At 72.3% G+C, this 115343-nt stretch carries 83 protein-coding genes and 13 pseudogenes (2 of these 96 cut by a window edge); 43 read left to right on the top strand and 53 right to left on the bottom strand.

The window, feature by feature from the left end; genetic code table 11:
- The 3 genes from Q3Y56_RS27325 to Q3Y56_RS27315 all read right to left on the bottom strand — a co-directional run.
- Positions 1-859 carry the 5' portion of an SAV2148 family HEPN domain-containing protein gene (locus tag Q3Y56_RS27325; RefSeq protein WP_304464454.1) on the bottom strand. It extends 386 nt beyond the left edge of the window, so only the first 859 of its 1245 coding nucleotides appear in the window; the start codon lies at positions 857-859; the stop codon falls past the left edge of the window.
- A gap of 87 nt (positions 860-946) precedes the next feature.
- A complete protein-coding gene (locus tag Q3Y56_RS27320; protein WP_304464453.1) occupies positions 947-2284 on the bottom strand; it encodes a copper amine oxidase in 1338 nt (445 codons plus the stop codon).
- A 53-nt stretch (positions 2285-2337) separates the two neighbouring features.
- Positions 2338-3120, bottom strand: coding sequence for a Tat pathway signal sequence domain protein (locus Q3Y56_RS27315; protein ID WP_304465825.1), 783 nt, complete (start codon positions 3118-3120; stop codon positions 2338-2340).
- Positions 3121-3362: 242 nt separating this feature from the next.
- On the opposite strand from Q3Y56_RS27315, the pseudogene glgX reads away from it, so the two are divergent.
- The 3 genes and pseudogenes from glgX to Q3Y56_RS27300 all read left to right on the top strand — a co-directional run bounded on the left by glgX (position 3363) and on the right by Q3Y56_RS27300 (position 8367).
- Positions 3363-5491, top strand: a pseudogene (gene glgX / locus Q3Y56_RS27310) (glycogen debranching protein GlgX).
- Positions 5492-5548: 57 nt separating this feature from the next.
- Complete coding sequence (locus Q3Y56_RS27305) at positions 5549-6178, top strand: alpha-amylase family glycosyl hydrolase (protein WP_304464452.1); 630 nt, start codon at positions 5549-5551, stop codon at positions 6176-6178.
- Between the two features lie 44 nt (positions 6179-6222).
- Entirely contained in the window at positions 6223-8367 is a 2145-nt protein-coding gene (locus Q3Y56_RS27300) for a malto-oligosyltrehalose synthase (RefSeq protein ID WP_304464451.1), read from the top strand.
- Positions 8368-8417: 50 nt separating this feature from the next.
- Here the strand turns inward: Q3Y56_RS27300 and Q3Y56_RS27295 are convergent, their stop codons facing one another.
- Positions 8418-9368 (bottom strand): LysR family transcriptional regulator, encoded by a 951-nt coding sequence (locus Q3Y56_RS27295; RefSeq protein ID WP_304464450.1) that lies wholly within the window; start codon positions 9366-9368, stop codon positions 8418-8420.
- Between the two features lie 115 nt (positions 9369-9483).
- On the opposite strand from Q3Y56_RS27295, the gene lpdA reads away from it, so the two are divergent.
- Positions 9484-10935 (top strand): dihydrolipoyl dehydrogenase, encoded by a 1452-nt coding sequence (lpdA, locus tag Q3Y56_RS27290; RefSeq protein ID WP_304464449.1) that lies wholly within the window; start codon positions 9484-9486, stop codon positions 10933-10935.
- Here lpdA and Q3Y56_RS27285 read toward each other — a convergent pair.
- Positions 10901-11164 (bottom strand): hypothetical protein, encoded by a 264-nt coding sequence (locus Q3Y56_RS27285; RefSeq protein ID WP_304464448.1) that lies wholly within the window; start codon positions 11162-11164, stop codon positions 10901-10903. The two genes, lpdA and Q3Y56_RS27285, sit on opposite strands and share 35 nt — an antisense overlap.
- A gap of 125 nt (positions 11165-11289) precedes the next feature.
- Here Q3Y56_RS27285 and Q3Y56_RS27280 point away from each other — a divergent pair.
- The 13 genes and pseudogenes from Q3Y56_RS27280 to Q3Y56_RS27220 all read left to right on the top strand — a co-directional run bounded on the left by Q3Y56_RS27280 (position 11290) and on the right by Q3Y56_RS27220 (position 25563).
- A pseudogene (locus tag Q3Y56_RS27280) lies at positions 11290-12635 on the top strand (sensor histidine kinase).
- A gap of 212 nt (positions 12636-12847) precedes the next feature.
- Positions 12848-13452: pseudogene (locus Q3Y56_RS27275) on the top strand (response regulator).
- A gap of 213 nt (positions 13453-13665) precedes the next feature.
- A complete protein-coding gene (locus Q3Y56_RS27270; protein ID WP_304464447.1) occupies positions 13666-14601 on the top strand; it encodes a GNAT family N-acetyltransferase in 936 nt (311 codons plus the stop codon).
- Positions 14602-14697: 96 nt separating this feature from the next.
- Positions 14698-16491, top strand: a pseudogene (gene treZ / locus Q3Y56_RS27265) (malto-oligosyltrehalose trehalohydrolase); the annotation flags it as partial.
- A gap of 71 nt (positions 16492-16562) precedes the next feature.
- Positions 16563-16856 (top strand): hypothetical protein, encoded by a 294-nt coding sequence (locus tag Q3Y56_RS27260; RefSeq protein WP_304464446.1) that lies wholly within the window; start codon positions 16563-16565, stop codon positions 16854-16856.
- A 129-nt stretch (positions 16857-16985) separates the two neighbouring features.
- Complete coding sequence (locus tag Q3Y56_RS27255) at positions 16986-17381, top strand: hypothetical protein (RefSeq protein ID WP_304464445.1); 396 nt, start codon at positions 16986-16988, stop codon at positions 17379-17381.
- Positions 17382-17512: 131 nt separating this feature from the next.
- Positions 17513-19756: a hypothetical protein gene (locus Q3Y56_RS27250; protein ID WP_304464444.1), complete on the top strand. Its 2244-nt coding sequence runs from the start codon at positions 17513-17515 to the stop codon at positions 19754-19756.
- 64 nt (positions 19757-19820) lie between these two features.
- Positions 19821-21047 carry a hypothetical protein gene (locus Q3Y56_RS27245; protein WP_304464443.1) on the top strand — a complete coding sequence of 409 codons (1227 nt, stop codon included), beginning with the start codon at positions 19821-19823 and terminating at the stop codon, positions 21045-21047.
- A 107-nt stretch (positions 21048-21154) separates the two neighbouring features.
- Positions 21155-22147 (top strand): serine/threonine protein phosphatase, encoded by a 993-nt coding sequence (locus Q3Y56_RS27240; protein ID WP_304464442.1) that lies wholly within the window; start codon positions 21155-21157, stop codon positions 22145-22147.
- A complete protein-coding gene (locus tag Q3Y56_RS27235) occupies positions 22144-23313 on the top strand; it encodes a protein kinase (protein ID WP_304464441.1) in 1170 nt (389 codons plus the stop codon). The genes Q3Y56_RS27240 and Q3Y56_RS27235 overlap by 4 nt, the downstream gene beginning before the upstream one ends.
- Positions 23314-23337: 24 nt before the next feature.
- Positions 23338-24048 (top strand): vWA domain-containing protein, encoded by a 711-nt coding sequence (locus Q3Y56_RS27230; RefSeq protein ID WP_304464440.1) that lies wholly within the window; start codon positions 23338-23340, stop codon positions 24046-24048.
- Positions 24045-24476 (top strand): hypothetical protein, encoded by a 432-nt coding sequence (locus Q3Y56_RS27225; protein ID WP_304464439.1) that lies wholly within the window; start codon positions 24045-24047, stop codon positions 24474-24476. The genes Q3Y56_RS27230 and Q3Y56_RS27225 overlap by 4 nt, the downstream gene beginning before the upstream one ends.
- Positions 24477-24501: 25 nt before the next feature.
- The gene (locus tag Q3Y56_RS27220) at positions 24502-25563 is read left to right on the top strand and encodes a zinc finger protein (protein WP_304464438.1); all 1062 of its coding nucleotides are present in this window, start codon (positions 24502-24504) and stop codon (positions 25561-25563) included.
- Positions 25564-25568: 5 nt separating this feature from the next.
- On the opposite strand, the gene msrB is transcribed toward Q3Y56_RS27220, so the two are convergent.
- The 4 genes and pseudogenes from msrB to Q3Y56_RS27200 all read right to left on the bottom strand — a co-directional run bounded on the left by msrB (position 25569) and on the right by Q3Y56_RS27200 (position 29022).
- Positions 25569-25976, bottom strand: a complete 408-nt coding sequence (gene msrB / locus Q3Y56_RS27215; RefSeq protein WP_304464437.1) for a peptide-methionine (R)-S-oxide reductase MsrB — start codon at positions 25974-25976, stop codon at positions 25569-25571.
- Positions 25977-25991: 15 nt separating this feature from the next.
- Positions 25992-27394 (bottom strand): annotated as a pseudogene (gene murC / locus Q3Y56_RS27210) (UDP-N-acetylmuramate--L-alanine ligase).
- A 173-nt stretch (positions 27395-27567) separates the two neighbouring features.
- Positions 27568-28038: an indole-3-glycerol phosphate synthase gene (locus Q3Y56_RS27205; RefSeq protein WP_304465824.1), complete on the bottom strand. Its 471-nt coding sequence runs from the start codon at positions 28036-28038 to the stop codon at positions 27568-27570.
- 154 nt (positions 28039-28192) lie between these two features.
- A pseudogene (locus Q3Y56_RS27200) lies at positions 28193-29022 on the bottom strand (pyrimidine reductase family protein).
- Positions 29023-29129: 107 nt separating this feature from the next.
- Here Q3Y56_RS27200 and zapE point away from each other — a divergent pair.
- Both zapE and Q3Y56_RS27190 read left to right on the top strand, forming a co-directional pair.
- The gene (gene zapE, locus Q3Y56_RS27195; protein ID WP_304465823.1) at positions 29130-30218 is read left to right on the top strand and encodes a cell division protein ZapE; all 1089 of its coding nucleotides are present in this window, start codon (positions 29130-29132) and stop codon (positions 30216-30218) included.
- A gap of 125 nt (positions 30219-30343) precedes the next feature.
- The gene (locus tag Q3Y56_RS27190; RefSeq protein ID WP_304464436.1) at positions 30344-31735 is read left to right on the top strand and encodes an alkaline phosphatase PhoX; all 1392 of its coding nucleotides are present in this window, start codon (positions 30344-30346) and stop codon (positions 31733-31735) included.
- Positions 31736-31775: 40 nt separating this feature from the next.
- On the opposite strand, the gene Q3Y56_RS27185 is transcribed toward Q3Y56_RS27190, so the two are convergent.
- Positions 31776-32444 (bottom strand): ABC transporter, encoded by a 669-nt coding sequence (locus Q3Y56_RS27185; protein ID WP_304464435.1) that lies wholly within the window; start codon positions 32442-32444, stop codon positions 31776-31778.
- Complete coding sequence (locus Q3Y56_RS27180) at positions 32441-33478, bottom strand: ATP-binding cassette domain-containing protein (RefSeq protein ID WP_304464434.1); 1038 nt, start codon at positions 33476-33478, stop codon at positions 32441-32443. The genes Q3Y56_RS27185 and Q3Y56_RS27180 overlap by 4 nt, the downstream gene beginning before the upstream one ends.
- A 201-nt stretch (positions 33479-33679) precedes the next feature.
- On the opposite strand from Q3Y56_RS27180, the gene Q3Y56_RS27175 reads away from it, so the two are divergent.
- A complete protein-coding gene (locus Q3Y56_RS27175; RefSeq protein ID WP_304465822.1) occupies positions 33680-34369 on the top strand; it encodes an aminoacyl-tRNA hydrolase in 690 nt (229 codons plus the stop codon).
- A gap of 125 nt (positions 34370-34494) precedes the next feature.
- Here the strand turns inward: Q3Y56_RS27175 and Q3Y56_RS27170 are convergent, their stop codons facing one another.
- From Q3Y56_RS27170 to Q3Y56_RS27160, 3 genes are all read right to left on the bottom strand, one after another.
- Positions 34495-35439 (bottom strand): class I SAM-dependent methyltransferase, encoded by a 945-nt coding sequence (locus Q3Y56_RS27170; RefSeq protein ID WP_304464433.1) that lies wholly within the window; start codon positions 35437-35439, stop codon positions 34495-34497.
- A gap of 188 nt (positions 35440-35627) precedes the next feature.
- Positions 35628-36752, bottom strand: coding sequence for a chemotaxis protein (locus tag Q3Y56_RS27165; protein ID WP_304465821.1), 1125 nt, complete (start codon positions 36750-36752; stop codon positions 35628-35630).
- Positions 36753-36810: 58 nt separating this feature from the next.
- On the bottom strand, positions 36811-37803 hold the full coding sequence (locus tag Q3Y56_RS27160) for a LysR family transcriptional regulator (protein ID WP_304464432.1): 993 nt from the start codon (positions 37801-37803) through the stop codon (positions 36811-36813).
- Positions 37804-37940: 137 nt separating this feature from the next.
- Here Q3Y56_RS27160 and Q3Y56_RS27155 point away from each other — a divergent pair, with 137 nt between their 5' ends.
- From Q3Y56_RS27155 to Q3Y56_RS27145, 3 genes are all read left to right on the top strand, one after another.
- Positions 37941-39005, top strand: a complete 1065-nt coding sequence (locus Q3Y56_RS27155) for an isocyanide synthase family protein (RefSeq protein WP_304464431.1) — start codon at positions 37941-37943, stop codon at positions 39003-39005.
- Complete coding sequence (locus tag Q3Y56_RS27150; protein WP_304464430.1) at positions 39002-39862, top strand: TauD/TfdA family dioxygenase; 861 nt, start codon at positions 39002-39004, stop codon at positions 39860-39862. The genes Q3Y56_RS27155 and Q3Y56_RS27150 overlap by 4 nt, the downstream gene beginning before the upstream one ends.
- Positions 39863-39948: 86 nt before the next feature.
- On the top strand, positions 39949-41271 hold the full coding sequence (locus Q3Y56_RS27145; RefSeq protein ID WP_304465820.1) for a hypothetical protein: 1323 nt from the start codon (positions 39949-39951) through the stop codon (positions 41269-41271).
- A 72-nt stretch (positions 41272-41343) separates the two neighbouring features.
- On the opposite strand, the gene Q3Y56_RS27140 is transcribed toward Q3Y56_RS27145, so the two are convergent.
- Complete coding sequence (locus tag Q3Y56_RS27140; RefSeq protein WP_304465819.1) at positions 41344-43320, bottom strand: transglycosylase domain-containing protein; 1977 nt, start codon at positions 43318-43320, stop codon at positions 41344-41346.
- Between the two features lie 416 nt (positions 43321-43736).
- Here Q3Y56_RS27140 and Q3Y56_RS27135 point away from each other — a divergent pair.
- The 3 genes and pseudogenes from Q3Y56_RS27135 to Q3Y56_RS27125 all read left to right on the top strand — a co-directional run bounded on the left by Q3Y56_RS27135 (position 43737) and on the right by Q3Y56_RS27125 (position 48254).
- Positions 43737-45379, top strand: a pseudogene (locus tag Q3Y56_RS27135) (DUF692 domain-containing protein).
- Positions 45376-46404 carry a TIGR04222 domain-containing membrane protein gene (locus tag Q3Y56_RS27130; protein WP_304464429.1) on the top strand — a complete coding sequence of 343 codons (1029 nt, stop codon included), beginning with the start codon at positions 45376-45378 and terminating at the stop codon, positions 46402-46404. Before Q3Y56_RS27135 ends, Q3Y56_RS27130 begins: the two are co-directional and overlap by 4 nt.
- Positions 46405-46650: 246 nt before the next feature.
- Positions 46651-48254 (top strand): annotated as a pseudogene (locus Q3Y56_RS27125) (alpha/beta hydrolase).
- A 63-nt stretch (positions 48255-48317) separates the two neighbouring features.
- Here Q3Y56_RS27125 and hemQ read toward each other — a convergent pair.
- Both hemQ and hemG read right to left on the bottom strand, forming a co-directional pair.
- A complete protein-coding gene (gene hemQ, locus Q3Y56_RS27120; protein ID WP_304464428.1) occupies positions 48318-49046 on the bottom strand; it encodes a hydrogen peroxide-dependent heme synthase in 729 nt (242 codons plus the stop codon).
- A gap of 5 nt (positions 49047-49051) precedes the next feature.
- Positions 49052-50578, bottom strand: coding sequence for a protoporphyrinogen oxidase (gene hemG, locus Q3Y56_RS27115; protein ID WP_304464427.1), 1527 nt, complete (start codon positions 50576-50578; stop codon positions 49052-49054).
- 125 nt (positions 50579-50703) lie between these two features.
- Between hemG and Q3Y56_RS27110 the strand changes: the two genes are divergently transcribed.
- The gene (locus Q3Y56_RS27110; RefSeq protein WP_304464426.1) at positions 50704-51894 is read left to right on the top strand and encodes a thiolase family protein; all 1191 of its coding nucleotides are present in this window, start codon (positions 50704-50706) and stop codon (positions 51892-51894) included.
- A gap of 26 nt (positions 51895-51920) precedes the next feature.
- On the opposite strand, the gene hemE is transcribed toward Q3Y56_RS27110, so the two are convergent.
- On the bottom strand, positions 51921-53006 hold the full coding sequence (gene hemE / locus Q3Y56_RS27105; RefSeq protein WP_304464425.1) for a uroporphyrinogen decarboxylase: 1086 nt from the start codon (positions 53004-53006) through the stop codon (positions 51921-51923).
- A gap of 103 nt (positions 53007-53109) precedes the next feature.
- On the opposite strand from hemE, the pseudogene Q3Y56_RS27100 reads away from it, so the two are divergent.
- The 5 genes and pseudogenes from Q3Y56_RS27100 (at position 53110) to Q3Y56_RS27080 (ending at position 59541) form a co-directional block, all read left to right on the top strand.
- Positions 53110-53765: pseudogene (locus tag Q3Y56_RS27100) on the top strand (DUF3000 domain-containing protein).
- Positions 53766-53925: 160 nt separating this feature from the next.
- Complete coding sequence (locus tag Q3Y56_RS27095) at positions 53926-54588, top strand: response regulator transcription factor (protein ID WP_304464424.1); 663 nt, start codon at positions 53926-53928, stop codon at positions 54586-54588.
- 153 nt (positions 54589-54741) lie between these two features.
- Positions 54742-56018 (top strand): annotated as a pseudogene (locus tag Q3Y56_RS27090) (HRDC domain-containing protein).
- Between the two features lie 182 nt (positions 56019-56200).
- Positions 56201-57415: an acetyl-CoA C-acyltransferase gene (locus Q3Y56_RS27085; RefSeq protein WP_304464423.1), complete on the top strand. Its 1215-nt coding sequence runs from the start codon at positions 56201-56203 to the stop codon at positions 57413-57415.
- On the top strand, positions 57412-59541 hold the full coding sequence (locus Q3Y56_RS27080) for a 3-hydroxyacyl-CoA dehydrogenase NAD-binding domain-containing protein (protein ID WP_304464422.1): 2130 nt from the start codon (positions 57412-57414) through the stop codon (positions 59539-59541). Before Q3Y56_RS27085 ends, Q3Y56_RS27080 begins: the two co-directional genes overlap by 4 nt.
- 120 nt (positions 59542-59661) lie before the next feature.
- Here Q3Y56_RS27080 and Q3Y56_RS27075 read toward each other — a convergent pair whose 3' ends face one another.
- The gene (locus Q3Y56_RS27075; protein WP_304464421.1) at positions 59662-60699 is read right to left on the bottom strand and encodes a hypothetical protein; all 1038 of its coding nucleotides are present in this window, start codon (positions 60697-60699) and stop codon (positions 59662-59664) included.
- 47 nt (positions 60700-60746) lie between these two features.
- Here Q3Y56_RS27075 and Q3Y56_RS27070 point away from each other — a divergent pair, with 47 nt between their 5' ends.
- Entirely contained in the window at positions 60747-61154 is a 408-nt protein-coding gene (locus tag Q3Y56_RS27070) for an NTP pyrophosphohydrolase (RefSeq protein WP_304464420.1), read from the top strand.
- A 22-nt stretch (positions 61155-61176) separates the two neighbouring features.
- Here the strand turns inward: Q3Y56_RS27070 and Q3Y56_RS27065 are convergent, their stop codons facing one another.
- The 9 genes and pseudogenes from Q3Y56_RS27065 to ngcE form a co-directional block, all read right to left on the bottom strand.
- Positions 61177-62652 (bottom strand): amino acid permease, encoded by a 1476-nt coding sequence (locus Q3Y56_RS27065; RefSeq protein ID WP_304464419.1) that lies wholly within the window; start codon positions 62650-62652, stop codon positions 61177-61179.
- 197 nt (positions 62653-62849) lie between these two features.
- Positions 62850-64781, bottom strand: a complete 1932-nt coding sequence (gene dxs / locus Q3Y56_RS27060) for a 1-deoxy-D-xylulose-5-phosphate synthase (protein WP_304464418.1) — start codon at positions 64779-64781, stop codon at positions 62850-62852.
- 261 nt (positions 64782-65042) lie between these two features.
- Positions 65043-66314 (bottom strand): sugar ABC transporter permease, encoded by a 1272-nt coding sequence (locus Q3Y56_RS27055; protein ID WP_304464417.1) that lies wholly within the window; start codon positions 66312-66314, stop codon positions 65043-65045.
- A complete protein-coding gene (locus Q3Y56_RS27050) occupies positions 66311-67099 on the bottom strand; it encodes an ATP-binding cassette domain-containing protein (RefSeq protein WP_304464416.1) in 789 nt (262 codons plus the stop codon). Before Q3Y56_RS27050 ends, Q3Y56_RS27055 begins: the two co-directional genes overlap by 4 nt.
- A 278-nt stretch (positions 67100-67377) precedes the next feature.
- On the bottom strand, positions 67378-68478 hold the full coding sequence (locus Q3Y56_RS27045; protein WP_304464415.1) for a substrate-binding domain-containing protein: 1101 nt from the start codon (positions 68476-68478) through the stop codon (positions 67378-67380).
- A 262-nt stretch (positions 68479-68740) separates the two neighbouring features.
- A pseudogene (locus Q3Y56_RS27040) lies at positions 68741-69939 on the bottom strand (ROK family protein).
- 158 nt (positions 69940-70097) lie between these two features.
- Entirely contained in the window at positions 70098-71021 is a 924-nt protein-coding gene (locus Q3Y56_RS27035; protein WP_304464414.1) for a carbohydrate ABC transporter permease, read from the bottom strand.
- Positions 71022-71036: 15 nt separating this feature from the next.
- Entirely contained in the window at positions 71037-71963 is a 927-nt protein-coding gene (locus tag Q3Y56_RS27030; RefSeq protein ID WP_304464413.1) for a carbohydrate ABC transporter permease, read from the bottom strand.
- A 76-nt stretch (positions 71964-72039) separates the two neighbouring features.
- Complete coding sequence (gene ngcE / locus Q3Y56_RS27025; RefSeq protein ID WP_304464412.1) at positions 72040-73488, bottom strand: N-acetylglucosamine/diacetylchitobiose ABC transporter substrate-binding protein; 1449 nt, start codon at positions 73486-73488, stop codon at positions 72040-72042.
- A gap of 398 nt (positions 73489-73886) precedes the next feature.
- Between ngcE and Q3Y56_RS27020 the strand changes: the two genes are divergently transcribed.
- The 4 genes and pseudogenes from Q3Y56_RS27020 to Q3Y56_RS27005 all read left to right on the top strand — a co-directional run bounded on the left by Q3Y56_RS27020 (position 73887) and on the right by Q3Y56_RS27005 (position 80314).
- Positions 73887-74360, top strand: a complete 474-nt coding sequence (locus Q3Y56_RS27020) for a hypothetical protein (RefSeq protein WP_304464411.1) — start codon at positions 73887-73889, stop codon at positions 74358-74360.
- A gap of 212 nt (positions 74361-74572) precedes the next feature.
- Positions 74573-78447, top strand: a pseudogene (locus Q3Y56_RS27015) (GH92 family glycosyl hydrolase).
- Between the two features lie 96 nt (positions 78448-78543).
- Positions 78544-79467, top strand: a complete 924-nt coding sequence (locus tag Q3Y56_RS27010) for a VCBS repeat-containing protein (RefSeq protein WP_304464410.1) — start codon at positions 78544-78546, stop codon at positions 79465-79467.
- Between the two features lie 19 nt (positions 79468-79486).
- Positions 79487-80314, top strand: a complete 828-nt coding sequence (locus tag Q3Y56_RS27005; protein ID WP_369696810.1) for an MFS transporter — start codon at positions 79487-79489, stop codon at positions 80312-80314.
- Positions 80315-80444: 130 nt separating this feature from the next.
- Here Q3Y56_RS27005 and acnA read toward each other — a convergent pair whose 3' ends face one another.
- Complete coding sequence (gene acnA, locus Q3Y56_RS27000) at positions 80445-83162, bottom strand: aconitate hydratase AcnA (protein ID WP_304464409.1); 2718 nt, start codon at positions 83160-83162, stop codon at positions 80445-80447.
- A gap of 257 nt (positions 83163-83419) precedes the next feature.
- Between acnA and Q3Y56_RS26995 the strand changes: the two genes are divergently transcribed.
- Positions 83420-83791, top strand: a complete 372-nt coding sequence (locus tag Q3Y56_RS26995) for a VOC family protein (protein ID WP_304464408.1) — start codon at positions 83420-83422, stop codon at positions 83789-83791.
- 103 nt (positions 83792-83894) lie between these two features.
- Entirely contained in the window at positions 83895-85424 is a 1530-nt protein-coding gene (locus Q3Y56_RS26990) for a UDP-N-acetylglucosamine 1-carboxyvinyltransferase (RefSeq protein WP_304464407.1), read from the top strand.
- 10 nt (positions 85425-85434) lie between these two features.
- Here the strand turns inward: Q3Y56_RS26990 and Q3Y56_RS26985 are convergent, their stop codons facing one another.
- The gene (locus tag Q3Y56_RS26985) at positions 85435-85833 is read right to left on the bottom strand and encodes a RidA family protein (RefSeq protein ID WP_304464406.1); all 399 of its coding nucleotides are present in this window, start codon (positions 85831-85833) and stop codon (positions 85435-85437) included.
- Positions 85830-86969 (bottom strand): acyl-CoA dehydrogenase family protein, encoded by a 1140-nt coding sequence (locus tag Q3Y56_RS26980; RefSeq protein ID WP_304464405.1) that lies wholly within the window; start codon positions 86967-86969, stop codon positions 85830-85832. Before Q3Y56_RS26980 ends, Q3Y56_RS26985 begins: the two co-directional genes overlap by 4 nt.
- A 114-nt stretch (positions 86970-87083) precedes the next feature.
- Here Q3Y56_RS26980 and Q3Y56_RS26975 point away from each other — a divergent pair, with 114 nt between their 5' ends.
- Together Q3Y56_RS26975 and Q3Y56_RS26970 are read left to right on the top strand one after the other, a co-directional pair.
- On the top strand, positions 87084-88712 hold the full coding sequence (locus Q3Y56_RS26975; RefSeq protein ID WP_304464404.1) for an AMP-binding protein: 1629 nt from the start codon (positions 87084-87086) through the stop codon (positions 88710-88712).
- A gap of 18 nt (positions 88713-88730) precedes the next feature.
- Entirely contained in the window at positions 88731-89633 is a 903-nt protein-coding gene (locus Q3Y56_RS26970) for a PaaX family transcriptional regulator C-terminal domain-containing protein (protein ID WP_304464403.1), read from the top strand.
- Here the strand turns inward: Q3Y56_RS26970 and Q3Y56_RS26965 are convergent.
- The 9 genes and pseudogenes from Q3Y56_RS26965 to Q3Y56_RS26925 form a co-directional block, all read right to left on the bottom strand.
- Positions 89550-90137 carry an RDD family protein gene (locus Q3Y56_RS26965; protein ID WP_304464402.1) on the bottom strand — a complete coding sequence of 196 codons (588 nt, stop codon included), beginning with the start codon at positions 90135-90137 and terminating at the stop codon, positions 89550-89552. The two genes, Q3Y56_RS26970 and Q3Y56_RS26965, sit on opposite strands and share 84 nt — an antisense overlap.
- A 91-nt stretch (positions 90138-90228) precedes the next feature.
- On the bottom strand, positions 90229-92541 hold the full coding sequence (locus Q3Y56_RS26960) for a bifunctional salicylyl-CoA 5-hydroxylase/oxidoreductase (protein WP_304464401.1): 2313 nt from the start codon (positions 92539-92541) through the stop codon (positions 90229-90231).
- Positions 92542-92543: 2 nt separating this feature from the next.
- A complete protein-coding gene (locus Q3Y56_RS26955) occupies positions 92544-93371 on the bottom strand; it encodes an enoyl-CoA hydratase family protein (protein ID WP_304464400.1) in 828 nt (275 codons plus the stop codon).
- Positions 93372-93525: 154 nt separating this feature from the next.
- Positions 93526-94527: an ornithine carbamoyltransferase gene (gene argF / locus Q3Y56_RS26950; protein ID WP_304464399.1), complete on the bottom strand. Its 1002-nt coding sequence runs from the start codon at positions 94525-94527 to the stop codon at positions 93526-93528.
- Positions 94528-94626: 99 nt separating this feature from the next.
- On the bottom strand, positions 94627-95865 hold the full coding sequence (locus Q3Y56_RS26945; RefSeq protein ID WP_304464398.1) for an arginine deiminase: 1239 nt from the start codon (positions 95863-95865) through the stop codon (positions 94627-94629).
- A 233-nt stretch (positions 95866-96098) separates the two neighbouring features.
- Positions 96099-98648: a polynucleotide kinase-phosphatase gene (locus tag Q3Y56_RS26940; RefSeq protein ID WP_304464397.1), complete on the bottom strand. Its 2550-nt coding sequence runs from the start codon at positions 98646-98648 to the stop codon at positions 96099-96101.
- A complete protein-coding gene (locus Q3Y56_RS26935) occupies positions 98645-100165 on the bottom strand; it encodes a 3' terminal RNA ribose 2'-O-methyltransferase Hen1 (protein WP_304464396.1) in 1521 nt (506 codons plus the stop codon). The genes Q3Y56_RS26940 and Q3Y56_RS26935 overlap by 4 nt, the downstream gene beginning before the upstream one ends.
- Before the next feature lie 211 nt (positions 100166-100376).
- Positions 100377-101291: pseudogene (gene mmuM, locus Q3Y56_RS26930) on the bottom strand (homocysteine S-methyltransferase); the annotation flags it as partial.
- Positions 101292-101321: 30 nt separating this feature from the next.
- Positions 101322-102245, bottom strand: a complete 924-nt coding sequence (locus Q3Y56_RS26925; RefSeq protein WP_304464395.1) for an LLM class F420-dependent oxidoreductase — start codon at positions 102243-102245, stop codon at positions 101322-101324.
- Between the two features lie 242 nt (positions 102246-102487).
- Between Q3Y56_RS26925 and Q3Y56_RS26920 the strand changes: the two genes are divergently transcribed.
- On the top strand, positions 102488-102718 hold the full coding sequence (locus Q3Y56_RS26920; RefSeq protein ID WP_304464394.1) for a hypothetical protein: 231 nt from the start codon (positions 102488-102490) through the stop codon (positions 102716-102718).
- 5 nt (positions 102719-102723) lie between these two features.
- Here the strand turns inward: Q3Y56_RS26920 and Q3Y56_RS26915 are convergent, their stop codons facing one another.
- The 4 genes from Q3Y56_RS26915 to Q3Y56_RS26900 all read right to left on the bottom strand — a co-directional run bounded on the left by Q3Y56_RS26915 (position 102724) and on the right by Q3Y56_RS26900 (position 105409).
- A complete protein-coding gene (locus Q3Y56_RS26915) occupies positions 102724-103197 on the bottom strand; it encodes a DUF6099 family protein (RefSeq protein ID WP_304464393.1) in 474 nt (157 codons plus the stop codon).
- Between the two features lie 131 nt (positions 103198-103328).
- Positions 103329-103751, bottom strand: coding sequence for a nucleotide pyrophosphohydrolase (locus Q3Y56_RS26910; protein WP_369696809.1), 423 nt, complete (start codon positions 103749-103751; stop codon positions 103329-103331).
- 45 nt (positions 103752-103796) lie between these two features.
- The gene (locus tag Q3Y56_RS26905) at positions 103797-104933 is read right to left on the bottom strand and encodes an AAA family ATPase (RefSeq protein ID WP_304464392.1); all 1137 of its coding nucleotides are present in this window, start codon (positions 104931-104933) and stop codon (positions 103797-103799) included.
- A gap of 74 nt (positions 104934-105007) precedes the next feature.
- Complete coding sequence (locus Q3Y56_RS26900) at positions 105008-105409, bottom strand: cell division protein SepF (RefSeq protein WP_304464391.1); 402 nt, start codon at positions 105407-105409, stop codon at positions 105008-105010.
- A gap of 234 nt (positions 105410-105643) precedes the next feature.
- Here Q3Y56_RS26900 and Q3Y56_RS26895 point away from each other — a divergent pair, with 234 nt between their 5' ends.
- On the top strand, positions 105644-106141 hold the full coding sequence (locus tag Q3Y56_RS26895) for a DUF402 domain-containing protein (protein ID WP_304465817.1): 498 nt from the start codon (positions 105644-105646) through the stop codon (positions 106139-106141).
- 1 nt (position 106142) lies between these two features.
- Here Q3Y56_RS26895 and Q3Y56_RS26890 read toward each other — a convergent pair whose 3' ends face one another.
- The 9 genes from Q3Y56_RS26890 to Q3Y56_RS26850 form a co-directional block, all read right to left on the bottom strand.
- Complete coding sequence (locus Q3Y56_RS26890) at positions 106143-106844, bottom strand: HNH endonuclease family protein (protein WP_304464390.1); 702 nt, start codon at positions 106842-106844, stop codon at positions 106143-106145.
- 87 nt (positions 106845-106931) lie between these two features.
- Complete coding sequence (locus Q3Y56_RS26885; protein WP_304464389.1) at positions 106932-108260, bottom strand: class I SAM-dependent RNA methyltransferase; 1329 nt, start codon at positions 108258-108260, stop codon at positions 106932-106934.
- Between the two features lie 252 nt (positions 108261-108512).
- Positions 108513-110588: an APC family permease gene (locus Q3Y56_RS26880; RefSeq protein WP_304464388.1), complete on the bottom strand. Its 2076-nt coding sequence runs from the start codon at positions 110586-110588 to the stop codon at positions 108513-108515.
- Between the two features lie 108 nt (positions 110589-110696).
- On the bottom strand, positions 110697-111833 hold the full coding sequence (locus Q3Y56_RS26875) for a cytochrome P450 (RefSeq protein ID WP_304464387.1): 1137 nt from the start codon (positions 111831-111833) through the stop codon (positions 110697-110699).
- A complete protein-coding gene (locus Q3Y56_RS26870) occupies positions 111797-113287 on the bottom strand; it encodes a cytochrome P450 (protein ID WP_304465816.1) in 1491 nt (496 codons plus the stop codon). Before Q3Y56_RS26870 ends, Q3Y56_RS26875 begins: the two co-directional genes overlap by 37 nt.
- Before the next feature lie 23 nt (positions 113288-113310).
- Complete coding sequence (locus Q3Y56_RS26865) at positions 113311-113913, bottom strand: ATP/GTP-binding protein (RefSeq protein WP_304464386.1); 603 nt, start codon at positions 113911-113913, stop codon at positions 113311-113313.
- Complete coding sequence (locus tag Q3Y56_RS26860) at positions 113891-114253, bottom strand: DUF742 domain-containing protein (RefSeq protein WP_304464385.1); 363 nt, start codon at positions 114251-114253, stop codon at positions 113891-113893. Before Q3Y56_RS26860 ends, Q3Y56_RS26865 begins: the two co-directional genes overlap by 23 nt.
- On the bottom strand, positions 114250-114678 hold the full coding sequence (locus tag Q3Y56_RS26855) for a roadblock/LC7 domain-containing protein (protein ID WP_304464384.1): 429 nt from the start codon (positions 114676-114678) through the stop codon (positions 114250-114252). The genes Q3Y56_RS26860 and Q3Y56_RS26855 overlap by 4 nt, the downstream gene beginning before the upstream one ends.
- Positions 114675-115343 carry the 3' portion of an ATP-binding protein gene (locus Q3Y56_RS26850; RefSeq protein WP_304464383.1) on the bottom strand. It continues 831 nt past the right edge of the window, so the window shows 669 of its 1500 coding nt (coding positions 832-1500); the start codon falls outside the window, past its right edge — the gene reads right to left on this strand; it ends in the stop codon at positions 114675-114677. Before Q3Y56_RS26850 ends, Q3Y56_RS26855 begins: the two co-directional genes overlap by 4 nt.

The raw sequence follows: 115343 nt of genomic DNA, 5'->3' as shown, positions 1-115343 counted from the left end.
GGTTGAGGAACAGCAGCCGGGTACGGCAGCCGGACTCGGCCAGCCGGACCAGACGCCGGCCCGAGTAGCTCTGCACCAGGAGGTTGAGCCCTATGCCGACGGCGTCCAGGCGGCGGGCGTTGCCGAAGAGGTCCTCGGCGGGGAGGGTGCGCTGGAGCCGTACCCGGTCCGGGTGGACGCCCACGACGTCGGCGTAGCGGTCGCCCACCAGGTCCTCGACGGCGTCGATGGGGAGCCGGTCGGCCGCGGGGGTCCCGGCGCCGCTGCCGAGGATCTCCAGCAGCCGGGCGGAGGCCCGTTCGGCCTGGGCGAGGACGGTCTCGGACAGGGCGCGGTTGCGGGAGACGACGTTGCGGCTGACCTCCAGCTCGTCCAGGGCGAGTTCGAGGTCGCGGCGGTCGTCCAGGTACGGCTCGAAGCAGGGCCAGTGCTGGACGAGCAGTTCGCGCAGTTGAGGCAGGGTGAGGAAGCTGAGGACGTTGTCGTCGGCCGGGTCCAGCAGATAGCCCTTGCGGCGGCTGACCTCCCGTACGGCGACGGCGCGTTGCACCCACTCCTGCCCGGCGGGTCCGGCGGCGGCCACCACCCAGTCGTCGCCGTGCACCGGCTCGTAGATGGGCCGGAGCACGGCGGCGACGACGGCGCGCAGCCGCTGTTCGACGAGATTCAGCCAGATGTAGGCGCGGCCGGCCCGGCGGGCACGCGTCCGCACCTCCGTCCAGGCCTCGGCTCCCCAGTCGAGTTCCGCGCCGATCTCGATCGGCCGCGCCAGGGACACCGCGCCTGGTGGCGCGTCGGTGGTGCCGTCACCCCCGGCGTCCGAGTCGCCAGGGGGCAGCTCCAACCCGCCCGAGCTCACCTTGCACCGCCTTCCGCCCCCGTCCAACGATCACCGCAGACTACTGCGCGGGCGGAGGCGGTGCATCAGGATCGTTCGAGGAGTCGTTCAACCTTCCTGTTCTTTATGGCCGTTGTGATCGACCAGTGCGGGCGGCGTGAGCGGATTCATAGCGGTGACGTCGCGCGGGGAGAGCTGGAAGCCCTGCCAGTGCACCGGCATGGGCTCCTGGTCCTCATCGCGCGCGATGTGGTGAAAGCCGATGTTCACCCAGGCGATCGGGTGTTTCAGCGTCTGGCCGTTGACCCACTTGTCGACGCTCCTGCCCGCGCCGGGGCCGCAGTTGCGCAGGTTGTTGCTGGCGAACTGCTCGCACTTGTTGTACTCGGTGAAGTACACGTCGTGCCGGGTGTAGCCGCGGCCCGGGTACTTGACGGTGTGGCCGGGCACGATCTCGTACGACCTGGGGTGGCCGTCCTTGTTCTTCCCCGCCGAGCTCACCACCCGCCACCAGCGGGCGCCGACCGCGTCGCCGGCCTGTTCCTTGCCGACACGGGTGCGGGTCGTCTTGGTCTTCGGCAACTGCCCCGACGCCTGGGTGGTCTTGGAGTCGTACTGCTCGACGGTGCTCTTCGGGGAGCCGTCGAGGCCGAAGTTCAGCCGCCAGAAGACGTTGTGGCTGTGGCTGGTGGCGTAGTCCTTGGCGCCCTTGCCGATCGGCCAGCCGCGGCCGTCGCCCGCGTCGTAGTCCATCGGGGAGAGCGTGCCGGTGGCTCCGACCTGCATGGTCATGGTGCCGTCGCCGGCGAACCGCCATTCGGTGATGTACTCGTACCAGCCGACCTGGTTGACGGTGTAGACCAGCAGGTCCTTGCCCTGGGCCTGGTAGACCTTCCCGGGCTTCTCGCCCGCCATGCGATAGGCGTGCCCGCGGGAGCGGGTGGTGGCGCACAGGCCCTGGACGTTCGGGTGCGCGGGATCCCACGCGCCGGGCACCTTGACGGTCTTGATGGTGCCGCCGGGGCATTCGGCCGGATCCAGTTGCTGGAGGCCCTGGGCGAACCCCTGCCCGGTGAGGTCGTCGTACTCGATGTTGCCGTCGTCGTAAGGGACGTGGATCTGGGCGAGCTTGGCGGTGGTGAGCACCTTGATCGGCCGGGACTCGCCCTTGGGCTGGTAGGAGACGTCGTCCAGGACGAGTCCGGCGTTGGACTCGTAATGCCAGCACATCCGCCAGACGGTGCCGCCGTCCAGCCTCTGTTCGATCCGGTAGGCGCTGCTGCACGCGGGGGCGGGGGCCGGGGCCTTGGCCGTTCCCGATGCCTGGCCGGCGGCCTGCGCCGCGCCCACCGGTCCGGCCGCGACACTCGCGGCGCCGAGGAGCACACAGGCTCCGAAGGCCGCCCCGAGCCGGTCGCGGGCAGGGCGGCGCTGGTCGTCACGCATGGGGGACTCCTGTAGGGATGTACGTAACGTAGGGATGTAGGGAGGACCGCGGGTCAGGCGAGCCGGGCGACCTTGCGGTCGCTGAGGTCGACCACCAGCTGCCGGGTGTCGATCCAGGGGCCGTTCTCGACCCGGGTGAAGAGGCGGACACAGCGGTGCCTGCCGCAGTCGGCGAGCCGGTCGGGGCCGGGGTTCTCCGCGTCGACGCGGTAGACGAAGCCGGTGACGGTCAGCTGGCCGGGGCCGGTCAGCGTCCGGCCGGTGGCGTCCTGGTAGTCCTTGCGCAGTCCGTCGCCGAGCGGGTCGGCGATCAGCAGCCGGGCGGCCTCCGCGACCTCCTCGCGGGTCGGCGGCGGCTGCACGCCGTGCTGGGTGTCGGTACGCTCGACCTTCCCGGAGGCGAGGTCGACCGTCTTGGTGATGTACGCGTCGTCCTTGTAGTCGTAGAACGTCACGTCCGCGCGGCGGGGCGGGTCGGCGGCGCCGACCTCCGCGGGCGCGGGCTCGGCCAGGTCCGTGGCGATCTGCTGGGGACCCGGCTTGCCCCGCACGTCCTCGCCGCCGGACCGCAGCCCGCGGCCGAGCGCGATCCCCCGCGCACGCTCCAGCTCGTCGTCGGTGAGCGGATCGCGGCCCTCCCCCTTCGCGCGCTCCGGCGGCGCGGCCGCCACCACTCCCGGCCGCTGGCGCGCCTGGTCGCTGTTGTCCGCTTCGACTCCCGGCGACTGCGCGTCCCCCGACGCCTCGCCCGGCAGGGACACTGCCACCAGGGCCGCGGCGGCGGTCACCGCGACCGCCGCGCCGGCCACCACCTTGCCCAGGTGGCGGCGGTTCATCATGCGCACATTCTCCCCCAAACCCCCCTGTCCGCTTATCAGCCCGCAAAACGGGAGATCCCGCTTGCGGAGGTCACCCGGTAGGACGAACCGATGTCGTCGTAGGTTGCCTCACTTTTGAGGAAGATCCGGTGAAAGCGGTGCTTCGGGGCGCCAGTTGGGGCACAGTGCCTCCTCCGCCCGGGGCCGGAGGCCCTCACGCGTCCTCGCGGCGCCTGGAGCAGAAGTGGAAGAGTCGACGTATGCAGGTCTGGCCTGGACAGGCTTACCCCCTCGGCGCCACGTACGACGGCGCAGGTACGAACTTCGCGGTGTTCTCCGAGGCCGCCGAGCGGATCGAGTTGTGCCTGCTGCACGACGACGGTTCGGAGACGGCGGTGGAGCTGCGCGAGATCGACGCGTTCGTGCGGCACGTCTATCTGCCCGGGATCATGCCGGGCCAGCGGTACGGATTCCGGGTGCACGGCCCGTACGAGCCGGAGCGCGGGCATCGCTGCAACTCCGCCAAGCTGCTGCTCGACCCGTACGCCAAGGCGATCAGCGGGCGCATCGGGTGGGGTGAGGAGGTCTACGGCTACCACTTCGACCGGCCCGACCGGCGCAACGACCTGGACTCCGCCCCGCACACCATGGCGTCCGTGGTGGTCAACCCGTACTTCGACTGGGGCGACGACCGCCCGCCGCGCACCGACTACCACCGCACGGTCATCTACGAGGCGCATGTCAAGGGCCTGACGATGCTGCACCCCCGGCTGCCGGAGGAGCTGCGCGGGACGTACGCGGCGCTCGCGCACCCGGCGATCATCGAGCATCTGACGGAGCTGGGCGTCACCACGCTGGAGCTGATGCCGGTCCACCAGTTCGTCCACGACCACCGGCTGGCCGACGCGGGGCTGGCCAACTACTGGGGCTACAACACCATCGGCTTCTTCGCCCCGCACAACGCGTACGCCTCGTGGGGCGACCGGGGCCAGCAGGTGCTGGAGTTCAAGTCGGCGGTCCGGGCGCTGCACCAGGCGGGCATCGAGGTCATCCTCGACGTGGTCTACAACCACACGGCGGAGGGCAACCACCTGGGGCCGACGCTGTCCTTCCGCGGGCTGGACAACGCCTCGTACTACCGGCTCGCCGAGGACCAGCGCTACTACATGGACACCACCGGGACCGGGAACTCGCTGCTGATGCGGAGCCCGCACGTGCTCCAGCTGATCATGGACTCGCTGCGGTACTGGGTCAGCGAGATGCGGGTGGACGGCTTCCGGTTCGATCTGGCGGCGACGCTGGCACGGCAGTTCCACGAGGTCGACCGGCTGTCGTCGTTCTTCGACCTGGTGCAGCAGGATCCGGTGGTCAGCCAGGTGAAGCTGATCGCCGAGCCCTGGGACGTCGGCGAGGGCGGCTACCAGGTCGGCAACTTCCCGCCGCTGTGGACCGAGTGGAACGGAAAGTTCCGGGACACGGTACGGGACCTGTGGCGCGGCGTGCCGCGCACGCTCGCGGAGTTCGCCTCCCGCCTGACCGGCTCCTCCGACCTCTACCAGAGCGACGGCCGGCGCCCGCTGGCGTCCGTCAACTTCGTCACCTGCCACGACGGATTCACGCTGCACGACCTCGTCTCGTACGACAAGAAGCACAACGAGGCCAACGGTGAGGGCAACCGCGACGGCGAGAGCTACAACCGCTCATGGAACTGCGGGACGGAGGGCGAGACCGACGACCCGCACGTCCAGGCGCTGCGGGAGCGCCAGATGCGCAACTTCATCGCGACGCTGATGCTGTCGCAGGGTGTGCCGATGCTCAGCCACGGCGACGAGTTCGCGCGCACGCAGGCCGGCAACAACAACGCGTACTGCCAGGACAACGAGCAGTCGTGGGTGCACTGGCCGGACCCGGTCGGCGAGGCGGACTCCCCGCGATGGAGCTGATGCGCTTCACCCGCTCCCTGGTGTGGCTCCGCCGCGACCACCCGGTCTTCCGGCGCCGCCGGTTCTTCCACGGGCGTCCGGTGGAGGGCACGCACGACGACCTGTCCGACATCGCGTGGTTCACCCATGAGGGGGACGAGATGCGACAGCGGGACTGGCAGGCGGCGCACGCCAAGTCGCTGGTCGTCTTCCTCAACGGAAGCGCGATCTCGGAGCCGGGACCGCGCGGTGAACGGATCTACGACGACTCGTTCCTGCTGCTGTTCAACGCGCACCACGAGCCGCTGGAGTTCACCGTGCCGATCGACCACGGGAAGCAGTGGCAGCTCATCGTGGACACGGCGGAGCCGACGGGCGTGGAGCCGGGCAGCGGCCCGAAGGTGGCGGCGGGCGACCGGCTGACCCTGGTGGACCGGAGCCTGGTGGTGCTCCAGCGCCCGGCGTGACACCCGAACGGGTGACACCACAGCTCGCCCGGACCGCCCGGTGGGTACGTATGTTCCATGACCCCCGACAGCGCCACATCGCCGCCGACCGCGCCGACCGACATACCGCGCGCGCCGACCGCCACGTACCGCTTACAGCTCCAGCCCGCGTTCCCGTTCGCGGCGGCGCGCGAGGCGGTGCCGCATCTCGCCGCGCTCGGCGTCTCCCATCTGCATCTGTCGCCGGTGCTGGAGGCGGTCCCCGGCTCCGCCCACGGGTACGACGTCGTCGACCATGCGGCCGTACGGGGCGAGCTGGGCGGCGAGGAGGGCCTGCGGGAGCTGGCGGAGGCCGCGCACGCGCACGGACTGGGGCTGATCGCCGACATCGTGCCGAACCATATGGCGGTGCCCGCGCCCGAGCTGCTCAACGGGCCCCTGTGGGACGTGCTGCGGGACGGCCCGGCGTCGCGGCACGCGCGCTGGTTCGACATCGACTGGGGCGAGCACCACGGAAAGGTGCTGCTGCCGGTGCTCGCCGGGCCGCTCGGCGACGAGTTGAAGCACCTGCGGGTGGAGCGCGGCGTCCTGCATTACCACGACCACGCCTTCCCCTGCGGCCGGGCACCGAGCGGCTGCCGCTGCCGGAGCTGCTGCGAACGCAGTGGTACCGGCTGGCGTGGTGGCGGCTGGCCCGCACCGAGCTGAACTACCGGCGCTTCTTCACCATCTCCGAGCTCATCGCCGTCCGGGTGGAGGACCCAGAGGTGTTCGCCGCCACCCACGCGAAGCTGCTCCAGCTGCTGCGCGACGGGGTGATCGACGGACTGCGGATAGACCACCCGGACGGGCTGGCCGACCCGGAGGGGTACCTGCGACGGCTGGACGAGGCGATACGGGGAGAGGCTCAGGCGCCGGGAGACAGGACTCCGACGCCAGGAGGCGGGACCGTACGGGAAGGCGGGGACGTACGGGAAAGCGCCGGCATACGGCAGGGCGCGGCGGACGGGCGGTGGACCGTCGTGGAAAAGATCCTCGGCCGGGACGAGCGGCTGCCGCGCGGCTGGCGGGTCGCCGGGACGACCGGGTACGACGCCCTGCACCACGTCGACGGCCTGTTCCTCGACCCGGCGGGGTGGGACCGGCTCACCGCGATCTACCGCGACATCGTCGCGCCCGCCGCCGACGCGGGCGGCGACTGGCCCGCGACCGTGCGCCGCGCCGCGCACGAGGTGCTCGCCCACGACCTGGCCGCCGAGGTCGGTCGGCTGGTGCGCTGTGCCACCCGGCTCTGCGACACGGCCCCCCGCGCGCGCGACCACGCGCCCTGGGCGCTGCGCACCGCGATCACCGAGCTGCTGGTACGGCTGCCGGTCTACCGGCCGTACGTGTCGCCGGGCGCCCCGGTACCGGCCGCCGACGCGGCGATGCTCAGCGAGGCGGCACACGGCGCCCGTACGGCGTTCACGGTGGCGCAGGAGGCGCGGGCGGTGGACACCGTGCGGGACGCGGCGCTCGGGCGGCTCGGTGACGGGCCGCACCACCGGGAGTTCTGCGCCCGGTTCGCGCAGACGGCCGCCGCGCTGCGCGCCAAGTCCGTGGAGGACAGCGCCTTCTACCGCTACACGCCGCTGCTGTCGGCGGCGGAGGTGGGCGGCGATCCGGGGCGGCCCGCCGTCACGGCGGACGAGTTCCACGCGTTCTGCGCCCGAGTGCAGCGCGACTGGCCGCTGACGGGCACCGTGCTGTCCACGCACGACACCAAACGCAGCGCGGACGTACGGGCCCGGCTGGCGGTGCTGACCGAGTGGCCGCGGCGGTGGGGGCGGCTGGTACGCGCGCTGCTGGCGGACGCGGCGGACGTGGCGGACGGCGGGGTGCCGGCGCCGGACCCGCACGTGGCGTGGACGGCGTGGCAGACGGCGCTCGGCCTGGGGCTTCCGGAGCACTCGGCGGGATCGGCGCCGCGGCCCGCCGCCGCGGATGCCGACCGGCTGGTCCCGGCGGTGCTCAAGGCGGTGCGGGAGGCGGGGCTGCGCACGAGTTGGACGGAGCAGGACACGGCGTACGAGGAGGCGGTGGCGGCGTTCGCGGAGGCGGGCCCATGCGCCGCGCGCGCGGCCGCGTCCGGGGTGCCGGCAGCATCGTCCACGTCGGCACCGACGAACACGTCGACCGTATCGGCCACGTCCGCACCGGCGGCCACGTCAGCCGCGTCGGCACCGGCGGACATGTCGGCCGCATCGGCCACATCCGCACCCGCGGCCACGTCAGCCGCACCGGCCGCGTCGGCCGCGTCCGCACCGGTGCCGGTGGCTCCGGTGCCGGCGGCCTTCGAGGGCTTCGCCGCCTTCGACCACGAGCTCGCGGCCCCGGCGCGGGCGAACACGCTCGGCGCCGCGCTGCTGCACCTGACCATGCCGGGCGTCCCGGATCTGTACATGGGCACCGAGCTGCCGTATCTCGCCCTGGTCGACCCCGACAACCGCCGCCCGCCGAGGTTCCGCCCGGAGTTGCTGGCCGAGCTGGACGCGGGGCACACGGGGTACGCGGAACCGGACGGCCTGCCGGCCGAGAAGCTGCTGGTGACCGCGGCCGCCCTGCGACTGCGGCGGCGGCACCCGGCGTGGTTCGGCGCCTCCGGCTCGTACGCCCCGATCGCGGCCGAGGGCCGGGCCGCCGCGCACTGCGTGGCCTTCGCCCGCTCGGAGGAGGCGGTCACCGCCGTCACCCGGCTGTCGGTGCGGCTGGCGGAGACCGGCGGCTGGCGTGGCACCGTCCTACCGCTGCCGCCGGGGCGCTGGCGGGATCTGCTCACCGGGCGCACGGCAGAAGGGCGCTGTCCGCTCGACACCCTCTTCTCCCGGCTTCCCGTGGCCTTGCTGGTACGGGGGTGAGTACGGCCTCCCTGACGCGGGCCTCCCCGGCAGCGGCGAGATCAAGCCCGTCAACCCGGCTGCAACTGGTGCGCGTTGCACACGTCGGACGGGGCGGGCCGCGCCGATGGGTTCGTCCCGACGGCACGCGGTTGCTCCGCCAGGCGCGGCAGCCCGTCGACGAAGGCGGCCGCCGCACCCGAGAGTTCGACCCGGGAGAACGCGGTCAGCTCCCGGCACCACGGCGGGTCGACGCGCACCGTCGCGCACTCCACCCCGGCCGCGATGTGCGCGGGCGCGGCGACGATGCCTCCTCCTGCGGCCGCGATCCGCACGGCGGTCGACGTGTGCTGGGTGCGCACGGCCGTACGGGGCGCGAAACCGGCCTGCTCGCACACCCAGTCCAGGAACAGCCGCCCCTCGATGACCGGCTCCATCTCGCAGCGCACCCACTCCCGGTCCGCCAGGTCCTCCAGCCGCACGGCAGCGCGCCCCGCCAACGGGTCGTCCGGGGGCAGGACGAACACGATCTCCTCCTCTCCCAGGGAGACGACCGGTCCGCTCCAGGTCCTCGGGCGGGGGCCGAGGGCCACATCCGCCACACCGCGCTCCATGCGCTCGCGCAACTCCTCGGGAGTGGCGTACTCGTGCAGCACCAGACGCACGCCCGGGTGCTCGCGCCGCCAGCGCGCGACCACGGGTGGCAGCACGCCGATCGCGACCGAGTGCACCGTCGCGATGTGCAGCTCACCGCCCGCCGCGACGGCCGCAGCACGCGCCGCGCGCCGGGCCTGCCCCGCGCTGCGGACGGCCAGGGCGGCGTGCGGCAGGAAGGCGCGGCCCATGGGCGTCAGACTCACGCCCCGCGGCAGCCGCTCCAGCAGCTCACCACCGACCTCCCGCTCCAGCGCCTTGATCTGGTGCGAGAGCGCGGACTGGGTGACGTTGAGCACGTCGGCCGCCCGCGTGAAGGACGCCTCCTCGACCACGGTCAGCAGGTATTCCATCTGCCGCAGGCTCATCGCCGCATCGCTTCTCCTCCTTCGGTCCGCGCGTATGCCGTCATGCACGGAATTCATCGGTCCCATAGAAACATTGCCTTGGACTCATGGCCCTGCCGCGGCGGAGGGTGGACGCATGCATGAGACAGACGTCATCGTCATCGGCGGTGGAACCGGCGGCTACAGCACCGCCCTGCGCGCAGCCGCCCTGGGGCTCGAAGTCGTCCTCGCGGAGCGGGACCTGGTCGGCGGCACCTGCCTGCACCGGGGCTGCATCCCGAGCAAGGCGATGCTGCACGCCGCGGAACTCGTGGACGGAATCGCCGAGGCACGGGGCCGCTGGGGCGTGAAGGCGTCCGTGGACGCGATCGACTGGTCGGCGCTCACCGCGACGCGGGACGACATCGTGGCCCGCAACCACCGCGGCGTGGAGGGCCATCTGTCCCACGCCGGGGTGCGGGTCGTACGCGGCTCGGCCACCCTGACCGGGCCGCGCACGGTGCGGATCACCACGGGCGCCGCGGGGACGAACGGGGTGCGCAATGCCACGGGCCCGGCGGCGCCGGACGACGTGTGGACGGCCCGTCGCGGCATCGTGCTGGCCACGGGGTCCCGGCCGCGGACACTGCCGGGGCTGGAGCCGGACGGCCGCCGGGTGGTCACCAGCGACGACGCGCTGTTCGCACCGGGGCTCCCGGCCTCCGTCCTGGTGCTGGGCGGCGGCGCGATCGGCGTGGAGTACGCCTCGCTGCACCGCTCGATGGGCGCCCACGTCACGCTCGTCGAGGCGGCCGACCGGCTGCTGCCGCTGGAGGACACCGACGTCAGCCGCCATCTGACGCGCGGCCTGAAGAAGCGCGGCATCGACGTGCTGACCGGCGCCCGGCTGGAGGGCGCCGAGACGTACGAGAACGGGGTCCGGGCCACGGTCCGCACCGCGCGCGGCGAGGTCCGCACCGTGGACGCCGAGCGGCTGCTGGTCGCGGTGGGCCGGGCCCCCGTCACCGAGGGCCTGGGGCTCGCGGCGGCCGGACTCGGCCCCGACGCACGGGGGTTCGTCGCCCCGGCCGACTGGTCGCGGCTGGAGACCGCGGTGCCGGGCATCCATGTGGTGGGTGATCTGCTGCCGCCGCCCTCGTTGGGCCTGGCCCACGCCTCGTTCGCGGAGGGGCTGCTGGTGGCCGAGACCCTCGCCGGGCGATCGCCCCGGGCGGTGGAGTACGCCGCCGTGCCCCGCGTCACGTACTCCAGCCCGCAGACCGCCTCCGTCGGGCTGTCGGAGGCCGAGGCGCGGACGGCCGGACGGGACGTCGTGGTCAACACCATGCCGCTGACGGCGGTGGCCAAGGGCATGGTGCACGGCCAGGGCGGCATGGTGAAGGTCGTCGCCGAGCGCGACGGGGCGGTGCTCGGGGTGCATCTGGTCGGACCGCATGTCTCGGAGATGATCGCCGAGAGCCAGCTCGTGGTGGGCTGGGACGCCGAGCCGGCCGACATCGCCCAGCACGTCCACCCGCACCCGACCCTGTCGGAGGCGGTCGGCGAGGCGTTCCTCACCCTCGCCGGGCGGGGTCTGCACCAGATATAGGGCGGGCGGGAGCGCGCCGCTGGAGGGCGTCACCGACGATGGTGGGGACGCTGAGCAGGACCAGACCGGCCAGGACCATCGCGAAGTGGGCGGATCCCTCGTGGCCTTCGAGGAACGGCAGTCTCCGCACCGGCCCCCAATAGCCGAACCAGCCCGTCCACGCGTGGATCAGTCCGATCGCGCCGTGGAGAAGCACGAGGAGGCCCACGACTTCCGTTGCTTTCTTCATGGCTCCGACGCTACGGGCGCACGGGCGGCGGCCGGATCAGCCGAAGGTATACGGCCGTTCGACTTTGGTCGCCGTCTGGTTCCTCGGCATCCCGTATCCCCCGAGCGGTCAGTAGATTCGACGGCATGGACGGCTCGGGAACAGCGACAACGACCGACGACGGAACCACCGGCTCCGCGGCACGGCGCGGGCCGCGCCGCACGGCCCGCGACTGGGCCGTCGACGCCGCCTGCTGCACGGCCGCGGCCGCGTTCTCCGTGGCGACGTCCGGGCCCGTGGACCGTGACCCCGCGGTATCCGACGACCAGATGTTCGCCGACCTGGCGGTGGGCGGCGTGCTGGGCTGCGCCGCGCTGTGGCTGCGCCGACGGCACCCGGTGGGGCTGGCGGTCGCGCTGCTGCCGGTCTCGGCCGTCTCGCACTTCGTCATCGGACCGCTGCTGGTGGCGCTGTTCACGGTCGCGGTGCACCGGCCGCCGCGCACCACCGCGTTCGTCGGCGCGGGCGCGATGGGCTTCTCCGTCCTCGGCGGGCTGCTGCGCGACGACCCGGAGCTGGACTTCGCCACCTCCATGGTGTTCGGCGCCATCATCTACGGCTGCGTCATCGGCTGGGGCCTGTTCGTACGCTCGCGGCGACAGCTGCTGGAGTCACTGCGGGATCGGGCCCGGCGAGCGGAGGCGGAGGCCGCGCTCCGCGCCGAGCAGGCCCAGCGGCTGACCCGGGAGCGGATCGCCCGCGAGATGCATGACGTCCTGGCGCACCGTCTGTCGCTGCTGAGCGTGCACGCGGGCGCGCTGGAGTACCGGGCGGACGCCTCGCCCGAGGAGGTGGCCCAGGCCGCGGGGTGATACGCGGCAGCGCGCACGCGGCGTTGCAGGATCTGCGCGAGGTGATCGGGGTGCTGCGGGCGCCGGTCGGGGAGTCGGCGGACGGGCCGCCGGAGCGGCCGCAGCCCACGCTCGCTGACCTGCCCCGCCTGGTGGCGGAGTCCCGGCAGGCGGGTATGCGGGTGACCCTGCGGCAGGCCCCGGCCGACGAGGGAGCGCCCGCGGTGCCGGGCGGCACGGCGCGTACGGCGTACCGGATCGTGCAGGAGGGCCTGACGAACGCGCGCAAGCACGCGTCGGGAGCCGAGGTGACGGTCACGGTGGCGGGTGCGCCGGGCGAGGGCCTGCGGGTGGAGGTTCGCAACCCGCTCCCTGCCCCGGACGGTGCCCCCGACCCCGCCCCCGCCGCCGTAGCCGCGCCCGGCGCGGGACAGGCCGGCACTGGCACCGCCACCGTGCTCTGTGCGACCACGCGCAGGGCGCACGGCGCCGGCGGCGCACCCGCCGATGCCATCCCCGGCGCCGGGGCGGGCCTTACCGGTCTGGCGGAGCGGGCGGCGCTGGCCGGTGGGCGGCTGGAATGCGGGCGGGCATCGGACGGGGCCTTCCGGCTCCACGCATGGCTACCGTGGCCCGCATGAGTGCCTCCGCCGACGCGTCCACGCCGTCGCCCGCCGCCCCGTCCGTGACCTCGCCTTCATCCATCGCCCCGCCCGCGGCCTCGCCCTCCGCCCCGTCGCCCTCCCCTGCCCCCGGCCCCTCGTCCGCCACCGGCGCCCCGTCGCCCTCCCCCACCCCCGTCCGGCTGCTGCTCGTTGACGACGACCCGCTGGTACGGGCCGGGCTGCGGCTCATGCTCGGCGGTTCGCCCGGCATCGAGATCGTCGCCGAGGCGGCCGACGGCGGCGAGGTCGCGGCGCTGGTGGACCGGCACGCGCCGGACGTGGTGCTGATGGACATCCGCATGCCGACGGTGGACGGGCTGTCGGCCACCGAGACACTGCGCCGCCGCGAGAACCCCCGGAGGTCGTCGTCCTCACCACGTTCAACGCGGACGAGCATGTGCTGCGAGCGCTGCGCGCCGGGGCGGCGGGCTTCCTGCTCAAGGACACCCCTCCCGCCGAGATCGTCGCGGCCGTGACACGGGTGGCGGCGGGCGACCCCGTGCTGTCCCCGGCCGTGACACAGCAGCTCATCGCCCACGTGGCCGGGTCGGGGCGAGACCAGCGGCGGGACCGTGCCCGGCGGCTGCTGGACGGGCTGGGCGAGCGGGAGCGCGAGGTCGCGGTGGCGGTGGGCCATGGCCGGTCCAACGCCGAGATCGGGGCGGAGCTGTTCATGAGCATCCCGACGGTCAAGACACACGTGTCGCGCGTCCTCACCAAGCTCGGCCTGAACAACCGGGTGCAGATCGCGCTCCTCGCCCACGACGCGGGGCTGCTCGACGGCGGCGAATAATCGCTGGACACCAGGACGTTGGCGCGTCTACGGTGCGATGACGCCCGTGAGCAGAGCCGGAAGGAGGCGAGAGCGATGAACACCCTGTGTGTCACCCCGTCTGAGCGCTCCCGCCCCACCCTCCGGGCGTCCCGTCACTGATCTCACCGATCACTGACCACCGATCCTCACCGATCCGGGAGCGCGTCATCTCCCGGAAGGATCCTCATCCTCATGACCGAACCGATCGAAAAGATCGACGCGACCGACCTGGTCATCCGCGCGCTCACCGAACACGAGGCGCACCTCTTCCACACCCTCCCCGACCCCGGTCTGGTCGGCCGTGCGTACCTCGGCCACACCTACGCCACGCGCGAGGCGGGCGGCGAGTACCGCCCGGAGTGGACCTGGGTCGCCCTGCGCGGTGACCGGGTCGTCGCCCGGGCCGCCTGGTGGGGCGGCCCCGACGACACCGAACCGAAGGCCCTGGACTGGTTCGACTTCGCCGACGGCGAGGCCGACGCGGCCGTGCGGCTGCTGCGTACGGCACCGCTGCGCGCCGAGTACAGCCTGCTGCTGCCGCCCGGCTGGCGCGACGAGCCCGCGGTGCGGGCCGCCGCCCGGTCCCGCATCGACGCCGCGACCGCCGCCGGTCTGACGCCGCTGGTGGAGCGCTTCCGGTACGAGTGGACGACGGGCGACGGGCTGCCGGAGCGGCCGGGCCGCCTGGAGTTCCGCCCGGAGCCGGACGACGCGGCGATCGCGGATGTGCTGCGCCGCGTCCACCAGGGCACCCTCGACGCGCACGACCGCCGGACCATCGCCGAGTCGGGCGTGGAGGCGGCCGTGCGGGAGAACCTGGAGTTCTTCCACTGGTTCCCCTCACCCCGCGCGTGGTGGCGGCTCGCCTACACCCCGCAGGGCGACCTCGTCGGCATCCACGTGCCCGCGCACAACCCGGCGGGGCCCTGCGTCGGCTTCATCGGCGTCGTACCGGAGCAGCGCGGTCACGGCTACGCCTACGACCTGCTCGTGGAGTGCACCCATGATCTGGTCTCCCACGGGGCGACGCGGATCGCCGCCGCCACCGACCAGGGCAACACGCCGATGGCGGCCCATTTCGCGAAGGCCGGCTATCCCGTCGCCCAGGAGAAGATCGACCTGGTCTGACGCCCCGCCACATCGGCCCGGACCGGCGCCTGGAGTCGCCGACGTCCTGCTGCGCTCCCGCCCGGCGTCCCCCAGCATGGTGGGGGATGCCGGGCGACCGCAGATGAGGTGACGTCAGTGCTGTTCGAGGTCTGGGCACCGCACGCCGACCGGGTCGTGCTCCATGTGGACGGCACCACGCACCCCATGGAGCGCGACCCTGACCGTACCGGCTGGTGGCGGGCGAACGCCGCCGCGCGCCACGGCTCGCGGTACGGCTTCGCGCTGGACGGCGGACGGCCGCTGCCCGATCCGCGCTCCCGCCGCCAGCCGGACGGCCCGGACGGGCTGAGCGCGGTCGTGGACCCTGCCGGGTTCAGCCAGGACGGCGAGTGGCCCGGGCGACCGCTGGCGGGCGCGGTGCTGTACGAGCTGCACATCGGCACCTTCACCCGCGCGGGCACCTTCGACTCCGCCGCCGAACGGCTGCCGTATCTGGCGGAGTTGGGGGTGACCCATGTGGAGCTGATGCCGGTGTGCCCGTTCCCCGGGCGGCACGGCTGGGGATACGACGGGGTCGCCCCGTGGGCGGTGCACGAGCCGTACGGCGGCCCGGACGGCCTCCGGCGCTTCGTGGCCGCCGCGCACGGGCACGGACTCGGCGTCGTCCTGGACGTGGTCCACAACCATCTGGGGCCTTCCGGCAACCACCTGCCCGCCTTCGGCCCGTACTTCACCGACACCCATCACACCCCCTGGGGCGCGGCGGTCAACCTGGACGCGCCCGGCTCGGACGAGGTGCGGGCGTACTTCATCGGCAGCGCGCTGGCGTGGCTGCGCGACTACGGCGTCGACGGGCTGCGGCTGGACGCCGTGCACGCGCTGTGCGACACGCGTGCCGAGCACTTCCTGGCCGAGCTGTCCGCCGCCGTGGACCGGCTCGCGGCCAGGACCGGCCGACCGCGGTTCCTGATCGCGGAGTCCGACCTGAACGACCCGTGCACCACCGCCCCGCGGGAGGCGGGCGGCCACGGGCTGCACGCGCAGTGGAACGACGACTTCCACCACGCGCTGCACACGGCGCTCACCGGGGAGTCACAGGGCTACTACGCCGACTTCGCGGCCGATCCGGCCGCGGCCCTCGCCAAGACGCTGGCCTCGGGCTTCTTCCATGACGGCACGTACTCCTCGTTCCGCGGCCGCGCGCACGGCAGGCCGCTGGACCGGCGCGCCACGCCGGCGGCGCGGCTGCTCGGCTACGCCCAGACACACGACCAGGTCGGCAACCGGGCCCAGGGCGACCGGCTGTCGGCCGACTGCTCCCCGGGACGGCTGGCCTGCGCCGCCGCGCTGGTGCTGTGCGCGCCGTTCACTCCGATGCTGTTCATGGGCGAGGAGTGGGGGGCGCGCACGCCGTGGCAGTACTTCACCGACCATACGGACCCGGAGCTGGCCGAGGCCGTACGGACCGGCCGCCGCCGCGAGTTCGCCGCCCACGGCTGGGCCGAGGCGGAGGTGCCGGACCCGCAGGATCCGGCCACCCGGGACCGCTCCTGCCTGGACTGGTCGGAACCCGGCCGGGAGCCGCACGTCTCGCTGCTCGCCTGGTACCGGCGGCTGATCGCGCTGCGCAGCGGTGAGCCGGCGCTGTCCGATCCGGGCTGGGAGTACGGAGCGCTGACGGCCGGACGGGAGGGCGCGGTGCACTTCCGCCGCGGCCCCTTCCACGTGGCCGTCAACCTGGGCCCGCGGCCCGCCGCGCTCCCGCTGGGCCCGGAGTCCGCCGGGGCGCGCGTGGTCGCCGCGTGGCGGCCGGTGGCCGCGCCGGACCCGGCTGGCGCCGTGCTGCTGCCCGCCGAGACGGCGGCCGTTCTTGCGGACCCGGCACCTGGGCAGGACGCTGGAAGGTGACGCGCCCGCGCCTTCGTGCGTGCGCGGACCGGGCACCGGGGCGTGGCGGCGCGGCCGAAGGAGTGACCGCCATGCGTACGCTGCTCACCGCACGGATCCACACCGAGGCCGGCAACGAGGCCATCAGGAATGGCACCATGCCCGCGTCCCTGAAGAAGATCATGGACGAGCTCAAGCCCGAGTGCGCCTACTTCACCCCGATCGGCGGCCGCCGCGCCATCCTGATCGTCTTCGACATGAAGGAGTCCTCGCAGATGCCCGCCATCGCGGAGCCGCTCTTCGAGGAACTGGACGCGGAGGTCACCTTCCAGCCGGTGATGAACTACGACGACCTCCAGAAGGGCCTGGCGACCTTGCAGGGCTGACCGATCACCTCCTCGGCAGCCGGATCAGGCCACCATCGGCGACTTTCGGCCGTAGTCACGCAACGTACAGCGGTGAACACAGAGCTCATCTAGCGTGAGGCCCGCATCCATGAGGGAACGGGGGGACACATGGATCCCATCACTGCCGCCGCGGCGGCCGGGGTCGCGCTCGTGGTCAAGGGAGCGCTGGAGTCTGCGGGCCAGGAAGCAGGCCGGTCGGGCTGGAGCGGCGGCACGCGGCTGATCGAGCGGATCCGTGCCCGTTTCCGGGGTGACGGCGACGCGGAGGGCGCGCTCGACCGCGTACAGCAAAGCCCGGACGACGACGCCGCGCGGGAGCTGCTGCAGCGGATGCTGCACGCCCACATGCTGCGCGACCGCGACTTCGAGTCGGACGTGCGCCGACTGATCGACGAAGCGGTGGCGGCGCAGGGCGGCGGGGCTCAGGTCAACGCCGCGGTCATCAAGAACGCCCAGGTCTTCAACGAGAAGGTCGAGATCAAGGGCGACTGGAACATCTCCTGACGGCACCGGAACAGCGCGAGCGTCCACGCATCAGGGATCACGAAGCAAAGATCACGAGTGAGAGATCACGAGTGAGAGATCACGAGTTAGAGATCACGAGTTAGAGATCACGAGTTAGAGATCACGAGTTCATGAGCGAGGAACCACCGGCGGACGAGGCACCGCCCGGTGCCGGGCCCGCCGGCGCCCCGGCCACCGCGGACAAGGGCGCCAAGGCGGAACCGAGCCCGGCCGACGAGGACGGCGACGGCCCGGTCAGCGAGTCGGACGCCCTGCGCAACCTCACGCAGGGCGGCGGTCAGGACGACGCCGAGCGCTCCGAGGCGGTACGGGCGAGCGCCATCGCCGATCTCATCGCCGAGCGGCTGAACGCCGACTCCTCCGGCACCCGGATCGGCACCCTGGCCCTGTTCAACGAGTCCGTCAGCTTCGGCGGGGGCTTCCACACCGGCGGCCGGGCCGCGCCACCGCCGCCGGGGGCCGGCGCCACCGTTCCACTCGACGAGACGGAACTGGCCGAGTACACCGAGCTGTATGTGCACCCGGAGAGCTACGCCGCAGCGCTGGACGCCCTCTGCGAGCAGCATCTGCTGGTGCTGACCGCACCGCCGGGCAGTGGCCGGGAGGCGGCCGCCGTGAACCTCCTCGCCGAGGCGATGGCGGTGAGCGGCAGCGCCGACGGCGCCTGCCATCGTGTCCTCGACCCCTCGGTGATCGTCTCCCCCGACTGGGTGCCCCCCGCCGAGAACAGCGGGTATCTCGCCGTGCTCGACGACGCGGGCCCGGGGAGGCAGCCGCTGGGCGCGGCCGGGCTGCGCGGGATAGCCGGAGCGGTCGCCAGATTGAAGGCCGCGCGGAGTCATCTGGTGCTTGTGGGCGGCCACGATCTCGATGTGGCCGCCTCCGGGCCCGGCGCGGGACCGGTCGCCCGCCATCGACTGGCCGCGGTGGATCCGGTGGCCGTCGTGGAACTCCGTGTGCTGGGACACGGTGCGGCCCTCGAGGCACGGAACGAGCTGCACGCGCTGTTGGAGAGGTCCGGAGCGGCGACGGCCCTGCGTGAGCGCCTGTCGCCCGCGCACGCGGTGCGGTTGGCCTCGGTCATCACCGCCGACGGCGACCTGCCCGCGGCGGTGGCCGCGCTGCGTGATCCGAGCGACCAGGTGGCCACCTGGTTCAGCCGTCATCGCGAGCCGGAGTCCCTCGCGTTCGCGCTCGCCGCGGCCGTGCTGGAGGACAGCAGCTACCTCACCGTCGCCGACGCCGCCATCGCCTTACGCCGCGCGCTGACGCCGACCGAAGAGGCACCGCCCGACGTCCGCTTCCGGGAGCGGCTCCGACACGAGCAGCCGTGGATCGAAGTGGTCACCACGAGGGACGGCACCACCGCCGGTCCACCGCGTGTGCGCTTCCGCAGTGGCCTCCTGCGCCAGGTGGTCCTCGCCTACGCCTGGACGACCCTCGACGGCCGCCGGGACGCCGTGCTCGGCTGGCTGCGCGGTCTGCTCGTCCACAGCGATCTGGAGGTACGGGCACGTGCGGCGGTCGCGGCCGGAGTGCTGGTGTGGGCCGACCACCATTACGCGGCGCACCGCTTCCTCAAGTCCTGGGCCGGCAGCTCCTCGTGGCCGGTGCGGCAGGCCGCGGCGACCGCGCTCGGCGTGGCCGGCAGCAGGCCGGAGACGGCGGAGGCCGTCTGGGAGCTGCTGCGTGAGTGGGCGAGCGGCGGCGTCGGCGCGCACCAGCGGAAGGTGGCCGGTACGGCGGCGAACGCCGTCGGCGGGCTCCTCGGCAGGAAGGCGCCCCGGCGCGCGCTGGAGGTGCTGCGCACCGCGCTCGACCGCCGGGACGACTGGGGCACGCTCACCCCGGTCGCGTGGGGCGGGGTGCACCTGCTCCACCAGGGCCGGGCCGGCCACGTGCTGGACGCCTACCTGGACTGGTCCGCGCCGCAGGATCTCTCGCCGATGGTGGTGAAGACCCTGTCGGCGTTCGTCTTCGCGGTGTCCCAGCCGTACCAGGAGAGCGCCGCGGCGGGTGCCGAGCCTCCGCGGGGCGCGGTGCCCGGCGTGCCGCTGCTGCTGAGCGGCCTGTCCGAACACTCCGCGCGGCTGGCGGAGCTTTGGGCACGCGCGCTCGCCCGCAAGCCGGTGCAGGACCCGGCGCTCGACGCGCTGCGGCGATGGATCGACGACTACACCGACCGCTGTCCCGGCGCCCTGGACGACGTGCGCGCGCTGCTCGTGGACATCGCCCGGAGGCCCGGCAAGCACCGGGAACGCCTGCTGTGGTGGCTCATGAAATGGGCCGACGACCGGGAACACCCGTCCCGGCACTCCGCGTCGCTGTACAGCGCCGTGGACCGGTCGGGCTGATCCGGTGACCGGGTGTCCCGGAGGCCGGACCGCATACCGAGAGTGCCCGTGTGAGGAGATGCCTGTGGAGGAGCTGACGTACGACCCGGTGCTGGACAGCCAGCCACTGCCGCGCTGGCGGCTGCTGAACCCGCTCCGGCCGCCGGCCCCGGGAAGGGCTCTGGTGCTGGTCCCGGACAGCGGCGCCGCGCTGACGGTCCGGCCCGGCGAGGAGATACCCGCGGCGCGCTTCGGCGCCTACCAGAGTGTGTACACGGTCGATATGACCGAGCACCGGCTCATCCTCGACATCGCCCTGCTCAGCCGGGATGCCACCTTCTCGTTCCGCAGCCGGGTGGACGTGGTGTGCCGGGTCGCGGACCCCGCCGAGGTGGTGGCGCGGGGCATCAGGGACATGAGCGGCGCACTGTACGGACACCTCCGCGGCATGCTGCGGAGGGTCGCGCGGGAGTACGACATCGGTCACTTCCACGAGGCCGAGGAGGCGCTCAACGCCGCGGTTCGCGACTTCACGGGCGACTCGGCCGTGCGGCTGCGCGGCATCCGGGTCGAACTGCTCGTGGACGAGGACGAGATCGCCGCGAGCGGGCGCGCGTACCGGGACGTCGTACGGGAGACCCGGCTCGACGGGATGCGCCGCGACCGGCATCTGGACCTGATCCGCGACGAGGGCGTCGAGGGGCTCATCGCCGAGATCATGGAGAAGGAGGGGGCGCGCGCCGCACTCGCCTGGATCGAGAAGGGCGAGGCGGACAAGCGGGAGGCACGGCTCCAGGCCATGCGGATGGTGCTGGAGCGCGGCGACGCCCACCGCGAGCCCTTCGAGCAGGCGGAGCTCGAACGCGCGGTGGTGGAGGAGGTGTTGGGCGACGGCGGTGGGGCGCCCTTCGGCGGGCCCCGGCGCGGGCGTCTGCGGGGCGCGCTGGCCGCGGGCCGGGCCACCGCTCCGGAACCGGAGACGCCGGAGGCGGCACCGTCCCCGGCGGCGCACCCGACGCTGCGGGGCGACGTGGTCCGGCCGCGACCGGCACGGATGGACGGCCCTCCACCCGAGGACGAACCCGTACCCGCCGCGGACCCCGCCCCGACGCTGACGGACCCCGCCCCGACACCGGCGGATCCCGCACCGGCGCCGCGGTTCGCGGACGCGCCCCCGCCGCCCGCGCCGCCGACGCCCGCGGCCACGCCCCCGCGGCCTTCGGACCCGGCACCGCCGGGGCGGGTGAGCCGGGTGCGGGGGACGGCCAAGCGTCCGCCCGGCGGTACGGGAACAGGCGAGGAGCCACGATGACCGCACAGCATGGCACTGCCCGTCCCGACACCGAGGCGGCCACCGGAGCACCCGGTGGACTCCCCGCTCCCCCGGCCGGCCCGGCAGGCCGGAACTTACCGCCGCGGATGATCTGGGGACACGAAGGACCTGGTCTGCAGGGCGCCGTCGTGTGGACCGAGCGGGTCCCGGGACGGGGCGAGGACGCCGAGCCCTTCGTCGCCCACCACTTCGGCACCGCCCAGGGCCTGGTCGCGGTCTTCGACGGTTCGGGCGGCTCGGGTTCGTCGCCCGTCTGGCAGGCCCCCGACGGGGAGACGCGGACCGGCGCCTGGGTCGGTTCACGGGTGGCGAGGCTGGCCACCGACTGCTGGTTCCATGACGTGGTCGCCGAGGACCAGGACAACGCCCCCGGGCAACTGCGCGACTACCTGGAGTACTTCCTGTCGTCCGCGCCGCAGCGGCGCAGCAAGATCGTGGGCAGGATGCGCCGGCAGCTGCCCACCACCCTGGCGGCCGTGCGGTATGAGTTGCGCGGCGAATCGGCGGAGTGCCAGGCGCTGTGGGCCGGGGACTCGCGTGCGTACACGCTGCGGCCCGACCGGGGGCTGTGTGTCCTCACGCGTGACCACACGGAGGAGCACGACGCCCTCAAGCTGCTCCGGTCGGATCCGCCGATGACCAACTCGGTCTGCGCCGACCGGGAGTTCGAGATCGACAGCCAGCGCATGGCGTTCCCGCTGCCCTGTGTGCTCCTGGCGGCCACCGACGGCTTCTTCGGGTACGTCCAGACCCCCGGGGACTTCGAGTGGCTGCTGCTGGACACGCTGATGCGGGCGCGCACCCCGGTCGAGTGGGCCGACCTGCTCCGCCGGGAGGTGCAGGGGTATACCGCCGACGACGCGTCGCTGGCCCTGGTCGCCCTCGGCTACCGGGACCTCTCGCAGATCCGCGCCGCCTTCGCGGACCGCCACGACACGATGACGAAGCACTACGCACGCACCAGGCCACCAGCGGCCGCCACGGCGGCCGAGACGCGCGGCTGGCAGGACGCGGCCTGGCAGGCGTACCGCACCGACTACGAGACCTACCTGCCGCCGCTGCCGGAGGAGCGGATATGAAACAGGGCGATGTGATCGCGGGATACCGCGTCATCAGTGAGCCGACCAACGCCAATGGCGGCAAGTGCATGTGGGCCTTCGCGGAGAAGGGGGGCCAGGAGTTCTTCCTGAAACGGTTCCTGGAGCCCAAGCGGCCTCGTGAGGGGTCCACCGCGAGCGCGGCGAGCCGCCGTATCCGCATGGAGGTGTGCAAGGAGTTCGAGGACCGGCACCGCGCCATCATGAGGCAGTTGCGGCCGGACACTCCCGGCGGCGGCAACCTCGTCCTCGCGACGGACTTCTTCCACGAGGGCAGCACGTATTACAAGGTCACCGAGCGGATCGACACCTCCAGCATCGACAAGCCGCAGGCACTGGAGCCCCGTCAGAAGGCGGTGCTGCTCAAGACCCTCGGCCTGAGCCTGCAACTGCTGCACAACATCGATGTGGTGCACGGCGACCTCAAGCCGCTCAACGTGCTGGTGCAGAAGCGGGACGGTGCCGCGTTCCACACCGCGAAGTTGATCGACTTCGACGACTCCTACCTCTCCGGCCGTCCCCCCGGGCGTCAGGACATCGCGGGCGACTCGCTGTACGGCGCGCCGGAGTGGCGCCGCTATGTGCAGGAGGACGAGGCGGTCCAGGCGGAGCACCTGACCACGGCGGTGGACATCTTCGCGCTGGGACTGATGACGCACTACTACGTGACGGGAGCCGCCCCCGGATACGCCGACCGGTACGGGTCCCCCGCCGACGCGGTCAACGCGGGCGAGGACCTGGCCATCGACCCCCGGCTCTCGGATTCCCTGCGGGGCCTGATCCGGGCCATGACGGCGCGCTCCCCCGGGCGCAGGCCGCGGATCGCCACCTACCTGGGGACGCTCAAGGACCACCAGGTGTGCGCGCTCCAGCACCGCCGCCCGGGCACCGTGAAGCCGAAGCCGGCGGCCTCCAGGGCAGCGGAGTCCGCGGGCACGACGTCGGGTGGTGCGGAGGGCGACGCGTCCGCGCCGCGTACGAGCCGGGTCCGGGGGGCCAACCTCAAGGGCACCGGCACTCCTCGTACCACCGCGTCGCCACCCCCTTCCGACCCCCCGGCGGCCCCGGCTCCCTCCGAGGAGCCCAAGCCGGCCGCCCCGAGGACGTCCCGGGTGCGGATCAACCTGGGTACCCGCCGCAAGCCGTAACCCCAGCTCCGAGGAGACACCACAATGAACGCCAACATCGAGCAGTACCAGGGGAATCTCCAGTACGCGGTCGACATCGTGCTGTGCATCGACGCGACCGGCAGCATGTTCCCCGTCCTCGACTCGGTGAAGTCGAGCGCCCTGCAGTTCCATGACCGCCTCAACGACGTGATGGCGAAGAAGGGCAAGGCGATCAGCCAGCTCAGGTTGAAGGTGATCGCGTTCCGGGACTTCGGCGACGATCCGTCCAGCGCGATCGAGCAGACCGATTTCCTCCAGCTGCCCGCACAGGCGAGGGACTTCGAGGCGTTCGTGCGCGGGATCGACGCCGCGGGGGGCGGCGACATCCCCGAGTCCGGTCTGGAAGCGCTGGCCCTCGCCATCAACGCGCCCTGGGAGAGGGGCCTCGACCGCAGGCGGCACGTCATCGTCATGTTCACCGACGCCCCGGCCCACCCCTTGGGCACGGTCGGCACCTCGGCGCACTCCTATCCGGCCGGGATCCCGCGCAGCATGGACGAGCTCTTCGAGCAGTGGGGGTATGCGCGCAGCCAGACCGCGGTGATGGAGCAGTCGGCCAAGCGCCTCGTGCTCTTCGCCCCCGAGGGCGCCCCGTGGTCGGACCCCATCGCGGAGGAGTGGGATCTCACGCTGCACTTCGAGTCCAAGGCCGGGGACGGGCTGGAGGAGTTCGAGATGGACGAGATCATCGAGACGATCGCGAACAGCCTGTGAGAATCGAATGGCCCGGATTCCGGCTGGTGGTGCGGGACAGGAGGACACTGGTCTTCCAATGGACTGCCCTTGGCTCTCTCCAGGTGCCCGCGGACCGCTGCTCCTCGTTGACCGTCCAGCCGCGCGGGCAGACCGGTGGGGTGCAGCTCGTCTTCCAATTCCGCACGGCGGAAGGCCAGCCGAGTGGGTTCATCTCGGCGCGGGCCGATGTTCCCGCCGAATTCGCGGGCCCCGCCATCGAGTTCGTGGAAGCGCTCAAGCACGAGTACGGGATCGGCGACGCCTCCGATGACGAGGGCGCGGAGGCCGACCGGTTCAGCCGGGTCCCCTACGACAGCCGGGAGTGGATCGCCGCTCCGGCGGCCGCGCCGGCCGAGGAGCTGTACGAGGAAGTGTTCCAGCGGATCGCGGCGGAACGGGCGTCCTGACGGACCCGGCGGAAGGGGGTGAGGGGTGGCAGCGGCGAACTGGAAGTGTCGGGACTGCGATACCGACAATGATCCCGGCGAGACGAACTGCATCGCCTGTGACACGCCGAGGAGCAGCGCCGCACGCCGGCCGCCGACCACGGCGAAGTCCAACCCGCCGAAGAAGGCCACGGCCGTGAAGTCCGGTGGCGGAGCGAAGCCGGCGGCGAAGCGGCCGGCCCCGGCCCGGCCGACGGCGGACTGGACGTGCCGCAAGTGCGACACGAACAACACGGCGACGGCGCTGTCCTGCATCGCGTGCGGGACGGGGTGGAAGGCGGCGAAGAAGGCCGCCCCCAGGAAGCCTGCTCCGAAGAAGGCCCCGGCGAAGAAGTCGGCGGCCACGAAGTCGACCACCTCATCAGCCGGGCCCTCCAGGTCCGGCGGCGGTACGGGTACGGGAACGAGACCTCGCGCCGCCCGGCCCACCACCGCGCCGCGCGAGGTCTTCTACCCGTCGGCCGGTTCCGCTGGATACACGCCGCCCACCACGCCGCGCCGGACGCCTCCTGCGGCGTCTCCCCCGCCCCCGAAGCCCTGGACCGCCGCGCCGTATCCGCCTCCGGCGCCCAGGGCTCCGGCGCCGGGGGGCCGGAGCAAGGACCGCCTCAAGGGCTGCCTCGGCGTGATCGTGGGGCTCTTCCTGCTCTACCAGCTCCCCAAGAGCTGTCTGGCGGGCATCTCCGCCGGCGGCGACGGAGACGCGGCCCCGGACGCCTCGGAGAGCAGTGCGCCGTCCTGCCCGGAACGGATCGCCGCGGCCCTGCCGGACGGCGGCGGCAGCGGCACAAAACTGGTCAAGGCGTTCCGCACGAAGAACAAGCAGATCGTCCTCTGCCGGACGGGGGGCGGCAAGCTCTACTACTTCGGGGAGTTCAAGGACCGGCGGGAGAAGGGCATCGCCATGTCCGCGACGGAGACCTCGGACGGGTACGAGGCCCGTAACGGCGCATACCGCTACCGCATCCATGACGGGGTCGTGACGATCTACGAGTCCGATCGGCGGATCGGTGAGGAAGACCTCACCCCGGAGCCCTCACCGTCCTGATCCGGTCACCCCGCGTCCGGGGCCAGCCGCAGGGAGATCGAGTTGATGCAGTACCGCTGGTCGGTCGGGGTCGGGTAGCCCTCGCCCGCGAAGACGTGGCCCAGGTGGGAGCCGCAGCGGGCGCAGCGGACCTCGGTGCGGAGCATGCCGAGTGAGCGGTCCTCGATCAGTTCGACGGCGCCGGTGTCCTTCGGGTCGTAGAAGGACGGCCAGCCGCAGTGACTCTCGAACTTGGCGTCGGAGCGGAACAGCTCGGCCCCGCAGGCCCGGCAGGAGTAGACGCCGGCGGTCCTGGTGTCGGTGTACTCGCCGGTGAAGGCGCGCTCGGTGCCCGCCTCGCGCAGGACGTGGTACTCCTGCGGGGTCAGCTCGGCGCGCCACTGCTCGTCCGGCTTCTCGATCTCGTACGGCATGGGTAAGGCCCCTCCTCAGTGCTCCGGGCGCTCCAGGTGGGCGAGGATCCGCGGACCGAGGTCGGTCACGTCGCCGGCGCCCATGGTGAGAACGAGATCACCCGGCTTCGCCATTCCGGCGATCAGCTCCACGGCCTCGTCCTTGCCGGGGCGGAGCGGACGTCCGCGCCGTGCCGGGCGGCGGCGTCGATGATGAGGGCGCTGGTGACGCCGGGGATCGGGTCCTCGCGGGCGGGGTAGATGTTCAGGACGACGGACGCGTCGGCAAGGGTGAGCGCCTCGCCCATCTCGGCGCCGAGCTCCTGGGTGCGGCTGAACAGGTGCGGCTGGAAGAGGGCCAGGACGCGGCCCTCGCCCGCGCCGCCGCGGATGGCCTCCAGGTCGGCGGAGATCTCGGTGGGGTGGTGCGCGTAGGAGTCGATGACCTGGACCCCGGCGGCGTTGCCCTTGAGCTGGAGGCGGCGCTTGACGCCGGTGTACGCGCCGAGGGCGGGGGCCAGCTCCGCGGCGGGGATGCCGAGCGCGACGCCCGCGGCGAGGGCGGCGACGGCGTTGTGGGCGTAGTGGCGGCCGGGGACGGAGACGGTGAAGGCCAGCGGCGCGGCGTCGCCCAGATCGATGGTGACCTCGCTGGTCAGGCCGTGCGCGGCGACGTCCAGGACGCGGATGTCGGCGTCGTCGGCCGCACCGTACGTGACGATGTTCAGCCCCGCGCGGTCCCCCAGGCGGCGGGTCAGCTCGCGGGCGCCGTCGTGGTCGGCGGAGATCACCAGGGTGCCGCCCGGCCGGACGCGTCCCACGAAGGTCTCGAAGGAGTCGTAGATCTCCTCCATGGAGGCGTAGTTCGCGTGGTGGTCCAGCTCCACGTTGAGGATGATCGCGACCTCGGGGGCGTACTTGTGGAAGGACCGGTCGCTCTCGTCGGCCTCGGCGACGAAGATGTCGCCGCCGCCGTGGTGGGCGTTGGAGCCGGGGGCGTCGAGGTCGCCGCCGATGGCGTAGGAGGGGTCCAGGCCGAGCGTGCTCAGGGAGACGGCGAGCATGGAGGTGGTGGTCGTCTTGCCGTGGGTGCCCGCGACGGCGATCGGACGGGCGCCCTCCATCAGCGCGGCGAGCGCGTCGGAGCGGTGGACGACGGGGATACCGCGCTCGCTCGCGGCGGCCAGCTCGGGGTTGTCGGCGCGGATGGCGCTGGAGACGACCACGCAGGTGGCGTCGGCGGCGAGGTGGTCGGTGGCGTGGCCGAGGTGGACGGTGGCGCCATGGGCGCGCAGCGCGTCGGCGGTCGGGGAGCCCTTGGCGTCACTGCCCGCGACCTGCGCCCCGCGCATGGCGAGGATCTTCGCGATGCCCGACATTCCGGCGCCGCCGATGCCGATGAAGTGCGGTCGGTCCATGGCGGACGGAATGGCTGCCATATGCGGGGCTCCCCTGCCTGTGCGGTGTGTCGCGTGCCAGTTGTCCGTCGTCCGAACACCTGTCGGCGCCGATTGTCGCCTGCGGCGATACGCCGCGCAAAATATTGCGCGGCGAGGGCCCCCGGCGGCGTTACCGGCGCAGAGTAATGCGCATCCCGTACCGGGGGTGCCGCTCAGCCGCCCGCCGCGGTCTCGTCCACGGCGTGCGAGAAGAGCTTGAGCACGGGCACGCCGACCTTGTGCCGGGCGCGGGAGGCCCAGTCGCGGTGGAAGAACTCCTCCACGAAGTGCGGCGCGGTCAGCACGATCACCTCGTCGGCCCCTGTCTGGTCGACCACCGAGCGCAGCAGGTCCAGCGGATGCCGTTCGACGACCTGACCGACGGCTTCGCTGCCGGCCGCGCGCAGTGCCGCCAGGGAGTGGGTCAGGGCCCGCTCGGCGGGCAGCAGCGCCTCCTCGCCCTCGGGCTCGTCCGCCTCGCGGACGGCGTGTTCCAGTTCGCCGAGCGCGACGTCGTCGATCGCGCGGAGCAGCCGGTCCTGGTCGCCCCGCGGCTGCATGAGGACGACGAAGGAGACCGGGTCGTCGCCGTGCAGAGTGGTGACGAACTCCACGTCGGCGGGGGTGAGGGGCTTCTCGATCATCAATACGCTGGTGAACACGACGGACGCCCTTCTCCTTCTGGGCCGCACCGGCCCCACAGAAACCATCCTGTGCGTGCCCGCGTGCCCGCGAGCACTCGCGTTGACTCAATTCTGCCCGGCCGAAGCTAAGTGGAAGCGGATATTCCGCCGATCATCAGATCCGACGGTAACGGGTGAAGAGGAACCCGGCCTCTTCCAGAACCGAGGCGAGCGCGAACCGCTCCGGATCCACCAGGGCGGGACCGCTCATGATCCGGCTCGCGTCCCCCGCCGCGACCATGGGCGCCAGCGACAGGCACACCTCGTCCAGCGCCCCGGCCGCGGCGAACTGGCCCAGCAGCCGGGGGCCGCCCTCCGTCAGCAACCGGGTGAGTCCCCGCGCGGCCAGCACCGGCACCACTCGGGCCGGATCGACCCCGCGCCCCTCGCCCGCCACCAGCACCTCCGCGCCCGCCGCGCGGGCGGCCGCCACCCGCTCCCGGGGGCCTGCTCCCCGGTGAGCACCAGCGTCGGCACCAGCGGCGCGGTGAACAGCGGTGCCGACAGGTCCAGGTCGAGGCCCGCGCTGACCACGGCGATCACCGGGGCGGGCGGCTGCCCGGCCGCCGCGCGGCGGGCCGCGAAGGCCTCCCGGGCGCGGGCCGGGCGGTACCCCTCCTGGCGCACCGTCTCGGCGCCCACCACGACCACGTCGGCCAGGGCCCTCAGCACGCCGAAGATCCGCATGTCGGCGGCGCAGGACAGCGGCTGCGACCGGCCGCCGTGATGGGCGGCCCCGTCCAGCGAGGACACCATGTTGGCCCGCAGCCAGCCGCCACCAGGCCGCGAGGCGTCCCCGGGCACCGGGGCGTCCCGCGGCCCGTCCCCGGGCACGGGGGAAGGCTCCGGATACGCGTAGGCCTCGGCCAGCTCCTCAAGGCTCCACTCACGGTCCTCGATGTCGGACGGGCCACGTTCGGGGGACACGGGGAACAGACGGCGCATAGGCGGCAGTGTGACATGCCTCGCTCATGGACCGGGTCCCGGCGCAACTGCGGATAGGCTGGAGTGCTGTGTCCTCCACCAGCGCAGACTCCTCCTCCGTCGGGCCGATAGCCGCCGATCCGGCCGCCACCGGCGAGGGCCCCGCGGCGCTCACCGCCCGCGCGCCCCACGTCCCCGCCGACCGGCTCGTCGCGGAGATGGTGCCGCCCCCGCGCTTCGACACCGTGCGCTTCGACACGTACATCCCCGACCCGCAGCAGGCCAGCCAGATCCAGGCGGTCAAGGTCCTGGCCGACTTCGGCGCGCGGCTCGGCGGCGGGGCCGACGCGGTCGGCGGCGGCAAGCGGCGCTGGTTCCGCCGCGAGGCGCGGCCCGCGGTCCCCAGCGGCCCGCGCGGCGTCTACCTCGACGGCGGCTACGGCGTCGGCAAGACCCATCTGCTGGCCTCGCTGTGGCACGCCACCGAGGGGCCCGCGGAGCGCAAGGCGTTCGGCACCTTCGTGGAGCTGACGAACCTGGTCGGCGCGCTCGGCTTCCAGCAGACGGTGCAGACCCTCAGCGGGCACCGGCTGCTGTGCATCGACGAGTTCGAGCTGGACGATCCGGGCGACACGGTGCTGGTCTCCAGCCTGCTGAGCAAACTGGTCGAGGCGGGCGTGGCGCTTGCCGCGACCTCCAACACCCTGCCGGGGAAGCTGGGCGAGGGCCGGTTCGCCGCGGCCGACTTCCTGCGCGAGATCCAGGGCCTGTCCGCGCACTTCCGCACCCTGCGGATCGACGGCGAGGACTACCGGCACCGCGGGCTGCCGCAGGCCCCGGCGCCGTACTCCGACGACACGGTGACCCGTACCGCGTACGCCACCCCCGGGGCGTCGCTGGACGACTTCCCCTCCCTCCTGGACCACCTGTCCAAGGTCCACCCCAGCCGCTACGGCGCGATGTGCGACGGCGTCCGGGCCGTCTGCCTGACCGGGGTGGAGCCGGTGCCGGACCAGTCGACGGCGCTGCGTCTGGTGGTGCTGGCCGACCGGCTCTACGACCGGGAGGTGCCGGTGCTGGCCTCCGGCGTGCCCTTCGACGCGCTCTTCGGCGAGGAGATGCTGAGCGGCGGCTACCGGAAGAAGTACTTCCGCGCCATCTCCCGGCTGACCGCGCTGGCCCGCGACGCGAAGCGCCTGACGGAACCGTCCGGCTGAGCCGCCAAGCGCCTGACGGACCTGACGGACACGCGCAACACGTGGTCAATCCGTAGCCGCGGGCTCCGGCGCGTGGTACACACGTGCGGTCATATTTCCTGTCCGCCAGCAGGGAGCAACACCGCATGTCCGCAACACGACGTCAGATCCTGGCCGGTACCGGCGCGCTCGGCGCGTCCATCGCCTTCGCCGGGAGTGTCCCCGAGCTCTTCACCGGCACGGCTGCCGCGGCCACCGACGGCAGCCGCGGCTACGGCCCGCTGATCCCCGACCCCGACGGCCTGCTGGACCTGCCCGAGGGCTTCCGCTACCGCGTCCTGTCCCGCGAGGGCGACGCGCTGCGCTCCGGCGAGGGCACCGTGCCCAGCAACCACGACGGGATGGCCGCCTTCCCCGGACGAGGCGGCCGCACCCACCTCGTCCGCAACCACGAGAACCGGCAGGACGCCAAGCACCGCGTCCCCACCGTCGAGGGCCTGACCTACGACCCCGAGGGCCCCGGCGGCTGTACGGCGCTCACCCTCGACCGGCACAACCGGGTCCTGGGCGAGCGGGTCGCCATCGCGGGCACCTCCACCAACTGCGCGGGCGGGCCCACCCCCTGGCACACCTGGCTGACCTGCGAGGAGACCGAGTTCAGGGCGGGCGAGGAGGGCTACACCAAGGACCACGGCTTCATCTTCGAGGTCGATCCGTACGACCCGCACCGCACCGGCGCGCACCCGCTCACCGCCATGGGCCGGTTCCAGCACGAGGCCATCGCGATCGACCCGCGCAACGGCGTCGTCTACGAGACCGAGGACGCCTTCGACAAGCCGTTCGGCCTCTTCTACCGCTTCCTGCCGAACAAGCCGCTCGGCGGCCGGGGCTCGCTGCGCGCGGGCGGCCGTCTGGAGGCGATGCGGGTGCCCGGAGTGCCCGACCTGTCGGTGGTCCAGAAGACGGGTACGACCTTCGACGGCATCGAGTGGGTGCCGGTGCCGGACCCGCTGGCCAGGCAGACCCCGGTGCGGCTCCAGGACTTCGGCCGGGGCGGCATCACCCACGCCCAGAAGCTGGAGGGCTGCTACTGGGGCGGCTCCAGCGTCTACTTCGTCTCCAGCTTCGCGCGCAGCACGGACGGCTCGGCCGCCGACCACTTCGGGCAGGTGTGGCGGTACGACCCCGAACGCCGCCGCCTCACGCTGGTCATCGTCTTCGGGCCGAGCACGGACGTCCAACTGCCCGGCGAGTCCCCGGACAACATCACGCTCGCGCCCGGCGGCGGCCTGATGGTGTGCGAGGACGGCAACGGCGCGCAGCATGTGTTCGGGCTGACGCGCCGGGGCGAGGTGTACCCGATGGCGCGCAACCGACAGGAGCTGACATCAGCCGCTACCGCGGCGGGCGGCAGCGAGGAAGAGCCGGAGTGGGGCGAGTTCGCGGGCGTCACGTTCTCGCCCGACGGCGACACGATGTACGTCAACTGCTACACGCCCGGCACGACGTTCGCCGTGACGGGGCCCTGGCGCCGCTGACGACGGCCTCCTCACGGTACGCGGCGGCCCGCCGGGGTCGTCACGAACGGCGCGCGGCCAGCGCGCAGGACAGGGCCGTGGCCGCGGCCGCGATGACCGCGGCCGCGGCCAGCGGCAGCAGCGGCATGGTCACCGTGCCGCTGCGGGAGCCGGTGACCAGCCCCGACACGGCGGCGTGCGCGGGCGAGCCGCCAGCCACCGAGACCAGCAGCGCGGCCAGGAGCGTGCTGGGAACGGCCCAGCCGGGACTGCGCAGCAGCGGACGGTTGCACAGCGCCCCGACCGCCGTCCCGAGCAGGGCGCAGGCGAGGGCGGCGAGCAGCCCGGCGGCGGTGGCGTCCGGGCGGGGCACCGCCACCCCGTGGTCCGCGCTGTACGGATCGCTGACCGCGGCGACCAGCAGGGTGCCGACCGTGCCGAGTACGACGGAGCAGCCGAGCGCCGTGAGCACGGCGGCGAGGTGCACGCGGGCGGAACCGGCCGCGGCGGCGGCACAGTCGCGGGCGGCGGGCGGCTCGTTGGTGGTGCAGACGCGGACCAGCCAGGCGGCGACCGGGAGCAGCGCCGCGGAGCCCCAACCCAGTGAGTCGAGGATCGGCTGGCCGACCTGCACCCCGATGGCGAGGAACACGCCGTACAGGATGAGCGGCGGCAGCCAGCGGTGCGAGCGCAGGAGGAGCGCGGTGTTGTAGCGCAGCAGGGCGGTCATGGGGTTCCTGGGCCGAGTGGGACGTGCTGGGCGACGGGTCTGCGTGGCTTCGACGGGCTTACGGGCCTACGGGTCGGGAGACGGCCCGGGTGGCGGATGGACGGCCGGGGGCGGCGCTGGGGCCGGGCCGCGTCGGTCACGGTGCGTATGTGCCACGGTGGCCACGCCGTGAGCAGGGTGCGCAGCAGCCCGTCGGAGTGCGCGGCCGCGACCGTCAGCCGCACCCGGCGAACCCCGTCGGCGGGGGCCGCGTCGGGCCCTCGGTGTATGTGCGGCCCGTTCGGGGCGCCGGGAGCGTCGGAGGGCAGGGCCGGTTCCCACGTCGGCGAGCCGGGCAGGTCGCGCGGCAGCTCGGCGCCGGCGGGGCCCTCCGCGTCGATCACCACGCGCGGCCCGGCGGCGGCGCGGGCCGGCGTCGACCGCCGTGGCACGTCGCGCAGTCCGCCGTCGGTCACCCGGTAGACGGCGTCCTCCGCACCGGCCAGCCGCCGCGGGTCGTGGTCGACGAAGACGACCGTCCCACCGGCCGCCACCCGTTCGGTCACGGCCCGGTCCAGCACGGCGCGCGCGGCCTGGTCGAGTCCGGTCCACGCCTCGTCCAGGACGAGCAGCCCGGGTGCGGCGAGCAGGGCCTGGGCGACGGCGACCTTCTGGCTGGTGCCCTTGGAGAGTTCGGCCAGCGGGGTCCTGGCGTGCCCGGCCGCGCCGAAACGCTCCAGCCATTCCTCGGCGCCGCGCTCCGCGACCGTACGTCCCAGACCGTGCACCCGGCCGAGGTGGGTGAGATAGCCGAGGGCGGTGAACGGCAGCTCGGCGGGGAAGCGTTCGGGCACGTACGCGGTACGCGGCCGACCGGTGACCCGGCCCGCGCTCGGCGCGTCGATGCCCGCGAGCACCCGCAACAGGGTGGACTTGCCGCTTCCGTTGGCGCCCTCCACCCGCAGCAGGGAGCGCGGCGGCAGATCGAGGTCGACGCCGCGCAGCACCCAGGGCCCGGTGAGGCCGTACCGCCGCCCGACTCCGTGCAGTCTCATGGCCGTTGAGCCTATGCGGTCGCGGCACGGCGTCGCGTGACGGCAGGGGTGCCCCGGGCGCGCCGCCGTCCGGGGACGGCCACGGCCGGGCGGCCCCGTCGAGGGCCGTACCGGTGCTGGCACACTGGGCGGGTGACCAGCCCTGACCCCTCCGCCACCAGCAGCCCCTCCGCCACCGGCAGCCCCTTCCACCACGCAGAGATCGACCGGGACGCCGCGCCGCAGTTCGTCCTGCCGCTGGTCGTCCGGATCGAGAAGAGCGCCGCGCCGGCCCCTCCGGCGCGTACCGACGCGTTGGAGACGGCGGCACGGGCGGTGCTCTTCCTGCTCTCCGACGAACGGGCGACGGCCGCGGACGGCGCGTGGGCGCGGGCGGTACGGGACTGGCAGGACGCGCGGATCCGCAAGGTGGTCCGCCGGGCGCGTGGCGCGGAGTGGCGGCGGGCGGCGGGCCTGCCGGGGATCACCGTGACCGGCCGCACCGCCGAGGTCCGGGTCTTCCCGCCCGTGCCGCTCGACGGCTGGCCGAAGGAACTGGTCAAGCTCCAGGTCAGCGGTACGGAACTGGCCGACCCCGAGCCGCCGGGCGCGCCGGACCCCGCGGCGCCGGTGCTGTGGCTCAGCCCCGACCTGGAGATGTCGGCGGGCAAGGCCATGGCCCAGGCCGGCCACGGTGCGCAGCTCGCCTGGTGGGGGCTGGACGACGCGGAGCGCGCGGCCTGGCGGGACGCGGGGTTCGCGCTGTCGGTGCGGACGGCGGACCGGCGGCAGTGGGCGCGGCTCACCGCGAGCGGGCTGCCGGTGGTGCGGGACGCGGGCTTCACCGAGATCGCGCCCGGTTCGTGCACGGTGGTGGCCGACCATCCGGCGCTGCGGGCGGCCTGCGGCTGAGGAGCTCGCTCCGGGGTTTCTCCGCCCGCCGTGTGTCCTTGTCCCGCCGGGCCTTGTCCCGCCGGGCGTGTCGTTCCTCCTGTGTCGTTCCTCCGCCGGGTGTGTCCTTCCTCCCGCCGGCCGGCTCAGCCGCGGGGTCGGGTGGCGCGGTGGCGGCGCAGGGCGCGGGTGACGATCGGCGGCAGCAGGTCGGCGGCGACCCGCCGGGTGGCGCTCACGGGCGCGCGGCGCGGTCCGGGGATCCGTGCGGGCGGCTCCTGGGCGGCGGTGCCCGCGTCCTTCGGCGGGGTCGGAGCCGCCGGTTCGGCGCCGAAGCGGGAGACGGGTACCGGGGCCGGGTGCGCGGGACGGCCCGAGAAGCGCAGGACCCGCTGCCCGGCGATGTCCTGCACGCTCATGCGGAGTCCGGCCCGCCACTCGGTGTCGGCGAGCAGTTCCTCCTGGAGCGGCGCGGGGTCGCCCCACGTGCCGTACAGCTTCTGGGTGCTCAGGCAGATCGGGCGCAGACCGTGGTTGAACACCGCCTCCCAGGTGGCCGCGGCAACCCCTGGGGTGTGTTCGGAGCGGAAGTCGTCCAGCGCGACGACGCCGTGCGGCGGCAGCGCCGTACGGGCCGTGTCGATGTCCCCTGCGACGTGCTCGTACAGATGCGAGGCGTCGACGTGGACGAACCGGCAGCTGCCGGGTGCCACATGCCGCGGGACCTCGGAGGTCGGGCCCTGGACGATCTCGGGCAGGCCGTCGTGGAAGGCCAGGTAGTTCCGTTCGAAGGCGACGCGGGTCAGGGACGCGTACGACTTGCGCGCCTCGGCGGCGTTCTTGTCGTCCGGGGCGAGGGCGTCGAAGAGGTCGCAGACGGTGAACCGCTCGTCCGCGCGACGGAAGGCTCCGGTGAAGATGGCGCTCTTGCCGAGGTAGGCGCCCATTTCGAGCAGGTCCCCATGCTCGTCGAGCCGCTCCTGGCGGGTGAGGAACCGGTCGAAGAGCACTTGGTCCAGTGGTGGGAACCATCCTTTGACGTCGTCGAGCGTGCGCGGTGGCTGTGCGGCTGGCGCGGAGGTGGCCGACATGGTGCTCCGGATCCTCGTGGCGTACGTGGTGCCTTGCGTGGTGCGGGCGGGGTGGACGAGCGGCCACGGTAGGGGTGGCAAGGAAACGGCAGGGCGTACCCGGCGTGTGTGTCCTGTGCCCTTCGTGCAACGCTCTCGCGACCACCCCCGTTCGTCCGCCGAACGCACCTCGGAAGCGCGAACGCACCTCAGAAGCGCAGGACCGCCTCGATCCGCTCGTGCTCGGCCAGCGAGTCGTCCGGGACGAACGCCACCTCGCTCCCGGTCTCCAGCGCGGCCTCGATGATCTCGTCGACGATGTCCTCCTGCACCTGAGCGCCCAGCTCGGCGGTCGGCGTCTCGGCCGGGTCGACGGGCACCAGATGCTCGGGGGTGACGCGTACGGTGCGCTGGTAGCTCTCCTCCACGGCGAGCAGGTCGATCCGCCCCTCTCGAGCCACCTGCCACACCTCCTCCAGACCCGCGGCGAAGGTCTTGCGCCCCTGGGCCTGGTCGATCCGGACCATGACCTGTTCGGCCTCGCGCACCGCCTGCTCCTCGCGGGCCGGGGCGATGGCCTCGGCCAGGACGGCGGCGGGACCGCCGGTCAGCCCGCCCTTGACCACCTTGGCCACGGCCGCCTTGGCGGCGCTGCCGACCTCCTCCAGCAGGCTGAGCACGGGCGTGACGCCGACCAGGTAGAGCGGGCGCGGCTCGGCGGCGAGCAGCTTGTCGATGGCGGCGTCGACCTGCCGCAGGTACATGCTGGCGCTCTCGCCGCCGTACGGCCCGGGCTTCTCGCCGACCTGCATCTCGCGTTCGGGGTCCGAGGCCAGCTCCGGCGGCGTGACGGGGAAGCCGTGCGTGCGGTCCTCCCGGAGGGAGCCGTCGCTGCCGCTCCACAGCGTCGTACGGTCGGCGGCGGCGGTGAGCACCCAGTACGGGCGGACGCGCTCGTGGGCCGCGACCAGGTTGCGGGTGAGGAAGGTGTCGCTGAAGACGACCCGCTCGGGCGCGGAGCGCGGCAGGTACCAGACCTGGTGCTCGCCCCGGGCGGCGAAGATCGCCAGGGACTCCTCGAAGTTCCGCGCCTCGACCTCGGCCACGGCCCGGTCCAGGTGGTCGCCGATGGCGTAGCGGGCCTCCCGTGACACCTCGGGGTCCGCCTCCAGCCGGCGCTTGGCCTGCGCGATCAGGTTGCGCAGCCGTACCGCGTTCTGCCCGTCGCCCGGCGTGACGCGCCGGTCGGTGGGCATGGTGACGGTGACCGCTGGGTAGGGCCGCCGCGTACGGAGCGCGGCCAGCGTGCTGGATGTCAGATCAGTGGTGCGCATCATTGCCTCTCGACGGTGGCCTCATCCAGCAGGATCACTCACCCCCGTCGGGCCCGCATCACGGACGGTCGGGGAGCGCCGTGTGGTCCGGGTGGTCCGGGAGCGCGGTGTGGTCCGCGAGCCACGCGAGGTAGTGCGGGCTGCGCCGTACGGCGTCGGCGTAGACGCGCTCGGCACGTGCGGCGAGGGCCGGGGCGTGCGCGGCGAGCGCGCCGTGCCGGTGCCACAGCAGCAGGTGCCGGATGCGCAGCGGGCTGCCGGTCAGGGGCATCGGGACGATGCCCGGCGTGCTGCGGAAGGTGGCCTGTCCCAGGCCGACCGCCCGGCCCTGGGCGATGAGCTCGCGGGCGGCGGACGCCTCGGCCTCGTGCCGGATGGCGGCGGTGAAGCCCGCGTCGGCGCAGGCGGCCGTGAAGGCCTCGAAGAGGCCGGTGGCCTGGCTGGGCGGCAGCACCCACTCCGCGTCGGCCAGCTCCGCGAGGCCGACGGACTGGCGTCCGGCCAGGCGGTGGGTGCCGGGCAGCAGGACGAAGGCCGGTTCGGTGGCGACCGTACGGCAGTGCACGTCGGGCGGCGGGACGGGCGCCGGGTCGCGCAGGTACTCCACGACGGCGGCCAGGTCCTGCTGGCCGCTGGCGACGAGGTCCACGGCGGTGGTGACGTGGCTCTCGGTGCGCAGCGCGGGCGCGCTGTCGGGGAACAGCCGCTGGAGCTCGCCGAGCAGACCGACCATGAGCGGGCCGGGGGTGGCGACGTAGCGCAGCGGGCGGTGCCCGGCGCCGGAGCCGGCGTGCAGGGCCGAGCCGACCTGGATAGCGTCGATGGAGGGCAGCACCGAGCGGGCCTTGGCGAGCACGAACTCCCCGAGCGCGGTGGTCGCCGCGCCGTGCCGGGAGCGTACGAACAGCGGGCCGCCCAGGGCCCGTTCGATGCGGCGGAGCTGGGCGGAGAGGGTGGGCTGGGACATCCCCAGGCCGGCCGCCGCCTTGGTGATGCTGCCCGCGTCGGCGATGGCGCAGACCACCCGCAGATGGCGCACTTCCAGGTCCATAGCGTCATGCTATGGACGACTGCGATTACTTGAAAGTTCCAGATGTGGCCAGGATGGCGACGCGGCGGGGTCACCCCCCACGCTGACGTCCCGTCAGTGCCTTGCCAGGGCCCCGCCGTCGCATCCTGGGAGGTCAGATGGCCGACTCCGACGTCGGGCAGCTCGCGCGGCGGGTCATGGAGCTCGTCCTGCGCCACCAGCGCAGGGCCATGGCCGGCAGCGCGGACGGCGCCGAGGGCGGATGCGCGGCACCGCCCGGCGAGAGCTGTCCGCGCTGCCTGGCCGCGCAGGTGCGGCAGGTCGCGGGGGCGGTGGCCGCCGGCCGGCCGGTGACCTTCGTCCTTCCGGCGTTCCCCGGCAAGTCCCCGAACACGGCCAAGGTGCTGGGCGTGCTGCCGGACCTGGCCGAGCGGCTGGCGCTGGAGTTCCTGGACGGGCTGTGCGGGCGGATCCAGGCGGTGTACGCGCCCGGCGCCCGCGTCCTGATCTGCTCCGACGGGCGGGTCTTCAGCGACGCCGTCGGCATCCCGGACGAGCACATCACCGCCTACCAGCGGGCCTTGCAGACGCTGATCGACCGGCTGCCGCACCAGGGCGTCGGGCTGTTCACCCTCGACGACGTGCCCGAACTGGCGGACACGGGGCACGACCGGATGCGCGCGGTGCTGGCCGAGCGGTACGCCGAGCCGCTCGCCGTGCTGCGGGAGCGGGTGCGGTCGGGCGAGGAGGTGGCCCTGTACCGGGCCATCACCCGGTTCCTGTTCGAGGACGGCAACACCCCGGGGTACACCGGCAGCCGGGCGGCCCTGCAGCGGGACGCCCGCGCCCGCGCGTACACCGTCATCCAGCGCAGCCGGGCCTGGGGCGCGCTGCTGGCCGAGCGGTTCCCCGACGCGGTACGGCTGTCGATCCACCCCCAGCCGTGCGGCGCGGAGAAGCTGGGCATCCACCTCGTCGAGACCGCGGACAACTGGCTGACCCCGTGGCACAGCGTGGCCCTGGACACCGGGGAGCGCTTCGTCCTCGTACCGCGCGGTGAGGCGGAGCGGCGCGGGGCCCACCTGGTGTATTCCGGCGGGCGGCCGAGCCACTACACGCTGGCCGGGGCGCGGGTGCCGGCCGACGCCGGCGCGCTCTTGCCCACCGACGCCGGTGGCGCGCGGGTGCCCGCCGCCTCAGGACCCCGAAGGGAAGCGACATGACGACCACGTCCCAGGACACCGGGCGGATATCCGGCCACCCGCACCGGCTGATGGAGCCGTTCGGCATCCGGGTGGACGCCGGACGGCCCGGCGCGCCACTGGCCGAGCTGCCCGTCGCGGCCCTGCGCGAGCTGGCCAGAAGGCACCACCTGCTGCTCCTGCGCGGCTTCGGCGGGCCGGCTTCCGCGGCGGAGCTGACCGCGTACTGCGAGGGCTGGGGCGAGATCGGCATGTGGCCGTTCGGCGCGGTGCTGGAGCTGGTGGAGCACGAGGACCCCGCCGACCACATCTTCGACCACCGCTACGTGCCGCTGCACTGGGACGGGATGTACCGCTCGCAGGTGCCGGAGTTCCAGATCTTCCACTGCGTGGCCGCACCCGGCACGGGGGACGGCGGCCGGACGACGTTCACCCAGACCGCCGCGGTGCTGCGGGAGGCGGATCCGGCGGACCGGGCGCGGTGGGAGCGGGTCACCGGGCGGTACCGGCGCGCCATGGAGTTCTACGACAGCGAGGCCGTCTCCCCCGTCGTCACGCGCCACCCCGACCGCGGCTTCCCGGTGATCCGCTACAACGAGCCCGTACCGCCGGGGACACCGTTCCTCAACCACCCGGACCTGGAGTTCACCGGGCTGCCCGCCGCCGAGCTGGCGGAGTTCCACCGGAGCCTGCAGGCGGCCCTGCACGCGCCGCGCCATCTGTACGCGCACACCTGGCACTCCGGCGACCTGGTGATCGCCGACAACCACACGCTGCTGCACGGACGGGAGGAGTTCACCAGCCGCGCGCCCCGCCATCTGCGGCGGGTGCACATACTGGGTTCTCCGCCCCTCGACAATCCGGCGCTCATCCGCTGACCGCCCGCCCCGGGCTGCGCCAGGACCGCACCGAACACGCCGTGATGGTCTTGTGATAGTCATGCACCGTATCTCCATACGTGCACCTGGGGGCGGGTCGCCTTGAAACCGTTGCTGAACAAGCGCATATACAGCGCCGCCGCGCTGGTCGCCGTGGTCGTGGCCGTCGCGCTCGTGGTCACCCTCACCTCGGGCGGCTCCGGCGGCGGCCCGTCCGCCGGGAAGCCCCCGCCACGGGCGCGCCCCCGGCGGACGGCAAGGACGGGAAGAAGGACGGGAAGGACGGCGAGGGCGCGCGGAAGAAGTCCAAGGAGGAGGAGAAGTACGGCGACTGGGACGGCAAGGAGAAGGTCCTGGGCGACGGCTCCACCTCCTACACCGGACCGCAGCCGCGCCAGCTCAAGCCGCGGCGCCTGAAGCCGGGCGAGAAGCCGCCGCAGTTCGTCGTCTTCTCCTGGGACGGGGCGCTGGAGAACCAGGACCGCCTGTTCTCGCACTTCCGGCAGGTCGCCAAGGAGAACAACGCGACCATGACGTTGTTCCTCAGCGGCATGTATCTGCTGCCCAAGTCCAAGCGCGACCTCTACCAGCCGCCGATGCACCGGCGCGGTTCCACGGCCATCCCCTTCGCCACCGACGAGCACATCCGCGAGACGCTGGAGCAGTTGCGCGGCGCCTGGCAGGAGGGAAACGAGATCGGCTCCCACTTCAACGGCCATTTCTGCGGGCCCAAGGGCGGCGGGTTCTGGAGTTCGCAGGAGTGGACCAGCGAGATCGAGCAGGCCTACTCGTTCGTGAAGAACTGGAAGACCAACACCGGGTTCACCGACATCGAGCCGCTGCCGTTCGACTACGACGTGGAACTGGTGGGCGGCCGGGCGCCGTGCCTGGAGGGGCAGAAGACACTGATACCGGCGACCAAGAAGTTCGGCTGGCGGTACGACGCGAGCTCTCCCGGCGACTTCCAGATCTGGCCGTCGAAGACCGACGGAATCTGGAACTTCCCGCTCCAGCTGGTGCCGTATCCGCAGAGCGAGAAGCAGGTCCTCTCCATGGACTTCAACTTCCTGTACAACCAGTCCGGGGACACCACGGAAGGCGATCCGGCGAAGTACGAGGAATGGGAGAAGCAGACCCGCGACGCCTATCTCAACGGCTTCGAGCGCGTTTATCACGGCAGCCGGGCACCGCTGTTCATCGGCAACCACTTCGAGACCTGGAACGGCGGCATCTATATGCGCGCCATCGAGGACGTGATGAAGGACGTGTGCCACCGCGAGGAGGTGCGGTGCGTGTCGTTCCGGCAGGTCGCGGACTGGCTGGACGCGCAGGACCCGGAAGTGCTGGCGAAGCTGCGGATGCTGGACCCGGCGGAGTCGCCGGAGTGGCCGGCGTTCCTGAAGAAGTAACGGTTCACCGGACTACTCCTGACGCCGCCGTCCGCCCGGAGAACCGGGGGGACGGCGGCGTTCGGCGTTCGGCTACGAGGCGGGCGCCTGCCGCGTGTAGCGCGTCCAGATGTCGATCGGGTACGTGCTGCCGGTACGGGACGCGTCCGCCCCGCCCAGCCCGGTCAGCGGCAGCAGTTCCTGGGTCTTGGGGTCCAGCCGGGACAGGGAGACAGCCGTCGACTGCGTGTCGGTGTATCCGACGAACCACGCCGACTTGTCGTCCTTCTCGGTGCCTGTCTTGCCCGCCACGCCCGGCCCGGCCTCGGCCGCCTTCCGCGCGCTGCCCCGCAGCACCGCCCCCTGGAGCGCGTCGCCGACCGCGTTGGCGACCTCGGGGCTGAACGCCCGCGCCGCGGGCGAGGTCTCCAGCGGCACCTTGTCACCGTTGCGGGAGAGGGAGGCCACCGAGTACGGGGGCGCGTGCACGCCGTCGGCGGCGAACGTCCCGTACGCGCTGGCCATCCGGATGGCGCTGGGGGTGGCCGTGCCGAGGGAGAACACCGGCACCCGCGGGCCGCCGAAACTGCTGGGCAGCAGGCCCGCGTCCACCGACGCCTGCCGCACCCGGTCCAGGCCGACGTCCATGCCGAGCTGCATCATCGGAGTGTTGACGGAGTCCTCAACGGCCTGGCGGAGGGGGATCCTCCCCCAGGAGCGGCCGCCGTCGTTGGACCCGCGCACGATCTTGCCGTCGCGGGACCAGTACGGCCCCTCGGGGGTGTGGACGGCCACCTTGTCGTCACCGTCGTACACCGTGTCCGGGGAGACGGGGACGCGCTCGCCGCCGCGTTCGAGCTGCACCCCGTCGCGCAGCGCGGCCGCGTACACGAACGGCGTGAAGACCGTGCCGGCGGGGACGTTGGAGGCGTTGGCGTCGTTGAAGCCCTGTTTCAGGTAGTCGGGGCCGCCGTAGAGCGCGGTGATCCGGCCGTCGGGCGCGACGGAGGCGGCGCCGACCCGCACGTTCCGGTCCGCGGACCGCGCCTTGGGGTCGAGTCCGCGGAGCGTGGTCCGGACCGCCTCCTCCAGCGCCTGGACGCGCGGCTTCTCGAAGGTCGTGTGGATCTGGTAGCCGCCCAGGTCGAACTCGGCGTCGGAGATGTCCGTGTGGGAGCTGACGTACGCCCTGGCGGTATCGACCAGATAGCCGGTCTGGCCGCTGAGTCCGACCTGCCTGGGCGGCTCGATCGGCTCGGGGAATTTCGTGTACCGGGCCCGTTCCTTCTTGGACAGCTTGCCGATCTCCACCATCCGGTCCAGGACCCATTCCCAGCGCTCCTCCGCCCGCCGGTGGCTGGCGCGGCTCACCGCCGGGTCGAGGGAGCCGGCGCCCTTGAGCAGCGAGGCGAGGAAGGCGCCCTCGCTCACGTTCAGTTCGGAGACGTTCTTGCCGTAGTAGGCGTTGGCGGCCCGCTGGATTCCGTACGTACCGCGCCCGAACCAGCTGGTGTTGAGATATCCCTCGAGGATCTCCTCCTTGCTCAGCTTGTCGTCCAGCTTCATGGCGATGAACATCTCGGTGAGCTTGCGGGAGAACGTCTGCTTCTGGTTCAGATACGCGTTCTTCACATACTGCTGGGTGATGGTGGAACCGCCCTGGGTCTCCCCGCCGGTCACCATCTTGGAGACGGCGCGCACCAGCCCGGAGGGGGAGATTCCGTTGTCCGAGTAGAAACTCGCGTTCTCGGCGGCCAGCACCGCCCACTGCACCTTCTCCGGCACCTTCTCCAGTGCGATGTCCTGCCGGTTCACCGGGCCGGTCCGCGCCATTTCCGTACCGTCGGCCCAGTAATAGACGTTGTCCTGCTGGGTCGCGAATTCGTTGAGGTTTTCCGGGATCTCGGTCTTCCAGTACACATAGCTGAGCGCGCTGAGGAGACTGCCGAAGCAGAACAGGAAGACCAGGGCGGTCTGCCGCCACGACGGCAGCCAGCGCCGGACTCCGTTCCGGTTCGCGCGTGGATAGTCCAGCCGGAGGCGCCGGAACGCCCAGCGGCGGAACGCCAAAAGGCGCACGGCCCATGTCCTGGCGGCCGCCGGAGGCCGGCGGCGGTGTCGGTTAGGCCGGTCCCTGTGACCGGAGTCGGTGTTGCCCAGCACGTTCTGCCCCCACGCTCCGCGCGTCGGCGCGGCACGAGCTCTGATCCCCATCCCCCCAAGACGACACGTACCCTATGCCTCTTCCGAACGCCTGTCGCACCAGACCCCCGAGTCCGTAACAGGGGGGACATAGCGCACCGCGGGCCCGCGCGCGGGCACGGGGGACGAAGCCCAGTGGGCACGGGGGACGAAGCTCAGCGGGCACGGGGACGAGGCTCAGCGGGTACGGGGACGAAGCTCAAATGAAGCTCTGAACCGCGCGGCCCCAGGATTCGTCCCGTCTCAGGGGGTCATGACTCCCGCACGTGATGAGAGGGGGAATCATGGTGCGTCGTCTTGGGACCGGGATCGGCTGGCGGCCGGAGATCGCCGACGACATAGCCGGGCTGCCGGGGATCGACTGGGTCGAGGTCGTGGCGGAGAACATCTGTCCCGGCCACCTTCCGGACGCCCTGCGGCAGCTGCGGGAACGGGGGACGACCGTCGTGCCGCACGGGGTCTCGCTGGGGCTCGGCGGCGCGGAACCGCCGGACCGCGAACGGCTGGCGGCACTCGCCGAGCGGGCGGAGGCGCTGGGCGCCCCGCTGGTGACGGAGCACATCGCGTTCGTACGGGCCGGCGGGCCGCTGACGGCGTCGCCGCGTATCGAGGCCGGACACCTGCTTCCGGTGCCGCGCACCCGCGAGGCGCTGGACGTGCTGTGCGCGAACGTGCGGATCGCGCAGGACGCGCTGCCGGTGCCGCTCGCGCTGGAGAACATCGCGGCGCTGATCTCCTGGCCGGGCGAGGAACTGACGGAGGGGCAGTTCCTCACCGAGCTGGTGGAGCGTACGGGGGTACGGCTGCTGATCGACGTCGCGAACCTGCACACCAACCACGTCAACCGGGGCGAGGACCCGATAGCCGCGCTCGACGCGCTGCCGCTGTCCGCGCTGGCGTACGTGCATGTGGCGGGCGGCGTGGAGCGGGACGGCGTGTGGCACGACAGCCACGCCCACCCGGTGCCCCGGCCGGTGCTGGACGTCCTCGCCGAGCTGTGCGCGCGCACGACGCCCCGGGCGTGCTGCTGGAGCGCGACGAGGCTTTCCCTCCCTTCGAGGAACTCGCCGCCGAGCTGGACGAGATCCGCTCGGTGACGGAACGCGCGGCGCTGACGGCGGCGGTACGGGCGGCGTGGACGGCGGCGGAGACCGCGGTCGCGGCGGAGCCGGTGGAGCCGGTGGAAGCGGTAGCGGGCGCGCCGGAGGTCCGGACGCGGTCGGCGGTCGCCGTGGCGGCGCGCGCGGATCGCCCGGCGGTCGCGCTGCCGCGCCGGCCTCAGGGGGCGTATGAGGCCGTCCCGGCGGCCGCGACCGCAACCGCGACGGGCCGTACGGCGGCGGGGCGGCCGGAGCCGTCCGGCGCCGCGGACGGGTCCGCGAGCGAAACCACTGGTGGGACGGCGGGCCGGGGCGCCACCGCGGCGGCGGTCGAAGCCCCTGCCGGGGCTGCAGGCCGGACCGCGGGCCCGAACGGCGGCGTGACCGTGGCCGATGCCGCGCGGGCGCGGCTCGCGCTCGCGCAGACCGCCCTGCTGTCCGCGCTCGTGGCCGGCACCCCGGCCCCCGAGGGCTTCGACCGGCGGCGGCTGCGCGTACAGCACCGGGCGCTGGCGGTGAAGCGCGCCGGAGTCGTGGCCAAGGTCGCCCCGGAGCTGCCGCGGATCCTGGGGGACGGCTTCCGGTCGGCGTTCCTGCGATACGCGGGCTCCCACCCGATGACCGGCGGCTACCGCCGCGACGCCCTCGCCTTCGCCGAGCACCTGCTGGCCACCGGTGGACCGCGCGGACCGCTGGACCCGGCGGTGCGGCGGCAGCTCGCCGACTGGTGGCGGGAGCGTTCGGGGCCCGCGCCCCTGCCGTCCGGCCGGGTGGCCCGCCTCGCGCGCACCGCGCGGCTCGCCCTGCGCGGCCGGAGGGCGGCATGAGCGCCCTGGTGCCGCTGCTGTACGCAGTGGTCGGTGGCGGTTCGGTGGCGGTCGTGGCGGGTACGGCGGCGTCCCGCAGGGTGTCCACGGCGCTGAGGGCGGGCGCCCGGGCGTACGACGTGACGGAGGCGGCGTTCCTCGCGGGCGGCCCCGGCCGGGTGGCCGACACCGCGATCGCCGCCATGTGCGAGGACAACAGGCTCGCGGTCGGCGCGCCCGGGGTGGTGGCCGTGCTGCGTCCGGTGGCCCGCAACCGCGTCGAGCAGGCGCTGCTGGAGGCGCACGCCCGCGCCCCGCACGGCGCCCTGGCGGCTCTGCGCACGGCGCTGATGCGCAGCGCCGAGGTCCAGGAGATCGGCGACCGGCTCGCGGAGCGCGGGCTGATGGTGCGGCCCGCGACGGCGCGCCGCTGGCGGCGCGCGGCCAACGCGCTGACCGTCGCGTGCTGGGTGTTCATCGTGCTGGCGATCATGCAGGACAGCGACGCCTTCGGGCCGACGTCGATCTTCACGGTGCTGCCGTGGCTGTTCGCGGGCCTCATGACCGGCGCGATCTGCGCGCAGATCTCGCGCCGCCGGGTCACGGCGGCGGGCAGGCGGGCCCTGACGGCGTACCGGCGCGGCGCCGTGACCCGGCCCTCGGGCGGGCGCCGGGGCCGGCGTTCGGCGGGCGGGGGCGGAGACGGAGGCGCCGATCCGGCGGCGTCGGTGGCGGTCGCCGTGGCGCTGGGCGGCGCGGCCGCGCTGAGCGCGGACCCGCTGCTCCAGGAGCAGCTGCTGGCGGCGGAGCGCGCCCAGAGGTCGGCGGCCTCCAGCTCGGGAGGCTCGTCCGGCTCGGGCGGCGGCGACTCGGCCGCGGCGTGCTCGGGCGGCTCCGAGGAGCCGTCGTGGTGCGGTTCGCCGGATTCGGGCTCGGGCGGCGGCTCGTGCGGTACGAGCGCGTCCTGCGGCGGCGGAGGCTCGGATGGCGGAGGCGGAGGTGGGGGCGGAGGCTGCGGGGGAGGCGGCTGCGGCGGCGGGTCGTGACCCCCGCCTCGGCGCTGCAGCCGCGGTCCGCCGACCGGATCACGCGACGCGCGCACTGAGGCCTCGGACGCACACGCGCACGCTGAGACGCCGGGCATACCGAGGACGCGGGCGCGCGGAAGGGACCGGGCGCGTCGACGGGGGCGCACGAGGTGCATCGGCCCGACACATCGACCTGGTGCTTTACTTCTTCAACCGCCGAGCCAAATATCCCTTTTGTTGAGATACATATGAAGGGATGTCCTTGTGAGAGCAGTAGCGCTGTACGGCGTCCTCGGATCTCTGGCCATGACCGCGCTCACCGTCACCCCGGCGAGCAGTGCCGCCTCTCCCCCACCAGGTGGTACCGCCGAGGCCCACGGCGTGGCCGTCGCCGCGCGGCACGCCGCCGCTCACGGCATCGCCTTCCACCGCTGCCCCGCGCGGAGCGGCTGCCCGCGCCGGTCGAGTGCGGCACCGTGGCCGTACCGCTGGACTACGCCGACCCCGACGGCCGGCAGATCTCACTGACCGTCAGCCGCGCCCGCGCCACCGGGCCCAAGGGGCGCCACCAGGGCGCGCTCGTCTACAACCCCGGGGGCCCGGGAGGTTCGGGCATGCGCTTTCCGGCGTACGCGGCCGAGGCCCCGTACCGGAAACTGGCCAAGGCGTACGACTTCGTCGGTTACGCCCCGCGCGGCGTCGGCCGGTCCGGGCCGCTGTCCTGCCAGAACCCCGCGGAGTTCGCCAAGGCGCCCACCAGCTCACCCACCCGGCCCTCCGCCGAGTTCAAGCGGCAGATGATCGCGAAGGCCCGGCGCTACGCCCAGGGCTGCCTCCGCGCGGCCGGCCCCGCCCTCGCGCACTACACGACCCTCAACAACGCCCGCGACCTCGACGTCCTGCGCGCCGCGCTCGGTGAGAAGCGGCTGAACTTCATGGGCGCCTCCTACGGCACGTACTTCGGGGCCGTCTACGCCACCCTCTTCCCCCGGCATGTGCGCCGCATGGTGTTCGACAGCATCGTCGACCCCGCCCCGCACCAGATCTGGTACTCGGCCAACCTGCACCAGTCGCTCGCCTTCGAGGTCCGGTGGGCCGACTGGCGCCGCTGGGTCGCCGCGCACCACGCCGTCTACCACCTGGGCCGCACGCCCCGTCAGGTGCAGGCGTCGTACGACAAGGTCCGGCGGGAGCTGGACCGGGCGCCCGCGGGCGGCAAGGTCGGCACCGGCCAGCTGCACGCCGCGTTCCTGCGGGTCGGCTACCACGACGGCTACTGGGACCCCAGCGCGCACGCCCTGGCCGCCTTCCTGCACGGCAACGCCAAACCGCTGATCAAGCTGGCCATGCCCGACCCGGCGCAGGCCAAGTCCGAGGAGAACGGCAACGCGGTCTACACGGCCGTGGAGTGCAACGACGCCCCTTGGCCTGACCAGTGGTGGGTCTGGGACCACGACAACAGCGCACTCGCCCGCCGGGCGCCGTTCGAGACCTGGGACAACGCCTGGATGAACCTGCCGTGCGCGTACTGGCCCGCCCAGCGGCAGCAGCCCGTCGACGTCGGCACCGAGCGGGGCGCGCTGCCGCCGGTGCTGCTGCTGGCCGCCGAGCGGGACGCCGCCACGCCGTACTCCGGGGCGCTGGAGCTGCACCGGCGGCTGCCCGGTTCGGTGCTGGTCACGGAGCGGGACGCGGGCACCCACGGCATCGTGGGCGGCCCGAACGGCTGCGTCAACGCCCACGTCGACAGGTATCTGCTGACGGGACGCACCCCGCGCTCGGACGCGTACTGCGCGGGGCGCGGCGAGCCGAAGCCGACGGACGGCAAGCCGCGCGCCACCCGCGCGAGGGTGCCCCGGGTGCCCTGAGGCTCAGGGACCGGGCCCGTAAGGCCCAGCCCGGTCCCTGAGGCTCAGGCCAGACCCTGAGGCTCAGGCCAGGCCCGCGACGAGGTCGCCCACCGACTTGCGCCGCCCCGTGAAGAACGGGACTTCCTCCCGCACGTGGCGGCGCGCCTCGGAGGCGCGCAGGTGCCGCATGAGGTCGACGATGCGGTACAGCTCGTCGGCCTCGAAGGCGAGGATCCACTCGTAGTCGCCCAGCGAGAACGACGCGACGGTGTTGGCCCGCACGTCGGGGAAGCCGCGGGCCATCTTGCCGTGGTCGGCGAGCATCCGGCGGCGGTCCTCGTCGGGCAGCAGGTACCAGTCGTAGGACCGCACGAAGGGGTACACGCTCACGTAGTCGCGGGCGACCTCGTCGGCCAGGAAGGCCGGGATGTGCGACTTGTTGAACTCCGCGGGCCGGTGCAGCGCCATGTTCGACCAGACCGGCTCCAGCGCCCGGCCCAGCTTCGTGCGGCGGAAGAGGCTGTACGCCTCCTGGAGGGCGTCGGAGCTCTCGGAGTGCCACCAGATCATGACGTCCGCGTCGGCCCGCATCCCGGACAGGTCGTAGGTGCCGCGCACGGTGACGTCCTTCGCGGCGAGCTGCTCGAACAGCTCCGTCACCTCGTCGGCGTAGCCGGTGCGGTCCTCGGGGAGCACGTCACGCAGCTTGAAAACGGACCACAGGGTGTAGCGGATGACCTCGTTGAGGTCCTTGGCCTTCTTCCCGGCGTTGGGGGCCTTGGTGGATGTCGCGGTCTCAGGAGCAGTCATGTGGTCTATTCTCGCGCGCCGCCCGCGGCGCCCGGCGGCAGGGTGGCCAGCAGCCCGTCCGCCGCACGCCAGGCGCTCGCGATGCAGGCGGGGATGCCCACGCCGTCGTAGACCGCGCCGCAGACCGCGAGGCCCGGCAGCTTCGCGACCTGCTCCCGGATGCGGGCGACGCGGCCGAGGTGGCCGACGGGGTACTGCGGCAGCCCGCGGTCCCACCGGGTCACCCGGGTCGCCACGGGGCGGGCCGCGAGGCCGAACGCCTCCCCGAGGTCCGCGAGCGAGATCCCTACCAGATCGGCGTCGTCGCGCTTCAGGTCGTCGTCGTCCTCAAACCGCCCGATCGAGGTACGGAGGACGAAGAGGTCCGGGTCGGCGTCCCGGACCCAGCCCCACTTCTGGCTGGAGAAGGTGGACGCCTTGATCCGGCGGCCGTCCACGGGCGGCACGAGGAACCCGCTGCCGTCCGGGAGCGCGGACAGCTCCGCCCGCCGGAAGACCATGGTGACCAGCGCCATCGAGGCGTAGTCGACGGTGGCCAGCTCGGCCGCGGCGCCCGGTGCGTCGGCACCCAGGAGCCGGGCCGCGGCGGGCGCCGGGACCGCGAGCACCACGGCGTCGGCGGTGAGCACCTCCCCGCCGGCGACGACCGTCCACCCGCCGCCAGCGCGGTGCCCTTGCTCGTCTGCGGTGCCATCTGCCCATCGCCCGTGCGCGTCTGCGGTGCGATCCGTCCGCAGGGCACCCGGGGTGCCGCGCCGCAGCTCGTCGACCGACGTGCCGGTGCGGATCTCGCCGCCCGCCGCCCGTACGGCGTCGGCGACGGCCTCGGGCAGCCGCCCCACTCCCCCGGCGACGCCGGTGAACACCGGCTCACCCTGCTGGTGCACGGCCGCCTGGGCCCGTCGCTGCACGGCGCGGACGGCCTCGGTCAGCGAGCCGTGCGTACGGGCCGCCTCGAACAGCTGGGGCACGGCGGCGCGCATCGAGATGCGGTAGGCGTCGCCCGCGTACACCCCGCCCAGCAACGGCTCCACCAGCCGGTCCACGACCTCCCGGCCGAAGCGGGCCGCGACGAACTCGCCGATCGCGACGTCGTCGCCGAGCTCCGGGCGCGCCAGCTCGACCTCGCGCGCGATGCGCGCGAGCCCGTCGTCCGAGAGCACCCCGGAGGCGGCGAGCGGCGCCGGGTCGCCCGGCACCCCCATGACATGTCCCTTGGGCATGGGGCGCAGGCCGCCGCGTGTCCACACCTTGGCGCTGGTCGTCGCCGGCGGCTGCAACAGCTCGCCGATCCCGGCCGCCCGTGCCAGCTCGACCGCCTCCGGCCGCCGCGCGAGGATCGACTCGGCGCCGAGGTCCACGGGGAGTCCCGCGATCTCGCCCGCGTACAGCTTGCCGCCCAGCCGCGCGGAGGCCTCCAGCACGGTCACCCGGGCGCCGCCCGCCAGCAGCCGGTGGGCGGCCGCCAGCCCGGAGATCCCGCCGCCGATGACGACGACGCGGCCTGTCCCTGCACTCCCCTGTGCGTTCATGACTCCACCTTCTCAAACGCCCTCTGCACCCCAATCACCCCATTGACACCCCGCAAGCGCCGGGCCGAGACTCGCACCGACCGATCAATCGTTCGGGACACCCGGGGAAGAGGTTCGAGGCCAGCATGAGCGACCGCATTCGGGACGTGTACGTCGTCGACGCCGTCCGCACGCCGGTGGGGAAGTACGGCGGCGCGCTGTCCGGGGTGCGCCCCGACGACCTGGCCGCCCACGTCGTCCGGACCCTGGTCGCCCGTACGCCCGCCCTCGACCCGGCCCGTATCGACGACGTGTACTTCGGCAACGCCAACGGCGCCGGCGAGGAGAACCGCGACGTCGCCCGGATGGCCGTGCTGCTGGCCGGGCTTCCGGTGTCGGTGCCCGGTACGACCGTGAACCGGCTGTGCGCCTCCGGGCTCGAGTCGGTCGTCCAGGCGGCCCGCGCGATCGCCGTCGGCGACGCGCACGTCGCGCTGGCCGGCGGTGTCGAGTCGATGTCGCGCGCCCCGTGGGTGCTGCCCAAGCCCGAGCGGGCCTTCCCCGCCGGGCACCAGGAGCTGTACTCCACCACCCTGGGCTGGCGGATGACCAACCCGGACATGCCGCCGGAGTGGACGGTGGCCCTGGGCGAGGGCGCCGAACTCATCGCCGACAAGCACGGCATCACCCGCGAGGCGCAGGACGCGTTCGCCCTCGACAGCCACCGCAAGGCGGCCCGCGCCTGGCAGGACGGCGCGTACGACGCCGAGGTCGCCGGCTACCCGGACACCGGCCTCACCCGCGACGAGACCATCCGGGACAGCACCTCCATGGAGGCGCTGGCCTCGCTGAAGCCGGTCTTCCGCAAGGGGGGCACGGTCACCGCCGGGAACTCCTCGCCGCTCAACGACGGGGCGGCCGCCCTGCTGCTGTGCGACGAGGAAGGGCTGCGGGCCACCGGACGCGAACCCCTCGCCCGGATCGGCGCCCGCGCGGTCACCGGCATCGAACCGCAGTTCTTCGGCCTCGGCCCGGTGGAGGCGGTGCACCGCGCGCTCGCCAAGGCGGGCCGCTCGTATCCCGACCTGGCGACGGTCGAGCTGAACGAGGCGTTCGCCGCCCAGGCACTGGGCTGCCTGGCCGAATGGCCGGAACTCGACCCGGCGGTCGTCAACCCGCGCGGCGGCGCGATCGCCATCGGCCACCCGCTGGGCGCCTCCGGCGCGCGGCTGGCCGGGGCCGTCGCCCACCAGCTCGCGGCGCGCGGCTCCGGCACCGGCGTCGCCACCCTGTGCATCGGGGTCGGGCAGGGCGAGGCCCTGGTCCTGGAACGCTGATCGGTCCCGGAACGCTGAGGCTACGGTCAGCGCGCGGTGCGCGTGTGCACGTACTCCACGAGCCGGGTCAGCGCGTCCGGGTCGGTGTCCGGCAGCACACCGTGGCCGAGGTTGAAGACGTGGCCTTCGAGCCCGCTCGCCGCGTCCAGCACCTCGCGGGCCTTGTCCTCCACGGCCTCGGGCGACGCGAAGAGCACCGCCGGGTCGAGGTTGCCCTGGAGCGCCTTCCCGGGGCCCACCCGGCGGGCGGCCTCGTCCAGCGGCACCCGCCAGTCGACGCCCACGACGTCCGCGCCCGCCTCGCCCATCAGCCCGAGGAGTTCGCCCGTACCCACGCCGAAGTGGATGCGCGGCACCTCGTACGGGGCCACCGCGGCGAAGACCTTCTCGGAGGCGGGCATGACGCTGCGGCGGTAGTCGGCGGGGGCGAGCGCGCCGACCCAGGAGTCGAAGAGCTGGACGGCGGAGGCGCCCGCCTCGATCTGCACCTTCAGGAAGGCGGCGGTGATGTCCGCGAGGCGGTCCAGCAGGTCGGCCCACAGCTCCGGCTCGCCGTACATGAGCGCCTTGGTGTGCTCGTGGTTGCGGGACGGGCCGCCCTCGACGAGGTAGCTGGCGAGGGTGAACGGCGCGCCCGCGAAGCCGATGAGCGGCGTGCTGCCCAGCTCGCCGACGAGCATGCCGATGGCCTCGGTGACGTACTTCACATCGTCCGGTTCCAGCGTGCGGAGCCGGTCCAGATCGGCGCGGGTGCGGATCGGCTGCGCGATGACCGGGCCGACGCCGGGCTTGATGTCGAGGTCGATGCCGATGGCCTTGAGCGGGACCACGATGTCGCTGAAGAAGATGGCGGCGTCCACCTTGTGGCGGCGCACCGGCTGGAGGGTGATCTCGGTGACGAGGTCGGGGCGCATGCAGGAGTCGAGCATCGCGATCCCCTGGCGGACCTCGCGGTACTCCGGCAGCGAGCGCCCGGCCTGGCGCATGAACCACACCGGCGTATGGGGTACGGGCTCGCGTCGGCAGGCCCGCAGGAACGCCGAATCCCGCGCGGCGGACGCCGCGCTGTTGCCGTGCTGCTGCTGGCCCGTCGGCCGGTCGGAGAGGCTCATGCGGTAAATCTTCGCACGCGAGCGGAATCCGGCCGAACGAGTGACCCGACAACCCGGGTGTCCCTACGTCCCGTACGGCGCGCCACGGCCTAGTCTTCCGAGCATGGCAGCGGCTCAGGGACATCTCGCGGACGGTGCGGACGGCACGGATGGTCAGGGCGGCGCCCCGCTGGCGTTCCGGCACGCGGTTGCCGGACTGCGGGGGTTGCCGCCACGGGCCGAGGTGGAGCTGGAGCCCACCCCGCGCCGCGCCGACTGGCGCCGTTCTCGTACGCGTTGGAAGCGGTGGTCGCCGTGGACGCCGGGGGCGGCGAGGAGGAGGAGCTGGCCGACGGGCGGCTGATCCTGCTGCACGACCCGGCGGGGCACGACGCCTGGCGCGGCACCTTCCGGCTGGTGACCTTGGTGCACGCGGACCTGGAGCCGGAGATGGCGGCGGACCCACTGCTTCCGGAGGTGTGCTGGTCCTGGCTGACCGGGGCGCTCCAGGCGCGTGAGGTCGAGTACGGGGAGCCGAGCGGCACCGTGACCCTGGCGAGCTCGCACCACTTCGGCGGGCTGGCGGGCCGCGAGCCGTCGACGCGGATCGAGATCCGGGCGTCCTGGACGCCGTCGGACGCCGCCGGGGTGCCGGACACCGGGGCGCATCTGGCGGCCTGGTGTGATCTGCTGTGCCAGATCGCGGGGCTGCCGCCGGTGGGCGGCGCGGACCCGGGCGTGGTCTCGCTGCCGCAGCGGCGCGGACCGCGCTCCCGGTGATCGGGAGGGATCTCAAGGGATCCCACACGATCGAGCAGTCATCCGAATTGTCCGAATTGTTACTCACTCGATCGTGATCATTCTCTAAAGCCGGGCCATATGGGTGCCGAAGGACCAGATGACCGCCCCCACCCATCTCCTCTCCCCTCCAGGAGGCCTGGTGTCTGTTCTCCTTGAGCAACCGTCCAGCCTGGTCGCCTACCGCCCGAACAAGCCGACGGCCATGGTCGTCGTCGCCGACCCGCGCGTGCGCTCCACCGTCACCCGCCACCTGTGGGCGCTGGGCGTACGCGATGTCATCGAGGCGTCGTCGATCGCCGAAGCCCGCCCCCGCATCGCCAACCCGCGCGACATCTGCGTCGCCGACGTCCACCTCCCCGACGGCTCCGGCCTCACCCTGCTGTCCGAAACCCGCGCCGCGGGCTGGCCCAACGGACTGGCACTGTCCGCCGCCGACGACATCGGCGCCGTACGCAACGCGCTCGCCGGCGGCGTCAAGGGCTACGTCGTCACCGGCACCCGCACCAACCTGGGGCTGCCCGGCCGCCCCGGAGCCGCGCCGATCGGCGCCGCGGCCGCCCGGCTGCACCGCCGGCCGCCCGGCGCGCCGGGCCACCCGGGCGGCTACCGCGAGTTGTCCGGTCGCGAGGTCGAGGTGCTGCGGCTGGTTGCGGAGGGCCAGTCCAACAAGGCCATCGGCGTCTCGATGGGCCTGTCCGCGCTGACGGTCAAGAGCCACCTGGCGCGGATCGCCCGCAAGCTGGGCACCGGCGACCGGGCCGGAATGGTCGCCGTCGCCCTGCGCACGGGCATCATCCACTGAGGCCCCTGACATCCCGACATCCGCGACATCCCCGATACCCCTGAGCCTGCTTTCCCCCTCCACACCCCTCTTCTCCTCCCCAGGGCGCCCGCCGACGGAACGTTCCGTCGGCGGGCGCCCTGCATTCCGCTCGCGCACAGATACCCTTGAGGGGTGACCGACGCCCAAGAGACCGCAGCAGAGACGACACTGCGAACCCCTGGGGGCGCTCCCCCGGCCGACCTCCCGCCGGCGCCGGTCCCCTTGCTGGAGCCGCGCGAGGGCGTCCCTCCCGTCATCGCGGAGCCCGAGGACCTGGACGCCGTGGTGGCGGCCTTCGCCGCCGGGCACGGCCCGGTCGCCGTGGACGCCGAGCGCGCCTCGGGCTACCGCTACGGGCAACGCGCCTATCTGGTGCAGTTGCGCCGGGCCGGGGCGGGCACCGCCCTGATCGACCCCGTCGGCTGCCCCGACCTCGCCCCCTGGGCGCCGCGCTGTCCGGCGCCGAATGGGTGCTGCACGCCGCCACCCAGGACCTGCCCTGCCTGCGCGACATAGGCATGGTTCCGGACCGCCTCTTCGACACCGAGTTGGCCGGTCGGCTCGCCGGGTTCGCGCGCGTGGGTCTGGGCGCCATGGTGGAGAACGTCCTCGGCTACGCCCTGGAGAAGGGCCACTCCGCCGTCGACTGGTCCACCCGCCCGCTGCCCGAGCCCTGGCTGCGGTACGCCGCCCTGGACGTGGAGCTGCTGGTCGACCTGCGGGACGCGCTGGAGGAAGAGCTGGCGCGGCAGGGGAAGTTGGACTGGGCGCACCAGGAGTTCGCGGCGATCGCCGCGGCCCCGCCCGCCCCGCCGCGCAAGGACCCGTGGCGGCGCACGTCGGGGATGCACAAGGTCCGGCGGCGTCGGCAGATGGCGGTGGTGCGCGAGCTGTGGGAGGCGCGCGACCGGATCGCCCAGCGCCGGGACGTCTCGCCCGGCAAGGTGCTGAGCGACGCGGCGATCGTCGAGGCCGCCCTGGCGCTGCCGTCCACCGCCCGCGCGCTCGCCGCGCTGAACGGTTTCGGCCACCGTACGAGCCGTCGCCAGCTCGAGCAGTGGCAGGAGGCGATCGACCGGGCGCGGGCGCTGCCGGACACGGAGCTGCCGCAGCCGGGCCAGCCGCTGACCGGTCCGCCCCCGCCGCGCGCCTGGGCGGACAAGGACCCGGCCGCGGCGGCGCGGCTCTCCGCGGCCCGTACGGCGGTGACCCGGCTGGCCGAGCGGCTCACCATGCCGCAGGAGAACCTCATCGCCCCGGACACGGTGCGCCGGCTGTGCTGGGAGCCGCCGGTCGAGCCGACGCCCGAGGACATCGCGGCCGTGCTGTCCGGCCACGGCGCCAGGCCGTGGCAGGTCGAGCAGGTCACGCCGGTCCTGGTGACGGCCCTGAAGGCGACCTCCGGCTGACGCCCGGCAGCGGGCCTCAAGGGCGGAGCCCCGCCGTCGCAAAAGGGCTCTCGTGTGACCTTCACCGCTTGGGCGCGGAGGACTGTGCAGCTTGGTTACCCACAAGTAGCATGTGCGGCGTGGAGGCACGCGCTCACCGCGTGCCCGCAGCAGTGCCATCCCGCACCTGGAGGAGAGCCAACGTGCCTCGTACCGCTAGGGACGTCGTCTTCGTCGACGGCGTCCGGACCCCATTCGGCAAGGCGGGCCCGAAGGGCATCTACCACGAGACCCGCGCCGACGACCTCGTCGTGAAGGCGATCCGGGAGCTGCTGCGCCGCAACCCGGACCTCGACCCCAAGAAGATCGACGAGGTCGCCATCGCCGCGACCACGCAGATCGGTGACCAGGGCCTGACCCTGGGGCGCACCGCGGGCATCCTCGCGGGCCTGCCGCAGTCCGTCCCGGGCTACTCGATCGACCGCATGTGCGCCGGCGCGCTCACGGCCGTCACCTCGGTCGCCGGCTCGGTCGCCTTCGGCGCGTACGACGTCGCCATCGCGGGCGGTGTCGAGCACATGGGCCGCCACCCGATGGGCGAGGGCGTCGACCCGAACCCGCGCTTCGTGTCGGAGAAGCTCGTCGACGAGTCGGCCCTGTTCATGGGCATGACCGCCGAGAACCTGCACGACCGCTACCCGACCATCACCAAGCAGCGCGCCGACGAGTACGCCGTGCGCTCGCAGGAGAAGGCCGCCAAGGCGTACGCCGACGGCAAGATCCAGCAGGACCTGGTCCCGATCTCGGTGCGCCGCACCAACCCCGAGGTCGGCGAGACCGGCTGGGGCCTGGTCACCGCCGACGAGCCGATGCGCCCGGGCACCACGCTGGAGAACCTGGCGAACCTCAAGACGCCGTTCCGCGTGCACGGGCGCGTCACCGCGGGCAACGCCGCGGGCCTCAACGACGGCGCCACCGCCTCGCTGATCGCCTCCGAGGACTTCGCCCGCGAGAACAACCTCCCGGTCAAGATGCGCCTGGTCTCGTACGCCTTCGCCGGCGTCGAGCCGGAGGTCATGGGCTACGGCCCGATCCCGGCCACCGAGAAGGCCCTGGCGCAGGCCGGCCTGGCGATCTCCGACATCGACCTGTTCGAGATCAACGAGGCCTTCGCCGTGCAGGTGCTGGCCTTCCTGGAGCACTACGGCATCGCCGACGACGACGCCCGCGTGAACCAGTACGGCGGCGCGATCGCCTTCGGCCACCCGCTGGCCTCCTCCGGCGTCCGTCTGATGACGCAGCTGGCCCGCCAGTTCGAGGAGCAGCCGCACGTCCGCTACGGCCTGACCACCATGTGCGTCGGCTTCGGCATGGGCGCCACCGTGATCTGGGAGAACCCCCACTGGGAGGGCAAGTGAGCACCACCGCTGAGCTTCTGAAGGGCGCCGCCGAGCTCTTCCCGGACGAGGTCGTCACCCAGGCCCACGTCCGCCACCTCGACCTGCCGTCCGGCGCCGGGCGCTTCGCGCTCATCACGCTGGACAACGGCTTCGACCACACCAAGCCGACCACCTTCGGCCCGCAGTCGCTGGCGAACCTCAACACCGCCCTCGACCAGGTCGAGAAGGAGGCCGCGGACGGCGAGATCGTCGGCGTCGGCATCACCGGCAAGCCGTTCATCTTCGCCGTCGGCGCCGACCTCAAGGGCGTGGAGCTGCTGGGGCGCCACGAGGACGCGCTGGCCATCGGCAAGGGCGGCCACGACGTCTTCAAGCGCCTGTCCGCGCTGGCCGTGCCGACGTTCGCGTACTACAACGGCGCGGCGATGGGCGGCGGCGTCGAGGTGGGTCTGCACTGCACCTACCGCACGGTCTCCCAGGCCGTGCCCGCCTTCTCGCTGCCCGAGGTCTTCCTCGGCCTCGTCCCCGGCTGGGGCGGCTGCACGGTCCTGCCGAACCTCATCGGCGCCGACCGCGCGGTCTCGGTCATCATCGAGAACTCCCTCAACCAGAACAAGCAGCTCAAGGGCAAGCAGGTGCACGAGCTCGGGATCGCTGACGCGATCTTCGAGGGCGCCGACTTCCTGGAGCAGTCGCTGATCTGGACCGCGTCCGTCCTCAAGGGCGAGACCGAGGTCGTGCGGGCCGAGATCGACCGCGGCGAGGCGTGGGACCAGGCCGTCGAGCGCGGCCGGGCCATCGCCGACTCCAAGGTGCACGGCGCGGCCCCGGCCGCCTACCGCGCGCTGGACATCATCTCGGCCGCCAAGAACGGCGACCTGCGCCAGGGCTTCGACGCCGAGGACCAGGCGCTGGCGGACCTGATCATGGGCGGCGAGCTGCGCAGCGGCATCTACGCCTTCAACCTGGTGCAGAAGCGCGGCAAGCGCCCGGCCGGCGCGCCGGACAAGTCGCTGGCCCGCCCGGTCACCAAGGTCGGCGTCGTCGGCGCGGGTCTGATGGCCTCTCAGCTGGCGCTCCTCTTCCTCCGCCGCCTGGAGGTCCCGGTCGTCCTCACCGACATCGACCAGGAGCGCGTCGACAAGGGCGTGGCCTACGTCCACGGCGAGATCGACAAGCTGCTCCTCAAGGGCCGGGTCAACCAGGACAAGGCGAACCGCCTCAAGGCGGCCGTGACCGGCTCGCTGGACAAGGCCGCCGCCTTCGGCGACGCGGACTTCGTCATCGAGGCCGTCTTCGAGGAGATGGGCGTCAAGCAGAAGGTGTTCGCCGAGGTCGAGGCGGTCGTGCCGGAGCACGCCATCCTCGCCACCAACACCTCCTCGCTGTCGGTCTCCGAGATGGCGTCGAAGCTCAAGCACCCCGAGCGGGTCGTGGGCTTCCACTTCTTCAACCCGGTCGCGATCCTGCCGCTGCTGGAGATCGTGCGCGGCGAGCAGACCGACGACGCGTCGCTGGCCACGGCCTTCGCCGTCGCCAAGAAGCTGAAGAAGACCGGCGTCCTGGTCAAGGACGCCCCGGCGTTCGTGGTCAACCGCATCCTCACCCGCTTCATGGGCGAGATCCAGAACGTCATCGACGAGGGCACCCCGGTCGAGACGGCGGAGAAGGCGGTCGAGCCGCTGGGCCTGCCGATGTCGCCGCTGGTCCTGCTGGAGCTGGTCGGTCCGGCGATCGGCCTGCACGTCTCGGAGACCCTGAACGGCGCGTTCCCGGAGCGCTTCACGGTCTCGCCGAACCTCAAGGCGGTCGTCGAGGCGGGCAAGCGCGGCTTCTACGTCTACGACTCCGGCAAGCCGGAGCTGGACCCGGAGGTCGCCGCCCTCCTCAAGCAGGGCGACTCCGTCCTGACCGAGGAGCAGGTGCGGGCCCGCGTCCTGGACGCGGTGGCCCAGGAGATCGGCCTGATGCTGGACGAGGGCGTCGTCGCCGAGGCGCAGGACATCGACCTGTGCCTGATCACCGGCGCGGGCTGGCCCTTCCACCTGGGCGGCATCACGCCGTACCTGGACCGTGAGGGCGTCTCCGAGCGGGTGAACGGCAAGCGGTTCCTGGCTCAGGGCGTGGCGAGCGTCCCGGCGTAACGCCGCACAACGCCCGACGGGCCGTACGGGAAGGTCTCCCGTACGGCCCGTCGTCATGTCGCCTTGTCGCCTTGTCGTCGTGAACCGTCCGCCCGCCGACCGGGACCGGCGGCCCGCGGGTCAGACGTGCTGCCAGGCGTGGAGCGCCAGCCCCGGCTCCGTGGTCTTCTGCCGGGCGACCCGCAGCCCGCCGTCCGGGCCCATCGCGGCCAGCACCACGCGGTCCGAGGCGTCCAGCGCCAGCGCGGGCTCCGCCAGGCCCGGTTCGCCGGTCGCGGTCCACCACACCCCGGCCGCCTCGTCCTCGCTCGGGTGGGCGGCGACCGCCAGCCGACCGGTCCTGGTGTCGCGCTGGGCGACGAGGGTGCAGTCGTGGCCCTCTATCTCGGCGCGGACCACCGCGACCGGCCCGATGCCGGTCTCCCCGCCGAGCGAGGCCGTCGTCCCGGCGCCCGGGCGGTAGGCGCACACGGCGCCGGTCCGCTGGTCGCGCCAGTAGTGGGTCAGGGTGTCGCGGCTGCTCTCCACAGCCGAGACCGAGCCGGGGCTGGGCCGCGCGGTCACGTCGTCGCCGCGCTGGAGGCCGCCGCCGGGCTCCGGCTGGTACCAGCGCAGCGCGCCGTCCTCGGTGGGCGCGAAGACCTCCAGGCGGCCGTCGGCGGTCGCGGTCGCGGACAGCCCGTCCACCACCTCCTTGCCCTTGAGGTCGAGCCAGCCGCCCCACTTGCCCTTCGCGTCCTGCCGCCGGGCACTCACCCCTCGGCCCGCGTTGCGTACGAAGACGTGGACGGCCCCGGAGACGTCGACGGCGGCGGTCGGGGCGCCGACCTTGAGCGCCTTGCGCCAGTCCTTGGGGTGCGGGGTGCCCAGCGAGTGCCAGCCGGTCAGGGGGCGGCCGGTCTGGAACTGGGTGGCGTGCACCAGTTCCACGTCGGTGCGCTCGTCGCCCACGGCCTTGCGGCGTAGGCCGATGAGGTGCGTGTAGCCGTCCGCGCCCTGGGCGACGGTGATGTCGGTGAGTCCCGGGGTCTCGAAGAGCTGCGGTCCGGTCCACTCGGGGCCGCCCGGCCGGAGCTCGGTCCAGCGGGCGATGCCGCCCGCCACCAGGGCGTACGCCGTGAGCCGGCCGTCCTTGCCGCGGAGCATCCGCAACGCCATGGATCGCCGCCAACCTTTCCCGATCGTTTCCGACCATAATATTTCGCGTGGCGACAGAGGTCCCTTTGATCATCGTGGACGCGGCGAACGTCGTGGGGTCGGTCCCCGACGGCTGGTGGCGGGACCGGCACGGTGCGGCCGAGCGGCTGCGGGACCGGCTGGTGGAGCGCGCCGCGCGAGGGCTGCCCGAACAGGACGGCGTGCCGGACTGGGCCACCCGGGCACCGCTGGAGATCGTCCTGGTGGTGGAGGGGGCGGCGCGCGGGGTCGAGCCGGTGGCCGGGGTGCGGGTGGCGGCCGCGACGGGCAGCGGGGACGACCGGATCGTGGAGCTGGCGCGGAAGCGGGCGCCGGACCGCCGGTGCCTGGTGGTGACGGCGGACCGGGAGCTGCGGGCGCGGGTGGCGGCGCTGGGTACGGCGGTGGTGGGCCCGCGCGCCGTACGCCCCGGATAGCGGCCCGCGGCCGTCGCTTCGCTCAACGCTGCTCGGCGGCGGCGCTCATGCGGCTGTGGGAGCGCCCGTAGAGGAAGTAGATGACGAAGCCGATCCCCATCCAGACGCCGAACCGCACCCACGTCTCGGACGGCAGATTGAGCATCAGCCAGGTGGAGGCGGCGACCGACGCGATCGGCAGGGCGGGCACCCAGGGGGTGCGGAAGGCCCGGTGCAGGTCGGGGCGGGTGCGGCGCAGGACGATGACCCCGATCGCGACCACGACGAACGCGAAGAGCGTGCCGATGTTCACCAGCGTCGCCAGCTCGGAGATGCTGGTGAAGCCCGCGATGACGGCGATGATGCAGCCGAGCAGGACGGTGGACCGGTACGGCGTGGAGAACTGCGGGTGCACCTTCGAGAAGAACCTGGGGAGGAGCCCGTCGCGGCTCATCGCGAAGAACACCCGCGTCTGGCCGAGCAGCAGGATCATGCACACCGTGGTGAGGCCGACGGCGGCGCCGAAGCTGATGAGGCCCGCGTACCAGGGGTGGCCGGTCGCCTTGAAGGCGTCGGCGAGCGGCGCGTCCACCGTCAGCAGCTTGTAGTTCTGCATTCCGGTGACCACGACCGACACCGCGACGTAGAGCACGGTGCAGATGAGGAGGGAGCCGAGGATGCCGCGCGGCATGTCGCGCTGCGGGTTCCTGGTCTCCTCTGCCGTGGTCGCCACGATGTCGAAGCCGATGAACGCGAAGAACACCACGGAGGCCGCGGTGAAGATGCCCTGGACGCCGAAGGACGTGGGCTCGTAGCCGAACATCACCTGGATCAGTGGCGCGTCGAGCCCCGAACCGGACGTCTGGCCCTGCGCCTTGGGGATGAACGGGTCGTAGTTGTCGGCGTGGATGAAGAAGGATCCGGCGATGATGACGATCAGCACCACGGCCAGCTTGATCAGGACGACGATCGCCGTGAGCCGGGCGGACAGCTTCATCCCGACGACCAGGATGGCCGTCAGCAGCAGCACGAGCACGAAGGCGAGCAGGTCGAAGACCCCGTCCGGGGCGTCGGGGCCTTCCAGCACGTTCGGCAGGTGCCAGCCCGCGTTGTCCATCAGCGACCGCACATAGCCGGACCAGCCGACCGCGACCACGGCGGTGCCGAGGGCGAACTCCAGGATCAGGTCCCAGCCGATGATCCAGGCGGGCAGCTCGCCGAGCGAGGCGTACGAGAAGGTGTACGCGGACCCGGCCACGGGCACCGTCGAGGCGAACTCGGCGTAGCACAGGGCCGCCAGCGCGCACACCACACCGGCGGCCACGAAGGCGAGGGCGGTGGCGGGGCCCGCGGTGTCCCGTGCGACCTTGCCGGTCAGGACGAAGATGCCGGTGCCGATGATGACACCGACGCCGAAGACCATGAGATCGAACGCGGACAGCGACTTGCGGAGGGCGTGCTCGGGCTCCTCCGTGTCTTGGATGGACTGCTCGACCGTCTTGGTCCGGAAAACGCTCACCGGTGCACCTCTCACGCTGGCCCGTCCGCGCCATCGTTGTGGTCATCGGACGGCGGCGGTGCAGGCACACCCCCGCGGACGCGTGATTCATCCGATAGGAGGGCGCGGGGGGTGAGAGGCGCTGGGCCGGTCGGCCTATGTCCGTGCGTGCGTCGTACGGACGGCCGACCGGCCCGGGAGAACCGGTGCTCGCGGGGTCAGTCGCCGGCGACCTCGGCGGGCGCGGCCTCGTCCGCGGCCTTCTCGCGCGGCGCGTCGATCCGCGCGACCAGCCCGGTGACCTGCCGGGCGATGTCCGGCGCGGTCAGCCCGATCTCGGCCATGACCTCCTTGCGGGAGGCGTGGTCCAGGAAGCGCGGCGGGATACCGAAGTCGCGCAGCGGCACGTCCACGCCCGCGTCGCGCAGCGCCTGCGACACGGCGGAACCGACGCCGCCCACCCGGCTGTTGTCCTCGACGGTGACGACGACGCGGTGGCGTGCGGCGAGGCCGGGCAGCGCCTCGTCGACCGGCTTGACCCAGCGCGGGTCGACGACGGTGGTGGTGATGCCCTGCTGGTCGAGGAGACCGGCGATCTCCAGGCACATCGGCGCGAGGGCGCCGACGGAGACCAGGAGCACGTCGGGCCGCTCGGTGCCGGGCTCGCGCAGCACGTCCATGCCGCCGATCCGGGACAGGGCCCGCACCGCCGGGCCGACCGCGCCCTTGGAGTAGCGCACGACGGTCGGCGCGTCGTCGACCTCCACGGCCTCGCGGAGCTGGGCGCGGACCTGGTCGGCGTCGCGCGGGGCGGCGATCCGCAGGCCGGGGACGACCTGGAGGATCGACATGTCCCACATGCCGTTGTGCGAGGCGCCGTCGGTGCCCGTGATCCCGGCGCGGTCCAGGACGAAGGTCACGCCGCACTGGTGCAGCGCCACGTCCATGAGCACCTGGTCGAAGGCCCGGTTGAGGAAGGTGGCGTAGACGGCGACGACCGGGTGCAGGCCGCCGGTGGCCAGTCCGGCGGCGGAGACGGCCGCGTGCTGCTCGGCGATGCCGACGTCGTAGACGCGGTCGGGGAAGCGCTTGGCGAACCTGTCGAGGCCGACCGGCTGGAGCATCGCGGCGGTGATCGCGACGATGTCGTCGCGCTCCTCGCCCAGCTTGACCATCTCCTCGCCGAAGACGGAGGTCCAGTCGGCGCCGGACGCGGCGATCGGCAGCCCGGTGTCGGGGTGGATCTTGCCGACGGCGTGGAACCGGTCGGCCTCGTCCTGGAGGGCGGGCTGGTAGCCGCGGCCCTTCTCGGTGAGGCAGTGCACGATGACCGGACCGTTGAAGCGCTTGGCGCGCTGCAGGGCGGACTCCAGCGCCTCGATGTCGTGGCCGTCGATGGGGCCGACGTACTTCAGGCCCAGGTCCTCGAACATGCCCTGCGGGGCGATGAAGTCCTTCAGGCCCTTCTTGGCGCCGTGCAGCGTCTCGTACAGCGGCTTCCCCACCACGGGGGTGCGCTCCAGGATGTCCTTGCCGCGGGCCAGGAAGCGCTCGTAGCCGTCGGTGGTGCGGAGCGTGGCGAGGTGGTTGGCCAGGCCCCCGATGGTCGGGGCGTAGGAGCGCTCGTTGTCGTTGACGACGATGACCAGCGGGCGGTCCTTGGCGGCGGCGATGTTGTTCAGCGCCTCCCAGGCCATGCCGCCGGTCAGCGCGCCGTCGCCGATGACGGCGGCGACGTGGTGGTCGCGGCGGCCGCGCAGCTCGTTGGCCTTGGCGATGCCCTCGGCCCAGCCCAGCACGGTGGAGGCGTGGCTGTTCTCGATGACGTCGTGCTCGGACTCGGCCCGCGAGGGGTAGCCGGACAGGCCGCCCTTGCCCTTGAGGTTGGTGAAGTCCTGCCGCCCGGTGAGCAGCTTGTGCACGTAGGACTGGTGCCCGGTGTCGAAGAGGATCTTGTCCTTGGGGCTGTGGAACACCCGGTGCAGGGCGATGGTGAGCTCGACCACACCGAGGTTGGGCCCGAGGTGGCCGCCGGTCTTGGAGACCTCTTCGACGAGGAAGGTGCGGATCTCCGCCGCCAGCCGGTCCAGCTGTCCGGGCGTGAGCCGGTCCAGATCGCGCGGTCCCCTGATGCGGGTCAGCAACGCCACCCGTGCCTCCTTGCTGTCGAGTGTGCCGAGCCTGCTGATTGTGGTGTGCCGAGCTTGGCAGGTCCGTGCTTGGCAGGTCCGTCGAGTCTAATGTTCCGGCCGCAACGGGATGTGATCGGCCTAGGCGATGTATGTCACGGGAGTGATCGTCGTACACATGTATGCCCGGCACCGCCTCCGGGGCGGTGCCGGGCACCGGGTACATGCGCGCAGGTCCGTACGGGTCGGCCGACGCGTGGCGGGCCCGCAGGCCCGCCGGGGTCAGCCTCGGCCCGCCGAGCGCTGGGTCTTGCGGGAGACCGAGTCGATCACGACGGCGGCGAGCAGCACCGCGCCGGTGATCATGTACTGGACCGAGTTCGAGGCCCCGATCAGGTTCATGCCGGAGGAGATCGAACCGATGACCAGCATGCCGAGCAGCGCCGACCAGACCGTACCGCGGCCGCCGAAGAGGCTGGTGCCGCCGATGACGGCGGCGGCGATGGCCTCCATGAGCAGGTTGCCGGTGCCGGACTGCTGGCTGGCGCTGCCGACCCGGGAGGCGATCATGAGTCCGCCGGAGGCGGCCATGGCCCCGGCGATCGCGTAGACCGAGACGCGGACGCCGGTGACGCTGATGCCCGCGCGGCGGGCCGCCTCGACGCTGCCGCCCAGCGCGATCACCTTGCGGCCGTAGGCGGTGCGGCGCACCACGAAGTCCAGGGCGACCAGCACCACCAGGAAGATCAGGAAGGCCAGGGGCAGCCCCTTGTACTCGTTGAGCTTCCACGCCGTGGCGAAGGCGATGACGGCGAGTACGGCCGTGCGCACGAGGATCTCGCCCAGCGGCCGGGCCGGGACGCCCGCCGCCGCGCGCCGCCGGGCGTCGAGGAACTGCGCGAGGAAGAACGCCGCCACGGCCACCGTCGCCGCCCCGTAGGCGGCGGCGATGTCGGTGAAGTAGTGGGAGCTCAGGGTGCGGACGAAGCCGTCGCGGTCGAGGCGGACGGTGCCGGTGGCGCCGAGCACCTGGAGCATCAGGCCGTTCCAGGCGAGGAGTCCGGCGAGGGTGACGACGAACGCCGGTACGCCGATCCTGGCGAAGATGAAGCCGTGCACCGCCCCGAGGACCGCGCCGCTGGCCAGGGCCACGAGCACCGCGAGCTCTTCGGGCACGCCCTGCCGGACGCTGAGGACGCCCATGACCGCGGCGGTCAGACCGCTGACCGAGCCGACGGACAGGTCGATCTCGCCGAGCAGCAGGACGAAGACGATGCCGACCGCGATCAGGCCGGTGCCCGTGATCAGGATCGACAGGTCGGAGAGGTTCTTCGGGGAGAGGAAGGCGTCGTCCTGCCACTGGAAGACGGCCCAGATGACGGCGATGCCGACGATGACCGGGAGCGCCCCCAGGTCGCCGCTGCGCAGCTTGCGGCCGAACTCCTTCAGGTAGCCCTTGAGGCCCTCCTCGCGGACCAGCAGCCGGGGGTCGACGGCGGCGACGGCGCCCTTGGCGACCGGCGCCGGGTCGGGGGTGTGCGTGTTGGTGGTCACTTGGCGACCTCCCCGTTGCGCGCCTTGCGGCGGGATACAGCGTTGTCCGTGGCGCCGGTGATGGCGGCGATGATCTCTTCCTGGGACGTGGTCCGCACGTCGAAGGTGCCGTTGTTGCGGCCCAGCCGCAGGACCGCGACCCGGTCCGCGACGGCCTTGACGTCGGCCATGTTGTGGCTGATGAGGATCACGGCGAGGCCGCGCTCCCGCAGCCGCTCGACCAGGTCGAGCACCTGGGCGGTCTGCTCCACACCGAGGGCGGCGGTCGGCTCGTCCAGGATCACGAGCTTGGGGTTGCCGAGCATCGAGCGGGCGATGGCGACGGTCTGCCGCTGGCCTCCGGAGAGCGAGGCGATCGGGATGCGCACGCTGGGGATGCGGATCGACAGGGTGCTGAGCAGCTCGAGCGAGCGGCGCTCCATCTCGACCTCGTCCAGGGCTCCGGCGCGCCGGAGCTCCCGGCCCAGGAAGAGGTTGCCGACCACGTCGATGTTGTCGCAGAGGGCGAGGTCCTGGTACACGGTCGCGATGCCCAGTTCCTGGGCGTCGTGCGGGCGCTGGATCTGCACGGGCCTGCCGCACCACTGGACGACGCCGTCGTCGGCGGGGCCGGCGCCCGCGATGGTCTTGACGAGGGTGGACTTTCCGGCGCCGTTGTCGCCGACGAGGGCGACCACCTCACCGGCGTGGACCTCCAGGTGGACGTCGGTGAGCGCCTGCACGGCGCCGAACCGCTTGGAGATCCCGCGCAATGCCAGTACGGGTTCGTTCGGCACGATGGCCATCTCCGATCTAGGGCAGGGTGACCCTGCGGATTGCGGGAGGAGGGGGGGCTCTCCCGCGCTTGCATGTCAGAGGGGAGCCGCCGCGGGAGTGGTGCGGCGTTCCTGGGCTGGAGCGGGCGCCGAGCGCCCGCCGGGGAGCCGGCGGCCGGGGCCGCGGGCCGTAGCCGAGGGCGAGGGCGTGGGGCGGGCCCGCCGCCGGTGGCCGGTTCGGCCCCGGCGGCGGAGCCGCGCCCCCGCCCGTCAGCACCACGCGGGTGCCGCCGCGGGGCGGCGGCCCGTTACTTCAGGCCGGCTGCCGCGCAGGCGGAGGCGAACTTCGCCGTGCAGATCTCGTCGATCTTCCACAGCCCGTCCTTGACGACGGTGTCCTTGATGTTGTCCTTCGTCAGCGCGAGCGGCGTGATGAGCGTGGCCGGGATGCCCTTGTCGGTCGCGCTGTCCACGGTGGCGGAGGCGTTGACCTTCTGGCCGCGGCCGAGCGCGATGGCCATCTCGGCGGCGGCGGTGGCCTCCGGGTCGTACGGCTTGTAGACGCTCATGTACTGGTCGCCGGTGAGGACACGCTGGACACCGGCGAGCTCGGCGTCCTGGCCGGTGACCGGGGGCAGCGGGTCGAAGCCGCTGTTCTCCAGGGCGGTGATGGCGCCGCCCGCCATGCCGTCGTTGGCGGAGTAGACGCCGATGATCTCGTCCTTGCCGAGCGAGGAGACGGCGCCGTTCATGGCCTCGTTGGCCTTGTCCGGCAGCCAGCGGTCGACGTCGTAGGACTTGCCGATCTTGACCTTGCCCTTGAGGACGGAGAGCGCGCCCTTCTTGAAGTCGGCGGCGTTGGGGTCGGCCTCCCAGCCGTTGAGCATGACGATCTTGCCGTCCTCGGCCTTGCCGCCGAGGGCCTTGAGCAGCGCCTTGCCCTGGACCTTGCCGACCTCCTCGTTGTCGAAGGAGGTGTAGCCGGAGATCGGGCCCTCGGCGAGCCGGTCGTAGGCGACGACCGGGATGCCCGCCTCGTCGGCCTTCTCCACCGAGCTGGCGATGGCCTTGGAGTCCACCGCGTCGAGGATGATCACGTCGACGTCCTTGGTGATCATCGAGTCGACCTGCTGCTGCTGTACCGAGGGGTCGGACTTGGCGTTGGCGTACTGGATCTCGCACTCGGCGCACAGGCGCTTGATGTGCTTGGTGATCAGCGGCTTGTCGAAGTTCTCGTACCGCGCGGTCTGGTCCTCCGGGAGAAGCAGGCCGATGGTGAGCGGGCCGGTGGCCTTCTTCTCTCTCTCCTTGCCGCCTCCGGCTTCCTTCGCCGAACCGCAGGCGGCGAGGGACGCGGCCATGGATATGGCGGCGGTGGCAATGGCGACGCGACGCATCGTGGCGTTCATATGGGGGTGACCTCCCTGACGAGGCCGCGTCATGAGCGGCCGAGGTGGCTGGAAGTCAACTCGGCCGCCAGGATGTCGTCAAGAAGTAAATCCTTAACGAGATGGCAACGGTGCCATTCGTTATCTGTCTGAACTCAAGGTGATATGGGGCCTTCGGTAGGCGGCGATGAGGAGCCGCCGACGCCCGTCCGGCCGCGCCCCGGGCCGGCTCGACAGCCGCCCCGAGGGACCCTTTTCAGCCACGTGTCCGGCGCGGCCGGGCTCAGTTCAGGGCCGCGGCCCTCGGCGGCAGCGCGCCGTCCAGCAGCGTCGAGTCGCCCATCTCGCTGAGGACGAGCGCGAGCGCCCCCAGCACCTCCGCCCGGCCGCCCAGCGCGCCGGGCACCACCGACAGCTGGCGTGCCGCGCTGGGGATCGCGTACCGCGCGACCGACTCGCGGATGGGGTTGAGGACCAGGTCACCGGCCTCGGCGAGGTGTCCGCCGAGCACCACCCGGCTGGGGTTCAGCAGGTTGCACAGGTTGGCCACGCCGCTGCCGATGTGCCGGCCCACGTCCGCGATCACGCGGCGGCAGCCGGGGTCGCCCTCCCTGGCGAGCTGCACCATCCGCTCCACGGTCAGATCGGCGCCGTGGCTGGAGTGCAGCAGCGGCAGCACGTACCGGGCGGCGGTGAAGGTCTCCAGGCAGCCGCGGTTGCCGCAGCGGCACACCGGCCCCGACTCGTCCAGCGTGATGTGCCCGATCTCGCCCGCCGTACCGCCGGGCCCCGGTAGATCTGTCCGTTGATGACCAGCCCGGCGCCGACACCGCTGGCGATCTTGATGTACGCGAGGTCCGCGACCCCGCGACCGGAGCCCCAGACCAGCTCGCCCAGCGCGCCCAGGTTGGCGTCGTTGTCGACGTGGACCGGGACGCCGAGCCGCGCGGCGAGGTCGTCGCGCGGGTTGGTGCCCACCCAGCCCGGCAGGATGGCGGTCGAACCGAGCGCGCCGGTCGCGATGTCGATCGGACCGGGCACGCCGAGCCCGACCCCGATGACCTTGTCCGGGCTGCTGCCGGTGGCCGCGATCAGGCGGCTGACCAGGTGCTCCGCGCGGTCCATGCCCTGTGCGGCGGAGGCGTCCACGTCCAGCGGCTCTGCCTCCTCGGCGAGCACCTGGTGCGCGAGGTTGCCGATGGCGACCCTCAGGTGGGTATGGCCGAAGTCCACGCCGACGACGATGCCCGCGTCACCGCTCAGCGAGACGCTGCGGGCCCGGCGGCCGCCCGCCGAGGTGGGCGTGACCTCGACCGTTCCACCGTCCTTGAGCTCGCGGACGATGTTGGAGACCGTGGCGGCGGACAGGCCCGTACTCCGGGCGATCTCCGCCTGGGTCAGCGAGCCCGCCATCCGTACCGCTCGTACGACCCGCTCCAGGTTGGCCCGGTGCAGCGATGACTGCGACCCCGGAGTCTCCACGCCCATCCACTCCTGCCTCGACGGACGGCACGACGGCCGGCCACCGGCCGGGCCGCGACGATGGGACCCGGCACTGTCTCCAACATGTGAACCCTAAGCTGAGCCGCCTGGGTTGCCCCACGTCAAGACCTTGACAGAAGTCGTCCGGACCGCTCGGACTATTTGAGCGCACCGGCGGTCAGGCCCGCCTGCACCTGCCGCTGGAAGATCAGATAGACCAGCAGCACCGGGAGCATCGCGATGGTCATCCCCGCCATCAGCGCGCCCCAGTCGCTGTTGTACCCCTGGTTCAGCGCGATCTCCGCCAGGCCCTGGGTGAGCACGTACTTCTTCTGGTCCTGGTTGAGCACCATGGGCAGCAGGTACTGGTTCCACTGCCCCAGGAAGTTGAAGATGCCGATGCTGATCAGGCCCGGCTTGGCCATCGGCAGCATCACCTGGAAGAAGGTCCGGCTGTGGGACGCCCCGTCGATCATGGCGGCCTCGGCCACGGACGTCGGCAGGGTGCGGAAGAACGCGGTCATGAAGAAGACCGTGAACGGCAGCGAGTAGGCGATGTAGACCAGGATCAGCCCGTGGTACGTCGCCAGCAGGTTCTCGCCCGGGAAGTCCCGCATCACGAAGAACAGCGGGATGACCAGCATGAACACCGGAAACGCCATGCCGCCGACGAAGAGGTAGTAGATGAGGCGGTTGCCGGGGAAGGTGAAGCGGGCCAGCACGTACGCGGCCATGGAGCCCAGCACCATCGTCCCGATGACCGAGCCGCCGACCACGATGACCGTGTTGTAGAAGTAGTCGCCGAAGCTGGCCTCCCGCCAGGCTTTGCTCCAGTTCTCGAAATGCAGCGTGGTGGGCAGCGACCACGGGTGGTTGAGAATGTCCCCGGTGGTCTTGAACGAGCTCCACATGACCCACAGCAGCGGCATGCCCACCATGAGGGCCCAGACCGCGAGCATGCCGTGGGAGAACACGTTCAGCACGCCGCCCTCGGAGCGGCCGCGGGCCGGCTCCCCCCGCCGCCGCTCGCCCGCCGCCGGGACGGTGTCCTGCTGCGCTACGGCGTCGATCTCCGTCGTCATCGATCCGTCCCGTCCCTACAACTCGATCCGCTCACGACGCGCGAAACGCATCGTCAGCACGGCGAACAGCAGCGTGACCACCAGCATGGCGACGCCCATCGCCGCCGCGTATCCGAATCTGCTCTCCTGGCCGAAGGCCGTCAGATACAGCCGCAGGGGCACCACGTCCGTCGCCCCGTTCGGGCCGCCGAGACCACCCGACATGATGCGCACCAGCACGAAGGCGTCCATCGCGATGATGCCCATATAGACCCACCCCGTCTGCACCGTGTCCCACAGCAGCGGCAGGGTGATACGGAAGAAGGTGTGCATGCGGCTCGCCCCGTCCAGCAGCGCCGCCTCGTAGATGTCCCGCGGAATGTTGGCCATGGCCGCGGAGAAGAGGACGACATAGAAGCCGACGTGCGCCCAGATCATCACGATCATCATGCAGCCCAGCGCCAGGTCCTTGTCGCCGAGCCAGGCGCTCTGCAGCGATTCCAGCCCCACCGCGCCGAGCAGGCCGTTGAGCATGCCGTCGTTCGGGTCGGGGTTGAAGACGTTGAACCAGATCACCGCGATGATGGTGATGGAGATGACCTGGGGGAAGAAGAAGATGAACTTGTACGCCGATGAGCCGCGCACCCCGGTGATGACGGCGCCGCGCCGCGACCGCCCGCCGACATTGAGCATGAAGGCGAAGAACAGCCCCAGCGCCAAGGTCACCAGCGGCACGACGGCCAGCATGATCACGTTGTGTTTCAACGCGTTCATGAACTCGTCGCTGTGCAGCAGCTTGTCGTAGTTCTCGAAGCCGACATATTTGGCGGTTCCCGGAACGCCGCGCCATTCCGTCAGGGAGATCTGGAACGCCTGGATGAAGGGCGAGATCACGAAGATCCCGTAAATGGCCAGAGGCAGGGCCAGGAACCCCACGATGAATCGGTACTTCTGGAATCCCACGATGAATCGGTACTTGCCGCGCCGCATGCCGCTCCCGGCCCTCCTCGTACCTCGTCCTGGCAGGTCGGACGACCTGTCAGACGGTCCGCTGGAACTTCGTCACCTCGTCGTCGGCGGCCCACTCGTCGGCGTACCGCTGGGTCTTCCGGATCCATTCCCTGGCCTTGATGTCCCCGGTGAGCAGCTCCAGGGTCAGGCCGCCGATCTTCTCGTCCGTCAGCTTCGGGTACCACTCCTGGAGCTGAATGGACACCAGGTTCTCGCCGGCGTCCTTGACCACCTGCCGCGCGGCCGAGAGCCCCGGCGTCAGCTCCATTCCCTCGGTTGCCCCCATCACCGAGGTGAGCGACTTCACCTTCCGGGCGAAGTTCTGCGAGTGCTTCTTGGAGAGCATGATGCGCAGCAGCTCCATGCCGCCGGTCGGGTTCTTGCCCTGCTTGGCGACGATGAAGGGCTCACTGGGCTCGGCGCGGACCGTGCCGTGCGGCATCGCGTCGCCCGAGCCGCCGTCGAAGAGCGCGCCGACCGCCATGCCGAAGTCCTTCGGCGTGGTCGACTGGGACTCGTTCTCCACCCAGGATCCGTTCGGGATGAAGACCGCCTCGCGCTGGTTCCACTTGGTCTGGGTCTGGGTGTGCGAGCGGCCCTCGCTGCCCTTGAGGATGTAGCCCTTGGCGGCCAGTTCCTCGTAGAACTCGACGACCTGCCGGACCGCGTCGTTGGAGGACCATGCCTTGGGCTCCAGGTTGTCGATCGCGATCCACTTCTCCATGCCGCCGATCTTGGCGATCTGCGCGAAGAGATTGAAATGGACGTAGTACGGATACTGCCCGGGGTAGGACCAGGGGGCGATACCGTCCTGCTTGATGTCGGCACACAGCCGGATCATGTCGTCCAGGCTCTTGGGGTATCCCCAGCCCTTGTCGTCGAGCAGCTTCTGTGAATACCAGGTGCCATAGACCGTGAAGGCGTAGTAGAGGACGTCGAAGACATCCTTGTGCTTTCCCTTTTCCAGAGTGCTGGGATAAAGGAGGTCCCGGACCTTCTTCTTCGGATCGTCAAAGGACGGTGCGTCGAGCAGCGGTGCCAGGTCGACCAGCTGTCCCTGCGAGGACAGGTTGTTCATATCCAGGTGTTCGGCGCCGGAGTTGTCGATGACGTCCGGTGGATTGCCGCCCGCAAAACGGGGCTGGAGCTTCGGGCCGACCTGCTGGGTCCCGGTATGGTTCACCTTGGCGTCGTAGGTCGCCCGGTAGTCGGCTTCCGCGTCTCTCGCGTACTCGTCACCGAGTCCGCCTTTGAAGATGAAGGCCTCCAGCGTGGCGCCCTTCTTCACGCCCAGCGGATTCTTGGCGCTGGTCTCGCCCTTGCTCTTGTCGACGCCGTTGTCGCTGTCCCCGTCACCGCCGCCGGTGGCACAGGCGGACAGCGCGCTCACGGTCGGGACGGAGATGATGCCGAGCGCCGCGGATCGCTTGATCAGGTCGCGACGTCCGATGCCTGAATTGTCTGAGGTGAATCCCATGCTCATGTCTCGCCTTCTCTCGGACAGGCGGTGAACCGGTCTCCCGCATACGTCTCGCCTGGACGAGGGGCCGGCACCGCAGGTCGGTTGAAGCTGAGTTGTGGTGCTGGGGTGCGCGCCGGGAGCCGTGAAACAAATGCGACGCGAGGCCGCCGGCGCGACAACCCCACGGGGCGGCTGCCGGGTCGGACGGCCGCTCAGACGCCGACAGGTATAGTCCACTTCTCCACAACTGGGCAAGATCGATAGCGCATTTATTCTGCGTCTTTCCCGAGTTGAGACCTGTTCGACATACCGTAGGGGACGGAAGGCCCTACGGCGTGCCGCCGTGCGGGCGACAGATTGAGAGGCGGCTCCCCAGTGCTCCGTAAGAAGCTCCCCTTGCCACCAGCGTTGTCGTGGTCGCGACACTCACGCTCGCCTCGGGATGCGGCTCGAAGGACGGCGGCGGCTCGTCGAGCGGGGACAGCAAGAGCGGCACGGCGGTCGGCCAGGCCATGGCGAAGCTGCCCGTGCAGCCGACGACACCGGCCCCGGAGCCGACCGAGACCGAGGAGCCGGACGACCCGATCAACGGGCTGATCAGCCCGGACGTCACGATGGGGAACTGCGGATGGGACGCCTCCAGTAAGCCGTATGCCGACGTGAAGATCGCCAATTCCTCGTCGACCACCCAGTACTACACGCTGCTCGTGGGGTTCTACGACGCGAACAGCAGCGTCGTCGCCACGGGCGCGGCGTCCTACGCCGAGGTGGCCGGGGATGCCAAGAAGACCGTCAGGGTCACGGGCACGAAGGCCGACTCGTCCAAGAAGGCGAAGAGGTGCCAGGTCACGTTCGCCTCCAAGAAGGGCACGAAGCCCGGCAGCTGACGGATCGCACACGCCCGCCCTGGCGAGGGGCCGCGGAGTCCAGGGGTACGGACTCCGCGGCCCCTCGCCGCTCGCCCCTCCCCCATCTCCCGCCGCGCGCAGCACCCTTGACACCACCGGCCCCGTGCTCCCTACTGGTCTCTGCCCCAGGAGCTTGACAACGTTGTCGCCTCTCGGTCACCCCGCCGCGAGGCGCCCGACGAGAGGCTGCGATGCGAGGACACAGACGACGGCGCCGGGCCGGGCGCCTCACCGCCCTGGTGGCGGCCGTCGCGCTGGTGGTGACCGCGGAAGGCGCCGCCACCGCTACCGCGGAACCCGCGGCGACCACGACGGCCGCCGCCACCCGGCACCAACCCCAGGACCGTGCCGACACGTTCAGCTCGTCCTTCGAACCGGGCGACCCCGCACCCGATTGGCGCAACACCGTGGAGACCGGCCCCGGCGGGGCGAAGAAGGCGTCCGGCGTCGACGGCGCCTACAGCACGGGCATCCCCGGGAACGTGACGGACAAGGTCACCGAGGTCTCGGCCAGCGGGGAGAACCCGGCCGGGGGCGAGGTCAAGGAGAACCTCGTCGACGGCGAGCCCACCAGCAAGTGGCTGGTCTTCGCCCGCACGGCCTGGCTGGAGTTCGCGCTCTCCGAACCGGTGGACGTCATCCGGTACGCGCTCACCTCGGCCAACGACGCGGCGGGCCGCGACCCGCGCGACTGGACCCTCAAGGGCTCCACCGGCGGCGCGGACTGGCAGACCCTGGACACCCGTACGGGCGAGGACTTCCCGCAACGCCACCAGACCAGGGAGTTCTCGTTCGACAGCGCCGGGAAGTACCGCCGCTTCCGGCTGGAGGTCACCCGTAACGCGGGCGACGACCTGACCCAGCTCGCCGAGGTGCAGTTCGGCGGCCGCGACACCAGCCCGCCCGCCCCGTCCGACATGCTGAGCCGGATCGACCGCGGCCCGTCCGGCTCCCCACCGCCAAGGCCCGCGCGGGCTTCACCGGCACCCACGCGCTGGTCTACGCCGGCACGCACCGGCCGGACGGCCGGGCGTACTCGTACAACAAGGTCTTCGACGTCGACACGGCGGTCTTCGCCGACTCCGTGCTGTCCTACCGGGTCTTCCCCTCGATGCCGGAGACGGATCTGAGCTACCCCGCCACCCATGTGTCGGTGGACCTCGCCTTCACCGACGGCACCTATCTGAGTGACCTGGGCGCGGTCGACCAGCACGGCGCGGAGCTCTCCCCGCGCGGCCAGGCCGCCTCCAAGACCCTGTACGTCAACCAGTGGAACCACAAGGAGTCCCGGATCGGCGCGGTCGCCGCGGGCCGGACGATCGACCGCATCCTGGTGGCGTACGACGCGCCCAAGGGCCGGCCGCCTTCCGCGGCTGGCTCGACGACATCTCCATCGCCCCGAAGAAGCCCGAGAAGCGGCTCGCCCATCTGTCGGACTACGCCGTCACCACCCGCGGCACCAACTCCAGCGGTGGCTTCTCGCGCGGCAACACCTTCCCCGCCACCGCGGTTCCGAACGGCTTCAACTTCTGGACCCCGGTGACCAACGCCGGTTCCACCGACTGGCTGTACCAGTACGCGCGCGCCAACAACACGGCCAACCTGCCCACCATCCAGGCGTTCAGCGCCAGCCACGAGCCCAGCCCCTGGATGGGCGACCGGCAGACCTTCCAGGTGATGCCGTCGGCGGCCCCGGGCACACCGGACGCGGCACGGGAGGCCCGCGCCCTCCCGTTCCGGCACACCGCCGAGACCGCCCGGCCGCACTACTACGGCGTCCGGTTCGACAACGGCCTCACGGCGGAGATCGCCCCGACCGACCACGCGGCCGTCATGCGGTTCACCTATCCGGGTGAGGACGCGAGCGTCGTCTTCGACAACGTCACCGGCGACGGCGGGCTGACCCTGGACCCCGACCGCGGGGTGGTCACCGGCTTCTCCGACGTCAGGAGCGGCCTGTCGACGGGTGCGACCCGGATGTTCGTGTACGGCGTCTTCGACGCGCCCGTGACCGCCGGCGGGAAGCTGCCCGGCGACGGCGGCAAGGACGTCACCGGCTACTTCCGCTTCAGGCCGGGCGCGGACCGCACCGTCGCCCTGCGCGTCGCGACCTCCCTCATCGGGATCGACCAGGCGAAGGCCAACCTGGAGCGCGAGATCCCGGAGTCCACCACCTTCGCGCAGGTCACGGCGCGAGCCCAGGCGGAGTGGGACGAGATCCTGGGCCGGGTGGAGGTCGAGGGCGCCACCCGCGACCAGCTCACCACGCTCTACTCCAGCCTCTACCGGCTGTATCTGTATCCCAATTCCGCTTACGAGAACACCGGGACGGCGGCCAGGCCCAGGTACCAGTACGCCAGCCCCTTCTCGCCGCCGGCCGGGGAGGACACCCCGACCCGCACCGGCGCGCGGATCGTGGACGGCAAGGTCTACGTGAACAACGGCTTCTGGGACACCTACCGCACCACCTGGCCCGCCTACTCCCTGCTCACCCCGCGCGCGCGGGGGTGATGGTCGACGGCTTCGTCCAGCAGTACAAGGACGGCGGCTGGATATCCCGCTGGTCCTCGCCCGGTTACGCCGATCTGATGACCGGCACCAGCTCGGACGTGGCCTTCGCCGACGCCTACCTCAAGGGCGTGGACTTCGACGCCGAGGCCGCGTACGAGGCCGCGCTCAAGAACGCCACGGTCGCCCCCGCGCACTCCGGTGTCGGCCGCAAGGGCATGGACACCTCCGTGTTCCTGGGCTACACGAGCACCAAGACCCATGAGGGCATGTCCTGGGCGCTGGAGGGCTACCTCAACGACTTCGGGCTCGCGCGGATGGGTGAAGCTCTTTACAAGAAGACGAAGAAGACCCGCTACAAAGAGGAGTCCGCCTACTTCCTGAACCGGGCTCGCGGCTACGTCAGGCATTTCGACCGCGCGGCGGGCTTCTTCCAGGGCAGGAACGCGGACGGGACGTGGCGGGTGCCGTCGGACAGGTACGACCCGCGCGTGTGGGGCTACGACTACACCGAGACCAACGGCTGGGGCTATGCCTTCACCGCGCCCCAGGACAGCCGCGGCCTGGCCAACCTCTACGGCGGCCGGGACGGCCTCGCCAGGAAGCTCGACGCGTACTTCGCCACGCCGGAGACCGCGAGCCCGGAGTTCGCCGGTTCGTACGGCGGCGTGATCCACGAGATGACCGAGGCACGGGACGTGCGGATGGGCATGTACGGGCACAGCAACCAGGTCGCCCACCATGCCGCATACATGTACGACGCGGCCGGGCAGCCGTGGAAGACCCAGGAGAAGGTCCGCGAGGTCCTCTCCCGGCTGTACACCGGAAGCGAGATCGGGCAGGGCTACCACGGCGACGAGGACAACGGCGAGCAGTCGGCGTGGTACGTCTTCAGCGCACTGGGCTTCTATCCGCTGGTGATGGGCGGCGCGGAGTACGCGATCGGATCGCCTCTTTTCAAGAAGGTGACGGTGCATCTGGAGAACGGCCGCGACCTGGTGGTCAAGGCCCCGCGCAACAGCGCCCGGAACCCTTACGTGCAGGGCCTGAGGGTCAACGGCAAGCGCTGGACGTCGACGGCGCTGCCGCACGCGGTGGTGGCGGCCGGGGGGACGCTCGAGTTCGCGATGGGTCCGAAGCCGTCGACGTGGGGCACGGGGGCGAAGGCGGGCCCGTCGTCCATCACGGACGGCGACGAGGTGCCCGAGCCGCGCGGCGACCTCCTCGACGGCTCCGGGCCGCTGTTCGACGACACCTCGGCGACGGGGGCTCGTTCGACTCGGTGGACCTGCCGGTCGCGTCGGCTCGGCGCGCGGTGCAGTACACGCTGACGTCGTCGGACCGGGCCGCGGCGCCGTCGGGCTGGGTGCTGGAGGGCTCCGACGACGGCGAGCGGTGGCGGGAGCTGGACCGGCGCTCAGGCGAGTCCTTCCGCTGGGACCACCAGACCCGGGTCTTCGGCATCGATCACCCCGGCGACTACCGGCACTACCGCCTGGTCGCGGACAAGCGGACAACCCTGGCAGAAATCGAACTCCTCGGCGAGCAAACCGATTGACAAGTGAAGATCGTGTGAAACGATCAAGGAGCTCATGCGGCGCGCCCGGCCACACCGGGCGCGCCGCGTCGTGTCATCACCCCATTGGAGAACTACGTGGCCCGACTTTCTGGCCGTACCCGCGGCCGCGCCGCGGCGCGGCTGACGACCGCGGCGATAGCCGCCGCACTGGTCGGCACCTCCGCCGGAGCCGCCGTGGCCGACAGCCCGGCGCCTGCCCCGGCACCTGTGAAGAGCCTGCACAAGGCGACCGAGCGGCTCGGCGACCTGCCGCAGGCCGCTCCGAGGACCGCCGGCGTGGCCGCCGCGCCGATCCTGCCGCTGTTCGCCGCCACCCGGTCCGGCGACCTGTACATGTACCGGGCGAACGGCCACGGCGGCCTGAAGGCCCGCGAGTTCGTGACCCGCTGGCAGACCATCGACGCGTCCGTCCAGGCCGTCACCGGCAACAATGTCGCGCTCTACACCCGGACTCCGGACGGCACGCTGAACTACAGCGACGGGGCCGTCAAGCGCATCGGCACCGGCTGGGGCCAGTACGACCTGCTGCGCTCGGTGGGCAACGTCGGCGGCGCCAAGCAGGCCGACCTGCTGGCCCGCGACCGCTCCGGCGCGCTGTGGCTGTACCTGGCCAAGTCCGACGGCACCCTGACCGGCCGCAAGAAGGTCGGCACCGGCTGGGGCCAGTACACCCAGCTGGCGGGGCAGGGCGACCTGACCGGCGACGGCAAGGCGGACCTCGTGGCCGTCGACCGCTCCGGCGTGGCGTGGCTGTACAAGGGCACCGGCGACTACACCAAGCCGTTCGCGTCCCGCAGCAGGATCGGCACCGGCTGGGGCCAGTTCAACCACGTGCTCTCCACCGGCGACCTGACCTTCGACGGCCGCGCCGACCTGGTCGCCCGCGACAAGGCGGGCGCGCTGTGGGTGTACGCGGGCACGGGCAGGGCGTCCGCGCCGTTCAAGGCGAAGAAGAAGATCGGCGCCTCGGGCTGGAACCAGTACGCCCAGCTGTTCTGAGCGCTGACCGGGTGACCGGGTGACCGTATGGGCCGCATTCCGCGAGGGAATGCGGCCCATACCGCTTTTCGGGGGCGCGTTCGGCGAGATTGCGACGTCACCGTTCCGCGATGCCGTTGGCGTCGGAAATCCGCCGGACGCTTTCGGCGGCGGTTGCGTCACCACCGAGATCCTGCCGATCGGCCTGCTGACGTCGATCGGGGCCGGTCTGGCCGACCGGCTTGTACCGGCGGAGTCGGTCGGCAGGGCGACAGCGGTGATCTTCTCAGCGGTTCCCCTGGGTTCTGTCCTCGGTGTGCCCGTCGGCACGTTCATCGGGGACGTCGCCGGCTGGCGGACCGCGTTCGCCGTCATGGGAGTGCTGGCGGTAGGGGTGTGGATCATGATGCTTCTGGTGATTCCCGCACTGCCGCCCACGCGCGTTACCCGGCTGCGTGTCCTGCGTACCGCGCTCGAGAGCGTCACCACGCGCTTCGCGCTGCTGACGACGTTTCTCATCGTGCTGGCGCATTTCGGGGCGTACACCTATGTGACCCCGTTCCTCGAGCAGGTCTCCCACGCGGGCTCGGGACTGGTCACCGTCATTCTGCTGACGTACGGAGCCGCCGGGATCGTCGGCAATTTCGTGGGCGGCGCCACGGTGGCGCGCCATCCGCACGCCACGTTCGCGGCTGCGGCGGGAACGCCCGCCTGCGCGACGGGACTGCTTCCCGTGCTCGGCCGGTGGCCCATCGGCGTGCTGGCGCTGCTCGTCGTCTGGGGTGTCGCGTACGGTGCCGTGCCCGTCTGCTCCCAGGCATGGTTCTCGAAGGCGTGCCCCGCCGCGCCGGAGGCGGTCGCAGCGTGACCGCGGCGCTCATGGCGGTGGCCGTGGGGATCCACTTCGCCAAGCACCTGACCTGGCCCCGGAACGGCTGACGGGCCGCACCCCTGCCATGGGGGTGCGGCCCGTTCGGCTGTCCGCTGCCGGCTACCGCCTACTTGCGGATCAGCGAGCGCAGCACGTACTGCATGATGCCGCCGTTGCGGTAGTAGTCCGCCTCACCCGGGGTGTCGATGCGGACGACCGCGTCGAACTCCACGCCCGTGTCCGTGGTGACCTTGACGGTGCGCGGGGTGGTGCCGTCGTTCAGCTCGGTGACGCCGGTGATGGAGAAGGTCTCCTCGCCGGTCAGGCCGAGGGCCAGGGCCGAGGCGCCCTCCGGGAACTGGAGCGGCAGCACGCCCATGCCGATGAGGTTCGAGCGGTGGATGCGCTCGTAGGACTCGGCGATGACGGCCTTGACGCCGAGGAGCGCGGTGCCCTTGGCCGCCCAGTCGCGGGACGAGCCGGAGCCGTACTCCTTGCCGGCCAGGACGACCAGCGGGGTGCCCTGCGCGATGTAGTTGCGCGAGGCGTCGTAGATGAAGGAGACCGGGCCGCCCTCCTGCGTGAAGTCGCGGGTGTAGCCGCCCTCGGTGCCCGGCGCGATCTGGTTGCGCAGGCGGATGTTGGCGAAGGTGCCGCGGATCATGACCTCGTGGTTGCCGCGGCGCGAGCCGTAGCTGTTGAAGTCGCGACGCTCGACGCCGTGCTCGGTCAGGTACTGGCCGGCCGGGGTGTCGGCCTTGATCGCACCGGCCGGGGAGATGTGGTCGGTGGTGACCGAGTCGCCCAGCTTCGCCAGCACGCGGGCGCCGGTGATGTCCTCGACCGGGGCCGTCTCCATCGTCATGCCCTCGAAGTACGGGGGCTTGCGCACGTAGGTGGACTGCGGGTCCCACTCGAACGTGTTGCCGGTCGGGATCGGCAGCGCCTGCCACTGCGCGTCGCCCGCGAAGACGTCCTGGTAGGAGGTGGCGAACATGTCCTGGCCGATCGCGGAGGCGACGACCTCGTTGACCTCGGCCTCGGTGGGCCAGATGTCCCTGAGGTGGACCGGGTTGCCGTCGGTGTCGATGCCGATGGCGTCCTTGGTGATGTCCACCTTCATGGAGCCCGCGATGGCGTACGCGACGACCAGCGGCGGGGACGCCAAGTAGTTCATCTTGACGTCCGGGTTGATCCGGCCCTCGAAGTTGCGGTTGCCGGAGAGCACGGACGTCACGGCCAGGTCGGCCTCGTTGACGGCCTTGGAGACCTCCTCCGGCAGCGGGCCGGAGTTGCCGATGCAGGTGGTGCAGCCGTAGCCGACGAGGTTGAAGCCCATCTTGTCGAGGTACGGGGTGAGCCCGGCGCGGTCGTAGTAGTCCATGACGACCTTGGAGCCCGGAGCGAGGGTGGTCTTGACCCACGGCTTGCGGGTCAGGCCCTTCTCCACCGCCTTCTTGGCCACCAGCGCCGCGGCGACCATGACGTACGGGTTCGAGGTGTTGGTGCAGGAGGTGATCGCGGCGACGGTGACGGCGCCGTGGTCGATCTCGTAGACCGTGCCGTCGGGGGTGGTGACCTGGGTCGGCTTGGTCGGTGCGCCGTTGTGGTCCACCGCCGGGGCGTCGGAGGCCGGGAAGGACTCCTTGCCCGCCTCCTCGTCGTCACCGACGTAGTTGCGCACGTCCTGCGTGAACTGCTGCGCGGCCTCGGCCAGGATGATGCGGTCCTGGGGGCGCTTCGGACCGGCGATCGACGGGACGACCGTGGAGAGGTCCAGCTCCAGCTTCTCGGAGAAGTCCGGCTCGGCGGCCGGGTCCAGCCACAGGCCCTGCTCCTTGGCGTACGCCTCGACCAGCGCGACCTGCTGCTCGCTGCGGCCGGTCAGGCGCAGGTAGTTCAGGGTCTCACCGTCGATCGGGAAGATCGCGGCGGTGGAGCCGAACTCCGGCGACATGTTGCCGATGGTGGCGCGGTTGGCCAGCGAGGTGGCGGCGACGCCCTCACCGTAGAACTCCACGAACTTGCCGACCACGCCGTGCTTGCGCAGCATCTCGGTGATGGTCAGCACCAGGTCGGTGGCGGTGGTGCCGGTGGGCAGCTCGCCGGTCAGCTTGAAGCCGACGACGCGCGGGATGAGCATGGAGACCGGCTGGCCGAGCATCGCGGCCTCGGCCTCGATGCCGCCGACGCCCCAGCCCAGCACGCCGAGGCCGTTGACCATGGTGGTGTGCGAGTCGGTGCCGACGAGGGTGTCGGGGTACGCCTGGCCGTTGCGGACCATGACGGTGCGGGCCAGGTGCTCGATGTTCACCTGGTGGACGATGCCGGTGCCGGGCGGGACGACCTTGAACTCGTCGAACGCGGTCTGGCCCCAGCGCAGGAACTGGTAGCGCTCCTTGTTGCGGCCGTACTCCAGCTCCACGTTCTGCGCGAAGGAGTCCGGGGTGCCGAACTTGTCGGCGATGACGGAGTGGTCGATGACCAGCTCGGCCGGCGCCAGCGGGTTGATCTTCGCCGGGTCGCCGCCGAGCTCCTTGACGGCCTCGCGCATGGTCGCGAGGTCCACGACACACGGCACACCGGTGAAGTCCTGCATGATCACGCGGGCCGGCGTGAACTGGATCTCCTGGCTCGGCTGCGCCTGGGAGTCCCAGCCGCCGAGCGCGCGGATGTGGTCGGCGGTGATGTTCGCGCCGTCCTCGGTGCGGAGCAGGTTCTCCAGCAGCACCTTCAGGCTGTACGGCAGCCGGGCGGAGCCCTCCACCTTGTCCAGCCGGAAGATCTCGTACGACTCGTCGCCCACCTGCAGCGTGCTGCGGGCGTCGAAGCTGTTCGCCGACACGACAGTCTCCTTCTTGCGTGATCCTCGCGCGTACCAGCGCAATCCTGCCGTCACAGGGGCCACACCCATCCGCTAAGGTATGCCTAAGTTAGGCTTGCCTCAGCCAGCGGGCGTCGCGGTACGCCTCTCGGCAGATATCTCGATGTCGAGATAACTCTAGTACATGACCGCAACCGCCGCCCTTTGGGCTGCCCACTCGCCTCGCCGCCGCAGGGCCGCGAGACTGAGAAAAAGGGAGCAAAAAGGGAGGTACCGGGATGTTCGGGAACAGCAAGGCGTTCAGCGGCTTCTCCGTGGACGACACCCGCAAGGCGAAGGACTTCTACGAGGGCACCCTCGGACTCCGGGTCTCCGAGGAGCAGGGCATGCTGACGCTGCACCTCGCCGGGGGCACGGACGTCCTGGTCTACCCGAAGGACCACCACACCCCGGCCACGTTCACCATCCTCAACTTCCCCGTCGACGACATCGACCAGGCCGTCGACGACCTGGCCGGACGCGGGGTGGCGTTCGAGCGGTACGACGCCTTCGAACACGACGGCAAGGGCATCGTCCGCACGGGCGGCGGCCCGCAGATCGCGTGGTTCAAGGACCCCGCGGGCAACGTCCTGTCGGTGCTTCAGGAGTGATGAGGGCCGAGTGGGCGACCATGCGCCGCCACGCCCACGACACACCCTCCCCTCGCGGCACCCGTAACCCATATGCATCTCATATTTGAGATAGTCTCACTATATGACAGACGACTACCTCGTACGTATCGGCAAGCTCATCCGTGACGCCCGTCAGCACCGTGGTTGGACGCAGTCGCAGCTCGCGGAGGCCCTCGGTACGAGTCAGAGCGCGGTCAACCGCATCGAACGCGGTAACCAGAACATCAGCCTTGAGATGATCGCCCGCATCGGAGAGGCCCTGGACAGCGAGATCGTCTCGCTCGGGTACGCGGGCCCGATGCATCTGCGCGTGGTCGGCGGCCGCCGGCTCTCCGGCAGCATCGACGTCAAGACGAGCAAGAACGCGTGCGTGGCGCTGCTGTGCGCCTCACTCCTCAACTCCGGCCGTACGACGCTGCGCAGGGTCGCCCGGATCGAGGAGGTCTACCGCATTCTGGAGGTGTTGGGCAGCATCGGCGTGAAGACGCGGTGGATCAACGACGGCGCCGACCTGGAGATCACCCCGCCGGCCGAACTGGACCTGGCCGCGATGGACACCGAGGCGGCCCGGCGGACCCGCAGCGTCATCATGTTCCTCGGCCCGCTGCTGCACCGGATGGACAGCTTCAAGATCCCGTACGCGGGCGGCTGCGACCTGGGCACCCGCACCGTGCAGCCGCACATGACCGCGCTGCGCCACTTCGGACTTGAGATCACCGCCACCGACGGCACGTACCACGCGCAGGTGGACCGCACGGTCTCCCCCACCCGCGCCATCGTGCTGACCGAGCGCGGCGACACCGTGACGGAGAACGCGCTGCTGGCCGCCGCCCGGCACGACGGGATCTCGGTCATCCGCAACGCCTCCTCCAACTACATGGTCCAGGACCTGTGCTTCTTCCTGGAGCAGTTGGGCGTACGGGTCGACGGCATCGGCACCACCACGCTGACCGTGCACGGTGTCGCGCAGATCGACCGCGACGTCGACTACGCGCCGTCGGAGGACCCGGTGGAGGCGATGAGCCTGCTCGCCGCGGCCGTGGTCACCGAGTCGGAGCTGACGATCCGCCGGGTTCCGGTGGAGTTCCTGGAGATCGAGCTGGCCGTCCTGGAGGAGATGGGCCTGGACCACGAGCGCAGCGCCGAGTACAAGGCGGACAACGGGCGGACCCGGCTGATCGACCTCACGGTCCGTCCGTCGAAGCTGAGCGCTCCGCTCGACAAGATCCACCCGATGCCGTTCCCCGGGCTCAACATCGACAACGTGCCGTTCTTCGCGGCCATCGCGGCCGCCGCCCAGGGTTCGACGCTGATCCACGACTGGGTCTACGACAACCGCGCCATCTACCTGACCGACCTGAACCGGCTGGGCGCCGGCGTCAAGCTCCTCGACCCGCACCGGGTGCTGGTCGAGGGCCCGACCCGCTGGCGCAGCGCGGAGATGATGTGCCCGCCCGCGCTCCGCCCCGCGGTGGTGGTACTGCTGGCCATGATGGCGGCCGAGGGCACGTCGGTGCTGCGCAACGTGTATGTCATCAACCGCGGTTACGAGGATCTGGCGGAGCGGCTGAACTCGATCGGCGCGCAGATCGAGACGTTCCGGGACATCTGAGCCGGGGCGACTAAGGCAGGACCGCGATCCCGTCCAGCTCGACCAGCGCCGCCTCGTCCCACAGCCGGACCGCGCCGATGACCGCCATCGCCGGGTAGTCGCGGCCTGCCAGCTCCCGCCAGATCGTGCCGAGTTCGCGGGCGCGGGAGCGGTAGGCCGCGACGTCCGTGGTGTACACGGTGACGCGGGCGAGGTCGGCGGGCGTACCTCCGGCGGCGCGCAGGGCGGTGAGGAGATTGCCGAGCGCCTGCCGGAACTGCTCCGGCAGACCGGTGCCGACCACGTTTCCCTCACCGTCCAACGCGGTCTGCCCGGCCAGGAAGACCAGGCGGCCGCCGGTGGCGGTGACGGCGTGGGTGAAGCCGGAGGCCGGGGCGAGCCCGGCGGGGTTCAGCCGGTCCAGACTCATCGGTGCGGCTCCTCTCGGTACAGCTCCTTGGCGATGATCGTGCGCTGGACCTCCGTGGCGCCCTCGTAGATCCGCGGCGCGCGCACCTCGCGGTAGAGGTGTTCGAGCAGGTGGCCGCGGCGCAGGGCGCGGGCGCCGTGGATCTGGACGGCGGCGTCGACCACGTATCCGGCCGTCTCGGTGGCGAGCAGCTTGGCCATGGCGGAGCGCTTGGCGACGTCGGGGGCGTCCGCGTCGCAGGCGGCGGCCGCGGCGTAGACCAGCAGCCGGGCCGCCTCGGTGCGGGTGGCCATCTCGGCGAGTTGGTGGGACACGGCCTGGAGGTCCTTCAACGGCCCGCCGAAGGCGGTGCGTTCGCCCGCGTGGGCGAGTGCCGCGTCCAGCGCCGCCTGTGCCATGCCGACGGCGAACGCGCCGACGCTGGGCCGCAGCAGGTTGAGGGTGCGCATGGCGACGCGGAAGCCCCCGTCGACCGGGCCGATGACGTCGGCGCGGGTGACCGGGACCGCGTCGAAGGTGTACCGGCCGATGGGGTGCGGGCTGAGCATCTCCAGGGGCTCGCCGCCGAGTCCGGGCCGGTCGGCCGGGACGAGGAAGGCGGTGACCCCGCGCGCGCCGGCGCCGTCGGTGGTGCGCGCGAAGACGGTGCACACGTCCGCCTCCGGGGCGTTGGAGATCCAGCACTTCTCGCCGGTCAGCCGCCAGCCGCCGGAGCCGTCGGGCTCGGCGCGCAGCGTGAGTGCGGCGGCGTCGGAGCCCGCGGCCTCCTCGCTGAGCGCGAAGGCGGTGACGGCGCGGCCCGCCCGTACCCCGGGCAGCCAGCGGTCGCGCTGCTCCGGGGTGCCGGACAGGACGACCGGATAGGCGCCCAGGCCCTGGAGGGCGAGCGCGGTCTCGGCCTCCGTGCATTCCATGGCCAGCGATTCGCGTAGCAGGCACAGGTCCAGCGCGCGCACCGGTCCCTCCGCCGGGAACAGCCGCCGCAGCAGGCCGAGTTCGCCGAGCGCCGCGACAAGGGGCCGGTTGATCCGGCCGGGCGGGGCGCCCGCCACCAGCGGGCGCAGCCGCTCGGCGGCCAGCGCGCGCAACTCCGCGCGCCACCTGAGCTGTTCCGGATCCAGTCCGAAGGCCGGCATCGGAAGCCTCCCTGTCGCTTTATCGCGCTCTGTTGACTGTCGTCACCAACACGTTACGCTGAAGAAGCGACTTCAGGGCAGGCATACGGCCAGGCATGGGAGGCGCGTGACGCGATGGAGCTCAAGCCCTCGGCGCACATCGACACCTTCGCCCGCGACCACCTGCCGCCCCCCGGCCAGTGGCCGCGGCTGCTGCACGATCCGCCCGCCCCCGCCTATCCCGACCGGATCAACTGCGGTGCCGAGCTGCTGGACGGCACCGCCGACCGGCTGGGCCCGCACCGGGTCGCGCTGCGCGGCGCAGGCGGCGAGAGCTGGACGTACGGCGAGCTGCAACGGCACGTGGACCGCATCGCGCACACCCTCACCGCCGACCTGGGCGTGGTGCCCGGCAACCGGGTGCTGCTGCGCGGCCCCACCACCCCGTGGCTGGCGGCGTGCTGGCTGGCCGTGATGAAGGCGGGCGCCGTAGCGGTCACCGTGCTGGCCTCCCATCGCGCGGCGGAGCTGGCGACGATCTGCCGGATCGCGCGCGTGAGTCACGCGCTGTGCGACGCCCGGTCTCTGGAGGACATCGAGAAAGCCGAGGTACGGGGGCTGCGGGTGACGGTGTTCGGCGGCCGGTCCGCCGACGACCTGCTGCGCCGCGCGGCGGCCCACCCCAGCCCGTACCCGGCGGTGGCCACCTCCGCCGACGACGTGGCGCTGATCGCCTTCACCTCCGGCACCACCGGGCGGCCCAAGGGCTGCATGCACTTCCACCGCGACGTGCTCGCAATAGCCGACACCTTCTCCGCGCGGGTCCTGCGGCCGCGCCAGGACGACGTGTTCGCCGGCAGCCCGCCACTCGGCTTCACCTTCGGGCTCGGCGGGCTCGTGGTGTTCCCGCTGCGGGCGGGCGCCGCCGCGCTGCTGACCGACTGGGGCGGGCCCGCGCGGCTGCTGGACGACGTCCAGCACCACCGGATCTCGGTGCTGTTCACGGCGCCGACCGCGTACCGGGCGATGCTCGGGCGCTTGCACGGGTACGACACCTCCAGCCTGCGCCGCTGCGTCTCGGCCGGGGAGAACCTGCCCGCCGCGGTCTGGCACGACTGGTACGCGGCGACCGGCCTGCGCATCATCAACGGTATCGGCGCCACCGAGCTGCTGCACATCTTCATCTCCGCTGCCGACGACGCGATCCGGCCCGGCACCACCGGGATCCCGGTGCCCGGCTACCAGGCGCGGGTGGTGGACGCCGACGGCCGGCCGGTCCCGGACGGCGAGCCGGGGCTGCTGGCCGTGCGCGGGCCGACCGGCTGCCGCTATCTGGCGGACGATCGGCAGCGCGACTACGTACGCGACGGCTGGAACCTGACCGGCGACACCTATATCCGCGATCCGGATGGCTACTTCCGCTATGTGGCTCGCGCCGACGACATGATCATCTCAGCGGGGTACAACATCGCGGGCCCGGAGGTCGAGGACGCGCTGCTGCGCCACCCGCACGTGGAGGAGGTCGCGGTCACCGGACGTCCGGACAGCGAGCGCGGCATGGCCGTCGTCGCCCACGTCGTACTGCGCCCGGGGGTGCCGCGGAACGAGGAGACGGCGCAGGCGCTGCGGCGGTTCGCCAAGGCGGAGCTGGCCCCGTACAAGTGCCCGCGCGACGTCGTCTTCCTGGACGCGCTCCCGCGCACCCCGACCGGCAAGCTCCAGCGCTACCGCCTGCGCGACGGCGCCGAGGGCGCGCCCCGGTAGGCGCTCTACAGTAAGCGCGTGAGTGATCACCACGCTCCCCGCTCCCTGATCGTGACGTTCTACGGCGCGTACGGCCGCGGTACGGCGGACCGCCCCGCGGGCCCGGTGCCCGTGGCCGCCCTGATCCGGCTGCTGGGCGCGGTCGGCGTCGACCCGCCGTCGGTGCGCTCCGCGGTCTCCCGGCTCAAGCGGCGCGGGCTGCTGGTGCCGGACCGTACGACGGACGGCGCCGCCGGGTACGCGCTGTCCGCCGACGCGCGACAGCTGCTGGACGACGGCGACCGGCGCGTCTACGGCCGCGCCTCGGCCCGGTCCCGGGACGGCTGGCTGCTGGCGGTGTTCTCGGTGCCCGAGCAGGAGCGGCACAAGCGCCACCTGCTGCGCTCCCGGCTGGCCCGGCTGGGCTTCGGAACGGCCGCGCCGGGGGTGTGGATCGCCCCCGACCACCTCTACGAGGAGACCCGGCACACCCTGGAGCGGCTCGAACTCGCCACGTACGTGGACCTCTTCCGCGGCCGGCACGCCGGGTTCGAACCGACCGCCGACGCGGTGCGCCGCTGGTGGGACCTGGACGCGCTGGCGGCGCTCCACCACGCGTTCCTCGACGCGCACGAACCGGTGCTGCGACGCTGGTCGCGGCGGCGGGCCGGCGCCCCCGAGGACGCGTACCGCGACTATCTGCTGGCCCTGGACTCCTGGCGCCACCTGCCGTACGCCGACCCGGGCCTGCCGCCCGCCCTGCTCCCACCCGACTGGCCCGGCGCCCGCGCCGCCCATGTCTTCGGTGCCCTGCACGAGCGCCTGCGGGACCTCGGGGCGGAGTACGTCGCGGGCCGGCTACATGGAGCCGGGCGCGCCGATCCCGAGCCCGGTCACGGTGGTCCCGGCCACCCGGTCGGCGAGGGACCGTCGGCTGCGTGAGAGGACCGGCAGCGCGTTGAGGAAGAAGAGCCCGACGGCCACCGCCCACACGAGCACCGACAGCACCACATGCCCCTCGACCAGCAGCACGCAGGCCACGGCGTACACGGCGACGTCGGCGATGGTGGTGACGGCGGCCCGCAGGGCGGCCCGCCGCGCGGTGCTCGGGGCGACCTTCAGCCCGAGCAGCGCCTTGCCGACGGTGCGCCCGACGAGGGCGAGGCAGCCCCACTGGTAGAGGAACGTGGCGATGACCAGCGCGCCGAAGGCCTGCTCGACGTACAGCACCGCCTTGTCCCACAGCGACAGTCCGAGCTTCTCTGAGGCGTCGACGACGTCCCCGCGCGAGGTCAACAGGTCGAAGGCGCCCCTGGAGGCCAGTTCGGGCACGTCGGTGACGAGCCCCGATATCCGGTGGAAGGTCAGCACGGCCAGCGCCGAGGCCGCGGCGACCACCAGTGCGAAGTCGATGAACCAGGCCGCGGCACGGCGAAACTTGGGCATGGGTGTCCGATTCCCCCCGTGAGGCTCACTGCTCGTTACGTGGACGAGACTACTAGTGGCGGGGCGGTGGAGGCCGGAAGTCCGGCCGGGTTCAGACCTCCAGGGACAGCCGCGGCCGCGGGGCGTCCGTGCGGCCCGTCGGCGGGCGGCGGCTGCCCGCCTGGTACGGGAGGGGCCAGGGCGCACCGGGCCCGGCGTACCCCTGCTCCGCCGCGGCGTGCAGCGTCCAGTGCGGGTCGTACAGGTGCGGCCGGGCCAGTGCGCACAGGTCCGCGCGCCCCGCCAACACCAGCGAGTTCACGTCGTCCCATGACGAGATCGCGCCGACCGCGATGACGGGGACACCGAGCTCGTTGCGGATGCGGTCGGCGTACGGGGTCTGGTACGAGCGGCCGTACTCGGGGCGCTCGTCGGGCACGACCTGGCCGGTGGACACGTCGATGGCGTCGGCGCCGTGGGCGGCGAACGCCGCGGCCATGGCGACCGCGTCGTCGGCCGTGGTGCCGCCCGGCGCCCAGTCGGTGGCCGATATGCGCACCGTCATCGGCCGGTCCTCGGGCCAGGCGGCCCGTACCGCGTCGAAGACCTCCAGCGGGTAGCGCAGTCGCGCGGTGAGGGAGCCGCCGTAGGCGTCGGTGCGGCGGTTCGTCAGCGGCGACAGGAAGCCGGAGAGCAGATACCCGTGGGCGCAGTGGAGTTCGAGGAGGTCGAATCCGGCACGCGCGGCACGGCGGGCGGCGGCCGCGAACTCCTCGCGGATCGCGGCCAGTCCCGCCGCGTCCAGGGCCTGCGGGATCTGGCTGACGCCCGGCCGGTACGGCAGCGGCGACGACGCCACCAGCGGCCAGTTGCCGGACGGGAGCGGGTCGTCGATGCCCTCCCACATCGGCCGGGTGGAGCCCTTGCGTCCGGAGTGGCCGAGCTGCACGCCGACCGCCGCGCCCGGCGACCGGTCGTGGCAGAAGTCCACCACGCGGCGCCAGGCCGCCTCGTGTTCCGGCGCGTACAGCCCCGCACAACCGGGGGTGATGCGGCCGCGCGGGCTGACGCACACCATCTCGGTCATGACCAGTCCGGCGCCGCCGAGCGCCCGGGAGCCGAGGTGGACGAGGTGGAAGTCGCCGGGGGTGCCGTCGACCGCGGAGTACATGTCCATCGGGGACACCACGACGCGGTTGCGCAGGGTGAGGCCGCGCAGCCGGAAGGGCGTGAACATGGGGGGCGTGCCGGGGGCCACGGCCGCCTCGCGCTCGACCGCCGAGACGAACGCGGGGTCGCGCAGCCGCAGGTTGTCGTGGGTGACGCGGCGGCTGCGGGTGAGCAGGTTGAACGCGAACTGGCGCGGCGGCTGCGGCAGGTAGCGGGCCAGGTCCTCGAACCAGCGCAGGCTGGCCGCGGCCGCGCGCTGGGTGGACTCCACCACGGGGCGGCGTTCGGCCTCGTACGCCGCGAGCGCGTCGGGTACGGTCGGCTGCTCGGTGAGGCAGGCGGCGAGGGCGAGGGCGTCCTCGACCGCGAGCTTGGTGCCGGAGCCGATGGAGAAGTGGGCGGTGTGCGCGGCGTCGCCGAGCAGCACGGTGTTCCCGTGTGACCAGCGGTCGTTGACGACGGTGCGGAAGGCGGTCCACTGCGAGTGGTTGCCGCGCAGCGGGCGGCCGTCGAGCGCCGGGGCGAAGAGTTGCGCGCACCGTTCGATGGAGGCGCGCTCGCCGCAGCGGTCGAACCCGGCGCGGCGCCAGACGTCTTCGCGCATCTCGACGATGACGGTGCTGGCGTCCGGCCCGTACGGGTATCCGTGCAACTGCGCCACGCCGTGCTCGGTCTCGGCGATCTCGAAGCGGAAGGCGTCGAAGGCGACGTCGGCGGCCAGCCAGATGTAGCGGCAGCGGTGGGTGGTCAGGTGGGGGCGGAAGACGTCGGCGTGGGTCTCGCGGGTGGCGCTGTGCACCCCGTCGGCGGCGATCACCAGGTCGTGGGTGCGGGCGAGCTCGGCGGCGGGCGGGGCCGGGGCGCGGAAGCGCAGCCGGACGCCGAGCGCGCGGCAGCGGTCGTGCAGCAGCGCCAGCAGCCGGCGGCGGCCGAGCGCCGCGAAGCCGTGGCCGCCGGAGCTGAGCACCCGGCCGCCGCGGACCACGTCGATGGCGTCCCAGCGGACGAACTCGGCGCGCAGCGCCGCGTAGACCACGGGGTCGGCGTGTTCGATGCCGCCGAGGGTCTCGTCGGACAGGACCACGCCGAAGCCGAAGGTGTCGTCGGGGGCGTTGCGCTCCCAGACGGTGACCTCCCGCCGGGGATCGAGGCGTTTGAGGAGCGCCGCCGCGTAGAGGCCGCCGGGGCCGCCGCCGACGACGGCCACCCGGCGGGCCGTCGCCGCGGCCCCGGCGGGTGTCCCCGCCGCCGCCATGGCTAGCGCCCCTGCCATTTCGGCGGGCGCCGCGTGGTGAACGCCGCGTGGAACTCGGCGTAGTCGGCGCTGTTCATCAGCAGGGCCTGGGTGGCGGCGTCGAGTTCGACGGAGGCGGCCAGCGGCATGTCGAGTTCGGCGGTGAGCAGCGCCTTGGTCTGGGCGTAGGCGAGGGCGGGTCCCTCGGCGAGGCGGCGGGCGAGCGCCGCGGCCGCCTGCCCCGCCTGGCCTTCGTCGGCCACCTGGCTGATCAGCCCGATCCGTTCGGCCTCGGGCGCGGCCACCGGTTCGCCGAGCATCAGCAGCCGGGTGGCGTGCCCGAGTCCGACGACGCGCGGCAGCAGATACGCGGCGCCCATGTCCCCGCCGGACAGCCCGACCTTGGTGAAGAGGAACGCGAAACGCGCGGTGGGGTCGGCGACGCGGAAGTCGGCGGCGAGGGCGAGGACGGCCCCGGCGCCGGCGGCGACGCCGTGCACCGCCGCGACCACGGGGAAGGGGCATTCCCGCAACTGCCGGACGACCTGCCCGGTCATGCGGTTGAAGTCCAGGAGCGCCCCGGTGTCCATGGCGAGGGTGGCGCCGATGATCTCGTCGACGTCGCCGCCGGAGCAGAAGCCGCGGCCGTCGCCGCCGAGCACCAGGGCGCGTACGGAGCGCTCGCGGGAGAGTTCGGCGAGCAGGTCGCGCAGGTCGGCGTAGGCGCCGAAGGTGAGTGCGTTGAGCTTCTCGGGGCGGGCGAGGGTGACGGTGGCGACCCCGGCGTCGAGGGTGAGGCGCAGGTGGCGCCACCGCTCGGTCCGGGACGCGGATCCGGTAAAGGGACTCATGGAGCACGGCCTCCTTCAGCCGGTGGCTGGGCGGGCGGACGGCTGGTTCCCGTACTGGAGAAGTTATCACCGATGCGTGACTGTCGTCACGGGAACGCGATAGGTGTCGATCGCCCCTGCCGGGCCCCCTCCGACTGGAGCCCCCCGCCACGGCCTACGCGGCCAGCGTGGCCACCAGCACCGCCTTGATCGTGTGCATCCGGTTCTCCGCCTCGTCGAAGACGACCGAGTGCTCGGACTCGAAGACCTCGTCGCTGACCTCCAGCTCGGTCAGCCCGTGCCGCTCGTAGATCTCCCGGCCGACGTCCGTGCCCAGGTCGTGGAAGGCGGGCAGGCAGTGCAGGAACCGCACGTCCGGGTTGCCGGTGGCGCGCAGCACGTCCATCGTGACCGCATACGGACCGAGCAGGCCGATCCGCTCGTCCCACACCGACTTCGGCTCCCCCATGGACACCCACACGTCGGTGGCGACGAAGTCGGCGCCGCGCACGCCCTCGGACACGTCTTCGGTGAGGCTGACGGTGGCGCCCGAGGACTTGGCCAGCTCGCGCGCCACCGCCACGATCGTCTGGTCCGGCCACAGCAGGCGCGGCGCCACGATCCGCACGTCCATCCCCAGGAGCGCCCCGGTGACCAGGTAGGAGTTGCCCATGTTGTACCGGGCGTCCCCGAGGTAGGCGTACGCCATCCGGTTGAGCGGCTTGTCGCAGAACTCCGTCATGGTCAGGACGTCGGCGAGCATCTGGGTGGGGTGCCACTCGTCGGTGAGGCCGTTGTAGACCGGGACCCCGGCGTGTGCGGCCAGCTCCTCGACGACACCCTGGCCATGACCGCGGTACTCGATCGCGTCGAACATCCGGCCAAGGACACGGGCGGTGTCCTTGACCGACTCCTTGTGTCCGATCTGCGATCCGGCAGGGTCGAGATAGGTCGTCGAGGCCCCTTGGTCGGCCGCCGCGACCTCGAAGGCGCAGCGGGTGCGGGTGGAGGTCTTCTCGAAGACCAGTGCAATGTTCTTGCCGGTCAGCCGCCGCGCCTCGGCGCCCGCGCGCTTGGCGGCCTTGAGCTCAGCCGCCAGCTCGACCAGGCGACTGAACTCGTCGGCGGTGAAGTCCAGCTCCTTGAGGAAGTGGCGGCCGGTGAGGTCTTTCGCCATGGCGTGGCTCCTAGGGCACAGCGAATCTACGGGACCATGGAAGTGTATACGATGCTCTGCATATATATCGAGAGGGTGTGGTGGACCCGCGAGAGGGGGTTAGTGGACCGGGTCCCGCTCGACGGGACAGCTCATGCAGCGCGGCCCGCCCCTGCCGCGGCCCAGCTCGCTGCCCGGGATCGTGATCACCTCGATGCCGCACTTGCGCAGATGGGTGTTGGTGGTGGCGTTCCGCTCGTACGCGACGACGACGCCCGGCTCGACCGCGAGCACGTTGCAGCCGTCGTCCCATTGCTCGCGCTCGGCCGCGTGGACGTCCTGGGTCGCGGTCAGGACCCGGATGCCGTCCAGGCCGAGGGCCGCCGCGATGGCCCGGTGCATGTGCTCCGGCGGATGGTCGGTGACCTTGAGCTCCTGCTCCTCGGCGCCCGGCTCGATGGTGTACGAGCGGAGCATCCCCAGCCCCGCGTACTGGGTGAACGTGTCCCCGTCCACCATCGTCATGACCGTGTCCAGATGCATGAACGCCCGCCGCTTGGGCATGTCCAGCGCCACGATCGTGCGCGCGGAGCCGGCCGCGAACAGTCCGCGCGCCAGCATCTCCACCGCCTGCGGGGTGGTGCGCTCGCTCATCCCGATCAGCACCGCGCCGTTGCCGAGCACCAGCACGTCGCCGCCTTCTATGGTCGACGGGTACGCCGCCTGGCCCTCGGACCAGACGTGGAAGCCGCCGGAGGCGTACTGCGCGGCGAACAGCGGGTGGTGCCGGTACACGGCCTCGTAGTGCACCGTCTCGTGCCAACGGGCCGGCCAGCGCATCGCGTTGATGCAGACGCCGTCGTACACCCAGGCCGACGCGTCGCGCGTGAAGAGGTGGTTGGGCAGCGGATTGACGAGGAAGTCGTCCGGATCCATGGCGTGGAAGCGTACGGAGATCGGCTCGGGGTGCCGTTCCAGGAACTCCCGCTTGGTCATGCCGCCGACGAGCGCCTCGGCCAGTTCCGTGTCCCGCAGTTCGTCGAAGGCGGCGCGCAGGTGATCGGTGGCGAGCGGACCGTACTCCTTCTCGTCGAAGACCCGGTCCAGGACCAGGGCGCGGGCCTCCGGCACGGCCAGGCTCTCGGTCAGCAGGTCGCCGAAGAGATGCACCTCGACCCCGCGATCGCGGAGGACGTCCGCGAAACCGTCGTGCTCCTGCCGGGCGCGCCGCACCCAGAGCACGTCATCGAAGAGCAGCGCTTCCTTATTGGTCGGCGTGAGCCGCTTGAGCTCCAGGTCGGGGCGGTGCAGTATCACGCGGCGCAGCCGCCCGGCCTCGGAGTCGACATGAAATCCCATACGACCCATCTTGGCCGCCCGGGGCCCGGAAGGAACGCCGCCGCTCTCAGCGTGACGCGTTCGGCTCGCCAGGCGAGCGGGACGGACCGGGGCAGACCAGGTGGGCCAGGGCGGACCGGGCGAGCCAGGGCGGACCAAAGCGGCCGGATGTACTGGCGACGGGACCGGCGGGCCAGGGGGCAAGCCGGGGGCGGGCCGGGCTGGGGCAGGACGCCCCGGCCCGGCGCGGTCGGCTACAGCCTCGGGTCCACCGGCTCGGACTCCAGGGCGAGCACCGCGAAGACCGCCTCGTGGACCCGCCAGAGCGGCTCCCCCTCCGCCAGCCGGTCGAGCGCCTCCAGGCCCAGCGCGTACTCGCGCAGCGCCAGTGAGCGCTTGTGGCCGAGGTGCCGCTCCCGCAGCCGCGCCAGGTTGTCCGGGCGGGTGTACTCCGGGCCGTAGATGATCCGCAGGTACTCCCGGCCCCGGCACTTGATGCCCGGCTGGACGAGCCGCCCGTTCTCCTTGCGTATGAACGCCTGGAGCGGCTTGACCACCATGCCCTCGCCGCCCGCCTCGGTCAGCTCCAGCCACCAGCGCACGCCCTCCGCGACGGACGCCTCGTCCTCGGTGTCCACGGAGAGCCGTCCGGTGCGGCGCAGCAGTCCGCTGGTGTCGTGCTCCACCAGCCGGTCGAGCCAGGCCAGTTGCCGGTCGTGCGGCACGGTGGCCAGGTTGCGCCCCTGGGCGGCGAGCAGCTGGAAGGGGGCGAACCGCACGCCGTCCAGCCCGTCGACCGGCCAGCAGTAGCGGCGGTACGCCTCGGTGAAGGCCGCGGCGTGCGCGGCCCGGTCGCGCTGCCTGCCCAGCAGCCCGTCCGCGCCGCCGACGCCCTCGACGCCGCGGGCCGCCGCCGCTTCGAGAGCGGCCAGCGCGCCGGGGAAGGCGGCACCGGCGGCGGCGCCCACCGCCGCGTACTGCGCGCGCAGCAGGCCGGATGCCTTGAGGGACCACGGCAGGAGCTCGGCGTCGACCAGCAGCCAGTCCGTACCCAGCTCGTCCCACAGGCCGGTGCTCGTGACGGCCTCCCGGAGGGGAGCCAGCACCTGCTCCGTGACGGACGGGTCGTCGAAGAACGGGCGCCCGGTACGGGTGTACAGCGCGCCGGTGGCGTCCCCCGCGGTGCCGAAGCGCTCGCGCGCGGCCTGCGCGTCGCGGCAGACCAGGGCCACCGCCCGCGAGCCCATGTGCTTCTCCTCGCACACCACCTGGCGCACTCCGTCCGCCCGGTAGGCGGCGAACGCCTCGGCCGGGTGCTCCAGGTAGCCGTCCTCCTTCGACGTCGCGCAGGGCGCCATCGTCGGCGGGAGGTAGGCCAGCAGCCGCGGGTCGATCGCGAAGCGGCTCATCACCTCCAGCGCGGCGGCGGCGTTCTCCTCCTTCACCGCGACCCGGCCCAGGTGCCGGGTCTCCACGACCCGCCGCCCGGTGACGTCGGCGAGGTCCAGCGGGCGCCCGTCGGCGCCGCCGGGTGCCTCCGGGGTGAGCGGTCGGACCGGCTCGTACCAGACCTGCTCGGCGGGCACGTCCACCAGCTCGCGCTCCGGCCAGCGCAGCGCGGTCAGGGTGCCGCCGAAGACGCAGCCGGTGTCCAGGCAGATGGTGTTGTTGAGCCAGGACGCCTTCGGGGTCGGGGTGTGGCCGTAGACGACGGCGGCGCGGCCCCGGTAGTCCTCGGCCCACGGGTAGCGCACGGGCAGCCCGAACTCGTCGGTCTCGCCGGTCGTGTCCCCGTACAGGGCGTGCGAGCGCACCCGGCCCGAGGTGCGGCCGTGGTACTTCTCGGGCAGCCCGGCGTGGCAGACCACCAGCTTGCCCTCGTCCAGGACGTAGTGGCTGACGAGCCCGTCGACGAACTCGCGCACCTGCTCCTTGAAGGCGTCGTCCTCCCGCTCCAACTGCTCGATGGTCTCGGCGAGTCCGTGCGTGTGCCGGACGTTTCTGCCTTTGAGCCAGCGGCCGAGCTTGTTCTCGTGGTTGCCCGGCACGCACAGCGCGTTGCCCGCGGCCACCATGCCCATGACCAGGCGCAGGACGCCGGGGCTGTCCGGGCCGCGGTCCACGAGGTCGCCGACGAACACGGCGGTACGGCCTTCGGGGTGGACCCCGTCGACGTAGCCGAGCTTGCCGAGCAGGGTCTCCAGCTCGGCGCGGCAGCCGTGGATGTCGCCGATGATGTCGAACGGCCCGGTCAGGTGCCGCAGGTCGTTGAAGCGGCGCTCCCGGACGATCTCGGCGGCCTCGACCTCCGCGACACCGCGCAGGACGTGGACCTTGCGGAATCCCTCGCGCTCCAGGTGGCGCAGCGAGCGGCGCAGTTCGCGCTGGTGGCGCTGGATCACGTGGCGCGGCAGGTCCGCCCGGTCGGCGCGGGCGGCGTTGCGTTCCGCGCAGACCGCCTCGGGCACGTCGAGGACCACGGCGATGGGCAGGACGTCGTGCTCCCGGGCGAGCTGGACGAGCTGCTTGCGGGCCGCGGGCTGCACGTTGGTCGCGTCGACCACGGTGAGCCGGCCGGCGGCGAGCCGCTTTCCGGCGATGTAGTGCAGGACGTCGAAGGCGTCCCGGCTCGCGGTCTGGTCGTTCTCGTCGTCGGCGACGAGGCCGCGGCAGAAGTCCGAGGAGATCACCTCGGTGGGCTTGAAGTGCCTGCGTGCGAAGGTCGACTTGCCGGAGCCGGTGGAGCCGATCAGGACCACGAGGGACAGGTCGGTCACGGCCAGGGTGCGCTTGTCGGTGGTCATGCCGCGGCCTCCTTCTCGGTCGTGGACTCGGTGATGGACTCGGTCGTGGAGTCGGTCGTGGTGTCAGGGGTGTTTCCGGCGTTGTGGAAGACCGCCATCTGGGTCGGCGGCCCCACCTCCGGGTCGTCGGGGCCCACGGGCCGGAACTCGACGGCGTAACCGTGCCGTTCCGCCACGGCGTGCGCCCAGGCGCGGAACTCCTCCCGCGTCCACTCGAAGCGGTGGTCCGCGTGCCGCACGTGTCCGGCCGGAAGGCTCTCCCAGCGCACGTTGTACTCGACGTTGGGTGTCGTCACGACGACGGTCGCGGGCCGGGCCGCACCGAACACCGCGTACTCCAGGGCGGGCAGCCGCGGCGGGTCGACATGCTCGACGACCTCGCTGAGCACGGCAGCGTCGTACCCCTTGAGCCTGCTGTCGGTGTACGCCAGCGAGCCCTGGAGCAGTTTCACGCGCGCCGCCTGCCGCTCGGGCATGCGGTCCAGGCGCAGCCGCCGGGCGGCGAACTGCAGGGCCCGCATCGACACGTCGACGCCGACGATGTCGGTGAACCGGGGCTCCTTGAGGAGCGAGCCGACCAACTGCCCCTGCCCGCAGCCGAGGTCGAGCACACGCGACGCACCGGCGCCGCGCAGCACGTCCAGGATCGCCTCCCGCCGCTGGACCGCCAGCGGGATCGGTTTGTCCTCGGTGTCCGAGGTCTCGTCGACCGCGTTGTCCAGCTCCTCCGCCTCGGTGTCGTCGGCCTCGGCCAGCCGCGCCAGCTCCAGCCGATCCAGCGCATCCCGGGTCAGGGACCGGCGCCGCGCCAGGAAGCGATTGGTGATGAGCAGCTGTTCCGGGTGGGTCTCCAGCCATCCCTCCCCGGAGCGCAGCAGCTTGTCCACCTCGTCGGGCGCGACCCAGTAGTGCTTCGCGTCGTCCAGCACCGGCAGCAGAACGTACAGATGGCGCAGCGCGTCGGCCAGCCGCAGCTCGCCCTCCAGCGACAGCCGCACGTAGCGCGAGTCGCCCCACTCCGGGAACCTCTCGTCCAGTGGCACGGTCTCGGCCGTGACCGTCCAGCCGAGAGGCTCGAAGAGCCGGGCCACCAGCCCCGTGCCGCCGCGCGCGGGGAGGGCGGGCACGTCCACGCGCAGCGGCAGCGCCTGCTCTGGCAGTTCGGGCCGCGCCTTGCACTGGCCCTTGAGCGCGCTGGAGAAGACCGTGCTCAGGGCCACGGCCAAGAGCGACGAGGCGGCGTACGGCCGGTCGTTGACGTACTGGGCGAGGGCCAGGTGCGGCGCCCCGCCCGGGGCGGCGCCCTTGCCGCGGTTCCGCCGCACCAGCGCCACCGCGTCGATCTCCAGCAGCAGCGCCGCGGTGCAGCGCTCGGCGGTCGCCTCGGGGTAGAAGACGTGCGCCACGCCGTGCGAGGTGGAGAAGCGCTGGGTCTTGTCGGGATGCTTGTGCAGCAGGAACCCGAGGTCGGTGGCTGGGCGTTCGGCGGTGCCGGTGGTGGTTATCGTCAGGAACACACGGTCGAGTATCGCCGCTCCGCACCGCCGCCTCCTACCGGTTTTCACCCCCTTCGCCCTCGACGCCCCCGCCGGTCCCCGCACCGCCGGTGCCGGTTCCGGTGCCGCTCCTACAACTCGTACCGCTCGTGCCACCGGCGCTCGTGCCACGGGGGCCCGTGCCGCCACCCCCGGTGCCGCCTGTGCCGGTGTCACTGATGCCGTTCCGTCCGATGACGGCGGCCAGTTCGGCGATGCGGTCCGGCCCCACCCGGCAGCAGCCGCCGATGAGCCGCGCACCGGCTTCCTGCCACGCCGCGACCCGGTCCGGGCCGAACGTCGACCGCCCCCGCCAGCTCCGCGTCCGCGCATCCCACACCTCCCCGCTGTTCGGATAGACCACCACCGGCTTGCCGGTGGTCCGAGCCGCGACCTCCACCGCGCGGTCCGCGTCGTGCGGCTCACAGCAGTTCACGCCCACCGCGATGACCTGGTCGGCCTCGGCGGCGAGGTCGAAGGCCTCGGCGAGCGGCTGCCCGGCGCGGGTGGTCTCCCCCGCGATGCTGTACGAGAGCCACACCGGAACCCCGCACCCCTCGACCGCCCGCAGCAGGGCTCGCGCCTCGTCCACGTCCGGCACGGTCTCCAGGGCGAGCACATCCGGGCCGGCCGCGGCCAGGGTCTCGATCCTCGGCCGGTGGAACCGCTCCAGCTCGGCCACGCTCAGGCCGTACCGCCCCCGGTACTCGCTGCCGTCCGCGAGCATCGCCCCGTACGGCCCGACGGAGGCGGCCACCCAGATCTCCCGATCCGCGCCGGCCGCCGCCCGCCGCGCCAGCTCCACACTGCGCCGCAGCAGCGCGTCCGCCTCCGGCCGCCGCACGCCCCGGCGGTCGAACCCCTCGTACGTGGCCTGATAGCTGGAGGTGATGAGCACCTGCGCGCCCGCCCGCACGTACGCCGCGTGGGCCGCCTCGATCTGCCGCGGCTCGTCGGCCAGGAGCCGGGCCGACCACAGCTCGTCCAGCAGTTCGCACCCTTGCGCCTCCAACTGGTTGGACAGGCCGCCGTCGAGGATCAGCGGCCCGCGCGCGAGCGCGGTGGCGAGCGGCGTGGCAGGGGCCGACGCGGGTACACGGGCGGACATCGCGGTGCTCCTTGTCTGGTCAGCGGCTGGTCAGCTCAGCTGGGACCCCACCTGGGAGGAGATCAGCTCCAGGTGGTCGAGATCGTCGAGGTCCAGAATCTGGAAGTAGATCCGCGACGAACCGATCTCCCGGTAGCGGCCGATCTTGTCGACGACCTCGGCGGGCGAGCCCGCCAGGCCGTTCGCCTTCAACTCCGCCACCTCCCGGCCGATCGCGGCGGCCCGTCGCGCGACCTCCGCGTCGCCCTTGCCCACGCACGCCACCAGGGCGTTGGAGTACACCAGGTCGTCGCCCTTGCGCCCGGCGGCCTCGGCCGCCTCCCGCACCCGGCCGAACTGCCGCGCGCTGTCCTCCAGGGACGCGAACGGGATGTTGAACTCGTCGGCGTAGGCGGCGGCGAGCCGCGGGGTGCGGGTCGCACCGAGACCGCCGACGAGCACCGGCACCTTGGGCTGGGCGGGCTTGGGCAGGGCGGGCGAGTCGGTCAGCTGGTAGAAGTCCCCGGCGTAGCTGAAGGTCTCGCCGACCGGCGTCCTCCACAGTCCGGTGACGATCGCCAGCTGCTCCTCCAGCCGGGCGAACTTCTCCTTCGGGAACGGGATGCCGTACGCCTTGTGCTCCTCCTCGAACCAGCCCGCGCCCAGGCCGAGCTCCACCCGGCCGCCGGACATCCGGTCGACCTGGGCGACCTGGATGGCGAGCACACCGGGCAGCCGGAACGTGCCGGCGGTCATCAGCGTGCCGAGCCGGATCCGCCGGGTCTCACGGGCCAGTCCGGCGAGGGTGATCCAGGCGTCCGTCGGGCCGGGCAGCCCGTCGACACCTCCCATGTGCAGATAGTGGTCGGAACGGAAGAAGGCGTCGAAGCCCAGGTCCTCCGTGGCCTTGGCGACGGTGAGCAGGGTCTCGTAGTCGGCCCCTTGCTGAGGCTCGGTGAAAATGCGCAGGTCCATGCCCCCATCCTGCACTCCCCTGGGACGTCAACCACGCTCCACCTCGACCAACCGGGGCGTCCCGCCCGGGTGAAATCCGCTCCCCCGTGACGGATCGGTCCGCCGGGCCAGTGACCGGCGCGACAGGTGATCGTTTGGTCGGGCGGAGCCGGACCGCCCGGCCCGCGCGCCGGCGGCCGCCGCCGGCGGCGACCGCACCACCGCCCTCCCCAGCCTGGAGGGCGGGGGCCGAGGAGGCCGCCATGCACCAGGAAGCCGCGACCGACCCGTCCGCCGAGCAGGGCGGCCCCAAGGGCCTCCTCCAGCAGATGGAGGAACTGATGGCGGCGCTCACCGCGGATCTGTCGCGTCTCGACGCCGATCTGCAGTCGTCCGCCGCGCGCGCCACCGACACCGCCACCGCCGCCGGTGACGACGATGTAGACGACCAGGCCGAGCGCGGTGCCGACCACGTGTCTCAGCACGCCTTCTGACCGTCTCACGCCGCACCACCCCGTTCCCGGACCTCCAGGTGGCGCAGGATTCCGCGCACCCGGTCCCGGCACTCGTCGGCGGCGTCGATCGATTCGACGCAACTCCAGTACAGCGCCTCCTCCTCGGTGCCCGAGGCAACGCCCACCAAGGCGATCCCCGCGTCCCCCAGCAGCTCCGCCAGAGCGATCAACGTCCGCCGAAGCTCCTGCACTTCGGACAGTTGCACCGCCCGTATGCATCCGCTGCGCACCGCCGGGTGGCGCAAGGCCGGGTGGTACAGGGCGGCGCGCGCCCTGCTTCCCGCCTCGCCCAGTCCGCGCGCCTCCGCTCGCGCGGGCACCGGCCCGTACACCGTGAGATGGCCGCCGATCGCCTCCGCCAGCGCATGCGCCTGCCACGCTTCGGCAACGATGTCCTGCACCGTCCCGGCCTGCGCCAGGGCATGCCGGGTGGCGCCGATCAGCCGCATCGCGTCCATGCCCCGTACCCCTCTCCACGGACTTCCGCGCCCGTTAACCATCCACTACCCAGAGTGATGGTCAACAGCCCGAAAAGCTAGGGGAATTCAGGAATCTGTAGACAGAAGTTGCGCTGTGGATAACTCGATCACTACAAAGAGTGACGATGGGAGATCGTCGGGTCGGTCACAGGGAAGCGCTGCTCGTTGCGGTCGATCTTCGCGTCCAGCGCCGCCAGCGCGTCGATGCCCAAAGCCCCGCAGAACTGGAGCAGATACGCCAGCACATCCGCCACTTCGTCCTCGACACGCGCAGCGGCCTCAGGGTTCTCCATCACCCGCGCCGATTCCTCAGGCGTCAGCCACTGGAAGATCTCCACCAGCTCGGCCGCCTCGACGCTCAGCGCCACAGCCAGGTTCTTCGGCGTGTGGTACGGCTGCCAGTCGCGGGCCGCCGCGAACGCGGCGAGCCGGCGCTGCAGCGCGAGCACATCACGGGCGGCCGAGGGCTCGGCAGCGGGCGCGGGCTCGCCCGTCGGCTCATTCTCGGGCTCGGATTCGGGTACGTCGTTCACGCCCCCAGGTGTACCACCGTCACGCCCTCCCCAGATCCACCACCGTCACGCCCTCCCCAGATCCACCACCGTCACATCCTCGCCCCCGGCCCCGACGCCCAGGTCCACGGTGTCGCCCACCGCCGCCACCAGCCGGACGTGCCCCCGCGCGCACATCCGCGCCGCCACTCCCAGCAGCTCCCCCGCCTGCCTGCGGTCCAGGCACCGGTCGAACCCGTCGGCCAGCACCGTCAGCGCCTGCCGGGCCGGAAGCACGTCCTTCACCGTGTCCACGTCCAGCACCTCCGGACCGGTCATCAGGACCAGCGCCAGCGCGAGATAGCGCAGCTCTCCGTCGCCCAGCCGGTCGACGGGCATCGCGCCCAGCTCCCCCTGATCCAGCAGCGCGCGCACCGCCCCGCCCGTCAGCGGCTCGGTGGTCAGATCCGCGACCGGCCCGGCGCACCCCGCCCGCACCGCGCCGACCAGTGCGGTGTGCCGCGTGGCGCACTCCGTACGCGTACGGAGCAGCACGGCGGCGAGGTTGTCGCACCCGGCCCGCAACCGCCCCTCCTCCCGCCGCGCGGGCACCCGCATCCGGTCCGGCACAGGGTCGCAGGGGAAGACCGAGCGCAGCGCGATGACCACCTGCTCGGCGGCGGCCAGCGCGAGCAGCTGCCCGGCGGTCGTTCCCGCGATACGCAGCGGCAGCAGCGCCGTGGCCAGCCGGTCGTCGGGCAGCGGCGCACGCGTGACGGGCACCGCGCCCCCGGTGTGCCAGGCGGCCTGCACCGCGCGCCGGCCCGGATCGCGCAGTGCCGTCTCCAACAGGGTCTCGCCGGCGCCGGTCATCCGCTCGCCGACGACGCGCAGTTCGGGTTCGGCCTGGACGGCGACATCGAGCTGGACGGGGCCGACGGGCCCGTCCACGGTGCAGCCGATGCGGAAGCCCCGCCTCCCCTGGGAGTCGGGCCGCGCCCGCCGCGGCACACACGCGGCCGGGTCGGGGAACACCGCGTCCAGCGGCTCGCCTCCCGCCAGGCGGGACAGCGCCGTGTACGCCTCCAGCGCCGTGGACTTGCCGCTACCGCTCGGTCCGGCGAACAGGGTGAGCGGCCCCAGCGGGTAGGCGGCTCTGGTGTGTGTCTTGTAGGCCGACAGCCTCAGTTCGGTCACAACAGGCCGCAGCCTCGATACGCTCATGATCGGAACGTACTTGGTGGAAATCAGACGAACCGTTACACCTTCTCTACCTTCCTACGATCGGAGTACCACTCTTACGGACGAAGCACTGCCCCGGATGTCCGCGGCTCCGCCACTTCCGTCCCGACGGGAGCGAGCAGGAAGACGTTCGTGTCGACCCGGTGCATTCCGCTGTTCAGTCCGAAGACGACACCGCTGGAGAAGTCGAGGACCCGCTTGGCGACGTCCCCTTCGGCGCTGCTGAGGTCCAGCAGGACCGGGATCTGGGCGATGAGGTACTCGGCGACCTCGCGGGCGTCCGCGAAGCACTGCACCCGAATGACGACGAACCGTCGCGCACCGGCCTCCTCGTGCTCCGGTTCGTCCTCGGGCAACGCCCGGTGGTTGGGCCAGGAAGGCCATTCGTTCCTGCCGCGCAGCGGGACGACTTCCGCGAGCCCCTCCCACTGCTCGTCGGTGACATCGAAGCGGGTCACCGGGCGGCCTCGCGAGCGTACGCGCTGGATATCTGCATCAGGCAATTCTAGGGATAACCACATAATCCCCGGCGCAACGACACCGGGAAGCCGGCACGGGACGCCGGGAAGCCGGCACGGGACGCCGGAAATCCGATGGACGCCAACGGGCTCCCTGCCGGAGGGTCAGGTACAGGTGTACACCGCGACGGGCGCGGAGTACGGAGCGAGGGAGCTGTGATGGGCAGCACGAAGATGACCGAGAGGCTGGCGCCGGACAGCGAGGTGACGGTACGGCTGGTCAAACACCCGCGGCGTGACGTGCGCTACCCCGCGGTGGTGACCGCCGACGACGGCACACACCTCGTGGTCCGCGCCCCCTGGGCCGGCGCCGCGACCCGCGACTTCGGGTTCGTGCGCTTCGAGAGCGGCGATGTGTTCACCGAGCACTACTGGCGCGACCGCTGGTACTCCGTCAAGGAGGTACGTGACGGTCACGGCGCGCTCAAGGGCTGGTACTGCGACATCACCCGGCCCGCGACGGTGGAGGACGACGGGCTGGTCGTGGAGGACCTGGACCTCGATCTGTGGGTGTCGGCCGACGGGCGGACGGTGCTGCGCCTGGACGAGGACGAGTTCCTGGAGAGCGGCCTGCCGGAACGCGACCCCGCCGCCGCGGACCGGGCCCGGCAGGCCCTCGACGAGCTCGAACGTCTCGCCCACGGCGGCGGTTTCATCGCGCTGCTGGAGTAGCTCAGTCGCAGGTGTTCAGCATTCTGTTCAGCTCGCGTCCTTCTCGTGCCGTGATGTTGAGCTTGTAGAGGTACTTCACGCTGACCCAGGCGCGGCTGTAAGTGCACCAATAGTCGACACTCGGCGGCTTCCACGCGTCGGGGCCCTTGTCGGCCTTGCTGCGGTTGGAGGCCGCGGAGACGGCGATGAGCTGCGAGTTGGTCAGGTCGTTGGCGAACCGCCGTCGCTGCGCCGTGGTCCACTCGTCCGCCCCCGAACGCCAGGCGTTGGCCAGCGGCACCATGTGGTCGATGTCCACCTGGCTCGCCGCGTTCAGGGTCCTGCCGTCGTAGCGGCTGACCCAGCTCCCGGACGTGGCTCGGCACATGTCGTCCTGCACGACGTTCTCGCCGTCGCGCTGCAGGACGACCTCACGGGTGTCGCACCGCTCGCCCTGGTCGACCCAGTGTGGGAACCGGGCACGGCTGTAGCCCTCCATGTCGTGCGGCTCGGCGACGGCGAGTTGCTCCAGTTCCGCACGGATCTCGGCGACCTCGGGCGGCTCGGGCATCTCGGCCGGGCCCACAGGGACGTACGCGGCCGCACCGCGGGCGGCGGAGGCGGCGGGCTCGGCGGAGGACACCGACGCGGGGACGAGCGCAAGCGCCGTCCCCAGCGCGGCGGCGAACGCCAGGGCCCGCCGACTTCTCGGTTGATTGATCATACAAACGTCATAACGGATCAATCAACGCGATCAGGGGACGTCACCCGGTCAGTGGCGCGCCGGGCCCTCGAAGGTCAGCGGCGCAGGTCAGCGGTCCTTCTTCACCGGCTCCAGGACCGCCACGCACTCCACGTGGTGCGTCATCGGGAACAGGTCGAACGCCCGCAGGCGCCGCACTCGGTAGCCCGACTCGGCGAAGTACTTCAGGTCGCGGGCCAGGGCTGCCGGGTCGCAGGCTACGTAGGCGATGCGGCGGGCGCCGAGGGTTGATACGTGGTGGACCGTCTGGCGGCCGGCGCCGGCGCGTGGGGGGTCGAGGACGATCAGGTCGGCCTCGGTGATGCCGGTGCGGGGCAGGGCCTGCTCGACCTTGCCCTGTTCGATGCGGACGCGGTCCAGGTCCTGGAGGTTGTGGCGGGCGTCCTCGACCGCTCGCTTGCCGGACTCGATGCCCAGCACCGCGCCGGTGTCGCCGACCCGTTCGGCGAGCGCGGCCGCGAAGAGGCCTACGCCGCAGTACAGGTCGAGGGCCGTCTCGCCCTTGCGCGGCATGAGGCCCTGCATCACCGCCTCGACCAGGAGCTCCGCGGCCTTCGGGTGGACCTGCCAGAAACCGCCGCCGCCGACCCGCCAGGTGCGGTCCAGGGCGCGCTCGCGGACGAAGGGGCGGCCGTGGACGCGGTGGACGCCTCCGGTCTTCTCGTCCACACGCAGGACCGAGACCGGCTTGTCCAGCTCGACCAGGGGGAGGCGGCCGCCCGGTCGCGGGGTGAGGACGACCTGGCGGTCCTGCGAGCCGGTGGCGGCGATGGCCTCGACCGTGGCGATCTGCGGCCACTCGCGGCTTTCGATGCCCAGCTCGGTGACGCCGGGGGCGGCGATCAGGCAGCGGTCGATCGGGACGACGTCGTGGGAGCGGTGCTTGCGCAGGCCGGGCCGGCCCTCGGCGTCCACCGCGTACTGGACGCGGGTCCGCCACGCCGGGACCTCGCCCGTGGCGACCTTGTCGCCGGGCGCGGGCTCCACCGTGCCGTCCCAGCCCGCCTCTTCGGGCGTCAGGCCCGCCAGGCGTTGCAGTTGCTCGGCGATGACCTCACCCTTGAGGCGGCGCTGCGCGCCGGGCTTGGCGTGCTGCCAGTCGCAGCCGCCGCACGCGCCCGGTCCGGAGAACGGGCAGGGTGCCTCCACCCGGTCCTTGGACGGCTCCAGGATCTCGACCGCGTCCGCCCGCAGGAAGCGCGACCCCGTGTCGCCCTCGGTGACCCGGGCGACGACCCGCTCGCCGGGCAGCGCGTGCCGGACGAACAGCACCCGCCCCTCCGCGGTGCGGGCGATGCAGTGCCCGCCGTGCGCGACGGGCCCCACCTCGACCTCGTACTCCTCGCCGACCAGCGATGCGTGGGCTTCGGATTGCATGGCGGGTGGCTCCAGTACGTGAGAGATGCGGCAGCAGGTGTCGGTGAGGGGTGCGGCGTGGGCCACGGGTCGGACGGCTTTCGTCCCGTCGTAGGGCGACTGCCGTCCGGTCGTAGGAGAACAGTCGTCCCGTCGTGGGACGACCGCCGTCCCATCGTTGGGACAACACCCGTCCCGTCGTAGGACGACCGCCGTCCCGTCGTTAGGACAACAGCCGTCCAGTCTACGTCCCGCCGCGTCCAGTCCCTCCCCTTACTTCTTCGCCGCCGCCTCGCCGGTCGGCTTCGCGGCCGGCTTCTCGCCCTTGGGCTGCGGCACCGGGCCGCGTCGCACCGAGCCCGGCGCGTTCCACTCCGCCCGCTTGCGGGCCCGCCTCCTCGCCTGTTCGGAGGAGTCCAGCTGCCAGGGCACCGACGTCACCATCACGCCCGGCGTGAACAGCAGCCGGCCCTTGAGGCGCAAGGCGCTCTGGTTGTGCAGCAGGTGTTCGTACCAGTGGCCGACCACGTATTCGGGGATGTAGATGCTGACCACGTCGCGCGGGCTCTCCCGCCGCAGTCCCTTGACGTAGTCGACGACCGGCCGGGTGATCTCGCGGTAGGGCGAGTCGAGGACCTTCAGCGGGACGTCGATGCCGCGCTCGTGCCACTCGGTCCGCAGGGACTTGGTCTCGGTCGGGTCGACGCCGACGCTGAGCGCCTCCAGCTTGTCGGCGCGCATGAGCTTGGCGTAGGCCAGCGCGCGCAGCGTCGGCTTGTGGATCTTGGATACGAGGACGATGGCGTGCACCCGCGAGGGGCGTACGGCGTCGTCGTAGGGGGCGTCGTCGGCCGCCAGCTCGTCGGCGACGCCGTCGTAGTGGCCGCGGATCGCGGTCATCACGCCGTAGAACATGACCATGCCGACGAGCGCGACCCAGGCCCCGTGGGTGAACTTGGTGAGCAGGACGACGACCAGGACCAGCGCCGAGAAGACGGCGCCGAAGGCGTTGATGCCGCGGGCGCGCACCATCCGGCGGCGCGCGGCCGGGTCGGACTCGGCGGCCAGGTGCCGGTTCCAGTGCCTGACCATGCCGGTCTGGCTACCGGTGAAGGACACGAAGACGCCGACGATGTAGAGCTGGATCAGCTTGGTGGAGTCGGCCCCGAAGGCGTAGACGAGCCCGCCCGCCAGCAGGGCGAGGAGCACGATGCCGTTGCTGAACGCGAGCCGGTCGCCGCGGGTGTGCAGCTGGCGCGGCAGGAAGCGGTCCTGGGCGAGGATCGAGCCGAGGACCGGGAAGCCGTTGTAGGCGGTGTTCGCGGCCAGGAAGAGCACCAGGGCCGTGGCGGCGGCGAGCACCACGAAGGCGATCGAGCCGTCGCCGAAGACCGCGGCCGCCACCTGGGCGATCACCGGGTCCTGGGTGAAGTCCTCGCCGACCGGCTTGCCGTCGCGGAGCAGCTGCGTGGCCGGGTCCTCGGCCATGCGCACCTTGGTCGTCATGGCCAGCGCGATGATGCCGACGAACATCGAGATGGCCAGGACGCCCATCAGCCACAGCGTGGCGGCGGCGTTCTTGCTCTTGGGCTTGCGGAAGGCCGGGACGCCGTTGCTGATCGCCTCGACGCCGGTGAGCGCCGCACACCCGGAGGAGAAGGCGCGCAGCAGCAGGAAGACCAGCGCGAGGCCGGCCAGGCCGGCGTGCTCCGCGTGGATCTCCAGCTCGGCGGTGGGCGCGCGCATGGTGTCCCCGAGGACCAGTCCCCGGAAGGCGCCCCAGGCGACCGTACCCAGCACGCCGACGACGAATATGTACGTCGGGATCGCGAAGAGCGAGCCCGACTCCTTCACCCCGCGCAGGTTCATCAGCATCAGCAGGCCGATGATGACCAGCGCGCAGGTCACCTTGTTCTCGGCGGCGAAGTCCCACGCCGAGCCGAGGTTCTCCACGCCGGAGGCCACGGATACCGCGACGGTGAGGACGTAGTCGACCAGCAGGGCGCTGGCCACCGTGAGCCCCGCCCGCTGGCCCAGGTTCTTGGTGGCGACCTCGTAGGCGCCACCGCCGCCCGGGTAGGCGTGGACCGTCTGCCGGTAGGAGGCGACGACGGTGACCATCAGCGCCACGATGGCGAGGGTGATCCAGGGGCTGTAGCTGTAGGCCGACACACCCGCCACGGACAGGACGAGGAGCACCTCGCCCGGCGCGTACGCCACGGAGGACAGTGGGTCGGACGCGAAGACCGGGAGGGCGATGCGCTTGGGGAGGAGCGTTTCTCCCAGCTTGTCGCTGCGCAGCGCCCGGCCGATCAGAATCCGTTTCGGTACGTCGGTCAGTTTGGACACAAGAGAGGATGTTAAGCGGTCGTCAAGACCCGCCGTCAAACGAGGTCCGCCCGTCGCCCGCGCGGGCGACGGGCGGGAGCCTCGATCAGGGCCGCGGTCGGTGCCCGGTCAGCTCAGCCGGGCCGGCAGCGCGCGGTGTCCGTTGGAGATGAACGACTCCACCGGGGCCAGCCCCTCCGGCGGGGCCGCCAGCTCCAGCGCCGGGAACCGCTCGAACAGCGCCGGGAGCGCGATCTGTGCCTCCAGCCTGGCCAGCGGCGCCCCCAGGCAGTAGTGCACCCCGTGCCCGAAGGCCAGGTGGTCCTTGAGCTTGCGGGTGAGGTCGAAGCGGTCGGCGTCCTCGCCGTGCAGCTCCGGGTCGCGGCCCGCGGCGGCGTAGGCGGCGACGATCGCGTCGCCCTTGCCCAGCACCACACCCCCGTCGAGCTCGATGTCCTCCACGGCGTAGCGCAGCGGCAGGTTGGCCACCGGCGCCTGGACGCGCAGTGTCTCGTCGATCACATCGTCCCAGCTCGCCTGCCCGGACCGGACGAGTTCCAGCTGGTCGGGGTGGGTGAGCAGGGCGTGGATGGCGTTGTCGAGCAGGTTGACGGTGGTCTCGTGGCCGGCGCTGATCAGCAGGAGCAGGGTGTCGGCCAGCTCCTGCTCGGTGAGCCGGGAGTCGCCGTCCTCGTCGCGGGCCGCGATCAGCCCGCTGGTGAGGTCGTCGCCCGGGTGCTCGCGCTTGTGGGCGATCAGGCCGCCGATGACGACGTACATCTGCTCGTAGGTGCGGGTGACCTCCTCCGGATCGGCGGAGGTGTGGAAGATGCTGTCGACGCAGCGCCGCAGCCCCTCCCGGGTCTCCTGGTCGTCGATGCCGAACAGCTCGCAGATGACCTGGATCGGGATGGGGTACGCGTATCCCTCGCGCAGGTCCGCCGCCTCACCGGGCGGGGTGGCCGCCAGGGTGTCGAGCAGCTCGGCGGTCATCTCCTCGATACGGGGCCGCAGGGCGGCGGTGCGGCGGGCGGTGAACGCCTTGGCGACCAGGGTGCGCAGCCGCCTGTGGTCGGGGCCGTACGCGGTGAACATGTTCTGCACGGCGACCCAGGTGAACAGCGGCCACTCGGGCGAGACCTCGCCGTTGATCCAGGTGGGCCAGTGCTGGCGCGGGTCCTTGGAGACGCGCGGGTCGGTGAGGAGTTCCTTCAGCAGTGACTGGCGGGTTATCGCCCACGCCACCACGCCGCCAGGGAGCTCCACGGGCGTCGCCGACCCCTGGGCGCGGATCCGGGCTCCCTCGGCGTGGATGTCGCGCCCTGTGGGATCGATGACGACGGGGCCTGACGGGGCGACGGGAGCTGACTGACTGACGGGGCCTGACTGGCTGGACTGGCGTTCCATCGGCTGTCTCCAGGTGTGGGGTCGATGTGGTCACGCGCGGGTACGGCCTCGGGTGCCGGCGCCTGCGTCGGCAGCGGCGTCGTCACGGTGAGGGGAACCGGGGGGAAGCGGACCGGCAGCGCGGCGAGCGCGCGGGCGAAGGGGCCGGGCCGCCAGACCAACTGGTCTGCCGGGACGGCGAGCTCGATGTCGGGGATGCGGTCCAGCAGCTTCTCCACCGCGACGGCGGCGATCAGCCGGGCGGCGTCCTTGCCGGGGCAGGTGTGCGGACCGGCGCTCCAGGCCAGGTGGGCGCGGTTGCCCGCGCGGTGGTCGGAGGCGAGGGCCGGGTCGTTGTTGGCGGCGGCGAGGCTGATCACGACCGGCTCGCCCTCCAGCAGCCGTACGCCCCCGAAGTCCAGGTCGTGCACGGGGTAGTGGATGGCGTAGTTGGCCATCGGCGGGTCCAGCCACAGCACCTCGTCCAGCGCGTCCTCGACCGGCAGGCTGCCGCCGGACAGGTCGCCCGCGAAGCGGTCGTCGGAGAGCAGCAGCCGCAGCGCGTTGGTGATCAGGTTCTGCTGGGGCTCGGTTCCGGCGCCCATGAGGACGATGAGCTGGTGGATCATCTCCTCGTCGGTCAGCCGCACCGGGTGGGCCAGCATCCAGGAGGTGATGTCGGCGCCCGGCTGCCTGCGCTTGAGCGAGATCAGCTCGACGCACGTCTCGGTGAGCAGCGCGTTGGCCCGCTCGGCGTCGATCCCGTCGAAGATCCCCGACATGCCCTTGACCAGCCGCTCGCCGAGCGCGGGCGGGCAGCCGAAGAGCTGCTGGAAGACCTGGAGCGGCAGGACCTTCGCGTAGTCGCCGAGCAGGTCCGCCTCCCCGTTGGGCGCGAACCGGTCGATGAGGGTGTCGGCGCTGCGCTCGACGTAGCCGCGCAGGGCGCTGGGGTCGACCCGGTCCAGGCTGTCGGTGACCGGCTGGCGCAGCCTGGCGTGCGTCTCGCCGTCGTTGAACAGGCAGTTGGGGCGGTAGTGCATCATCGGCACGACCGGGTTGTCCGGGGCGACCCGGCCGTCGGCCAGCGCCTTCCAGCGCCGGGCGTCCTTGGCGAACTTCTCGGGGCTGCGCAGCACTTCGAGGGCGGCCTGGTAGCTGGTCACCAGCGTGGCGTGCACGCCGGGGGCGAGTTCGACCGGCGCGGTCGGCCCGTACTGCCGCAGCCGGGCGTAGACGGCGTGCGGGTCGGCGGCGAACTCGGGTCCGTACAACGGCTCGCGCGCGGCGTGGCCGGTGCCACCGGTGTGCGCGGGGCAGCCGGGGGGCGGCACGGCACCGGTGTCGGGGGTGAAGGTCACACGGGCTCCTGGGTGGTACGGGCGTGCAGGTACTGGACGAGGGAGATCAGCGCCTGGGTGGAGGAGACCCGGTCGCGGGCGTCGCAGGTGACCAGCGGGGTCTCCGGGAGCAGGTCGAGGGCCTCGCGGATCTCGGCCTCGGAGTGGGCCGGCGCGCCGTCGAAGTGGTTGACGGCGACGGCGTAGGGCAGTCCGTGCTCCTCCAGCAGGCCCATGACGTCGAAGGACTGCTCCAGGCGGCGGGTGTCGGCGAGGACCAGGGCCCCCAGCGCGCCGCGGGTCATGTCCTGCCACAGCCGGGTGAAGCGCTGCTGTCCGGGGGCGCCGAACAGGTACAGCACGAGTGAGTCGCTGAGGGTGAGCCGGCCGAAGTCCATGGCGACCGTGGTGGTCGTCTTGTCCTTGATGCCGGCGAGGTCGTCGACGAGCGCGCCGGCCTGCGTCATCGTCTCCTCGGTACGCAGCGGCTTGATCTCCGAGAGCGAGCCGACGAAGGTCGTCTTGCCGACCGCGAAGTGCCCGACGACCAGGAGCTTGACCGCCGTCCGCACCGTCTGCCGCAGATAGACGCCGGAGTCAGAGGCGAGCGCGGAGTCCATCGAGCACCTCCTGAAGGAGCTGGGCCTCGGGCAGTTGCGCCGAGGGGATGGGGGACCGGGTGGTGATGTGGCCGCTGTCCACGAGGTCGCCGAGCAGGACCTTGGTGACGCTGACGGGCAGCCGCAGATGGCCGGCGATCTCGGCGACGGACAGCGCTCCGCCCAGGCACAGCTCCATCAGCTTGCGCTTTTCGGGGCTGAGCCCGCCCAGCGGCCGGTCTCCGTAGGCCATCACCAGCGTGACCAGGTCGAACGTGTTACGGGTCGGATGGGCGCGGCCGTCGGTGACGACGTACGGCCGGACCAGCCCTCGTTCCTCGCGCCTGCGCGGCGGGGTCATGCCGGGCTGCCGATGCCCTGCCAGGCGGTGTCCTGCCGCGGCGGGCTGGTCAGTTCCTTGCCGAGCCGGTCGACCAGCTTCTGCATCCGGTAGGTGACGGCCTCCATGTCCACGTCCTCGGTGGCGGAGACGGCGAGGTAGGCGCCGGGGCCGGCGGCGATGAGGAAGACGTAGCCGCCGGCGAACTCCACCAGCGTCTGCCGCCAGGGCGTCTCCTGGTGGTCGCAGAACTCGGAGGTGCTGCGGCTGATCGACTGGAGTCCGGAGAGGGCGGCGGCCTGGCGCTCGGCCTCGTCCCGGTCGATGCCCTCGGAGTGGCTGCGGAGCATGCCGTCCGCGGAGAGCAGGATCGCGTGCCGCGCCTCCGGCATCCGCACCACCTCGTCGAGCATCCAGCCCAACTCGTTGTTCATGTGGTCGTTCATGCCTGGCGATTCCCTTCGTCGTGGTGGGGGGCTGCGTCGTCTCGGGACTCCGCGCGGCCGGACCGGGTGCCGCGGGCGAAGGCCCCCATGCGCCGGGCGGTCTCCTCCGCCGAGCGGATGCGGTGCGCACCGGTGTCGGATTCGGCAGCCGCCTGCTGACTCCCGTCGGCCGTCGGCCAGTCGTCCGCCTGCTGCTGCCCCGCGGCGGGTCGGCGGCGACGGCGCTTGGGCAGTCCGCCGGCCGTCGACGGGTACGTACGGGGCACGTCGTCGCCCACCTCCGGGTGGCCCAGCGGGGTCCTCGGCTCGGGCACCGCCGGGCGGGCGGCGGCCGCGGCCGGGGGCTGGGGCTGAGCCTGGGGCTGGTGCTGGGCCTGAGCCTGGGGGTGGTGCTGGGCCTGGGCCTGGGGCTGGCGCTGAGCCTGGGGCTGGCGCTGGGGCGGCTGGGCGGCCGGTGGGGCGGCGGCGGGCATGGTGCGGGAGCTGTCCCTGTCCGGGTCCAGGTGGGTGAGCAGCGCGCTGGGCAGGAACAGCACCGCCCGTACACCCCCGTACGGCGAGCGGGTGTCGACCGAGACGCTGAATCCGTAGCGGGCGGCGAGCACGCCGATCACCGGGAAGCCGAACTGCGGCGGGTCTCCGAGCCGGGCGACGTCCACCGGGCG

It is taken from the genome of Streptomyces sp. XD-27, assembly GCF_030553055.1.
Lineage (GTDB): Bacteria > Actinomycetota > Actinomycetes > Streptomycetales > Streptomycetaceae > Streptomyces.
This window is presented reverse-complemented; position numbering and strand designations above follow the sequence as displayed.

Bases quoted from the DNA above. Each gene is read 5' to 3' on its own strand.
- Q3Y56_RS27320 (WP_304464453.1), bottom strand. From the start codon at position 2,284: ATGCGTGACGACCAGCGCCGCCCTGCCCGCGACCGGCTCGGGGCGGCC.
- Q3Y56_RS27315 (WP_304465825.1), bottom strand. From the start codon at position 3,120: ATGAACCGCCGCCACCTGGGCAAGGTGGTGGCCGGCGCGGCGGTCGCG.
- Q3Y56_RS27305 (WP_304464452.1), top strand. From the start codon at position 5,549: ATGACCCCCGACAGCGCCACATCGCCGCCGACCGCGCCGACCGACATA.
- Q3Y56_RS27295 (WP_304464450.1), bottom strand. From the start codon at position 9,368: ATGAGCCTGCGGCAGATGGAATACCTGCTGACCGTGGTCGAGGAGGCG.
- lpdA (WP_304464449.1), top strand. From the start codon at position 9,484: ATGCATGAGACAGACGTCATCGTCATCGGCGGTGGAACCGGCGGCTAC.
- Q3Y56_RS27285 (WP_304464448.1), bottom strand. From the start codon at position 11,164: ATGAAGAAAGCAACGGAAGTCGTGGGCCTCCTCGTGCTTCTCCACGGC.
- Q3Y56_RS27270 (WP_304464447.1), top strand. From the start codon at position 13,666: ATGACCGAACCGATCGAAAAGATCGACGCGACCGACCTGGTCATCCGC.
- Q3Y56_RS27260 (WP_304464446.1), top strand. From the start codon at position 16,563: ATGCGTACGCTGCTCACCGCACGGATCCACACCGAGGCCGGCAACGAG.
- Q3Y56_RS27255 (WP_304464445.1), top strand. From the start codon at position 16,986: ATGGATCCCATCACTGCCGCCGCGGCGGCCGGGGTCGCGCTCGTGGTC.
- Q3Y56_RS27250 (WP_304464444.1), top strand. From the start codon at position 17,513: ATGAGCGAGGAACCACCGGCGGACGAGGCACCGCCCGGTGCCGGGCCC.
- Q3Y56_RS27240 (WP_304464442.1), top strand. From the start codon at position 21,155: ATGATCTGGGGACACGAAGGACCTGGTCTGCAGGGCGCCGTCGTGTGG.
- Q3Y56_RS27235 (WP_304464441.1), top strand. From the start codon at position 22,144: ATGAAACAGGGCGATGTGATCGCGGGATACCGCGTCATCAGTGAGCCG.
- Q3Y56_RS27230 (WP_304464440.1), top strand. From the start codon at position 23,338: ATGAACGCCAACATCGAGCAGTACCAGGGGAATCTCCAGTACGCGGTC.
- msrB (WP_304464437.1), bottom strand. From the start codon at position 25,976: ATGCCGTACGAGATCGAGAAGCCGGACGAGCAGTGGCGCGCCGAGCTG.
- Q3Y56_RS27205 (WP_304465824.1), bottom strand. From the start codon at position 28,038: ATGATCGAGAAGCCCCTCACCCCCGCCGACGTGGAGTTCGTCACCACT.
- Q3Y56_RS27190 (WP_304464436.1), top strand. From the start codon at position 30,344: ATGTCCGCAACACGACGTCAGATCCTGGCCGGTACCGGCGCGCTCGGC.
- Q3Y56_RS27185 (WP_304464435.1), bottom strand. From the start codon at position 32,444: ATGACCGCCCTGCTGCGCTACAACACCGCGCTCCTCCTGCGCTCGCAC.
- Q3Y56_RS27180 (WP_304464434.1), bottom strand. From the start codon at position 33,478: ATGAGACTGCACGGAGTCGGGCGGCGGTACGGCCTCACCGGGCCCTGG.
- Q3Y56_RS27170 (WP_304464433.1), bottom strand. From the start codon at position 35,439: ATGTCGGCCACCTCCGCGCCAGCCGCACAGCCACCGCGCACGCTCGAC.
- Q3Y56_RS27165 (WP_304465821.1), bottom strand. From the start codon at position 36,752: ATGCGCACCACTGATCTGACATCCAGCACGCTGGCCGCGCTCCGTACG.
- Q3Y56_RS27160 (WP_304464432.1), bottom strand. From the start codon at position 37,803: ATGGACCTGGAAGTGCGCCATCTGCGGGTGGTCTGCGCCATCGCCGAC.
- Q3Y56_RS27155 (WP_304464431.1), top strand. From the start codon at position 37,941: ATGGCCGACTCCGACGTCGGGCAGCTCGCGCGGCGGGTCATGGAGCTC.
- Q3Y56_RS27150 (WP_304464430.1), top strand. From the start codon at position 39,002: ATGACGACCACGTCCCAGGACACCGGGCGGATATCCGGCCACCCGCAC.
- Q3Y56_RS27130 (WP_304464429.1), top strand. From the start codon at position 45,376: ATGAGCGCCCTGGTGCCGCTGCTGTACGCAGTGGTCGGTGGCGGTTCG.
- hemQ (WP_304464428.1), bottom strand. From the start codon at position 49,046: ATGACTGCTCCTGAGACCGCGACATCCACCAAGGCCCCCAACGCCGGG.
- hemG (WP_304464427.1), bottom strand. From the start codon at position 50,578: ATGAACGCACAGGGGAGTGCAGGGACAGGCCGCGTCGTCGTCATCGGC.
- Q3Y56_RS27110 (WP_304464426.1), top strand. From the start codon at position 50,704: ATGAGCGACCGCATTCGGGACGTGTACGTCGTCGACGCCGTCCGCACG.
- hemE (WP_304464425.1), bottom strand. From the start codon at position 53,006: ATGAGCCTCTCCGACCGGCCGACGGGCCAGCAGCAGCACGGCAACAGC.
- Q3Y56_RS27075 (WP_304464421.1), bottom strand. From the start codon at position 60,699: ATGGCGTTGCGGATGCTCCGCGGCAAGGACGGCCGGCTCACGGCGTAC.
- Q3Y56_RS27050 (WP_304464416.1), bottom strand. From the start codon at position 67,099: ATGGCCATCGTGCCGAACGAACCCGTACTGGCATTGCGCGGGATCTCC.
- Q3Y56_RS27045 (WP_304464415.1), bottom strand. From the start codon at position 68,478: ATGAACGCCACGATGCGTCGCGTCGCCATTGCCACCGCCGCCATATCC.
- Q3Y56_RS27035 (WP_304464414.1), bottom strand. From the start codon at position 71,021: ATGACGACGGAGATCGACGCCGTAGCGCAGCAGGACACCGTCCCGGCG.
- ngcE (WP_304464412.1), bottom strand. From the start codon at position 73,488: ATGGGATTCACCTCAGACAATTCAGGCATCGGACGTCGCGACCTGATC.
- Q3Y56_RS26995 (WP_304464408.1), top strand. From the start codon at position 83,420: ATGTTCGGGAACAGCAAGGCGTTCAGCGGCTTCTCCGTGGACGACACC.
- Q3Y56_RS26990 (WP_304464407.1), top strand. From the start codon at position 83,895: ATGACAGACGACTACCTCGTACGTATCGGCAAGCTCATCCGTGACGCC.
- Q3Y56_RS26985 (WP_304464406.1), bottom strand. From the start codon at position 85,833: ATGAGTCTGGACCGGCTGAACCCCGCCGGGCTCGCCCCGGCCTCCGGC.
- Q3Y56_RS26980 (WP_304464405.1), bottom strand. From the start codon at position 86,969: ATGCCGGCCTTCGGACTGGATCCGGAACAGCTCAGGTGGCGCGCGGAG.
- Q3Y56_RS26975 (WP_304464404.1), top strand. From the start codon at position 87,084: ATGGAGCTCAAGCCCTCGGCGCACATCGACACCTTCGCCCGCGACCAC.
- Q3Y56_RS26965 (WP_304464402.1), bottom strand. From the start codon at position 90,137: ATGCCCAAGTTTCGCCGTGCCGCGGCCTGGTTCATCGACTTCGCACTG.
- Q3Y56_RS26960 (WP_304464401.1), bottom strand. From the start codon at position 92,541: ATGGCGGCGGCGGGGACACCCGCCGGGGCCGCGGCGACGGCCCGCCGG.
- Q3Y56_RS26955 (WP_304464400.1), bottom strand. From the start codon at position 93,371: ATGAGTCCCTTTACCGGATCCGCGTCCCGGACCGAGCGGTGGCGCCAC.
- argF (WP_304464399.1), bottom strand. From the start codon at position 94,527: ATGGCGAAAGACCTCACCGGCCGCCACTTCCTCAAGGAGCTGGACTTC.
- Q3Y56_RS26945 (WP_304464398.1), bottom strand. From the start codon at position 95,865: ATGGGATTTCATGTCGACTCCGAGGCCGGGCGGCTGCGCCGCGTGATA.
- Q3Y56_RS26940 (WP_304464397.1), bottom strand. From the start codon at position 98,648: ATGACCACCGACAAGCGCACCCTGGCCGTGACCGACCTGTCCCTCGTG.
- Q3Y56_RS26925 (WP_304464395.1), bottom strand. From the start codon at position 102,245: ATGGACCTGCGCATTTTCACCGAGCCTCAGCAAGGGGCCGACTACGAG.
- Q3Y56_RS26920 (WP_304464394.1), top strand. From the start codon at position 102,488: ATGCACCAGGAAGCCGCGACCGACCCGTCCGCCGAGCAGGGCGGCCCC.
- Q3Y56_RS26915 (WP_304464393.1), bottom strand. From the start codon at position 103,197: ATGGACGCGATGCGGCTGATCGGCGCCACCCGGCATGCCCTGGCGCAG.
- Q3Y56_RS26905 (WP_304464392.1), bottom strand. From the start codon at position 104,933: ATGAGCGTATCGAGGCTGCGGCCTGTTGTGACCGAACTGAGGCTGTCG.
- Q3Y56_RS26895 (WP_304465817.1), top strand. From the start codon at position 105,644: ATGACCGAGAGGCTGGCGCCGGACAGCGAGGTGACGGTACGGCTGGTC.
- Q3Y56_RS26890 (WP_304464390.1), bottom strand. From the start codon at position 106,844: ATGATCAATCAACCGAGAAGTCGGCGGGCCCTGGCGTTCGCCGCCGCG.
- Q3Y56_RS26885 (WP_304464389.1), bottom strand. From the start codon at position 108,260: ATGCAATCCGAAGCCCACGCATCGCTGGTCGGCGAGGAGTACGAGGTC.
- Q3Y56_RS26865 (WP_304464386.1), bottom strand. From the start codon at position 113,913: ATGGACTCCGCGCTCGCCTCTGACTCCGGCGTCTATCTGCGGCAGACG.
- Q3Y56_RS26860 (WP_304464385.1), bottom strand. From the start codon at position 114,253: ATGACCCCGCCGCGCAGGCGCGAGGAACGAGGGCTGGTCCGGCCGTAC.
- Q3Y56_RS26855 (WP_304464384.1), bottom strand. From the start codon at position 114,678: ATGAACGACCACATGAACAACGAGTTGGGCTGGATGCTCGACGAGGTG.